At 67.0% G+C, this 114384-nt stretch carries 102 protein-coding genes and 1 tRNA gene; 31 read left to right on the plus strand and 72 right to left on the minus strand.

The annotated features are described in order from the left end of the window. Positions 1-101 precede the first annotated feature (101 nt). A complete protein-coding gene (locus IPF36_RS12605; RefSeq protein WP_195428077.1) occupies positions 102-689 on the minus strand; it encodes a malonic semialdehyde reductase in 588 nt (195 codons plus the stop codon). An 87-nt stretch (positions 690-776) separates the two neighbouring features. Next, positions 777-1712: a DMT family transporter gene (locus IPF36_RS12610; RefSeq protein ID WP_195428078.1), complete on the minus strand. Its 936-nt coding sequence runs from the start codon at positions 1710-1712 to the stop codon at positions 777-779. 91 nt (positions 1713-1803) lie between these two features. Here IPF36_RS12610 and IPF36_RS12615 point away from each other — a divergent pair, with 91 nt between their 5' ends. Both IPF36_RS12615 and IPF36_RS12620 read left to right on the plus strand, forming a co-directional pair. Then, positions 1804-2235 carry a DUF1841 family protein gene (locus IPF36_RS12615; protein WP_133097604.1) on the plus strand — a complete coding sequence of 144 codons (432 nt, stop codon included), beginning with the start codon at positions 1804-1806 and terminating at the stop codon, positions 2233-2235. 161 nt (positions 2236-2396) lie between these two features. Next, the gene (locus IPF36_RS12620) at positions 2397-3680 is read left to right on the plus strand and encodes a phospholipase A (protein WP_195428079.1); all 1284 of its coding nucleotides are present in this window, start codon (positions 2397-2399) and stop codon (positions 3678-3680) included. Between the two features lie 27 nt (positions 3681-3707). Here the strand turns inward: IPF36_RS12620 and IPF36_RS12625 are convergent, their stop codons facing one another. Both IPF36_RS12625 and grpE read right to left on the minus strand, forming a co-directional pair. After that, on the minus strand, positions 3708-4145 hold the full coding sequence (locus IPF36_RS12625; protein ID WP_195428080.1) for a co-chaperone YbbN: 438 nt from the start codon (positions 4143-4145) through the stop codon (positions 3708-3710). Between the two features lie 83 nt (positions 4146-4228). Further along, positions 4229-4783 carry a nucleotide exchange factor GrpE gene (grpE, locus tag IPF36_RS12630; protein WP_195428081.1) on the minus strand — a complete coding sequence of 185 codons (555 nt, stop codon included), beginning with the start codon at positions 4781-4783 and terminating at the stop codon, positions 4229-4231. A 273-nt stretch (positions 4784-5056) separates the two neighbouring features. Here grpE and IPF36_RS12635 point away from each other — a divergent pair, with 273 nt between their 5' ends. Further along, positions 5057-5230: a hypothetical protein gene (locus tag IPF36_RS12635; RefSeq protein ID WP_165971578.1), complete on the plus strand. Its 174-nt coding sequence runs from the start codon at positions 5057-5059 to the stop codon at positions 5228-5230. Positions 5231-5317: 87 nt separating this feature from the next. Here IPF36_RS12635 and IPF36_RS12640 read toward each other — a convergent pair whose 3' ends face one another. The 3 genes from IPF36_RS12640 to hrcA all read right to left on the minus strand — a co-directional run bounded on the left by IPF36_RS12640 (position 5318) and on the right by hrcA (position 7966). Next, positions 5318-5713 (minus strand): RNA-binding S4 domain-containing protein, encoded by a 396-nt coding sequence (locus tag IPF36_RS12640; protein WP_133097609.1) that lies wholly within the window; start codon positions 5711-5713, stop codon positions 5318-5320. Continuing rightward, on the minus strand, positions 5710-6825 hold the full coding sequence (gene hemH, locus IPF36_RS12645; protein ID WP_133097610.1) for a ferrochelatase: 1116 nt from the start codon (positions 6823-6825) through the stop codon (positions 5710-5712). The genes IPF36_RS12640 and hemH overlap by 4 nt, the downstream gene beginning before the upstream one ends. Positions 6826-6928: 103 nt before the next feature. Next, positions 6929-7966: a heat-inducible transcriptional repressor HrcA gene (gene hrcA, locus IPF36_RS12650; RefSeq protein WP_133097611.1), complete on the minus strand. Its 1038-nt coding sequence runs from the start codon at positions 7964-7966 to the stop codon at positions 6929-6931. Between the two features lie 103 nt (positions 7967-8069). Here hrcA and IPF36_RS12655 point away from each other — a divergent pair, with 103 nt between their 5' ends. The 4 genes from IPF36_RS12655 (at position 8070) to mprA (ending at position 13148) form a co-directional block, all read left to right on the plus strand. Beyond that, positions 8070-8987 carry an NAD kinase gene (locus IPF36_RS12655; RefSeq protein ID WP_133097612.1) on the plus strand — a complete coding sequence of 306 codons (918 nt, stop codon included), beginning with the start codon at positions 8070-8072 and terminating at the stop codon, positions 8985-8987. Between the two features lie 87 nt (positions 8988-9074). Then, positions 9075-10847 (plus strand): DNA repair protein RecN, encoded by a 1773-nt coding sequence (gene recN / locus IPF36_RS12660; protein WP_133097613.1) that lies wholly within the window; start codon positions 9075-9077, stop codon positions 10845-10847. Between the two features lie 90 nt (positions 10848-10937). Beyond that, positions 10938-11381 (plus strand): hypothetical protein, encoded by a 444-nt coding sequence (locus IPF36_RS12665; protein ID WP_133097614.1) that lies wholly within the window; start codon positions 10938-10940, stop codon positions 11379-11381. A 135-nt stretch (positions 11382-11516) separates the two neighbouring features. Continuing rightward, a complete protein-coding gene (gene mprA / locus IPF36_RS12670; RefSeq protein WP_135704920.1) occupies positions 11517-13148 on the plus strand; it encodes an MprA protease, GlyGly-CTERM protein-sorting domain-containing form in 1632 nt (543 codons plus the stop codon). Positions 13149-13185: 37 nt separating this feature from the next. Here the strand turns inward: mprA and rrtA are convergent, their stop codons facing one another. Beyond that, complete coding sequence (gene rrtA, locus IPF36_RS12675) at positions 13186-13839, minus strand: rhombosortase (RefSeq protein WP_133097687.1); 654 nt, start codon at positions 13837-13839, stop codon at positions 13186-13188. A gap of 7 nt (positions 13840-13846) precedes the next feature. Next, a complete protein-coding gene (gene glnE, locus IPF36_RS12680; protein WP_135704919.1) occupies positions 13847-16873 on the minus strand; it encodes a bifunctional [glutamate--ammonia ligase]-adenylyl-L-tyrosine phosphorylase/[glutamate--ammonia-ligase] adenylyltransferase in 3027 nt (1008 codons plus the stop codon). A 453-nt stretch (positions 16874-17326) separates the two neighbouring features. Here glnE and IPF36_RS12685 point away from each other — a divergent pair, with 453 nt between their 5' ends. The 3 genes from IPF36_RS12685 to tldD all read left to right on the plus strand — a co-directional run bounded on the left by IPF36_RS12685 (position 17327) and on the right by tldD (position 23874). Then, complete coding sequence (locus IPF36_RS12685) at positions 17327-21412, plus strand: YhdP family protein (RefSeq protein WP_195428316.1); 4086 nt, start codon at positions 17327-17329, stop codon at positions 21410-21412. Between the two features lie 53 nt (positions 21413-21465). Further along, entirely contained in the window at positions 21466-22287 is an 822-nt protein-coding gene (locus tag IPF36_RS12690) for a carbon-nitrogen hydrolase family protein (RefSeq protein ID WP_195428082.1), read from the plus strand. A gap of 126 nt (positions 22288-22413) precedes the next feature. Next, positions 22414-23874, plus strand: a complete 1461-nt coding sequence (gene tldD / locus IPF36_RS12695; protein WP_135704917.1) for a metalloprotease TldD — start codon at positions 22414-22416, stop codon at positions 23872-23874. A gap of 43 nt (positions 23875-23917) precedes the next feature. On the opposite strand, the gene IPF36_RS12700 is transcribed toward tldD, so the two are convergent. Next, positions 23918-24991, minus strand: a complete 1074-nt coding sequence (locus IPF36_RS12700; protein WP_195428083.1) for a class I SAM-dependent methyltransferase — start codon at positions 24989-24991, stop codon at positions 23918-23920. Between the two features lie 467 nt (positions 24992-25458). Here IPF36_RS12700 and aroG point away from each other — a divergent pair, with 467 nt between their 5' ends. Beyond that, positions 25459-26541: a 3-deoxy-7-phosphoheptulonate synthase AroG gene (gene aroG, locus IPF36_RS12705; RefSeq protein ID WP_133097683.1), complete on the plus strand. Its 1083-nt coding sequence runs from the start codon at positions 25459-25461 to the stop codon at positions 26539-26541. 34 nt (positions 26542-26575) lie between these two features. On the opposite strand, the gene IPF36_RS12710 is transcribed toward aroG, so the two are convergent. The 6 genes from IPF36_RS12710 to nosZ all read right to left on the minus strand — a co-directional run bounded on the left by IPF36_RS12710 (position 26576) and on the right by nosZ (position 34747). Then, entirely contained in the window at positions 26576-27109 is a 534-nt protein-coding gene (locus tag IPF36_RS12710) for a nitrous oxide reductase accessory protein NosL (protein ID WP_133097682.1), read from the minus strand. Then, positions 27109-27948, minus strand: coding sequence for an ABC transporter permease (locus IPF36_RS12715; protein ID WP_195428084.1), 840 nt, complete (start codon positions 27946-27948; stop codon positions 27109-27111). Before IPF36_RS12715 ends, IPF36_RS12710 begins: the two co-directional genes overlap by 1 nt. Further along, a complete protein-coding gene (locus tag IPF36_RS12720; RefSeq protein ID WP_195428085.1) occupies positions 27945-28880 on the minus strand; it encodes an ABC transporter ATP-binding protein in 936 nt (311 codons plus the stop codon). The genes IPF36_RS12715 and IPF36_RS12720 overlap by 4 nt, the downstream gene beginning before the upstream one ends. 1 nt (position 28881) lies before the next feature. Further along, positions 28882-30135: a nitrous oxide reductase family maturation protein NosD gene (locus tag IPF36_RS12725; RefSeq protein WP_195428086.1), complete on the minus strand. Its 1254-nt coding sequence runs from the start codon at positions 30133-30135 to the stop codon at positions 28882-28884. Next, on the minus strand, positions 30132-32741 hold the full coding sequence (locus tag IPF36_RS12730; protein WP_195428088.1) for a NosR/NirI family protein: 2610 nt from the start codon (positions 32739-32741) through the stop codon (positions 30132-30134). The genes IPF36_RS12725 and IPF36_RS12730 overlap by 4 nt, the downstream gene beginning before the upstream one ends. Positions 32742-32809: 68 nt before the next feature. Beyond that, on the minus strand, positions 32810-34747 hold the full coding sequence (gene nosZ, locus IPF36_RS12735; protein WP_195428090.1) for a TAT-dependent nitrous-oxide reductase: 1938 nt from the start codon (positions 34745-34747) through the stop codon (positions 32810-32812). Positions 34748-35073: 326 nt separating this feature from the next. On the opposite strand from nosZ, the gene IPF36_RS12740 reads away from it, so the two are divergent. After that, the gene (locus tag IPF36_RS12740; RefSeq protein ID WP_133097691.1) at positions 35074-36051 is read left to right on the plus strand and encodes an FAD:protein FMN transferase; all 978 of its coding nucleotides are present in this window, start codon (positions 35074-35076) and stop codon (positions 36049-36051) included. Positions 36052-36137: 86 nt separating this feature from the next. Here IPF36_RS12740 and IPF36_RS12745 read toward each other — a convergent pair whose 3' ends face one another. Together IPF36_RS12745 and IPF36_RS12750 are read right to left on the minus strand one after the other, a co-directional pair. Then, positions 36138-36536 (minus strand): c-type cytochrome, encoded by a 399-nt coding sequence (locus IPF36_RS12745; RefSeq protein ID WP_135704912.1) that lies wholly within the window; start codon positions 36534-36536, stop codon positions 36138-36140. A 10-nt stretch (positions 36537-36546) separates the two neighbouring features. Beyond that, a complete protein-coding gene (locus IPF36_RS12750) occupies positions 36547-36894 on the minus strand; it encodes a cytochrome c (protein ID WP_133097676.1) in 348 nt (115 codons plus the stop codon). Positions 36895-37441: 547 nt separating this feature from the next. Here IPF36_RS12750 and IPF36_RS12755 point away from each other — a divergent pair. The 3 genes from IPF36_RS12755 to IPF36_RS12765 are packed head-to-tail and all read left to right on the plus strand — an operon-like array spanning position 37442 to position 40146. Beyond that, positions 37442-38332 carry a MoxR family ATPase gene (locus IPF36_RS12755; protein ID WP_195428092.1) on the plus strand — a complete coding sequence of 297 codons (891 nt, stop codon included), beginning with the start codon at positions 37442-37444 and terminating at the stop codon, positions 38330-38332. Positions 38333-38346: 14 nt separating this feature from the next. Continuing rightward, positions 38347-38940 carry a GNAT family N-acetyltransferase gene (locus IPF36_RS12760; protein WP_133097674.1) on the plus strand — a complete coding sequence of 198 codons (594 nt, stop codon included), beginning with the start codon at positions 38347-38349 and terminating at the stop codon, positions 38938-38940. Positions 38941-38970: 30 nt separating this feature from the next. Continuing rightward, a complete protein-coding gene (locus IPF36_RS12765; RefSeq protein WP_135704911.1) occupies positions 38971-40146 on the plus strand; it encodes a VWA domain-containing protein in 1176 nt (391 codons plus the stop codon). Positions 40147-40402: 256 nt separating this feature from the next. Here the strand turns inward: IPF36_RS12765 and IPF36_RS12770 are convergent, their stop codons facing one another. From IPF36_RS12770 to mdlC, 3 genes are all read right to left on the minus strand, one after another. Next, complete coding sequence (locus IPF36_RS12770) at positions 40403-41392, minus strand: tripartite tricarboxylate transporter substrate binding protein (RefSeq protein WP_133097672.1); 990 nt, start codon at positions 41390-41392, stop codon at positions 40403-40405. An 85-nt stretch (positions 41393-41477) separates the two neighbouring features. Continuing rightward, positions 41478-42929: an aldehyde dehydrogenase gene (locus IPF36_RS12775; protein WP_195428094.1), complete on the minus strand. Its 1452-nt coding sequence runs from the start codon at positions 42927-42929 to the stop codon at positions 41478-41480. 55 nt (positions 42930-42984) lie between these two features. Beyond that, entirely contained in the window at positions 42985-44589 is a 1605-nt protein-coding gene (mdlC, locus tag IPF36_RS12780; RefSeq protein ID WP_135704908.1) for a benzoylformate decarboxylase, read from the minus strand. 105 nt (positions 44590-44694) lie between these two features. Here mdlC and IPF36_RS12785 point away from each other — a divergent pair, with 105 nt between their 5' ends. Beyond that, positions 44695-45603, plus strand: coding sequence for a LysR family transcriptional regulator (locus IPF36_RS12785; RefSeq protein ID WP_240745942.1), 909 nt, complete (start codon positions 44695-44697; stop codon positions 45601-45603). Here the strand turns inward: IPF36_RS12785 and IPF36_RS12790 are convergent. Beyond that, entirely contained in the window at positions 45600-46547 is a 948-nt protein-coding gene (locus tag IPF36_RS12790; RefSeq protein WP_133097668.1) for a LysR family transcriptional regulator, read from the minus strand. The genes IPF36_RS12785 and IPF36_RS12790 overlap by 4 nt on opposite strands. Positions 46548-46675: 128 nt before the next feature. On the opposite strand from IPF36_RS12790, the gene IPF36_RS12795 reads away from it, so the two are divergent. The 3 genes from IPF36_RS12795 (at position 46676) to IPF36_RS12805 (ending at position 49615) form a co-directional block, all read left to right on the plus strand. Next, positions 46676-47662 (plus strand): tripartite tricarboxylate transporter substrate binding protein, encoded by a 987-nt coding sequence (locus IPF36_RS12795; RefSeq protein ID WP_133097667.1) that lies wholly within the window; start codon positions 46676-46678, stop codon positions 47660-47662. A 16-nt stretch (positions 47663-47678) separates the two neighbouring features. Beyond that, on the plus strand, positions 47679-48566 hold the full coding sequence (locus IPF36_RS12800) for an N-formylglutamate amidohydrolase (RefSeq protein ID WP_133097666.1): 888 nt from the start codon (positions 47679-47681) through the stop codon (positions 48564-48566). 308 nt (positions 48567-48874) lie between these two features. Continuing rightward, complete coding sequence (locus IPF36_RS12805) at positions 48875-49615, plus strand: BspC domain-containing protein (protein ID WP_135706236.1); 741 nt, start codon at positions 48875-48877, stop codon at positions 49613-49615. Between the two features lie 83 nt (positions 49616-49698). On the opposite strand, the gene IPF36_RS12810 is transcribed toward IPF36_RS12805, so the two are convergent. Then, positions 49699-50841 (minus strand): M14-type cytosolic carboxypeptidase, encoded by a 1143-nt coding sequence (locus tag IPF36_RS12810; RefSeq protein WP_135704906.1) that lies wholly within the window; start codon positions 50839-50841, stop codon positions 49699-49701. A gap of 41 nt (positions 50842-50882) precedes the next feature. Next, a complete protein-coding gene (gene yaaA, locus IPF36_RS12815) occupies positions 50883-51668 on the minus strand; it encodes a peroxide stress protein YaaA (protein WP_133097664.1) in 786 nt (261 codons plus the stop codon). Positions 51669-51717: 49 nt separating this feature from the next. Between yaaA and IPF36_RS12820 the strand changes: the two genes are divergently transcribed. Both IPF36_RS12820 and IPF36_RS12825 read left to right on the plus strand, forming a co-directional pair. Next, positions 51718-52287, plus strand: coding sequence for a putative toxin-antitoxin system toxin component, PIN family (locus IPF36_RS12820; RefSeq protein ID WP_133097663.1), 570 nt, complete (start codon positions 51718-51720; stop codon positions 52285-52287). Positions 52288-52358: 71 nt separating this feature from the next. Next, positions 52359-53531, plus strand: coding sequence for a pyridoxal phosphate-dependent aminotransferase (locus IPF36_RS12825; RefSeq protein ID WP_195428095.1), 1173 nt, complete (start codon positions 52359-52361; stop codon positions 53529-53531). 86 nt (positions 53532-53617) lie between these two features. Here IPF36_RS12825 and IPF36_RS12830 read toward each other — a convergent pair whose 3' ends face one another. Continuing rightward, positions 53618-54259, minus strand: a complete 642-nt coding sequence (locus IPF36_RS12830) for a glutathione S-transferase (RefSeq protein ID WP_195428097.1) — start codon at positions 54257-54259, stop codon at positions 53618-53620. 186 nt (positions 54260-54445) lie between these two features. On the opposite strand from IPF36_RS12830, the gene IPF36_RS12835 reads away from it, so the two are divergent. From IPF36_RS12835 to IPF36_RS12850, 4 genes are all read left to right on the plus strand, one after another. Further along, a complete protein-coding gene (locus IPF36_RS12835; RefSeq protein WP_135706235.1) occupies positions 54446-55969 on the plus strand; it encodes a 3-hydroxyacyl-CoA dehydrogenase in 1524 nt (507 codons plus the stop codon). 48 nt (positions 55970-56017) lie between these two features. Further along, entirely contained in the window at positions 56018-56797 is a 780-nt protein-coding gene (locus IPF36_RS12840; protein WP_133097660.1) for an oxepin-CoA hydrolase, alternative type, read from the plus strand. A gap of 82 nt (positions 56798-56879) precedes the next feature. Continuing rightward, the gene (locus IPF36_RS12845; protein ID WP_133097659.1) at positions 56880-57605 is read left to right on the plus strand and encodes a histidine phosphatase family protein; all 726 of its coding nucleotides are present in this window, start codon (positions 56880-56882) and stop codon (positions 57603-57605) included. A gap of 50 nt (positions 57606-57655) precedes the next feature. Continuing rightward, positions 57656-58732 carry a phosphotransferase gene (locus tag IPF36_RS12850; protein ID WP_133097658.1) on the plus strand — a complete coding sequence of 359 codons (1077 nt, stop codon included), beginning with the start codon at positions 57656-57658 and terminating at the stop codon, positions 58730-58732. A gap of 929 nt (positions 58733-59661) precedes the next feature. Here the strand turns inward: IPF36_RS12850 and ggt are convergent. After that, positions 59662-61554 (minus strand): gamma-glutamyltransferase, encoded by a 1893-nt coding sequence (gene ggt, locus IPF36_RS12855; protein WP_195428100.1) that lies wholly within the window; start codon positions 61552-61554, stop codon positions 59662-59664. 196 nt (positions 61555-61750) lie between these two features. Between ggt and IPF36_RS12860 the strand changes: the two genes are divergently transcribed. The 3 genes from IPF36_RS12860 to IPF36_RS12870 all read left to right on the plus strand — a co-directional run bounded on the left by IPF36_RS12860 (position 61751) and on the right by IPF36_RS12870 (position 65482). Then, on the plus strand, positions 61751-63529 hold the full coding sequence (locus tag IPF36_RS12860) for a VWA domain-containing protein (RefSeq protein WP_195428101.1): 1779 nt from the start codon (positions 61751-61753) through the stop codon (positions 63527-63529). 163 nt (positions 63530-63692) lie between these two features. Beyond that, positions 63693-64247, plus strand: coding sequence for a sigma-70 family RNA polymerase sigma factor (locus tag IPF36_RS12865; RefSeq protein ID WP_255519755.1), 555 nt, complete (start codon positions 63693-63695; stop codon positions 64245-64247). Beyond that, positions 64244-65482: a hypothetical protein gene (locus IPF36_RS12870; RefSeq protein WP_195428106.1), complete on the plus strand. Its 1239-nt coding sequence runs from the start codon at positions 64244-64246 to the stop codon at positions 65480-65482. Before IPF36_RS12865 ends, IPF36_RS12870 begins: the two co-directional genes overlap by 4 nt. Positions 65483-65512: 30 nt before the next feature. Here the strand turns inward: IPF36_RS12870 and IPF36_RS12875 are convergent, their stop codons facing one another. Together IPF36_RS12875 and IPF36_RS12880 are read right to left on the minus strand one after the other, a co-directional pair. After that, positions 65513-66700, minus strand: coding sequence for a CAP domain-containing protein (locus IPF36_RS12875; RefSeq protein WP_135704899.1), 1188 nt, complete (start codon positions 66698-66700; stop codon positions 65513-65515). Between the two features lie 225 nt (positions 66701-66925). Beyond that, positions 66926-67864 carry a LysR family transcriptional regulator gene (locus IPF36_RS12880; RefSeq protein WP_195428108.1) on the minus strand — a complete coding sequence of 313 codons (939 nt, stop codon included), beginning with the start codon at positions 67862-67864 and terminating at the stop codon, positions 66926-66928. A gap of 188 nt (positions 67865-68052) precedes the next feature. On the opposite strand from IPF36_RS12880, the gene IPF36_RS12885 reads away from it, so the two are divergent. Then, entirely contained in the window at positions 68053-69315 is a 1263-nt protein-coding gene (locus tag IPF36_RS12885; protein ID WP_133094192.1) for an acyl-CoA dehydrogenase family protein, read from the plus strand. A 178-nt stretch (positions 69316-69493) separates the two neighbouring features. Then, a complete protein-coding gene (locus IPF36_RS12890) occupies positions 69494-70186 on the plus strand; it encodes a glutathione binding-like protein (protein WP_195428110.1) in 693 nt (230 codons plus the stop codon). A 37-nt stretch (positions 70187-70223) separates the two neighbouring features. Here IPF36_RS12890 and IPF36_RS12895 read toward each other — a convergent pair whose 3' ends face one another. After that, positions 70224-71099, minus strand: a complete 876-nt coding sequence (locus tag IPF36_RS12895; RefSeq protein WP_195428119.1) for a hypothetical protein — start codon at positions 71097-71099, stop codon at positions 70224-70226. A 267-nt stretch (positions 71100-71366) separates the two neighbouring features. Here IPF36_RS12895 and IPF36_RS12900 point away from each other — a divergent pair, with 267 nt between their 5' ends. Next, complete coding sequence (locus tag IPF36_RS12900; RefSeq protein WP_133094190.1) at positions 71367-71807, plus strand: helix-turn-helix domain-containing protein; 441 nt, start codon at positions 71367-71369, stop codon at positions 71805-71807. Here IPF36_RS12900 and ureG read toward each other — a convergent pair. The 43 genes from ureG to pnp form a co-directional block, all read right to left on the minus strand. Then, positions 71804-72433, minus strand: a complete 630-nt coding sequence (ureG, locus tag IPF36_RS12905; protein ID WP_013956047.1) for an urease accessory protein UreG — start codon at positions 72431-72433, stop codon at positions 71804-71806. The genes IPF36_RS12900 and ureG overlap by 4 nt on opposite strands. A gap of 13 nt (positions 72434-72446) precedes the next feature. Next, positions 72447-73139: an urease accessory protein UreF gene (locus IPF36_RS12910; RefSeq protein ID WP_135704897.1), complete on the minus strand. Its 693-nt coding sequence runs from the start codon at positions 73137-73139 to the stop codon at positions 72447-72449. 30 nt (positions 73140-73169) lie between these two features. Continuing rightward, positions 73170-73805: an urease accessory protein UreE gene (gene ureE, locus IPF36_RS12915; protein WP_195428122.1), complete on the minus strand. Its 636-nt coding sequence runs from the start codon at positions 73803-73805 to the stop codon at positions 73170-73172. A 29-nt stretch (positions 73806-73834) separates the two neighbouring features. After that, positions 73835-75553, minus strand: coding sequence for an urease subunit alpha (gene ureC, locus IPF36_RS12920; protein ID WP_368671145.1), 1719 nt, complete (start codon positions 75551-75553; stop codon positions 73835-73837). Further along, positions 75550-75855, minus strand: a complete 306-nt coding sequence (locus IPF36_RS12925) for an urease subunit beta (protein WP_133094186.1) — start codon at positions 75853-75855, stop codon at positions 75550-75552. Before IPF36_RS12925 ends, ureC begins: the two co-directional genes overlap by 4 nt. 11 nt (positions 75856-75866) lie before the next feature. Next, the gene (locus IPF36_RS12930; RefSeq protein ID WP_133094185.1) at positions 75867-76478 is read right to left on the minus strand and encodes a HupE/UreJ family protein; all 612 of its coding nucleotides are present in this window, start codon (positions 76476-76478) and stop codon (positions 75867-75869) included. A gap of 60 nt (positions 76479-76538) precedes the next feature. Further along, positions 76539-76841 carry an urease subunit gamma gene (locus IPF36_RS12935; RefSeq protein ID WP_133094184.1) on the minus strand — a complete coding sequence of 101 codons (303 nt, stop codon included), beginning with the start codon at positions 76839-76841 and terminating at the stop codon, positions 76539-76541. A 37-nt stretch (positions 76842-76878) separates the two neighbouring features. Next, positions 76879-77748, minus strand: a complete 870-nt coding sequence (locus IPF36_RS12940) for an urease accessory protein UreD (protein ID WP_133094183.1) — start codon at positions 77746-77748, stop codon at positions 76879-76881. A gap of 109 nt (positions 77749-77857) precedes the next feature. Continuing rightward, positions 77858-78550, minus strand: a complete 693-nt coding sequence (gene urtE, locus IPF36_RS12945; protein ID WP_133094182.1) for an urea ABC transporter ATP-binding subunit UrtE — start codon at positions 78548-78550, stop codon at positions 77858-77860. Positions 78551-78552: 2 nt separating this feature from the next. Further along, positions 78553-79401, minus strand: coding sequence for an urea ABC transporter ATP-binding protein UrtD (gene urtD, locus IPF36_RS12950; RefSeq protein WP_195428126.1), 849 nt, complete (start codon positions 79399-79401; stop codon positions 78553-78555). After that, positions 79398-80606, minus strand: a complete 1209-nt coding sequence (gene urtC, locus IPF36_RS12955; protein ID WP_195428328.1) for an urea ABC transporter permease subunit UrtC — start codon at positions 80604-80606, stop codon at positions 79398-79400. Before urtC ends, urtD begins: the two co-directional genes overlap by 4 nt. Next, positions 80606-82249 (minus strand): urea ABC transporter permease subunit UrtB, encoded by a 1644-nt coding sequence (gene urtB, locus IPF36_RS12960; RefSeq protein ID WP_195428128.1) that lies wholly within the window; start codon positions 82247-82249, stop codon positions 80606-80608. Before urtB ends, urtC begins: the two co-directional genes overlap by 1 nt. 195 nt (positions 82250-82444) lie before the next feature. After that, positions 82445-83701 (minus strand): urea ABC transporter substrate-binding protein, encoded by a 1257-nt coding sequence (urtA, locus tag IPF36_RS12965; RefSeq protein WP_195428130.1) that lies wholly within the window; start codon positions 83699-83701, stop codon positions 82445-82447. Between the two features lie 355 nt (positions 83702-84056). Next, on the minus strand, positions 84057-84434 hold the full coding sequence (gene cyoD / locus IPF36_RS12970) for a cytochrome o ubiquinol oxidase subunit IV (RefSeq protein ID WP_135704889.1): 378 nt from the start codon (positions 84432-84434) through the stop codon (positions 84057-84059). Further along, positions 84434-85072: a cytochrome o ubiquinol oxidase subunit III gene (cyoC, locus tag IPF36_RS12975; RefSeq protein WP_063241489.1), complete on the minus strand. Its 639-nt coding sequence runs from the start codon at positions 85070-85072 to the stop codon at positions 84434-84436. Before cyoC ends, cyoD begins: the two co-directional genes overlap by 1 nt. A gap of 5 nt (positions 85073-85077) precedes the next feature. Further along, the gene (gene cyoB / locus IPF36_RS12980) at positions 85078-87051 is read right to left on the minus strand and encodes a cytochrome o ubiquinol oxidase subunit I (RefSeq protein WP_133094248.1); all 1974 of its coding nucleotides are present in this window, start codon (positions 87049-87051) and stop codon (positions 85078-85080) included. Positions 87052-87065: 14 nt separating this feature from the next. Next, the gene (cyoA, locus tag IPF36_RS12985; RefSeq protein ID WP_133094177.1) at positions 87066-88028 is read right to left on the minus strand and encodes a ubiquinol oxidase subunit II; all 963 of its coding nucleotides are present in this window, start codon (positions 88026-88028) and stop codon (positions 87066-87068) included. 640 nt (positions 88029-88668) lie between these two features. After that, positions 88669-89145, minus strand: coding sequence for a MaoC family dehydratase (locus tag IPF36_RS12990; RefSeq protein WP_116317541.1), 477 nt, complete (start codon positions 89143-89145; stop codon positions 88669-88671). Between the two features lie 36 nt (positions 89146-89181). Continuing rightward, the gene (locus IPF36_RS12995; RefSeq protein WP_133094176.1) at positions 89182-89625 is read right to left on the minus strand and encodes a MaoC family dehydratase; all 444 of its coding nucleotides are present in this window, start codon (positions 89623-89625) and stop codon (positions 89182-89184) included. Between the two features lie 176 nt (positions 89626-89801). Beyond that, positions 89802-90920, minus strand: coding sequence for an acyl-CoA dehydrogenase family protein (locus IPF36_RS13000; protein WP_135704886.1), 1119 nt, complete (start codon positions 90918-90920; stop codon positions 89802-89804). A gap of 22 nt (positions 90921-90942) precedes the next feature. Beyond that, positions 90943-92145, minus strand: coding sequence for an acyl-CoA dehydrogenase family protein (locus IPF36_RS13005; protein WP_135704885.1), 1203 nt, complete (start codon positions 92143-92145; stop codon positions 90943-90945). A gap of 97 nt (positions 92146-92242) precedes the next feature. Next, positions 92243-92698, minus strand: coding sequence for a DUF1178 family protein (locus IPF36_RS13010; RefSeq protein WP_133094173.1), 456 nt, complete (start codon positions 92696-92698; stop codon positions 92243-92245). 170 nt (positions 92699-92868) lie between these two features. After that, positions 92869-93504, minus strand: coding sequence for an NUDIX domain-containing protein (locus IPF36_RS13015; protein WP_195428132.1), 636 nt, complete (start codon positions 93502-93504; stop codon positions 92869-92871). Between the two features lie 43 nt (positions 93505-93547). Beyond that, positions 93548-93856 (minus strand): DUF2818 family protein, encoded by a 309-nt coding sequence (locus IPF36_RS13020; protein WP_133094172.1) that lies wholly within the window; start codon positions 93854-93856, stop codon positions 93548-93550. 13 nt (positions 93857-93869) lie between these two features. Then, positions 93870-95345: an NADH-quinone oxidoreductase subunit NuoN gene (gene nuoN / locus IPF36_RS13025; protein ID WP_133094171.1), complete on the minus strand. Its 1476-nt coding sequence runs from the start codon at positions 95343-95345 to the stop codon at positions 93870-93872. Between the two features lie 18 nt (positions 95346-95363). Further along, positions 95364-96830 carry an NADH-quinone oxidoreductase subunit M gene (locus tag IPF36_RS13030; protein WP_135704884.1) on the minus strand — a complete coding sequence of 489 codons (1467 nt, stop codon included), beginning with the start codon at positions 96828-96830 and terminating at the stop codon, positions 95364-95366. Between the two features lie 27 nt (positions 96831-96857). Continuing rightward, entirely contained in the window at positions 96858-98945 is a 2088-nt protein-coding gene (gene nuoL, locus IPF36_RS13035; protein ID WP_133094169.1) for an NADH-quinone oxidoreductase subunit L, read from the minus strand. A gap of 58 nt (positions 98946-99003) precedes the next feature. Then, complete coding sequence (nuoK, locus tag IPF36_RS13040) at positions 99004-99309, minus strand: NADH-quinone oxidoreductase subunit NuoK (RefSeq protein ID WP_029044763.1); 306 nt, start codon at positions 99307-99309, stop codon at positions 99004-99006. 16 nt (positions 99310-99325) lie between these two features. Beyond that, a complete protein-coding gene (locus IPF36_RS13045; RefSeq protein ID WP_135704883.1) occupies positions 99326-99970 on the minus strand; it encodes an NADH-quinone oxidoreductase subunit J in 645 nt (214 codons plus the stop codon). A gap of 175 nt (positions 99971-100145) precedes the next feature. Continuing rightward, positions 100146-100637: an NADH-quinone oxidoreductase subunit NuoI gene (gene nuoI, locus IPF36_RS13050; protein WP_042884667.1), complete on the minus strand. Its 492-nt coding sequence runs from the start codon at positions 100635-100637 to the stop codon at positions 100146-100148. Positions 100638-100699: 62 nt separating this feature from the next. Beyond that, positions 100700-101764, minus strand: coding sequence for an NADH-quinone oxidoreductase subunit NuoH (gene nuoH / locus IPF36_RS13055; protein WP_135704882.1), 1065 nt, complete (start codon positions 101762-101764; stop codon positions 100700-100702). Between the two features lie 21 nt (positions 101765-101785). Further along, positions 101786-104152 carry an NADH-quinone oxidoreductase subunit NuoG gene (nuoG, locus tag IPF36_RS13060; protein WP_195428133.1) on the minus strand — a complete coding sequence of 789 codons (2367 nt, stop codon included), beginning with the start codon at positions 104150-104152 and terminating at the stop codon, positions 101786-101788. A gap of 12 nt (positions 104153-104164) precedes the next feature. Beyond that, positions 104165-105460 carry an NADH-quinone oxidoreductase subunit NuoF gene (gene nuoF / locus IPF36_RS13065; protein ID WP_133094165.1) on the minus strand — a complete coding sequence of 432 codons (1296 nt, stop codon included), beginning with the start codon at positions 105458-105460 and terminating at the stop codon, positions 104165-104167. 1 nt (position 105461) lies between these two features. Further along, entirely contained in the window at positions 105462-105959 is a 498-nt protein-coding gene (gene nuoE, locus IPF36_RS13070) for an NADH-quinone oxidoreductase subunit NuoE (RefSeq protein WP_133094164.1), read from the minus strand. Positions 105960-106143: 184 nt separating this feature from the next. Next, positions 106144-107397, minus strand: coding sequence for an NADH-quinone oxidoreductase subunit D (locus IPF36_RS13075; RefSeq protein WP_135704881.1), 1254 nt, complete (start codon positions 107395-107397; stop codon positions 106144-106146). Positions 107398-107406: 9 nt separating this feature from the next. Then, positions 107407-108006 (minus strand): NADH-quinone oxidoreductase subunit C, encoded by a 600-nt coding sequence (locus IPF36_RS13080; protein WP_133094162.1) that lies wholly within the window; start codon positions 108004-108006, stop codon positions 107407-107409. Position 108007: 1 nt separating this feature from the next. Further along, on the minus strand, positions 108008-108490 hold the full coding sequence (locus IPF36_RS13085) for an NADH-quinone oxidoreductase subunit B family protein (protein ID WP_011297145.1): 483 nt from the start codon (positions 108488-108490) through the stop codon (positions 108008-108010). A gap of 6 nt (positions 108491-108496) precedes the next feature. Beyond that, a complete protein-coding gene (locus IPF36_RS13090; RefSeq protein ID WP_010809131.1) occupies positions 108497-108856 on the minus strand; it encodes an NADH-quinone oxidoreductase subunit A in 360 nt (119 codons plus the stop codon). A gap of 166 nt (positions 108857-109022) precedes the next feature. Further along, positions 109023-109107, minus strand: a tRNA-Leu gene (locus IPF36_RS13095). Positions 109108-109294: 187 nt separating this feature from the next. Beyond that, on the minus strand, positions 109295-109681 hold the full coding sequence (gene secG / locus IPF36_RS13100) for a preprotein translocase subunit SecG (protein ID WP_195428135.1): 387 nt from the start codon (positions 109679-109681) through the stop codon (positions 109295-109297). A 73-nt stretch (positions 109682-109754) separates the two neighbouring features. Beyond that, positions 109755-110492, minus strand: coding sequence for a triose-phosphate isomerase (gene tpiA / locus IPF36_RS13105; RefSeq protein ID WP_133094160.1), 738 nt, complete (start codon positions 110490-110492; stop codon positions 109755-109757). Positions 110493-110619: 127 nt separating this feature from the next. Continuing rightward, complete coding sequence (locus tag IPF36_RS13110; RefSeq protein WP_195428137.1) at positions 110620-111624, minus strand: NAD(P)H-quinone oxidoreductase; 1005 nt, start codon at positions 111622-111624, stop codon at positions 110620-110622. Positions 111625-111779: 155 nt separating this feature from the next. Beyond that, positions 111780-113954: a polyribonucleotide nucleotidyltransferase gene (gene pnp / locus IPF36_RS13115; RefSeq protein ID WP_133094158.1), complete on the minus strand. Its 2175-nt coding sequence runs from the start codon at positions 113952-113954 to the stop codon at positions 111780-111782. Positions 113955-114384 lie beyond the last annotated feature (430 nt).

The following is a 114384-nucleotide window of genomic DNA, read 5'->3' on the forward strand; positions in this document are numbered from 1 at the left end:
CCCTGCCTAAGCGCTACACCGTCCGGTTCCTCAGAAAGGACCTTAACTGAACGGCATTAACCCGACGGGTCGCTTTTTTTTGGTTCTGGCGCGCGGCCTCTTCAGACGATGCGGCAGGCTTCGTCGAACGGCAGGCGCGGCAGGCGCGGATGCAGCTTGTCGGCAACGCCGTAGCCCAGGTTGACCAGGAAGTTGACCGACCACTTGCCATCGGGGAAGAAGGCCGCGTTGACCTTGTCGGCGTCGAAACCGCCCATGGGGCCGCAATCCAGGCCCAGCGCACGTGCGGCCAGGATGAAGTAGCCGCCTTGCAGCGAGCTGTTCATCAGGGCGTCGCGGGCGATTTTCTCGTCGTTGCCGGCATACCAGGCACGCGCGTCGGCGTGCGGGAACAGGCGCGGCAGCTGGTCGTGGAAGGCCTTGTCGAAGGCGATGATCGCCGTGACCGGCGCCGAGCGGGTCTTGTCGACGTTGCCGGCCGATACGCAATCCACCAGGCGCGCCTTCTCGGCCGCGCTCTTGACGAAGACGATGCGGGCCGGGCTGCTGTTGGCGGCGGTCGGGCCGAACTTCATCGCGTCATAGACCTGGTGCAGGACGGCGTCGTCCACGTGGCGGTCCTGCCACACGTTGTGGGTGCGGGCCTCGGTGAACAGTTGCGCCAGCGCGGCTTGGTCGATCTGGGACATGCGGCTCTTCCTATGCATGAAGTGAAAGAAGCGGCGATTTTACCCAAGCGCCAGGATGTGCCGTGCCAGCGTCTTTGACCAACCCGTTCAATTCTCTTGCATGTCGCCGCGGGCCGGTGCCGGCGCGCTGCTGCGCCGTGTCAGCCATAGCACGCCGGCCAGGATCAGCCCGCCGCCGAGCGCCTGCGTGCCGCCCATGTGCTCGCCCAGCAGCAACGCCGCCAGCAGCACCGTGACCACCGGCTCGAGCGTCGACAGCATCGAAGCCTGCGCCGCGCCAAGCCGCTGCAGCCCGGCGAAGAAGGTCAGGATCGCCAGCACCGTCGACAGCAGCGCAATCGCCGCCAGCGCCAGCCAGCCGCCTGCGCTCGCCGGGAACTGCGGCGGCACACCCGCGCCAAGACGCAGCAGCCCGACCGCACCGTAGACCAGCGCGGCCGCGCTGCAGATCACCGTGGTGGTGGCGATCGGGTTGACACCGGCGGTCACGCGCGCGCCGACGATGATGTAGACGGAATAGATCACCGCCGCCGCCAGCCCCAGCGCGATGCCCAGCGGCGAACCCTCGCCGCCGCCGACCGTCAGCCCGGCCCCCACCGAGCACAGCACCAGCGCGATCACGGCCGCCGTGGTCAGCCGCTCTTTCAGGAACACCGCGGCCAGGATCGTCACAAACAGCGGGTACAGGTACAGCAGCAGCGCCACCAGGCTGGCCTGCGCATGGTTCAGCGCACTGAAAAAGCAGAACGACTGGCCCACATAGCCAATGCCGCCCATCGCCGCCAGCGCCAGCACGCGCCGCCACGGCGGCAGGCCGATGCCGCGCGTGCGCATCACCCACGCCAGCGCCCCCGCCGCCAGCACGAAACGTACGAGCAGCAGGCCATAGACGTCGGCACCGGCCGCATAGGCAAAGCGCGCAAAGATCGCCATGGCGCCGAAGGCGCTGGCCGACACCGCGATCAGCAGCACCCCGGTGAGCTTGGCGCGGGCCTGTTCGTGGGCGGTGGCGGAGGCGGTCATGAAGATGGCGGGAAGTCGGCGATACCGCATTCTACTTGGCGCCGCCGGCGCGCCAGCGCTCGCCGCGCCCCTCGTTTACAATGGCGCCACCATGTTTAATCCCTCACGAGAAGAAGTCCGCCGTTTCTTCTGCGAAGCCTGGCAGAAGCAGATCGCGGGCAGCGTGCTGACGCCGCTGGAAGTCATTGCCGTCGACTGGATCGGCGAGCATCCCGAGTACCACGACCTGCTGCGCGACACCGAAGGCGCGCTGACGCAGGACTACACCCCCGAGCAAGGCCAGACCAACCCGTTCCTGCACCTGGCGATGCACCTGTCGATCTCGGAACAGGTTTCCGTCGACCAGCCACGCGGCATTCGCGAGGCTTATGAGGCGCTTGTACGCCGACTCGATTCGCCGCACGAAGCCCAGCACCAAGTGATGGAATGCCTGGGCGAGATGCTGTGGCAGGCACAGCGCAGCGGCCTGCCGCCGGACGGCGAACAATACGTCGACAGCGTGCGCCGGCGCGCGATGCGCTGAGCCCGCCACGCTAGCCGGTTGCTGGCAGCCTGCTAGCCGTCTGCAACGGTTGCGTACATTTCGTCACAACCCGCTTTCTATCGCGTGGTAGGCTTTGCGGGTTCCGAAATTTCCCGATGCCGCAGCGCGCCGTTCCAGCCGCGCCCGCGGTGCCCAGCATCATGTCCCGATTGACCCTGCCCCGCCGGCTGGCGCCTGCCAGCCGCGCCGTCGCCCCCCTTTGCCTGTCACTGGCGCTGGCTTTTCCTCTGGCCGCCCACGCCGGCGTGGCGCTGCTGCAGCCGCCACGCGTGATCGACGGCAACCAGCCCCTGACGCTGACGCTGGTGGTCAGCGCCGACGGCGCGACGCGCCGTTACCGGATCCCCGATACGCTGGAAGTGACCGCGTCGAGCGAAATGCAGGCGCCGGTACGCCTCGTACTGTGGCGGGAGGTCTCCGCGCCGCCCATGGTCAACCTGCGCCGCGGCGAGCACCGCGCCATCCGCTACAGCGCGACCCTGCCGCCGCAGCTGCGCGGCCAGGTGCGGCTGGATGCGACCGGCATCGACGCCGCGCCGGTGGTGGTCACTCTGAACCGGCTGCCGCAGCCGGGCGAGGCCACCACCGCCGCCCCGCCCGCGGTAGCCGCTACGGCCGGGGCCGCTGGCGAAGCCGCGGAGACGGTCCCGGTTCCGATCACGCCGGTGACCAGCGCAAGCGCCACCGCCCCGGCGCCCGCGGACCTGCGCGACAGCGCGCGCCTGTCGTTCTACGACCCGATGTACTTCATCGTCGGCGCGCACGATGGCGCCAACGCGAAGTTCCAGTTCAGCTTCAAGTACCGGATCTTCGAGGGCGAGGATCCGGCATCGAAGAGCCTGTTCGACAACCTCTACCTCGGCTTCACCCAGTTCTCGCTATGGGACCTGTCTGAGCAGTCCAAGCCGTTCCGCGACACCAACTACCGGCCGAGCCTGTTTTACTACCTGTCGGATACCGGCGTGCGCAACCGGGCCATCAGCCGGCTGTCGCTGGCGGCCGGCGTGGAGCACGAGTCCAACGGCCGCAGCGGCGACGAGTCGCGCAGCATCAACACCGTGTTCGTCAAGCCGACGTTCTACATCGGCGACCAGAACGACTGGCACTGGCGCGTCGCGCCCAAGCTCTATGCCTACGTGGAAAAGGGCGACAACCCTGACATCGCCCACTACCGCGGCTATATGGACCTGGGCATCGCGTATGGGCGCCCGGATTCATGGGAGTTTTCCGCCACGCTGCGCAAGGGCACGCGCAAGTGGTACGGCAGCGTCGATGCGCAGGTCACCTATCCGCTGGCGCGGCTGCTGCCGGGTACCGCGGGTTACCTGATGGCGGGTTACTTCGTCGGCTATGGCGAAAGCCTGCTCGACTACAACCACAAGCTGCCCTGGCAGTTCCGCATCGGCTACGCGCTGTCGCGCTGAAGGCCTGATGCCGCCTGGCTGGCCGGTTCACCCCGCCAGCGGTTTGCCGCCCGCCTTCAGCCGGGCATTGGCGACCGCAGCGGCAAACTGGCCGTGGCCATGCCAGCCGGTGGCACGGCCGAGCTTCTTGCCGTTCTGGAAGAACATGAACACCGGGATGCCGTGCAGGCCGAAGCGCTTGCCCAGTGCGGGGTGCTCATAGACATTGGCATGGAGCCAGTGCAGGCCGAGTGCCCGGATCGGCTCGGGATTGGCGAGCATGGCTTTCTTTGCCATCTCGCAATTGAAGCAATCCACGCCCCAGAAGAACACGCACACCAGCGCATCGCCGGCCTGCGCAATCGCGGCGTCGATGCCGGCGTCGTCGACCTGGCGCATGCCAAAGGCCTCGAAGGCGCGATGGTCGAGGTGGGCTGCCGCGGCCTGGTCCGCGGACGGCTCGCCGGCCGGCGATTCGCTTGACATGATTCGCTCCCGCAAAGGCAAGAAAGCAAAACGCCCGGGCCTGGACGGCACCGGGCGCAGCCTCAGCCGCTAAGCAGTCCGGCTTACTTCGGTGCCGCCACCGTCACCAGCGCCGGGCGCAACACGCGGTCGGCAATGGTATAGCCGCGCTGCAGCACGGTGACGACGGTGTTGGGTTCCTGGTCGGCCGGCACCATCGAAATGGCCTGGTGGCGGTGCGGGTCGAACTTCTCCCCGACCGGGTTCAGTTCCACGATCTTGCCGCGCTCGAACGCGGCTGCCAGCTGGCGCGCAGTCAGTTCGACGCCTTCGCGCAGCTTGGCAATATCGCCGGAACCGTCAGCCAGCGCGGCCTGCAGGCTGTCCATCACCGGCAGCAGGTTGTCGGCGAAGTTCTCGATGGCGAATTTGTGGGCCTTGGCAACGTCTTCCTGCGCCCGGCGGCGGATGTTTTCGCCCTCGGCGACCGCGCGCATGTACAGGTCGTAGTGTTCACGCGCCTTGGCTTCCAGGGCGGCCAGCTGGGCCGCCACATCCTCCACGGCGGCAGCCTCCGGCGCGGCGTTCTCCTGCGCGGCAGGGGCGCTGGCTTCGTCGTTGGGCGTCGGGTTGGATGGCGTCTGCTTCTGTTCTTCCATGTCGATCCGTATCAATGCATTGGCGCGGCCGTCCGTGGGTACGGCCGCGGTGGGTCAATCGGCGTGTTTAGCGGGCAATTGGTGGCGTCGCGCCGGATTTCAAGAGTGGCGCCGGCGAGACGCGGAAACAAGCGGTTACAAAGGCGTGAGTTATGCAATTGACGCCTTATTGCCTTGCTGCACTGCACTCACTAACATTCTCTTACGAAAAATGACAAAAATGCCGGGGGCCTGGAGATGGTTCATTTTTGTGCCTCTTCCGAAAGGTTGGCCATGCATAAGCTGCCAGTCGTGACGCTCTGCCTCGTGGCCGCCCTGGCGGTCATGACCGCCTTTATCTGCCTGTCCGACGCCTTCTCGCCGCGCGATACCGAGTATGGCAGTGGCAAGGCGGTGTTCAAGCACTACATCGTTCCTATCATCAGCCAGGAAGTCTCGCAGGAATAAGCGCCAGCGCAACTTTCCGGCACACACGCTCGCACCGCGGCGGCCCCGGCATTGTGCCGGCGCCGCCGCGTGTCGTTCCTGCCAGCCTCAGTGCCGGAAGTCATCGATGCGGCGGCGGTCGCGCTTGGTCGGGCGCCCCTGCAACTGCGCGGCGGGCTCCGGCTGCAGGCGGCGCCGCTCGGCCTCGGCCTGCCGGCGCGCCTGGCTGTCGGCACTCTCTTCATACAGCGTCTGCGCCACCGGTGCCGGTCCGCGCGCCGGGGCAATGCCCTTCACCTGGAGTTCCCAGCGCTGCTGGTGCGCTTCGAGCGCGACCTTGTCGCCGGGCCGCACTTCACGCGAGTTCTTGACCAGTTGGCCGTTGACGGTCACCTTGCCCCGCTCCACCGCCTCGGCCGCAAGCGAGCGCGTCTTGAAAAAGCGCGCGCACCATAGCCATTTGTCGATGCGCTGGCGCGCATCCGCTTCAAAATCCACGTTCATGCTGCGGCTCCCCGGGTCTGCGCACGCGAGCGACGCGCTTCCAGCTCATGCGGGTGCGGCGTGTTGAGCGGCCATCCCTGCAGGTGCTGCAGGGCAATCTCCGCCATCGCCGCCACCCACGGCGCCGCGTCGTTCATGCAAGGAATAAAGTGGAAATCCTTGCCGCCCGCGACCTTGAACTCGGTCTGCCCTTCCATCGCGATTTCCTCGAGCGTCTCGATGCAGTCCGCCGGGAAACCCGGGCAGAACACATCGACCCGGCCGGCGCCAACCTTGCCCAGCTCCGCCAGCGTCGGGGCCGTGTACGGCTGCAGCCACTCCGCCTTGCCAAAACGAGACTGGAACGTCACCTGATATTGCCCCGGCTGCAAGCCCAGCGCGTCGCCCAACAGCCGGCCGGTCTTCAGGCACTCGCAGTGATACGGGTCGCCCAGCTCGAGCGTGCGCCGCGGCACGCCGTGGAACGACAGGATCAGCTTGTCGCCGTGCGCAAAATCGGGCATGCCGTGCCGTGACCAGTAGGCCCCGACCTGCTGGTGCAGCGCCGAGATATAAGCGGGATGGTCATGGAAATGTTTGACCAGCCGCAGCTCGGGCTGGTTGCGCCATTGTCCCAGCACGCGGAACACTTCGTCGAAGGCGGTTGCGGTAGTGGTGCCGGAGTACTGCGGATACATCGGCAGCACCAGCACCTGCTCGCAGCCCTGGCGGCGCAGCGCTTCCATCACCGAGGCGATCGAGGGGTTGCCGTAGCGCATGGCGCACGCCACCGTCACCTCGTGGCCGTTCTGGTTCAGCAGCCGCTGCAGCGCATGGGCCTGGCGCTCGCTGTAGACCAGCAGCGGCGAGCCGGTCATATGCGCCTCGCGCAGCCAGATCGACTCGTACTTCAACGCCGACGCACGCGAACGCAGCGGCAGGATCACGCCATGCAGCAGCGGCAGCCAGGCGGCACGCGGGATCTCGACCACGCGCGGGTCGGACAGGAATTCCTTCAGGTAGCGCCCCACCGCCCTGGGCGTGGGCGCATCGGGGGTACCCAGGTTGACCAGCAGGATCGCCGTGCGCGGCGCCTGCCCGTGCTGGTAAACCGGTTCGGGTGAAAACGTCATGTCGCTTCCGGGTTGGCGCGCGGCCGGCAACGCGCCATGGCGGCGCGCCAGCGCAGGTGGCGCTCGGTAGGAATGGGGCAGCTTGTCAGACCGGCCAGCCGCGTCACTGGTTCTGGCTCAGCGCGCTGGACAGCAGCCGCGCGGTGATGTCTACGATCGGGATCACGCGCTCGTATGCCATGCGTGTCGGGCCGATCACGCCGAGGGTGCCGACGATCTGCCCGTCGACCTCGTACGGCGCGGTGATGACCGCCATGTCTTCCAGCGGCACCAGCTGGCTCTCGCCGCCGATGAAGATCTGCACGCCCTGGGCGTGGCTGGAGACATCGAGCAGCTGCAGCAGGCTGGTCTTGTGCTCGAACACGTCGAACAGCCGGCGCAGCTTGTCCATGCTGGAAGACAGGTCTTCCACTTCGAGCAGCTTGCGTTCGCCGCTGATATAGACGTGGTCGTCTTCCTCGTCGTCGGCCACGCTGCCGGCCTCGACCGCCGCCTGCATCAGCTGCGACATGTCGCGGCGCAGGTCCTGCAGCTCGACGCGCAGGTGGCTGCGCACGGCGTCGAAGCTCATGCCGGTGTAGTGCGAGTTGAAGTAGTTGGCGGCCTCGATCAGTTGGGCCGGGGTATACGACAGCTCGGTCTGGATGATCCGGTTCTGCACGTCGCCCTCGGGGCTGACGATGATCAGCAGGATGCGCTTGTCGGACAGGCGCATGAATTCGATCTGCCGGAACGCCTGCGCGCGCCGGGGCGTCATCACCACGCCGGCGAAGTGCGACAGGTTGGACAGCGTGCGCGCTGCCGCCGTGATCATGCGCTGCGGACCCAGCTGCTGGGCGCCGAGCTGGCCCTGGATCTGGCCGGTCAGCTCGGCCAGTTCGGTGTTGCGCTCCAGCGGCTTGGCCGTCAGCATGGAATCGACGAACAGCCGGTACCCGCGCGGCGTCGGGATGCGGCCGGCCGACGTGTGCGGGCTGGCGATAAAGCCCATTTCCTCCAGGTCGGACATCACATTGCGAATGGTCGCGGGTGACAGGTCCAGCCCCGAGAATTTCGACAGGGTGCGGGACCCGACCGGCTGGCCTTCGGCGATGTAGCGCTCGATCAGGGTCTTGAGCAGCGTTTTGGAACGTTCATCCATGATGTCCCGATTTTACGCAAGTTTTAGACCTTCTGGCGCCCCGCCTGGGTTGCGGCGCCGGCGCCTGCTGGCAACGGCAGCGGCGGTATGGTCTAATCCCGGCATGTCCGCCCCCCCGAGAGCCAGCGCCTTGCGCACTTCGTTCAACACCGTCGCCCTGGTGGGCCGCTACTCGACTGCCGGCATCGAAGGACCGCTGGAGGAGATCGCCTCTTATATCCTGCGCAACGGCCAGGATGTGGTGTTCGAGCGCGAGACCGCGCTGGCCACCGGGCTGACCGCCTACCCTGCCCTGTCGGCCGAGGAAATCGGCCAGCACGCCGACGTGGCGGTGGTGCTGGGCGGCGACGGCACGCTGCTGGGCATTGCCCGCCAGCTGGCCGGGTACGACGTGCCACTGATCGGGGTCAACCACGGGCGGCTCGGCTTCATGACCGACATCGCGCTGGAAGACGTGCACACGGTGCTGCCCGACATGCTCGACGGCCGCTACGAGGCCGAGAACCGGCTGCTGCTCGAATCCCGCGTGGTGCGCGACGACAGCGTCATTTTTTCGGCGCTGGCGCTGAACGACGTGGTGGTGAACCGCTCAGGCATTTCCGGCATGGTCGAGCTGGCGGTGTCCGTTGACGGCAACTTTATGTACAACCAGCGTTCGGACGGCCTGATCGTGTCGACCGCGACCGGCTCGACCGCCTACGCGCTGTCCGCCGGCGGCCCGATCCTGCACCCGACGCTGTCGGGCGTGGTGCTGGTGCCGATCGCCCCGCACGCGCTGTCGAACCGCCCGATCGTGCTGCCGCACGATGCCGAGGTCACCATCGAAGTGGCCAGCGCGCGCGACGCCAGCGTCAATTTCGACATGCAGTCGCTGACCTCGCTGCTGCCCGGCGACCGCATCGTGGTGCGGCGCTCGGAGAAGAGCATCAACCTGCTGCACCCGGTGGGCTACAACTACTACGCCACGCTGCGCAAGAAGCTGCACTGGCACGAATACCCGTCCGAAGACAACCGCCTCTGAGCCGCCCCCAGAGCCCGAGCTAGCCACCCCGATCCTACGCCAGCCCGACTTTCCGGACCGATCTCACTTTCGCCACGATCCGCCACGATGCTGCGCAGCCTGTCCATCCGCGATTTCGTCATCGTCGACACGCTCGACCTCGATTTCACCCCTGGCTTCACCGTCTTTACCGGCGAGACCGGCGCCGGCAAGTCGATCCTGATCGACGCCCTGGCCCTGGTGCTGGGCGAGCGGGCCGACGCCGGCATCGTGCGCGAAGGCGCCGCACGCGCCAGCATCAGCGCCACCTTCACGACCCACCCGGCGCTCGACGCCTGGCTGGCCGAGCGCGAGCTCAATGCCGAAGACGATGACGGCGCCGGCGCGGTGCTGCTGCGGCGTACGGTCGATGCCGGCGGCCGCAGCAAGGCCTTTATCAACGGCGCCGCGGCCACGCTGGCGCAGCTGCGCGAAGTGGGCGACCAGCTGGTCGACATCCACGGGCAGCACGCGCACCAGCTGCTGCTGCGCCCGGACGCGCAGCGCCTGCTGTTCGACGCCCACGCCGGGCTGACCCAGCAGGCCGGCGCGGTGGCCGAGGCCTGGCGCGCGTGGCGCGCCTGCGTGCGCCAGCGCGAGGCGGTCGAGCACCAGTCGCGCGAGATGCAGCTCGAGCGCGAGCGGCTGGAGTGGCAGGTCGGCGAGCTCGACAAGCTCAACCCGCAGCCGGGCGAATGGGAAGAGATCCAGGCCGAGTACAACCGCCTGTCGCATGCCGCCGGCCTGATCGACGGCAGCCGCGCGGCGCTGGAGGCGCTGTCCGAAGCCGACGGCTCGGTGCTATCGGCGCTGAACACCATCGTGCACCGGCTGCAGCAGCTGGCCGACGTCGACCCGGCGCTGCGCGACGTGCTGGCCGCGCTCGAGCCGGCCCAGGTGCAGGCCGAGGAAGCCGCGCATTCGCTGACCCGCTACGTCGACCGGCTCGAGCTGGATCCCGAACGGCTGCAGGCCGTCGAGGAACGCATGCAGGCGCTGCACGCCACCGCGCGCAAGTACCGCCTGCCTCCCGAGCAGCTGCCCGATGAGCTGCTGGCGCGCCGCCAGCAGCTCGACGACCTGCAGGCCGCGCAGGACCTGAACAAGGTGATGGCGCGCGAAGCCGCCGCCAAGGCCGCCTACCTGACGCTGGCGCAGCACCTCAGCCATGCGCGCTCGCAAGCGGCGCAGGCGCTGTCGGCCGCGGTCACCGAGGCCATGCAGGGCCTGTCGATGGCGGGCGGCAGCTTTGTCGCCGCGCTGAACACGCTGGAAGACGGCCAGAGCTACGGCCTGGAGCAGGTCGAGTTCCTGGTGGCCGGCCATGCCGGCGTCAGCGCGCGGCCGCTGGCGCGGGTCGCGTCCGGCGGCGAACTGGCGCGCATCAGCCTGGCGATCTCGGTGATTACCAGCGAGGCTTCGCCCACGCCGACGCTGATCTTCGACGAAGTCGACACCGGCATCGGCGGCGCCGTCGCCGAAGTCGTCGGCCGGCGCCTGCAGGAACTGGGCCGCGCGCGCCAGGTGCTGTGCGTGACCCACCTGCCGCAGGTCGCCGCGCAGGCCGGCACGCACCTGCTGGTCAGCAAGGAAACCACCGATGGCGGTGATGGCTCGGTCACGCGCTCGGTTACGCGCTCGGTTACGCGCTCACGCATCCGCGTGCTCGACCCGGCCGGGCGCGTGGTCGAGACCGCGCGCATGCTGGGCGGCGCAACCGTCACCGCGACCACGTTGCAGCATGCCGAAGAGATGCTGGCGCAAGGCGCCGAAGCCCAGGCCGGCGCCCCGGTGCGCGGCACGGCCAAGGAAAGCCGGCGCGGCCGCCGCGCCGCCGGCTGATGCCCCGGCATCGTCGCCCACATCGCCCACGTCGCCCCCACATCGCGCTTGCATCGGCGCACCCGAACCAACTTTCACAGGAGCCTCACCATGACCCGCCACGCGCCGCCGGCAGGCCGCCGCCACCGCCCCTTGCGCGCCGTCCTGGCCCTGGCCACAGCGGCCACGGCCGCACTGCTGGCATTGTCTGGCTGCAAGGCCCAGTCGGGGCCTTACGCCCCGCCGCCGGGAAGCATCACCGACGACCGCGCGGTGGGCGACATCATGGTCAAGTTCAAGCCGCCCGCGGTCGAAATGTCCGAGGATGCCGGGAAGTTGCTGGCCGAGATCAAGGGCCCGATCCGCTATGTGGTCAAGCGCCCCATGTCGGGCGGGGTCTGGCTGGTGACGGCGATCTCCAAATCGGCGGATGCCACCATCGACCAGGCGGTTGATACGCTGCGCGCCATCCCGCGTGTCGAGACCGCCGAGCCGGACCGGATGATCCAGCCAAACCGCACCATGCCGACCAGCCGGGATATGCCCAAGAGCTGAGTTGCCCGCGGAGTCCGTCCGGAAGCGGCGGGTTCTAAACCTTCGGTATCCCTTGCGCAACCGGCGCGGATCGTATTCCCTACATTCGATCCCCCTGCGCGCCCGATGACGTGCGGGGTGCCTCTGGAGGAATACATGCTGCATCCCGCGCAGTCCGTCTTCCGTCACTGCTTCGCGTTGCCCCACTGGCGGGCAGCCCTGATCACCATCGCTGCGCTTTGTGGCGCAGCACCGGTCGCCGCAGGCGCCGCGCCCTCCTCGACTTCAGCCGCGGCCCCGGCCTACACCGGCCAGATCATCGTGCGCTGGCGCGATGGCACCACCTCCACCGTGAGCAGCAAGGAGCCGGCCGCATCAGCGACGAGTCCGCTGCAGCAACTGCGCGAGCGCACCGGCATCGCCGCCACGCTGCGCCGCCCCATGGGCGGCAACATGGACCTGCTGCAGGTGCCGGACGAACTCGCCTCCGACCCGGAAGCCGCCGCCGCCCGCCTGCGCCAGGACCCGCGCGTGGCCGATGCCGTGCCGGACCGCTGGCTGCACCTGCACGATACCCTGCCCAACGACCCGCAATTCTCCGCCAACCAGCCTTACCTGATGGGCACCGGCACCGCCGTCGGCGGCGTCAACCTGCCGCGCGCCTGGGACCGCACGCGTGGCAGCGGCGGCATCGTGATCGCGGTGGTCGATACCGGCGTGCTGCGACACCCCGACCTGGCCTCCCGGCTTCTGCCGGGCTTTGACTTCATCAGCAGCGCCATCGTCTCCAATGACGGCGACGACGGGCGCGACAGCGACGCTACCGATCCCGGCGACAATGTCCCGGCCGGCTTCACCTGCCCCGGCAGTTCAACACCGACCACCGAGGCCACGTCCAACAGCTGGCACGGCACGCGCGTGGCCAGCGTGATGGGCGCGGTCACCAACAACGGCGAAGGCATTGCCGGCGTCGACTGGAGCGCCCCCATCCTGCCGGTGCGGGTGTCGGGACGCTGCGGCGCGCTGCTGTCCGATACGGTCGACGGCATGCGCTGGGCGGGCGGCCTGCCGGTGCCGAATGTGCCGGCCAATCCAACCCCGGCGCGGGTGGTCAATATCAGCCTTGGCGGCGGCACCTGCAGCAGCATCGAGCAGCAGGCGGTCAACGACCTGAACGCGCGCGGCGTGGTGGTGGTGGCGGCGGCGGGCAACAACCGCAGCGCGGTCGAAGCGCCGGCCGATTGCAGCGGTGTGATCGCCGTCACGGCCCACGCCAACGACGGCGAGAACGCCACCTATGCCAACATCGGCCCGCAGGTGGCGATCAGCGCGCCGGGCGGCGGCTGCGGCAATTCGCGCGTGCAGAACGGGGCATGCACCACCACGCTTTCGGTAATCCGCACGCTGGGCAACAACGGCACCACCTCGATCGGGGCCTACACGATATCGTCGTCGCAGGGCACCAGCTTCGCGGCACCGATGGTGTCTGGCGTGGTGGCGATGATGTTCGCGCTGAACGGGTCGCTGACGCCGGCGCAAGTGACCGCGGCGTTGAAGGCCTCGGCGCGGCCGCATCCATCCGGCACCTTCTGCACCACCAATCCAGGCGTGTGCGGCGCCGGGCTGCTGGATGCCGACAACGCGCTGGCCGCGGCGGTGTCGGCCCCGCCGGCGGCCGCCGCGCCGGCACCGTCCGGCGGTGGCGGTGGCGGCGCGGTGCCACGCTGGCTCGCGCTCGCGCTGGCCGGCACCGGCCTGCTCGGCTTCGCGCTGCGCCGGCGCGCATAAAGCTTGCCCTGCCAGCTTGCCCTGCCGCGGATGCGGCTCAGTCGCCGTCGGCGCTGCGCAGCGGCCGCCGCGCCAGCCACCACTCCTGCACGACCCAGCACAGCAGTCCGGCCACCGCGCCGGCTGCGTGCGCGGCGCGCACCACGCCGAACCCCCATGACGGGTCAAAGATCACCGGCGCCAGCCACGATTGCTCCAGCCACACCTTGGCCAGCACGCCCAGGCACAGCAGTACGCCGAGCACGCGCGACAACCCGGGCGCGCGCAACAGGCTGAGCCCGCCCCACAGCGCCAGCCCGTGCAAGGCGCCGGACAAGCCGCCATACCAGCCGACCGATGGCACGCGCAGCAGCGCGGCCTGCACGGCAAGGCCGCACGCCAGCAACACCAGCAGCATGGCGCGCGCCCGCGCCGCACGCCCGGCCAGCGCCAGCAGCCCCGCGGCCGCAAGTGCGTTGGCCAGCCAGTGCATCGCGCCCAGGTGCACCCACATGGCGGTGGCCAGCCGCCACCACTGGCCGTCGAGCCGTACTGCATCGCGCAGATAGAGGCCGTGGGCGTGCCACCACGGCAGGAAGGTGAAGCAGGCCGACAGCGCCCACACCAGCGCGCTCGCCGCCAGCAGCCCCGGCCACGAGGCACCGGCGGGACGGCCCGGGGCCGCCGCGGCGGGCGTGGCCTTCGTGGCCATGGTGGCCTCAGTCCTCACCGAACACGGCCTGCCACAGCGTGCGCACCTGCGCCCTCTGTCCGGCGACCGATTCCGCCGCCAAGCGCGCGTGCGCCTGGCCGTCGAGCCGCAACTGGTGCTGGCGCGCGCGGAACAGCCGGTAGGCGTCGCCCACCGCCACGGCCAGCGCGGCATCGATCAGCCCGAGCGCGCCGGCCTCGCGCAGCAGCGCGATATTGCCCGCGTTGCGCGTCAGCTGCGGATGCGCGCGGCTGTGCAGCAGCACCAGGTACTGCACCGTGAACTCGATGTCGACCATGCCGCCGCGGTCGTGCTTGAGGTCGAACAGGCTGGTGGGATTGGGATGGCCCTCGGCCACCTTGCGGCGCATCTGCACGATCTCGCCGCGCAGCACCGCGGCATCGCGCTCCTGGCGCAGCACCTCGTCGCGCAGCGCCTCGAAGCGCTCGCCGATGGCCGCATCGCCGGCACAGAAGCGCGCGCGCGTGAGCGCCTGGTGTTCCCAGACCCATGCGGTGTTGTCGCCCTCGCGCAGCTGGTAGCGGCGGAAGGCGTCGAAGCCGGTGACCAGCAGGCCGGCCGCGCCGTTGGGGCGCAGCCGCGTATCGACGTCGAACAGCGCACCCGCCGCGGTATGGCTGGTGAGCCAGGTGATCAGCCGGCGCGCGAAGGCGGCGTAGACATCGGGCGCCCTCTCGTGCTCGTCGTCATACAGGAAGATGATATCGAGGTCCGAGGCATAGCCCAGCTCCTTGCCGCCGAGCCGGCCGTAGGCGATCACCGCGAAGCGCGGCGTGTCGCAATGGCGCGTGGCGAGCTGGCGCCACACCGTCTGCAGCGTGGCATCGAGCATGGCGTCGGCCAGGTCCGACAGCCGGTCGGCCACCTGTTCCACCGTCAGCATGCCCTGCAGGTCTTGCAGCAGTACGCGGAAGGTCTCGGCGTGGTGCTCGCGGCGCAGGATGTCCATCTGGTGCTCGACCTGCCCTTCGGCGGCCAGCAGCCGCTCGTGCAGGCGCTTGCGGAACGCGGCCCAGTCGGGCGCGCCGGCCAGCGCATCGCTGTCGAGGAGTTCGTCGAGCAGTTGCGGATGGCGCGTCAGGTAGGCCGCGGCCCAGCGCGAGGCATGCAGCGTCTGCGCAACGCGGTCCATCGCCTGCGGGTACTCGGACAGCAGCGACAGGTAGGAGGCGCGCCGGCTGATGGCCTCGAGAAAGTCGATAAAGCGCGCGATGGTGCTGTCGGCGTCGTCCTGGCGCGCGGCCAGGTCGAGCGCGCGGTTCACCAGCTGGTCGAAGCGGGCGCGGCTGGACTCGGACAGCGCACGGTAGCGCAGCGACGACGCGATCGCGCGCAACCGGTCGAACAGGCCGGTGCAGTCGGTGAAGCCGGCCGCCTGCAGGCGCCGGCACGGCGTGGCATCGTCGCACGCATCCTCCCCGCCCTGCGCCGGCGCGGCGGCGTCCTGCTGGTTGTCCTGCGCGCGCGCGGCGTTGTCGTCGAGCACGATGTCGGGCCACAGCGCCTCGCAGGGCGCGGCGTCGGGGTCGGAGAAGGTCGCCTCGAACTGCTGCGCCACCGGCTCCTGCAGCGCCGCCAGCCGCGCCAGCAGTTCGTTCCAGCTGGCACAGCCCATCATCCGCGCCACCGCCAGCCGCTCGTCTTCCGAGGTCGGCAGGTGATGGGTCTGGGCGTCGTCGCGGTACTGCAGGCGGTGCTCCAGCTGGCGCAGGAAGCGGTAGGCGTCGCCCAGCTGTCCGGCCTGGCCGGCGGGCAGCAGGCCGCGCTCGACCGCCACCCCCAGCACTTCCAGCGTGGGCCGCACGCGCAGCGCGGGATCCTGGCCGCCGCGGATCAGTTGGAACACCTGCGCCATGAATTCGATCTCGCGGATACCGCCGCGGCCGAGCTTGATATTGAACGAGCGCTGGCTGCCGATATTCATGCCGTGGCCCGCCAGCCCGCCGCTGCGCTTGGCGGCCTCGCTGCGGATCTGCGCATGCAGCGAGCGGATCGCCGCGATCACGCCGTAGTCCAAGTAGCGCCGGAACACGAACGGCGTGGTCAGGCGCGCCAGCAGGCCGGCGGTGCGCTGCGCGTGCGGCGTGCCGAGCGCCGACACCACGCGGCCCTTGATCCAGGCGTAGCGCTCCCACTCGCGCCCCTGCACCACCAGGTATTCCTCCAGCATGCCGAGGCTGCACGCCAGGGGGCCGGCGTCGCCATTGGGCCGCAGCCGCATGTCGACGCGGAACACGTAGCCATCGGCGGTCACCTCGGCAAGCAGGTTGATCAGGCGGCGGCCGAGGCGGATAAAATACTCATGGTTGGACAGGCTGCGCGTGCCGCCCTGCGTGTCGCCGTCTTCGTCATACAGGAAGATCAGGTCGATGTCGGACGAGACATTGAGCTCGCGCCCGCCGAGCTTGCCCATGCCGACCACCACCAGCTCCTGCACCTCGCCGCTCTGCTCGCCGACCGGGCGCCCGAAGGTAGTGGCGAGATCGGCGCCGAGCACCGCCAGGCCATGCTGGATCGCCAGTTCGGCCAGGTCGGTCATGGCGCCGGTGATTTCGCCCAGCGCGGCCAGGCCGCGCAGGTCGCGCTCGATCACCGCGCACATGACTTCGGCGCGCAGCCGGCGCAAGGTGCGCTTGGTGGCTTCCTCGGCATCGGCCGAAGGTTCGTGCAGCGCCTGCAGCCGCGCCTCCATCCACGCGCGCGTAAGCGGCTGCCCGGCCGCCGCCGCGATCACCGCGGGCAGTTCGGGGCGGGCCAGCAGCACACGCCGCGCGTAGTGCGAATACGCTGCCGAGTACAATACGTGGCCGCCACAGCCGGCCGCCTGCAGACCCTGCGGCAAGGCCTGCGCCGCAGTGACGGCAAAGGCGCCGGCGGTCATGGTCCCGGGGCCTTCGCCGGGGGCAAGCGCCGCCGCCGGATCCGCCAGGTAAGCCGGTCCCGGTGTGGCGCCCGCGCCATGTTGGTCGGAGGGATCGCCAGCGGCGGAACTCGTCGGGTCAGAGACAGTCATTCCAGTAATTTGAAATGCGAGAAAAGGTGCGGCCGGTACCGGCGGCAAAGCGGGCGAACCCGGGTCATGCCGCATCGGTTCACGCCGCGCGCGGTGCGCGCATTCTTGTTGTAGCCGGCCGGGCACCAGATTGGAGAGCGGCTAGTATTGTCGGATAATCTGCGCATGTCCAGCCGCGCCCCACAACCCGCTGACGGTGCTCCCCCCAATGGCGGCGCGGGCGGGCATATGGCCGCCGCTACGCTGCCGGCTCCGGCCAACGACACCGTCAAAAGCTCCGCTACCAGTTCCGCCAACAAATCCGCTGACAACGCCGCGAACAACCCCGCTTCGCCACCACCCGCTCATTCCTTGGCTGCTACAGGTATCGATTCCCCTGCCCTGACGCGCCCCGCGTCGGGCCTTGCGCGGCTGCGCGGCCTCGCCGGCGCCGGTGCGCGCGCGGTCGTTCGCATGGTGCGCCACCCGTTCTGGCGCGGCCTGGGACGCGCGCTGGTACGGCTGGCGCTGGTGCTGGGCGTGCTGGCGCTGGTGGCGGGCCTGCTGATCCGCTTCGTGCTATGGCCGCAGGCATCGGCCGCGCGCGAATGGCTGGAGGAACGCGGCTCGCTCGCGCTGTCGGCACAGGTCACCATCGGCGCGCTCGATACCTACTGGGACGGCTGGCACCCCGCCTTCCGCGCCCGCGACCTGCGCGCCGTGGACAATGGCAAGCGCGTGCTGCTTGCGACCGCCACGCTAGACGGCAAGCTGTCGTGGCGCTCGCTGTTCAGCATGGGCCTGCAGTTCGTCAGCCTGGGCGCCACCGGCACCGACATCCTGGTGCGCCGCACGCCCGAGGGCAAGCTGCTGGTCGGCGGCATGCAGGTCGATGCCACCGGCGGCCAGCAGGAAGACGACCGCTTCCTGGGCTGGCTGATGTCGCAGGGCCGCGTGTCGCTGTCCGACGGCAGGCTGCGCTGGCTCGACGAGAAGGCAGGCCTGCCGCAGCTCGATATCGGCGAAATCCTCCTCGACACCCGCCGCGACGGCTCGCGCCATACCGTGACGCTGGAAGCGCGCTCGCCGGCGCTGGGCCCGCGCCCGCTGGTGGTCAAGTCCACCTTCAGCAACGATTACCTGCACAGCGCCGGCAACTGGCGCTACTGGAGCGGCCAGGCCAGCTGGGACGTGGCCCAGCTGGAATTGCCGGTGCTGCAGCGCTACCTGGCCATGTTCGAGGGCGTGGCCAGCGGCACCTTCAGCACCGACGGCAGCATCGAATTCCGCCAGGGCCGCATCGTGCGCAGCCAGACCCGTCTGCGCGCCAGCAGCGTCGACCTGCAGCTGGCCGGCGCCGCCGCCCCGCTGCGGCTGGCCAATGCGCAGGCCTTTTTGCTGCACCGGACCGAACGCGACGGCAGCAACCTGCTCACCGTCGACACGCTGCTGTGGCAGCCGCAGCCGCAGCCTGCCAGCGGCCAGGCGGCTCCGGCCGACGCCAGCTGGCGCGAAGGCATGCGCAAGGTCGAGCTCGGCTGGGCTTATGCCAAGGACGGCAACCTGCGCAAGTTCACGCTGAAGGCGCCCACGCTGGACCTGAACACGGTGCGCGCGCTGGCCAGCTCGATGCCGCTGGAGACCGCGGTGCTGCGCCGGCTGCGCGCGCTGCAGCCGGCCGGGCACATCGACAACCTCAACGTCAGCTGGAGCCGCGAGCGCGCGGGCATGCTCGACCGCAGCGGTGGCAAGCCCCACTACAGCCTGCAGGGCACGCTGCGCGACGTCTCGGTCAACGGCCAGGCGGCCGTGCCGGCCCTGGATACCAAGGGCCGTCCGCGGCTGGGCACGCCCGGTTTCTCGCACCTGTCGGGCACGTTCTCGTTCGACGACCAGCAAGGCAGTGCGCGCTTCGAAGGCAATAACGCATCGCTGGTGATGCCCGGGCTGTTCGAGGAGCCGCGCGTGCCGTTCGACCAGATCGGCGGCGACGTGCGCTGGCACCATGCCGGCGGCAAGCTGGTGGTGACGCTGGACGGCATCCGCTTTGCCAACGCGGATGCGGCGGGCTCGGTGCGCGGCACCTGGCGCGCCGGTGGCGACGGCACCTCCGGCATCGCCGACCTGAGCGGCGAGATGACCCGCGCCCAGGTCGCGCGCGTGCCGCGCTACCTGCCGCAGACCATCCCGGCGGGCACGCGGCACTACCTCGCGGGCGCGCTGATGAGCGGCGACGCGGCCGGCGTCAGCTTCGTGCTCAGGGGCGACCTGGAGCATTTCCCGTTCCACGCGCCGTTCGAGAAGGCGGGCGAGTTCCGCGTCGACGTGCCGATCGAGCGCGTCAGCTACCAGATTGCACCGCACGAGACTGGCGCGGGGGGCGCGCCGCTGTGGCCGGTGTTCACCGACATCGCCGGACAGGTCACATTTGACCGCGGCGGCATGACCTTCCTGGCACGGCGCGCCTCGGTGCACGACATCCCGGGCGTGGTGCTGCAGGACGTCAACGGCCGCATCGACGACCTCAGCGAGCATGGCCGCCTCGCCATCGACGGCGGTGCCAGCGGGCCGGTGCAGGGCTTCCTGCGCTATATCGCCGCCTCGCCGGTGCGCGAATGGACCGCGCGCGTGGCCGACGCGGCACGCGCGCATGGCAACGGCGAACTCAGGCTCAGGCTCGACATGCCGCTGGAGCACGCCAACGCGGCCAAGGTGGAGGGCCGTTTCCGCTTCCCCGGCAACGACGTGGTGCTCAGCCCGCAGCTGCCGGCATTCGGCAATGCCAGCGGCGACATCACGTTCAACGAGCACGGGTTCGGGCTGGAGAACCTGCGCGCGCGCTTCCTGGGCGGCGAAGTCAAGCTCGGCGGCGGCACCCAGCCGGAAGGGGGCACGCGCGTCACCGCGAGCGGCACCGTCTCGGCCGCGGGCCTGCGCGAGGCCGCGGCAGGCTCGGCACTGGCGCCGCTGGCGGCCAGGCTGGAAGGCAGCACCGGCTACAACACCGTGATCGCGATGCGCGAACAGGAGCTGCAGGTGCAGTTGAATTCATCGCTCAACGGCATGGCGATCGGATTGCCGGCACCGCTGGCCAAGGCGGCGGCGCACGACCTGCCGCTGCGCGTCGAGCTGCGCCCCGCGCCCGGCCGCGCCGGCATCGACGAACTGGCGCTGCAGCTGGGCAACGCCCTCAACGCACGCTACCTGTTGCGCCGCGACCAGAACGGCGGCAATGGCATCGAAGTCGTCGCCGGTGGCATTGGCGTGCAACAGGCGGCGCCCGCGCCGATGGCCGGCGTCAGCGCCGCGGCGACCTTCGACCGGCTCGACATAGACGCCTGGCGCGCGGCCTTTGCCGGAACGGCCTCCACGGGCGACGGCGGGCGCCCCTCGCCCTTCCTGCCCGGGCGCATTGCGCTGCGCGCCGGCACGCTCCATGGCATGGGCCGCACGCTCGACGACGTCGCGCTCGACGCCACGCGCGAGCGCGACGGCTGGAATGCCAGGATCGAATCGCGCCAGATCGCCGGCGCAGTGCAGTGGCAGCCGGCCGCCGGTACCGCTGGCGCCAATGCCACGGGCGCGCTGCAATTGCGACTGTCGCGCCTGAACGTGCCCGACCCCAGCGACGAGCAGAACGTGGTCGACGCCCTCGCCAGCAGCATCGACGAACTGCCCGCCATCGACCTGGTCGCCGAGCAGTTCATGCTGCGCGGCCACGACTTCGGCAAGCTGGAGGTCAAGGCGCATACCGGCACCAGCGGCACCGACCCGGTCTGGACCCTGGACAAGCTAAGGATCGAACAGCCCGATGCCACGCTGACCGGCCACGGCAGCTGGCGCGTGCCGCGCCGGCTGCGCGCCGACGGCAGTACCGAGCGCCGCACCCTGCTGTCGTTCGTCATCGACATCGGCGACGCCGGCGCCACGCTCGACCGCCTGGGGCTGCCGCACACGCTGCGCGACGGCAAGGGCAAGCTGGAAGGCCGCGTGGCCTGGCGCGGCTCGCCGCTGTCGATCGACTACCCGACGTTGTCCGGCAAGCTGTCGCTCGACCTGGAGAATGGCCAGATCCTGAGCGTCGAACCGGGCGCGGCGCGGCTGCTGGGCGTGCTCAGCCTGCAGGGGCTGCTGCGCTTTGCCACGCTGGACTTCCGCAGCCTGTCGGGGCGCGGACTGCTGTTCGACCGCATTTCGGGCTCTGGCACGATCGAGAACGGGGTCGGCACCATCCAGGATTTCGAACTCAAGAGCCCGCAGATCATCGCCAGCATGAGCGGCACCGCCAACCTGCTGCGCGAGACCCAGGACCTGCGCGTGGAGGTGGTGCCGCGCATCAATGCCACCTCGACCTCGGTGGCGGCGGCCTTTATCAACCCGGTGCTGGGCATCGGCACGCTCGCCGCGCAACTGCTGTTTGCCGACGAGTTCTCCAAGGTATTCACCCAGCACTACCGCATCACCGGCAGCTGGGCCAACCCGCAGATCGGCAAAGTGGAGGAGAATGATATGCAAGCCCCCCGCTTCCAGAACCGCGCCGAGCCCGCGCTCCCGCACTGAAGCCGCTGCCGTCCGAGAGAACTCAAGAGAGTCCAAAGAGGAAACCAACGCCCATGACCGCCCCCGCCCCGTTCCGCGTGGCCGCCGTGCAGACCGTTACCGGCACTTCGCTCGATGCCAACCTCGCGCGCGCCGAGGCGCTGATCGCCGAGGCCGCAGCCGGCGGCGCGCAGCTGGTGCTGCTGCCCGAATACTTCTGCATGATGGGCCGCTCCGAAGCGGACAAGGTGGCGGTGCGCGAGCACGACGGCGATGGCCCGGTCCAGCAGTTCCTGGCCGGCGCCGCGCGCCACCATGGCATCTGGCTGGTGGGCGGCACGCTGCCGATGTGGTGCGACGACCCGGAGCGCGTGTACAACACCTCGCTCGCCTTCGACCCGCGCGGCGAACGCGTGGCGCGGTACGACAAGATCCACCTGTTCGGCTTCACGCGCGGAGCCGAAAGCTATGACGAATCGCGCACCATCCTGGCCGGCCGCACCCCGGTCAGCTTCGATGCACCGTGCGGCCGCGTGGCCATGTCGGTGTGCTACGACCTGCGCTTTCCCGAGCTGTACCGCGGGCTGGCGTCCGGCGCGGGCACCAGCCTGATCCTGATGCCGGCCGCCTTCACCTACACCACCGGCCAGGCGCACTGGGAAATCCTGCTGCGCGCACGGGCCATTGAAAACCAGTGCTATGTGCTGGCCGCCGCACAGGGTGGCAAGCATGAGAACGGCCGCCGCACCTGGGGCCATTCGATGCTGGTCGACCCGTGGGGTGAAGTGCTGGCCATGCTGCCCGAAGGCGAAGGCGTGGTGGCCGGCACCATCGACCCCGCGCGGCTCGAAGAGGTCCGGCAAAACCTGCCGGCATTGCGTCACCGGGTGCTGTAGCATGTACGCAACCGCGGGGCCGCATGTGATCGCGCATTTGATCTCATCCGGCACCCGCACCAGGTATTTCATGCCACCGGCAATTCCATGGCTTGCCGGGGCGGCAAACAGAAGAAAGGACATCTCATGAACGCCGGCGATCTCGGAATCCGCAACCTGGCCACCGCGCAGCAACTGCTGCTGGCGCCATACGGCCTGGACGAGGCCAAGCTGCAGCGCGTGCTGGCCGATATCTTCACGCACAAGGTCGACTACGCCGACCTGTACTTCCAGTACACCCGCAACGAGGCCTGGAGCCTGGAAGAAGGCATCGTCAAGTCGGGCAGCTTCAGCATCGACCAGGGCGTGGGCGTGCGCGCCGTGTCGGGCGACAAGACCGCCTTTGCCTATTCGGACGACATCAGCCTGGCCGCGCTGTCGCAGGCGGCTGCCGCCACGCGCACCATCGGCCGCGCCGGCAACGGCCGCGTCAAGGTGGCGGGTGAACTGGCCTCGCACGCGGGCCGCAACCTGTACGCGCCCAACGACCCGCTCGATTCGATGACCGCCGCCGAAAAGGTGGCGCTGCTCGAGCGCATCGAACGCATGGCGCGCGCCAAGGACCCGCGCGTGGTGCAGGTGATGGCAGGCCTGGCCGGCGAGTACGACGTGGTGCTGGTGGCGCGCAGCGACGGCGTGATCGCCGCCGACGTGCGCCCGCTGGTGCGCGTGTCGGTGACAGTGATCGCCGAACAGGGCGGGCGCCGCGAGATCGGCTCGTCGGGCGGCGGCGGCCGCTATGCCTATGGCTATTTCACTGACGACCTGCTGCAGAAGTACGTGGAGGAAGCCGTGTCGTCGGCGCTGGTCAACCTTGACGCCCGCCCCGCCCCGGCCGGTGCCATGACCGTCGTGCTGGGCCCGGGCTGGCCCGGCGTGCTGCTGCATGAGGCGGTCGGCCATGGCCTGGAAGGCGACTTCAACCGCAAGGGCTCGTCGGCATTTTCCGGCCGCATGGGCGAACGCGTCGCGGCCAAGGGCGTGACGGTGGTTGACGACGGCACGCTGGCCAACCGCCGCGGCTCGCTCAACCTGGACGACGAAGGCAACCCGACCCAGTGCACCACGCTGATCGAGGACGGCATCCTGCGCTGCTATATGCAGGACACGCTCAACGCGCGCCTGATGAAGATGCCGGTCACCGGCAACGCGCGCCGCGAAAGCTATGCCGCGCTGCCGATGCCGCGCATGACCAACACCTACATGCTCAACGGCGACAGGGACCCGCAGGAAATCATCGCCAGCGTCAAGAAGGGCTTGTATGCGGTCAACTTCGGCGGAGGCCAGGTCGATATCACCAACGGCAAGTTCGTGTTCTCGGCGAGCGAGGCGTACATGATCGAGGATGGCAAGATCACGTACCCGGTCAAGGGCGCGACGCTGGTCGGCAACGGCCCCGAATCGCTGAAAGACGTGACCATGATCGGCAACGACATGCGCCTGGATTCCGGCGTTGGCGTCTGCGGCAAGGAAGGCCAGAGCGTGCCGGTGGGCGTGGGCCAGCCGACGCTGCGGATCGAAAATATGACGGTGGGCGGCACGGCCTGACGCCGCATCGCCACAACGAAACGGGACCCGCGGGTCCCGTTTTTCATGGTGTGTCGGGGGTGAACGGCCGCGCCTCGTACACCAGGTTGAACGGCGTCTGCGCCGCCCTGCGGAAGCTGCCGAAGCCGGCCTGCTCGGCCACGCCGCGCATGCGCGCCTCGCCTGCCTGCGCCCCCAGGCACAGCCCCACTTCCTGCGAGCGCGACGCCGGCGTGCAGATGAACGTGGAGGCGGAATAGAACACGCGCCCGACGGGATTGAGGTTGTCTTCCAGCTTGTCGTTGGCGAACGGTTCGACGATCATCCATGCGCCGTCCGGCCGCAGCGTCTCGCGCACGTGCCGTGCCGCGCCCACGGGGTCGCCCATGTCGTGCAGGCAGTCGAACACCGCCACCAGGTCGTAGTCCTTGCCGGCGTAGTCCTTGGCGCTGGCCACTTCGAAGCGCACGCGGTCGCCCACACCGGCGCGCCGCGCGGCCTCGGTGGCATGGCGTACCGAAGGCTCGTGGTAGTCAAAGCCGACAAAACGCGAGGCCGGATAGGCCTGCGCCAGGATGATGGTCGACGCGCCATGGCCGCAACCCACATCGGCCACGCTGGCCCCGCGCCTGAGCCGCGCCTCGATGCCGTCGAGCGCGGGGATCCATTCCGAGACCAGGTGCGCGGAATAGCCCGGCCGGAAAAAGCGCTCGGTGCCGTGGAACAGCGCCGGGTCGTGTTCATGCCAGCCCAGCCCGCGCCCGTTGCGGAAGATGTCGATCATCTTCGGGATAGCGCGGAACTGCGCCACCGCTATCTGGAACGCGCCTGGAATGAACGCCGTGCTGCCCTCTTGCGCCAGTGCAAAGGCCTGCTCTTCGTTCAGGCTGAATTCCGCGCTGTCGGGATCGTAGTCGACGTAGCCGCTGGCGGCCTGGGCCGACAGCCATTCGCGCAGGTAACGCACGTCGGTACGGGTTTTTTGCGCCAGCATATCGGCGGTCATCGGCTTTTCCGCCATGGCCTTGTACAGGCCCAGTTCATCGCCGACCACCACGGTGGCGGCGTGCATCACCGCGCCGATATCGTGGACGAACTTCTCCATGAAGGCATTCAGCCTCGCCTCGTCGACGCTCATGATGCACCTCCCCGTGCGCTCCCTCCCGTTCAATATAGGCGGCGGCCTCAGGCGATACAGCAGGAAGCGGCGCGCCACGACAGCTACCGTGCGGTGCCGCACGCGGCGCCGCGGACACTTGCCAACCCCGGCAAAAGGCGCTATAAAGATGCTTCGTCGCGCCGCAGGCAACCAAGGCACGCCGAACAATTGTCGACCGGCGCGCAATTTTCTGCCTTTCTGCCACGCAGTGCAGCATGAATCCAGCGCCTATCCACAAAATCGAATCAAGCTGACCTCAGCCAACATCCTTTTCCGCCATGTCCGCTAAGTTTTACTTTTACTTCTTTAGCGATCTCACACCGCTGGCGGATAGGGAGGGACGGCTGTAAGCGCCCCGAATACAAAAAAAACCGCCAGCGACCCTGGCGGTTTTTTTATACCCCATTGCTTCCCCACTCTCACGACCTCACAAGATTCACGGAGCCATCATGCTGAAGAACACCGACGACCTGCGCATTCGCGAACTCAAGGAGCTGCTGCCGCCGGCGCACCTGATCCGCGAATTTGGCTGCTCAGAAGCGGCTTCGGACGTGATCTACGGCGCGCGCCAGGCCATGCACCGCATCCTGCATGGCATGGATGACCGGCTCATCGTCATCATCGGCCCGTGCTCGATCCACGATACCCGCGCCGCGCTGGAATACGCCAAGCTGCTCAAGGTGCAGCGCGACCGCTTCGCCAACGAGCTGGAAGTGGTGATGCGCGTCTACTTCGAGAAGCCGCGCACCACGGTGGGCTGGAAGGGCCTGATCAACGACCCGCACATGGACGGCAGCTTCAAGATCAACGACGGCCTGCGCACCGCGCGCGAGCTGCTGCTGAACATCAGCGAGCTGGGCGTGCCGACCGGCACCGAGTACCTCGACATGATCAGCCCGCAATATATCGCCGACCTGGTCAGCTGGGGCGCGATCGGCGCGCGCACCACCGAGTCGCAGGTGCACCGCGAGCTGGCCTCCGGACTGTCGTGCCCGGTGGGCTTCAAGAACGGCACCGACGGCAACGTCAAGATCGCGGTGGACGCGATCAAGGCCGCGTCGCAACCGCACCATTTCCTGTCGGTGACCAAGGGCGGCCACTCTGCGATCGTGTCGACCTCGGGCAACGAGGACTGCCACGTGATCCTGCGCGGCGGCAAGGCGCCCAACTACGATGCCGCCAGCGTGCAGGAAGCGTGCGACGCCATCGCCAAGGCCGGGCTGGCCTCGCGCCTGATGATCGACGCCTCGCATGCCAACAGCAGCAAGAAGCATGAGAACCAGATCCCCGTGTGCGAAGACATCGGCCGCCAGATCGCCGGCGGCGACCAGCGCATCATCGGCGTGATGGTCGAATCGCACCTGGTGGCGGGCCGCCAGGACCACGTGCAAGGCACGCCGGTGGAAAACCTGACCTACGGCCAGTCGGTCACCGATGCGTGCATCGGCTGGGATGAATCGGTCAAGGTGCTGGAAGGCCTGGCGGAGTCGGTGCGCCAGCGCCGCCTGGTGCCGGGCAGCGGCAACTGAGCCATCAGAGGCGCGCGCCTCGCATGACCGCCGGCTACATCCGGCTGTCGTGCATGGCGCCGCCGCCGAGGTCCGCCAGTTCCGGCGTCACCTCGGCGTAGCGCCGCAGCCTGCCGCCATGGCGGGCGATAAAGGCGCTGGCATCGCTCTCGGCGCGGAAGCTCGCCAGCGTCGGCCCCATCGATCCGTGGCGCCCGCTGCCGGCGACATACACGCCGGTGGTGGCATCGAACCAGTGGCCGCGCGGCCGTTCCCAGTCAGCCCGCGCCATGTCCTGCACGAACACCGCGCGCACCGGCCTGACCTGCTCGGGCCGCAGCAGTGCGTGGAACATTTCCACTGTGTCGCAAAACCACTGCGGGCGCGCGTCGCCGGCGTAGAAGATCTGCGCCTTGGGGCCGGGATAGTCGGCCAGCAGCATGCCATCCAGCACGCAGGCGGTGGCGGATTCGATTTCCTGCGGCTGCGCGGTGCCTTCCGGCTTCTTGCCGCAGGCGGCAACGAGGACCGTGGCGCCGGCCATGGCAAGCATCAGGTGGCGGCGGCGCAAAGAGGATGGGGAACACATCAGCGGAATCTCCTGGCAGCAAGGACCAGCGGCACGGCAATCCACGCCAGCAGCGCCGCGCCGGTGGGCCAGGGGCTGGCCAGCGCCGGCGGCACGATGCTGGCAACGCCGCCGGCGCTGCGCAACTGGTCGAGTGAAAAGGCATTGACGATGCGGAACAGGTCCGCGGGGTTCAGCAGCAGCAGCCACGCGATCCAATCGATGCCGGACCCGCTGGCGCCGCCCTCGCCCGCGCCGGCGACCAGCAGCCCGAGCAGCAGCAGGTCGAACACCAGCACGAAAAAGAACCACAGGCCGATCGCCAGGCCCGATGCCTGCGCGCGGTCGCGCGACAGCACCGACAGCCATAGCGCCAGGCTCAGGAACGCCAGGCCGAGCAGCCCGGCGCTGGCGACAAAGCCGAGGTAGTGGTACAGGCCGGCCCAGCCGAACTGGCGCGCCAGCAGTAGCGCCATCAAGGCAAAGCCGCCGGCGGTGGCAAGCAGCAATGCGGCGGCCAGCCCGAGGTACTTGCCGAGCAACAGCTCGCCGCGCGTCAGCGGCAACGACAGCAACAGGTCCAGCGAGCCGCGCTCGCGCTCGCCCACCACGGCATCGAAGCCGAGCAGCAGCGCGATCATCGGCACCAGGTAGATCACCAGGCTCGCCAGGCTGGTGATGACGAACTCCAGCGAACGCGGTCCGAGCACACCCTGCTCGGCGCCGCCGAAATAGCCGATCGCCACCGACAGCGCGGTGAAGACGACGGCCACGGCCAGCACCCAGCGGTTGCGCATGCGGTCGCGGAATTCCTTGGCGGCGATCGCTGCCACCTGCCTTGCATCGATGCGCGCGCTCATGCTTGCCCCCGCATGCCGAGGAACAGGTCTTCGAGCGAGGGCTCGCGGATCTGCAGGTCACGCAGGCGGCCCGCAAGCGGCTGCAATGCGGCGAGCATCGGCATCTTGGCGGCAACGGGACAGCGCACGGTCAGTTCATCCGGCCCTTCCTCCATCTCGTCCACCACTTCGATCATGCCGTACGCTTGCGTCCGCAGCAGGCGCAGCGCGTGCTCGCGCGCGCCCGGCTCGAGGCGCAACCGCAGTGTCAGCGGCAGCCCCGCCTGCGCGCGCAGCGCCTCCAGGCTGCCGGTGGCCTGCAAGCGGCCGCCGGCAAGAATGGCGAAGCGGTCGATGCGCTGCTGCAGCTCGGCCAGGATGTGCGAGGTGATGACGATGGTCACGCCGCGCTCGCGCAGCGCGTCGAGCATCCGGTAGAAGTCGCGGATTGCCGCCGGGTCCAGCCCGTTGGTCGGTTCGTCGAGAAACAGCACGCGCGGTGCGCCGAGCAGCGCCTGCGCGAAACCGAGCCGTTGGCGCATCCCTTTCGAATACTCGCGCACCGGCCGTGCGGCGGCGGCGGACAGGCCGACCTGGTCGAGCATCGGCGCGCAGGCATCCGCGTTCACGCCCTTCAGGCGCGCGAAGAAGCGCAGCGTTTCGAGCCCGCTCAGGTTGTCATACAGCACCAGATGCTCGGGCAGGTAGCCGATGCCGCGCCGCGCGGCGCGAAAGGCGCGGCTGCCCACGTCGGCACCGGCGACGCGCAAGGTGCCATGCGTGGGCGGCAACAGCCCCAGCATCATCCTGAACAGCGTGCTCTTGCCCGCGCCGTTATGCCCGATCAGCCCGATCAGTTCGCCCTGCCCCACGCTGAGGCTGACATCGTCCACGGCGCGCAGCGAGCCGAAGTGCCGGCTGACGCCGGTCAGCGCAATGGCATCCGTGATCATTTCAGTTGCCGGTCTGAGCATCCCAGTCCCTCCAGTTGGCGCGCACCGGGCGCATCCGCGGATAGGCATCGACCACGCCCGGCGCCCGGATCACCGGGAACTGCCGTGCCGCCAGCCGCAGCGCCTGCAGCGCCGGACTGCCCAGCAGCAGCGTCACCCCGGGGTAGTGCCAGCCGAGCCGGTCGACGAGGTCATTGGCCTGGTATGGCACGTCACCCACGCCATCGCCGTCGCGGTCCCAGCCCAGGTAGCCGCTCCAGTAGTTGCCCTGTCCGCGCCCGCCCCACGGCTCGTCGCGCGCGCCCACGTAGCGCACCGGCTCGCGGTTGCCGATGAAATCGTTGCCCTGCACCACGTTGCGCGTCGAGCCGGCCGACAGGTGCACGCCGATCGCATTGCCCAGCACCAGGTTGCCGCGCAGCGTCGCGTACTCGACGTCGTAGATAAAGAAGCCGCGCTGGTTGCCGGCGACTACATTGCCTTCGATCACCGAGTCCTGCAGCGTGCGCAGCATGATGCCGTGGTCGGCATTGCCCCAGGTGCGGTTGTTGCGCACGACCTGGTCGCGCACCTCCATCAGCGCCAGCCCGCCGCGGTTGCGGTAGCTGTCGTTGCCTTCCCACAGGTTGTGGTACGAGTTCATGTAATGGGTGCCGTAGCGGCTGTGGTGCAGCCGGTTGCCGCGAAAGATGGCGTGGTGCGAGACATCGACATAGAGTGCATCGCGCACGAAGCTGATGTTGTTGTCGAGGATGCGTGCGCCGCGCGTGTTGTAGAGCTGCACGCCGTTGCCGCGCTGCGCCGAGTTGTAGTCGCGCTTGCCGGTGATGGTGTTGCGTTCGATGCGGACATCGTCGGCCTTCTCGATCCACAGCCCGAACAGGTTGTAGGTCAGGTCGCAATGGCGCACCACGGCGCGGTGCGCGCCGGGGCGGATATAGATGCCGGCGTTCTGGTCCTTCAGGCTGTCGCCGGAGTCGCGCACGATCAGGCCTTCGACGGTCACGTCCGGCGCCGTGATGCGCAGCGTATCGCCGCGCAGCGCGCCGCCGAGCGTGGGCCGCGCGATGCCGCGCAGCACCAGCGGCTTGTCGATGACGAAGTTGCCGGTGTAGTGGCCGCGCGCGATCTCGATGGTGTCCCCCGCGCCGGCGGCATCGATCGCTGCCTGCAGCGACTGGCCGGGCTGCACGCGCCAGGTCGCGGCCTGCGCGCAGCTTATCCATAGGAGCACGATACCAGGCAGCAGCTTCATGCGGCCAGCATCCCCATCGCCTTCAGCGCCAGGAACAGCAACGCACCGACCAGCAGGTTCTTGAAGCCGACATAGCTAAGCATGTCCATCACAGTTGCGCGCCGGTAACGGCCGCGCCACCACGGGCCATCCTTGACATAGCGCTTGCCGGACAGGCGGATCAGAACTTCATAGAGGCTCCAGCCCAGCCACCAGCCGATCACCGCGCCGGCGCGCATCTGTCCGCTGGCCGCCAGTGCCCACGCAACGGTTGCGGCCAGCGCCACCGCGAGGCCCGCCAGCTGCAGTGCGGCAGCGGTGCGCCAGCCCTGCCCGCTCCATGGACACAAGTGGTCCCACAGCTCGGCGACCCAGCGCGCGACGCCGGCCGTTACCGCGTAGGGGGGCGCCACCGGGTCCGTCGGCATGCGCGGATCCGGGCCCGACGGCTGCGCCGCTTCAGCCGGCACCGGCACCAGCGGGATGAAATACCCGTTGCGTCCCACCGGCGTCAGCGGCAGCCCGTCGCGTTCGCGCCGCTTGCGCTCGCGCGCCAGCGGCGGGCAGCCGCGCGTATCGGTATAGAGCACCATGCAGTCGAGGCAATGCAGGCATTCGCGATGGTCGATGCGGCCATCGGCATCGATCGCCTGCGCGCCGCAGCCCACCGCGCATGCCTTGCAGTGGTTGCAGTCGGGCTTGCGCCGCAGGCCAAACCAGCGGAACGTGCTGGGCATTGCCAGTGCGGCGCCGAGCGGGCACAGGTACTTGCAGTAAGGCCGTTCAATGAACAGCGACAGTCCCAGCAGCGTGCAGGCGAACAGCCCGTAGGGCCACGCGCGGTTCGGGATGCCGACCAGGAAGGTCGTCTTGAACGGCTCGATCTCCGCCAGCATCTCGGCCAGCGCCATCGAAAACACCGACACCGCCAGCAGCCCGAAGAACACGCCGTACTTGACCCACTTGAGCCGGTCATGCCAGCGGCGCGGCAACTGCCGCTGCCATCGCTTCAGGCCCTGGAAACGGCCCAGCTTGTAGATCGCCTCGGACAGCGAGCCGAACGGGCACAGCCAGCCGCAGAACAGCCCGCGCCCGAACAGCAACACGGTGATGATAATGAAGATCCAGAAGCAGAAGATAAAGGGATCGCTGAGGAACAACGCCCAGTCCCAGCGCAGCAGCAGTGCATGGAACCACGTCAGCACCTGCGTGATCGATGGCTGCGCCATCGCGCCGAAGCCGACAAAGACAATGCTGAGCGCCCAGGCGGTGTATTTGAACGCATTGACCGGCCATTTGTTCTTGTGTGTAGCGCGCCGCGTCAGGCGGTCGCGCAGTGCGTAGACCAGCGTGACCGCGCCGAGCAGCGCGATGAACAGGCCAATTGCGGTGGCCTGCTTGCGCCAGACCTTGCGCCACGGCGCCTCGGGTTCGTCGAGCTGCGGCCGGCCGCCCTGCAGCATCGCTGCCGGCAGCCAGTATGGCGCATCGAAGCTGGCGAAGCTGCGCGTGCCGGTGGCGCGGTCGACGCGATTGCCGAGGAATGACAGCTTCCACGGATACGCCGCGGAAAACGCCGGCGACCGGATCACGAAGATCGCCGACTCCGTCACCGCCGGCGCGCCCTCCGCCGCGACGCCGTAGAGGTTGAGGTAGTCCAGGTCGCGGAAGGTGAACGCGTCGGCACCCTGGCGCACCTGCACGCGATCGTAGATGCCGCCGCGCACGAAGCCCGAGCCCTTGAACGATTCCGCCCCCCGGGTGCGGACCACGAAAATGGCGTGCTCGCCGGGCTTTAGCTGCGCGCGCAGCCCCTGCCAGCCGGCATCGCCCAGCACGCTGCGGCCGATGTCGGGATGATTGAGATCGCCAAACCACAGTTCGATAAAGGGCTCGCCGCTGCCGGGCAGCCCGACCTGCGCCGGCTGCACGAGCAGCCGCTGCACCAGTCCGCCGGCCACCAGTTGCTGCCAGCCATATTGTTTTCCGCTTTCGGCGAACCGCGCCGGTGCCCGCTTCGCCGGCGCCAGGATGCCGACCTGCCGCGCCACTGCCGCGCCCGACGTGGTCAGCACCTGGTTCTGCGCGATCACCGTCACGGTGGCGCCGGAAATCGCATCGACACCGACCACGCCTTCGTCCGGCCGCGACTGCCCGACCTCGATCTTGTCGGCAACCGATTTGCCGACGTACTGCTGGTTGAAATCGAGCAGCGCCGATTCCGGGATGCCCAGCAGCAGGATCGGCTCGGAATGCTTCAGCACCCTGACTCCGGTGTACTGCCCTCGCGTATCCATGCCGATCAGCGTCACCACCGGCTTGCCGGAATACGCTGGCGTATCGGTGATGTCGGTGGACAACATCACGTACCCGATCACCTCGCGCTTGCCGTCCGCGCCAGTGCGATAGCCTTCGACGTAGGGCGGTTGTCCCTTGCGCGGAGAGAAGCTGGTGGCGCCGGGCAGCACTTCGGTGCAGGACACCAGCGCGCACAGGTCCGCCGCGGTGGACAGTTCCGGCGGCAAGGCCGCCTCGTAAGCGCCGGCGTGCGCCGGCACGGCAAAGCCAAGCGCCAGCAGGCACACGGCGAAGCCCGCCGCAAGCCGTTCGAGAATTGCGTGGATCATGGGAATTGGGGGCAAGGGACGACCGGCGCAGCAGCGGGCACCGCGCCAGGTCATCCACGCATGCCGTCTCAGGCCTCGACGATCATGCGGCTGCGCATCTCAAGATGCAGCGCGTGGCAGAAGTGGGTGCAGTAGCACCAGAACACGCCCGGCTTGTCCGCGACAAAGGTTACCGACGCGGTCTCGAGCGGATTGACGATGAAGTTGATGTTGTATTTGGGGATGGCAAACCCGTGCGTCAGGTCTTCGATCTTGTCCAGGTTGGTCAGGATCAGCGTGACCTCGTCGCCCTTCTTCAACTTGATTTCGCGCAGCGAGAACACCGGCGCCTGCGACGTGATCTTCACCGTCACCTTCCTGCCGTTGCGGAACACGCCCGACTGCTGCGGATCCTTCACCGCCAGCGGGAAATCATCCAGCGCATAGACCTGCTTCGGCCGCAGCAACTCGCGACGGAAGATGATGAAATCGTGCGGCTCGCTGTGCACCGGGTGGTCCGCCAGCAGCACCATCTTGTCGCCCGAGATATCGATCAGCTGCTCGTTCTCGGCATGCAGCGGCCCCACCGGCAGGAAACGATCCTTGGAGAACTTGCAGCCCACTGCCAGGAACTTGCCGTCGGCGGCGACGGTTTCGGACTGGGAGGCGTTCAGGTGGCCGGGCTGGTACTGCACGTCGAGCCGGTCGACCACGTACTTGGCGTTCTTGTCGCCCTTGTGGAAGCGGATCGCCGCGTCGATATTCCACTTGACGATCTGGCTGTCGAGGAACAGCGTGGTGTAGGCATTGCCGCGCCCGTCGAAGGCGGTATGCAGCGGCCCCAGGCCCAGCTCGACCTCGGCGACGATGGCATCGTCGGGCGTCTCCAGCTTGCCGTCGAACCAGTCCAGCACCTTCGCCAGTTCGATCACGGTGCCGGTCGGCGACAGCTTGCCGGCGCAGATGAAGTACTTCTGGTCCGGGCTGGCATTGACGCCGTGCGGGTTCTTCGGCACCGAGACGTAGGTGGTCAGCGCGGTCTTCGGGTCGGCGTTGGCCGCGTGCGTGCCGTCGACCACCGGCACCTTCGAATCGCCGATGGTCTTGAATTTCCCATCCTTGATCGCAGCCTCGATGCGGGCGATGTTGAAGAACAGGCAGGCATCGCGCTCGGCCGACATCATGTCTTCATAGCGCGCGCCCATCTCGACGTTGTACTGGTTGGTGGCAGCCAGCTTGCCGTCGTACGAGGTTGCGACCAGGTCGCAATTGCCGTCGATCAGCACCTGCCAGCGCACCGCCATCGTCTCCGCATCGACACAGGTGAACAGCGAGCGGTACTTGCCGGCGTCCTCGGTCGGCGTATTGGGCAGCGGCAGGGCGAACTCCGCGCCGCAGAACACGCGCGTGGTGTAGTTGATGTTCGCGTCGACGGGGTCGCGCTTGTCCGGAAAAATGCCGTGGAAGCCCTGCACGTTGGGCAGGTCGGTGATCTTGTCGCAGACAAAGTAGTCGAGCCGGATGCGCGCCAGCCGCGCGTTGATCTTGTCGTTGATCCACGCGTAGCGGCCATCGTAGTTGCCGTCCTTGTAGGAGGCATGCACGTGGTGCGTGTCGCCGACGGTGTACAGCACGTTGCCATCGGGGCGCGTGCCCATCACGCGCTTGGATTCATTGGTGATGCCCCAGCCGGTCAGCGCGTCGGGCACGAAGCACGGGATGCGGTGCAGCTCGCGCCCCGAGGGCAGGCCCAGCACGCGCACGTCGCCCGCATGGCCGCCGCTCCACAGGCCGTAGTAAGTATCGAGCTCGCCCGGCTTCAGGTGCACCGACACGCCGGCAGGGGCGCCGCCATGTCCTGCCTGGGCAGCGCTTGCCGCGGTGGCCGCGGCGGGCGCGGCGCCCTTGTCCGTGCACGCCGCCACGCCGGCCAGCCCGGCCAGCGCCGCGGTATTGATAAAGCGCCTTCGTCCCGGTGCCGCCGGTGCATCGGTGTGTGCCAGTGGGTGTTGCGAATGCCTCGTCATCTTCGATCCTCGAACCGTCATTGCAATGGGCGGAGGGCTCCGCCTGCTCTCTTCGTTGTGTGGGTGGCCTGATGTTGCCGGTTACAGATAGTCGAAGCAGTTGGCGTGAACGAGGTTGACGGTCGTCATGGATATCTTAAATATTCATTTTTGATGCATGTTTTTTTGAAGACTGCCCGGAGAATGGCGACACCACAACGTCAACGACTAACGCGGCATGCGCCGCCCACCCTGTCATGCGCGCCAAGACCCTGCCGGCAACGCTGTCTTCCTCCTCTCGCATCGACGCCATGCGGCGCAACGTTCTGCGCGCCGCCGCGGCCACCATGCCGATGCTTGCCACCGCCATGTTCGTCAGGCCCGCGTTGGCCGATGCCACGGTCACGCGCGCATCGCGGCGCCTGCTGGGCACGCAGGTCGATATCGTGGTGCAGGACAGTTCTTACCAGGCTGCAAGGTCCGGCATCGCCGCCGCCTTTGCGGAAATGGCGCGCCTGGAGCAATTGATGTCGCGCTACCGGCCGGACAGCCAGGTCAGCGCGCTGCAGCGCGCAGCGGGCCGGCAGCCGGTGCCGGTCGCACCGGAACTGATGGCAGTGCTCCAAGCGGCGGCAGCACTGTCGGCGCGCACCGGTGGCGCGTTTGACATCACCGTCGGCGCCTTTGCCGGCTGGCACTTCGGTGAAGGCAATGCACGCGTGCCGGCTTCCGCCGAGCTGGCACGCGAACGGACGCTGGTGGACTACCGGCAGGTCATGCTCGACGAACGCCGGGGCGAAGCGATGCTGCTGCGCCCCGGCATGCGCCTGGACCTGGGCGGCATCGCCAAGCTGCCGATCCTGCAGGCCGGCATGCAGGCACTGCGCAGGCATGGATTGCATCATGCCATGATCAATGGCGGCGGCGATGTGCTGGCGAGCGGCCAGCTGCAAGGGCGCGACTGGCGCGTGGGCGTGCGCGATCCGCGCGCACCGGCACGGCTGCTGGGCGTACTGGAGGTATCCGACGCCGTGGTAGCGTCATCGGGCGACTATGAGCGCTGCTTCGTCGCCAACGGCAGGCGCTACCACCACGTGCTCGACCCCGCCACCGGCATGCCGGCGTCGGGTCCGCATGGCGTGACGCTGGTGGCTTCACCGGCTGTGGCGGTCAATGGACTCGGTGCCGCGTTGATGGTGGCTGGCAAGTCCGCCGCGGCCGGCCTGCTGCTCGATGCGGCCGGCGTCGATGCGTTGGTCGTCGGCGACGGTGAGCCGTGGCTTACGGCAGGGATGCGCCGCCGGCTGGCAGGTGTGGCAGCGTAGGCCGCGCGGGCGCGCCGCCCAAAGAAAAAACCGCCTGTCCAAGGCGGCCTTTTCCTCTGCAACGGCGCGACGGTCGCCGCTATGGCTTACTTCTTAAGCACCAGGTCGCCCGGCAGCGACTCGATATACGCAGCGATATCCTTCAACTCCTTGCGCGTGAACGGACGCGGCTTGCCATCCTTGCCGGTCACGGCCGGATTGGCGTTGACCTGGCCGGCCATGATCGCATTGGAGCGGCCCACCAGCGCGTTGCCCGACACCTGGTACGACGCCATCGCGTGGTACAGGTAGTCGGCATGCTGGCCGGCCAGCTTGGGATAGTCGGGCGAGATCGGCTTGTTCAGGCCCTCGCCGTGGCAGGCCACGCAGGCACCCTTTTGCACCAGCGCCTTGCCGTTGGCGAGGTCGGCGGCCGAAGCCGGCAGTGCGGCGGCACCCAGCACGAGTGCGCCGAGCGCGATCGAAAGCGTCTTGAGCGTCTTCATGATGGGTCTCTTACTTCAGGGCGTTGTTCTGGGTATTCGGCTTCTGCTGCGAGTAGTAGGCCGCCACGTCGGCGATTTCCTGCTCGGTCAGCGTGGCCGCGATGCTGCGCATGGTCGGGTGCTTGCGCTCGCCCTTCTGGTACGCCTTCAGCGCGTTTTCGATGTACTTGGCGCTCTGGCCGCCCAGCATCGGCACTTCATAGATCTCGGGGAATGACGCACGGTAGCCCGGAATGCCGTGGCATCCGATGCACATTGCAACCTTGTCCTTGGCAGCGTCTCCATTGCCCTTGACTTCCTGTGCCTGCGCGCCCATTGCAGCCGCGCCCAGCACCACCATCGTGAGGAGCTTTTTCATTGTCTTTGCGGATTGGAAATTAAACCGTGCGTGACCTGCCCTGCCGGGCGGAGACGGTTTCAGAATGCTTCTGGGGGAAAGCCTGGCTTGTCGGTGGGGTTGCAAGAGTTGCAACCCGCCAGACCCGCCCAGACATTCGGCATCCGGGATCATTGCCGTGATGTGGAACACATTCTGGAACCACCTCGCGCAATCGCCGCGACCCGGGCGGGCCGCTGGGACTTCTGAGCGCGGACTGCCGGATACTGGAGAACTGGACGTGGGGGCGCGTCAAACCGGCGCATTGTACAGCAGGCGGCACCTGGCAGTCCAGCAACCGCCCCTCGTTGCAGGCCGCCTGTCAGGCCCGCCCAACACGAACCACAAAGGTCTTTTATACTGGCCCACTCCGGGAAAGCGCACGACCGTTCGCAGACGCTCGATGGCAGGCCCGGACGAACCATACCGCCCATAATGAAAGCGCGCGTGACAGCGCGAAGAGACTGCGCCAAACACGCCAACCCGGCCCGAACCGACCAAGACAGGGCCGTCACCTCCAGGTTGCCTCATGTCAAACACCGCCAACGCTTCCGCCCAAGCTTCTTCCGCCCAGCAGGCCCGTTTCGAGGGCAGTGACCAGTATGTCGCCACCGACGACCTCAAGCTGGCCGTCAACGCCGCGCGCACGCTGCAGCGCCCGCTGCTGATCAAGGGCGAGCCCGGCACCGGCAAGACCATGCTGGCCGAGGAAGTGGCCGCCGCGCTCGGCATGCCGCTGCTGCAGTGGCATATCAAGTCGACCACCAAGGCGCAGCAGGGCCTGTACGAATACGACGCGGTCTCGCGCCTGCGCGACTCGCAGCTCGGCGACGACCGCGCGCACGACATCCGCAACTACATCGTCAAGGGCGTGCTGTGGCAGGCCTTCGAGGCCGACCAGCAAGTGGTGCTGCTGATCGACGAGATCGACAAGGCCGACATCGAATTCCCCAACGACCTGCTGCGCGAACTCGATCGCATGGAGTTCTACGTCTACGAGACGCGCGAACTGGTCAAGGCGAAGCACCGTCCGCTGGTGATCATCACCTCGAACAACGAGAAGGAACTGCCCGACGCCTTCCTGCGCCGCTGCTTCTTCCACTACATCAGGTTCCCGGACGCCGACACCATGCAGCAGATCGTCGACGTGCACTACCCCGGCATCAAGCGCGAGCTGGTCGCCGCCGCGCTGGAATCGTTCTACGAGATGCGCAACCTGCCGGGCCTGAAGAAGAAACCGTCCACCTCCGAGCTGATCGACTGGCTCAAGCTGCTGATGTCCGAGGACATCCCGCCCGATGCGCTGAAGAGCCCCGACAAGAAGGCCGCGATCCCGCCGCTGCACGGCGCGCTGCTGAAGAACGAGCAGGACGTGCACCTGTTCGAGCGCCTGGTGTTCATGAACCGCGCCAACCGCTGAGCGAGCATTCTGTCATGACCGCTTTTGCCAAACCCGTGACCCTGGCCGGCAAGCACGCCACGCTGGAGCCGCTGCGACCCGAGCATGCCGACGGCCTGCGCGCCGCCTGCGCCGACGGCGAGCTGTACAAGCTCTGGTACACCAGCGTGCCCGCGCCCGAGCGCATGGAAGCCGAGATCGTGCGGCGCCTGGGCCTGCAGGAGCAGGGCTCGATGCTGCCGTTCGCGGTGCGCGACGCCGCGGGCGAACTGGCGGGCATGACCACTTACATGAATATCGACGCGGCCAACCGGCGCGTGGAGATCGGCTCGACCTGGTACGCGCGCCGGGTCCAGCGCACGCCGCTGAACACCGAGTGCAAGCTGATGCTGCTCGGCCATGCCTTCGACCAGCTCGACTGCATCGCCGTTGAATTCCGCACGCACTGGATGAACCAGCAGAGCCGCGCCGCGATTGCGCGCCTCGGCGCCAAGCAGGACGGCGTGCTGCGCAACCACCAGCGCATGCAGGACGGCTCGTTGCGCGATACCGTGGTGTTTTCGATCATCGCCAGCGAATGGCCGACGGTGCGTCAACACCTGCAATTCCAGCTTGACCGTCCGCGCTGAAGCGGCCGCCTATCACCTGAGCAAGGCATCATGCTGATCGACTTCTTCTTCTCGCTGCGCCACGCCAAGCTGCCGGTCTCGGTCAAGGAATACCTGACCATGCTGGAAGCGCTCAAGGCGCAGGTCATCACGCCCTCGATCGACGAGTTCTACTACCTGTCGCGCATGACGCTGGTCAAGGACGAGAAGCACTTCGACAAGTTCGACCAGGCCTTTGCCGCCTACTTCAAGGGTGTGGAAAGCCTGGTTGACTGGAAGTCCGACATCCCGCTCGACTGGCTGCAGAAGACGCTGGAGCGCGAGCTGTCGGCCGAGGAAAAGGCCAAGATCGAGGCCATGGGCGGCCTCGACAAGCTGATGGAACGCCTCAAGCAACTGCTCGAGGAGCAGAAGGAAAAGCACGAGGGCGGCAACAAGTGGATCGGCACCGGCGGCACCTCGCCGTTCGGGCACGGCGGCTACAACCCCGAAGGCATCCGCATCGGCGGCCCGAGCAAGGGCAACCGCACCGCGATCAAGGTGTGGGAAGCGCGCACCTACAAGGACTATGACGACCAGGTCGAACTGGGCACGCGCAACATCAAGGTGGCGCTGCGCCGCCTGCGCCGTTTTGCGCGCGACGGGGCCGACACCGAGCTGGACCTGGACGACACTATCCACTCGACCGCGGCCAATGCCGGCCTGCTCGACATCAAGCTGCGGCCCGAGCGCCACAACAAGGTCAAGGTGCTGATGCTGATGGACGTGGGCGGCTCGATGGACGACCACATCAAGCGCGTGGAAGAACTGTTCTCGGCCACCAAGACCGAGTTCAAGCACCTGGAGTACTACTACTTCCACAACTGCCTGTACGACTACGTGTGGAAGAACAACCGCCGCCGCCACGCCGAGAAACTGGCCACGTGGGACCTGCTGCACAAGTACACGTCCGACTACAAGATCATCTTCGTCGGCGACGCGACCATGAGCCCGTACGAGATCCTGCAGCCCGGCGGCTCGGTCGAATACAACAACGCCGAGGCCGGCGCGGTGTGGCTGAACCGCATGACCGAGCAGTTCCCACACTTCGTCTGGCTCAACCCCGAGCCCGAAGGCCTGTGGCAGTACCGCCAGTCGATCACGGTGATCAACCAGCTGATGAAGGGGCGCATGTACCCGGTCACGCTGGCGGGGCTGGAATCGGCGATGAAGGTGCTGTCGAAGTGAGTGAGTGAATGCCGCGTTAGGGACGATCGGCCTGTTCCCTTGCGCGGCATCACCCGCCGCTTTCGTACTGCAGCAGCGCAGACCACTCGCGGCAGGCCTTCTTGTCGGCCGGGTTCTCCCCGGCGCAGTTGGTGCCGGCCGGGCTCGGGCCGGCATTGACACCATGGCCTGGCGCCCGAACAGCCGGCCGCCCTGGTTGGAGTTGCCGGCGTCGAGCGCTGAGCCGCGCAGCGGCGCCCGCCTTGGCTGCGGCGAGTCAGTCCACCGTGATCCCTGCCTGCCGGATGAACCTGCCATAGCGCGCCCGGTCGGCGATCTGCCGCTCACCGTACGCGCGGATGCTCATCGGCTCCGCCGTGCCGCCCAGCTTCCTGACGCTTTCCTGTAGCGGCGCAGCGGACAGTGCCTGGTTGATCTCGCGGTTCATGCGTTCCAGGATGGCCGGCGGCGTGCCTGCAGGCGCATAGACCCCGAAGGTCGAATCGCCGTCCACATCCCGCAGGCCGGCTTCGGCCAGCGTGGGCACATCGGGGAACTGCGGTGCGCGCCGGGCGCTGGCCACCGCGAGCAGGCGCAGCTTGCCGCTGGCAACGTATTGCAGCCCCGGCCCCGGGTCGAACATGAACTGGACCTGCCCCGCGAGCAGGTCGCCCAAAGCCGGCGCCGCGCCCTTGTACGGCACGTGCACGGCATCGAGCCCACCCGACCGCTTGAACATTTCCGCCGCGATATGCGGCGTGCTGCCGTTCCCGGCCGAGCCGTAGCTGAGCTTGCCCGGATGCTCGCGCACGTAGCTGACGAACTCGCCCAGCGTCTTGACCGGCAGCGAGGGATGCACCAGCAGGTAGACCCGCACCAGCGCCACGGATGCCACGGGCGTCAGGTCCCTGAGCGGGTCGTAGGGCATCTTCTTGTAGAGGAAGGGATCGATCGCCACCGCACCGCCGGAGGTCAGCAGGAAGGTGTATCCATCCGGCTGTGCCTTGGCCACGGCATCGCCGCCGACGATGCCGTTCGCGCCGGGCCGGTTATCCACCACCACGGGGCGTTTGAGCGCTTCGGACAGGGTCGGTGAAATGCCGCGGGCCAGCGTGTCGGCCGCGCCGCCGGCCGGGAAGTTCACCACCAGCCGGATCGGCTTCACGGGCCACGGCGTGGCATTGCCTTGTGCAGCCGCGCTGCCGGCCAGGCCCAGCGCGCACATTGCCACGGCAATGGGGCGCGCAATGCGGGAAGGGAATCGCATATGCTTTGTCTCCTGAATGTTCTCGTTATGTGCGGGCGGCCAGTGGCCGCCACCGGCCACCACCGGCCACCACCGGCCGTCCTGCTCAGAACGGATACTGCCTCGGCGTGGTCTGCATCGTGATCCAGCGCAGTTCGGTAAAGGCCTCGATGCCGGCCTTGCCGCCAAAGCGGCCATAGCCGCTGGACTTGACACCGCCGAACGGCATCTGGGCTTCGTCATGCACGGTGGGCCCGTTGACATGGCAGATGCCCGACTCGATGCGCCGCGCGACTTGCATGGCGCGCGCGATGTCGCGCCCGAACACGGCAGCGGAAAGCCCGTACTCCGAATCATTGGCGCAGGCGATGGCCGCTTCCACGCCACTGACGCGCACGACCGCCTTGACCGGCCCAAACGATTCCTCGTGGTAGATGTCCATCTCCGGCGTGACATGATCGAGCACGGTCGCGGCCATCAGCGTATCCGTGGCCTTGCCGCCGCAGGCGAGCTTCGCGCCCTTTGCCAGCGCATCGTCGATCATGGCGTTGCAGCGCTCGACCGTGCTCATGTCCACCACCGAGCCCAGCACCGCCGGCCCCGAGCGCGGATCGGCAAGCGGCAGCGCGGCGGCACGCGCGGCAAACCATGTCACGAATTCATCGGCCACGGCGGCATCGACCACGATGCGCTCGGTGGACATGCAGATCTGCCCGGAGTTGGCGAAGGCGCCGAAGATGGCGGCGTCGACCGCGGCATCGAGGTCGGCATCATCGAGCACCACCAGCGGCGCCTTGCCGCCCAGTTCGAGCACCGCCGGCTTCAGGTGGCGCGCGCAGGCCTGCGCAATCAGCCGGCCCACGCGCGTCGAACCCGTGAAGTTGACGCGCCGTACCGCCGGATGGGCCACCATGGCCTCCACCACCTCGGCGGCGTCGGCCGGCGCATTGGTGATGAAGTTGACCACGCCCGGCGGAAAGCCAGCTTGCGCGAGCGCATCGATGATCAGGCCATGCGTTGCCGGGCAGATCTCCGAGCCCTTGAGCACCACGGTGTTGCCGCAGGCAAGCGCGGTCGCCACCGCACGCACGCCGAGGATGACCGGCGCGTTCCAGGGCGCGATGCCAAGCACCACGCCCGCGCCCTGCCGCACCGCCATGGCAACGCTGCCCGGCACGTCAGACGGAATCACGTCGCCATGAATGTGCGTGGTCAGGGCGGCCGCCTCCTGCAGCATGCCGACGCCCAGATGCACGTTGAAGCCGGCCCACTGGGCCGAGGCGCCGGTCTCCGCCGCCATCGCCGCCGCGATCGCCGCCCCCTTGCTTTCCAGCGACTGCGCGGCGCGCATCAGCAGCGCCCGGCGATCGCCCGGGCCCGTATCGCGCCACGCCGGGAAGGCATCGGCCGCTGCCGCCACGGCGGCCAGCGCATCCGCCTTGCCGGCGGCCGGGGCGCGCGTGGCGACGCTCTGGTCCAGCGGGTTGCGGCGCTCGAAGGTTGCGCCGCTGGCGGCCGGCGTACGCTCGCCGCCGATCAGCATGGTGATGGTCTGCATGGTCTGTCTCCTCTGTTGTTCTGGCATGCCGGCGCGGCATGGAAAGGGAAAGCGGCTAGGCCACCTCGATCTCGACCACGGTCGGCACGCTGGATTGCAGCGCCGTGGCCAGCGCATCGGGCAGCGCTGACGCGGTGCGGATCCGCACCGCCTCGCAGCCATGGCCGCGCGCGAGCGCCACGAAATCGAGGTCGGGCAGAGCCGTGCCCACCAGCGGATCGCCGTGGCCGAAGCCGAAGGTGGGCGCGAATTCCTGCAGCGCCGCGTAGCGGCGGTTGTTCAGCACGATGAACGTGATCGGCAGTTTCAGCTGCGCGGCGCTCCACAACGCCTGGATCGCGTACATGCTGGACCCGTCGCCGACCAGGCCGATCACCTTGCGCCCTGGCTTGCCCAATGCCACGCCAACAGCCGCCGGCAGCCCGAAGCCCAGGCCGCCGCTGCACATCGTGTAGAAGGTCTCGCTGCGCACGATCGGCAGGTAGCGATGCATCACCGGGCGCGCGCTCGGCGCTTCCTCGACGATGATCGACTCCGGATCGCGCAGCTCGGCCAGGGTCTGCAGCACGTAGGCCACGCTCATCGGCGCGCCCGGCTGCGCGCGCGGCGCGGGCTGCCTTGGCGGCGGGGCTTCGCGGCGCGGCGGGGCGGGACGGGCCAGCAGGCCGGCCACACCCTGGCGGATGCTGCCGACCGCGCTCGTGCCCGCCGGTGCCCAGGCTGCGGCACTGGCGTCCTCGGTCAGCTGGACCAGCTGCGCGCCCGGCGGCACGTGCGGGCCGAAGCCCTCCACGTGATAGGTGAACGCGGGTGCGCCCACGGCAAAGATCAGGTCATGCCCGGCCAGCAGCGCGACGATCTTCTCGCGCATGGCCGGCAGGAATCCGGCAAACAGCGGATGGTCTTCGGGAAAGCCGCAGCGCCCTGACATCGGCGCGACCCACACCGAAGCCTGGTGCCGCTCGGCCAGCCGCACGACGTCATCCCAGGCGCCGTCACGATCGACGGCCGCGCCGACCACCAAAGCGGGACGGCGGCTGGCGTCGAGCGCGTCGCCGATCTGCGCGAGCAGCGCGGGCTGGGCCCCGATCTCGGTGCTGACCGTGCGCGGCAGTACCGGCTCGCAGGGACGGGCCCAGTCATCGGCCGGAATGGAGATCAGCACCGGCCCGCGCGGCGGCTGCATGGCGATGTAGTAGCCGCGCGCAATCGCCAGCGGCACGTCTTCGGCGCGTGCCGGCTCGCAGCTCCACTTCACGTATGGCTTGGGCAGCTCCGTTGCCTGCGCCGAATAGAGGAACGGTTCGTACGGCAGGATCGAGCGCGCCTGCTGGCCGGCAGTGATCACCAGCGGCGTGCGGTTCTTGAAGGCAGTGAAGATGCTGCCCATGGCATGCCCGACGCCGGCGGCCGAGTGCAGGTTGACGAAGGCGGCGTTGCGCGTGGCCTGGGCGTAGCCGTCGGCCATGCCGACCACGACCGACTCCTGCAGGCCCAGCACGTAACGGAAATCAGCAGGGAAATCCAGGAATAGCGGCAGTTCGGTCGAGCCGGGATTGCCGAACACCGAAGTCATGCCAAAGGCCCGGAGCAGGTCCAGGACGGCGCCGCGGACAGTGACAGGCAGCTGGGGTGGGCTGGAAGGGGCGATAGGCGCCATGGCGGTCGGTTCCTAGGGCTGGGATGGGTTGACTTGCGCCACAGTATGGACACGCTGCCCTTGCCTGAAAATTGCCAATTCCGGGCAAAGTCATTACCATTCTGCATGACCCTCGATCTGCGCCAAATCCAGGCCTTCCTTGCTGTCTGCGAGCACCGCAGCCTGGGGCGCGCCGCGGCCCACCTGAACCTGACCCAGCCGGCGCTAAGCCGTACCATCCAGCGGCTGGAAGCCCAACTGGGTGCCCCGCTGTTCGAACGCTATTCCACCGGCATGGTGCTGACCGCCTACGGCGAGGCGCTGCTGCCCCACGCCACCCTGCTGCGCCACGAAGCCGACCACGCCATCGAGGCCGTCCGCGCGCTGCGCGGGCTGGCCAGCGGCACCATCCGTGTCGGCGCCGTCGCCAGCGTGGTCAGCGGCGTGCTGCCGCAGGCCATCGAGGCCGTGCTGGCGCGCTGGCCCAATCTGCGGCTGCGCATCATCGAAGGAGTGGGCGATTTCCTCGCCGATGCGCTGGCCAAGCGCGAGATCGACCTGGCCATCGGCATTGCCCTGCCGGAAAACGACGAGATCTGCGCCGTCAGCGATGTTGGCTGGAGCGATACCAGCTACGTGGTGGCCGCAACCGGCCATCCGCTGATGGGCAAGCGCGGCCTGAAGCTGGCCGATACGCGGGGCTGCCACTGGGTGATGCCGCCGCGCGGCACCGCGCCGTTCGAGGAACTGCTGCGTCTGTTCGCGCGGCATGAACTGGCGCCGCCCGAGATCGTTGCCGAAACGCGCTCGATCATCGCGCTCAAGAGCCTGGTCGCGCGCGCCGGCTTCCTCAGCTGGATTGCCGAGCCGATGTACCAGGCCGAGCAGAAGGCCGGGCTGATCCACCCGCTGCCGATACCCGGCGCCAGCGCGCCGCGCCGGCTGACCGTCTACCGGCGCCGGCACGGCATCCTGCCAGCGCCGGCAGTCAGGCTGCTGGAGCAACTGCGTAACCTGACTGCAACGCAAGCCTAGCGCGCCGGACCCGCTTGCCCGGACGAGGCGGCCCGTGATCCGGCGGCCGGCACATCTGCACCCTCCATCACCCACTTGCGGAAAATCTGCAGCGCCGGCAGGTGCTGTTTCTGCTCCGGATAGCACAGGTAATAGCCTTTCTTTGCCAGCACCTGCGCCGGATGCGCGACCACCAGCGCCCCGCTGGCGAGTTCCTGTTCGATCAGGCAGCGCGGGATCAGCGCAATGCCCAGCCCCGACAGCGCGGCCTGCGTCAGCAACGAGAACTGGTCGAAACGCGCGCCGCTCCACGCCTGCCGCGTGGTTACGCCGAGCGTGGCGAACCAGTCGGGCCAGGCCTCGGGCACGGTGGTGTGGTGCAGCAGCGGATAGTGCAGCAAGGCGGCCGGCGTGCGCGCGACGCCGTGCGGTTCCTGTGCCAGCAGGCCCGGCCGGCATACCGGTAGCACTTCGCGTCCGGTCATGTAGTCCGCCAGGCTGCCTGGCCAGACGCCATCGCCGAAGCGGATCGCCGCATCCAGATCCGGCTCGGAAAAATCGTAGCCCTGCGCATGCGGCACGAATTCCAGCGTTACCTCCGGATGCCGCGCAAAGAACTGCGGCAGGCGCGGGATCAGCCACTTCGCGCCCAATGTCGGCATGCTTGCGATATGCAACACGCCGCCGCGGCCCTGGCGCGCCATCAGTTCGACGGTGGCGGCCTCCAGTTCGTTGAGGCTTGGCCCGATGCGCTCCAGGTAGCGCTCTCCCGCCGTGGTCAGCACCAGGCGCTGACGCACGCGCTCGAACAGCTCCACGCCAAGGTAAGCCTCCAGGCTGCGCACCTGCTTGCTGACCGCCCCCTGCGTCACATGCAGTTCGCGTGCGGCGACGGTGAAACTGTTGTGCCGGGCCGCGGCCTCGAAGGCCTGCAACTCGGTCAGCGACGGACACATGCGTCGCATAATTCACCTCTACTTCACGACCAAATGGAATGAGCTAGGGATTTTATTTCGTTTGCGAGGGTCCTGCCTGGACGAGCAGAATCGTGAAAACGCCTTTGTCTCTTTCTCGATACCTTTCCCCACACATCATGCAACGTCGCCACCTCCTCCGCGTCCTGGCCGCCACCTCGGCCGCCCTCGCCACCGGCCTGTCGTTCAGCGCCGCCGCCCAGTCCGGCTACCCGACCAAGCCGATCACGCTGGTCGTGCCCTTCCCCGCCGGCGGCACCACCGATATCGTCGCGCGCATCGTTGCCGACAAGCTCGGCCAGCAACTGGGCCAGGCCGTGGTGGTCGACAACCGCGGCGGCGCCGGCGGCAGCATCGGCACCACCTTCCTGTCGAAGGCGGCGCCCGACGGCTACACGCTGGGCATTGCCACGGCCTCGACCCACGGCATCAACCCTGCGGTCTACCCGCGCCTGTCCTACGATGCAACCAAGGACTTCACCACCATCACCAACCTGGCCTCGGTGCCGAACGTGATGAGCATCAACCCGGCGGTCAAGGCCACCGACATGAAGTCCTTCATCGCGCTGGCGCAATCGCAGCCGAACAAGCTGGCCTATGGCTCGGCCGGCAACGGCAGCGTCTCGCACATGATGGGGGAACTGTTCAAGATGAGCAGCAAGACCGAACTGCTGCACGTGCCGTACAAGGGCGTGGGCCCGGCGCTGAACGACGCGCTGGCCGGCCAGGTGCAGGTGCTGTTCGACAACCTGCCGTCGTCGCTGCCGTTCATCGAAGGCGGCAAGCTGCGCGCGCTGGCCGTGGCCGCGCCCAAGCGCGTGGCGGCGCTGCCGAACGTGCCGACCTTCGCCGAGCTGGGCCTGGGCGAGGTCAACGACGCCGCGTGGTTCGGCCTGATCGCGCCGGCCAACCTGCCGGCCGACATCCAGAACAAGCTGCATGCCGCCGCCGTCAAGGTGCTGGCAACGCCGGAAGTCAAGGCCAAGCTGGAAAAGCTGGGCGCGACCCCGGTGGGCGACACCCCGGCTCACTTCGCCGCGCAGATCAGGAGCGAAGTGGCCAAGAACAAGCGCGTGGCCGCGGCCGCCAAGATCTCGCTCGACTGACCACTGGCGCAGCACCATGACCGATACCGACCGAACCACCGCGGATAGTCCGTACTTCCTGTACCAGCCGGAGGGCGAGCCCGCCCCGCTGTTCCTGGATTCGCCGCACAGCGCGACCACCTACCCGACGGACTTCCGCCCCGATCCCGCCCTGCCGCTGCAGCTGCTGCGGCAGGCCGAGGACACCTTCGTCGATGAGCTCTACGCCGGCGCGCCGGCGCGCGGCATCCCGCTCTTGTGCGCGGGCTTCCCGCGCAGCTACCTCGACGCCAACCGCGCGCTGGAGGAAATCGACGAAGCCCTGCTCGACGCCCCCTGGCCCGGCGCGAAGCAGGAAACCTCCAAGACCCGGCTTGGCAAGGGCCTCGTCTGGCGCGTGCTCGACAGCGGCGAGGCGATCTACGACCGCAAGCTCGGCGTCGAAGAAGTGCAGTCGCGCATCAACCGCTGCTACCTGCCCTACTACGCGCAGCTGCAGAAACTGGCCGATCACGCCGTCACCAGCCACGGCAGCGCCTGGCACATCAACTGCCATTCGATGCCGAGCCACGCCGCGCCATACGCGACCGAGTTCCCCGGCCTGGAGCATCCCGACTTTGTCGTCGGCGACCGTGACGGCACCACCTGCGACAAGCGCTTCACCGACCGCATCGAAGGCGTGCTCAAGGACATGGGCTACGAGGTCTGGCGCAACCACCCCTACAAGGGCGTGGAAATCGTGCGCGTGGTCGGCCAGCCGCAGGCCGGTCGCCACAGCCTGCAGCTCGAGGTCAACCGCAAGCTGTACATGGACGAGGTGGGCCTGACCCACACCGCCGGCTTCGCCAAGCTGCGCCATGACCTGAACGCACTGCTCGACGATTTGCTGCGCTTTACGCGCGCGATGCCCTCGCGCGTGGCCTGAGGCGTTTGCCAACGCACCACGGCCGGGCCGCGCGGGATCACCGCGGACCGGCCGTGCGGGTTCCCCGCAGTTGTGCGGCGTGGGAAATATCTGCTAGAAAGCAGGCCCGTTCCTGCGCGTCGTCATTGCGTTAGAAGAATAGGTAACAAGATTTAGGAACTTTGCCGGATAGGTTTCCTCTATCATGGCATTCCTTTGCGAAGCTACCCGGCCTGCCGGCCCCTGCGCCGGCAAGCCAATCCCAGAACGCGAACACCGCAAACACTGTGATCCGACGAATTTCCGAACTGCTCGGCAGCCGGCTCCGCATGTTGGCTGCCGCGGTGGCCGGTGCGATCGGGCTGGCGGGCTGCGCCAACATGCCGGCCGACGAGGCCGCCGCGCAGGCCCCTGCTGCCGCCGCCCCGACGGCCGCTCCTGCCCGGCCCGCCCCCGCTCCTGCCGCTTCCTCCACCCCGCCCACCAAGACCATCACCCTGCCCGATCGCGGCCGTGTCAGCCTGTCCGAGTACCGCGCACGCATGCGCGAGCAGCTGATGAAGACCGAGAACGCCAGCAGCGACGTGGCCGACTGCGCCGCGCACGCCAGCTGGGTAGTGCCGCGCTCGGCCAGCTACGATGCCCTGAAGATCCCCACCGGCGCGCTCGCCGCCGGGCAGGCCACGACCGAGCCCTGGAGCGGACGCTTCTCGCCCGGCAAGCAGGCCGTGCCGGTCAGTACCGTGGTGACGTTCAACGCCACCGCACACAAGCGCCGCGGCGACGACTGGCAGCCCGTGCGCGTGCGCTGCGGCTACGACGACGGCATGATGCTGGCGTACGAACTGCAGGACCCCGGCGGCGCCACCATCAGCGAACCCGCTGCCGCGCCTGCGGTGCCCACGTCGAGCCAGGCCACGTCGTCCGGCAAGAGCCGCAAGGGCAAGGGCAAGAGCACGGCGTCGTCGAAGTCGGGCAAGTCTTCGGCGGCCAAGTCGACCAAGTCGGCTTCGTCGAAAGCGGCGTCAGGGTCGGCGAAGACGAGCAGCACGGCCAAGAAGAAGCAGTAAGCTCGCTGGTTGTCTCCCCTCTCCCGCCCCTCTCCCATCAGGGAGAGGGGAGCAAACCCTCAGCGTGCGAGAGAGACACCACCTCAGCCCAGGTAATCCAGGATCGCCTGCAGCATCGCCGTACCCAGCAGCGCGCTGCGCGCGCCGTTCCAGCCCACCGCCGGATCGGGCAAGTCGGCGTTGTCCTTGAACGGCATTTCCAGCGTCAGCGCCAGGCAGCCGAAGGTATGGCCGATGTACTTGGACGCGAGCTTGAGCGCGTCGGCGTTGTACTTGCTGGCGGCATAGCCGTGCACGTCCTGGAAGTCCGGCGAAGCACGCTTGAAGGCTTCGATGAAGCGCTGCTGCTCGCGCCGGCGCGCTTCGGTAAAGCCGGGCAGCATCTCGCTGCCGGCGACGAAGTTGTACGGCAGGCCCTCGTCGCCGTGGATATCGAAGAACATGTCGCACCCCGTGGCCTCGATGGCGCGGCGCACGTGGTAGACCTCCGGGCTGGTATCCGCGCTGGGCGACATCCATTCGCGGTTCAGGTTGGCGCCGGCGGCGTTGGTGCGCAGGTTGCCGCGCGCCGAGCCATCCGGGTTCATGTTCGGCACGATATGGAACACGGCGCGCTCGAGCAGCCTGCGCGCGACCGGATCGCCGGCCCAGATGCCGGTGCCGGTCAGCCGCTGCAGCACGCCTTCGACAAACCATTCGGCCATGCTCTCGCCCGGATGCTGGCGCGCGATCATCCAGATGGTCTTCTTGCCGGGGCCGGGCTGGCCCAGCGTGGCGCGGGTCATGTCGCGCCCGTCGACGGTGCTGCCCAGGTGCGACAGCTGCGCCAGCGGCGAGCGCTGGCAGCTCGCCAGCAGCGACAGGTGGCGCTCGTCGGGATAGGGCTCGAAATACGCGAACCAGACGCTGTCGTGCTCCGGCGTGAACTCCACCGTCATCACCTTGCCGTCGAAGCTGGTCGGCACGCGGAACCAGTGCGCGCGGTCATACGAGGCCACCGCGCGGTAGTCGCGCCAGCCATCCGGATAAGTGCAATCGCCCGCGTTGAGGAAGTGCATCCGGCACGCCTGCCCCGCCGCGCCCTGCAGGCGGAAATGGAACCACTGCCGGAAGTCGGCGTGCGAATCGGCGCGGATGCGCAGGCGGATATCGTCGGCACGGTCGAGCGCCTCGACCTCGATGGCACCCGAATCGAAATGCGAGGAAATATGCAGGGCGGAAGGCATGGCTGGCGGTCTCGTTTCGTTAGGGTTCGGTCTTCCGGGGTTCAGTCTTCCAGGCGGCGGCGGAACACCCAGCGGCCGGCGTCGGAAGCGGAGGCGTCGAAGGCATAGCCGTCCCCGGCGAAGCGCTTGAGCTTTTCCGGCTCGGTGATGCGGTGCGTGACCGCGTAGCGCGCCATCGTGCCGCGCGCGCGCTTGGCGTGGAACGAGATGATCTTGTAGCGCCCGCCCTTCCAGTCCTCGAACACCGGCGTGACGATGCGTGCCTGCAGCACCTTGGGCCGCACCACCTTGAAATACTCTTCCGAGGCCAGGTTGACCAGCACTGGCGAGCCTTCCTGCTTCAGCGCAGCCATGTCGCCGTTGATCGTCTGCGTGACCTCGTCGCCCCAGAATGCATACAGGTCCTTGCCGGCTGCGTTGTCGAGGCGCGTCCCCATTTCCAGCCGGTAGGGCTGCATCCAGTCCAGCGGACGCAGCACGCCGTACAGGCCGGACAGGATGCGCAGGTGCTTCTGCGCGAAGCCGAGGTCCTCGGCGCTCAGCGTCTTCGCGTCGAGACCGTCGTAGACGTCGCCGTTGAAGGCCAGCACCGCCTGCTTGCTGTTGGCGGCGGTGAACTCGGGCGACCACTCGGCATAGCGCGTGACGTTGAGCACGGCAAGCTTGTCGGAGATGTCCATCAGCGTGCCCACGTCCTGCGGCGCGAGCTTGCGCAGGCGCTCGATCAGCGTGGCGGAACGGTCGATGAAACGCGGCAGCGTATGGGTCTTGATGCGCGGGGGTGTCTCGTAGTCCAGGGACTTGGCGGGAGACAAAACGATGAGCATGGCAAAATCGCGGCTATAGCCAAGGACAAACCAGCCAAGATTGTAGCGAATGCGCCTCGACAGTACCGGAACCGACCATCCCGCCAGCCCCGCCGGCATCACATCCGCGCCAGCGGGCGCACCCTGCGTGGTGCTCGACTCCAATATCTGGGTCGACCTGCTGGTGTTTCGCGACCCGCATGTCGAGCCGATCCGGCACGCGCTCGAAGCCGGCGCCATCGCCCCGGTGATCCGCGCCGATTGCCGTGAAGAACTGCGCCGGGTGCTGGCTTATCCGCAATTTGCCCGCTTCGAGGTGGATATCGACGCCGCGCTGGCCACCGTCGACCGCCTGGCCCGCCTCGAACCGCTGCCGCCGCAGGACGAGGCCGACGCCATCAGGCTGCCCCGCTGCAAGGACACCGACGACCAGAAGTTTGTCGAACTGGCCCACTTTGCCGGCGCGGCGTGCCTGGTGTCGAAGGACAAGGCGGTGCTCAAGCTGCGCAGCCGGCTGCGCCGCTCCAGCGGCGTCGAGGTGCTGACGCCGCCGGGCTTCGGCGCCTGGCTGGCCGCGCGGGTCGACACCGCCGCCAGCACCGCCGACATCACAGCCAACACCACGGCCGATCCGCTTTAGAATTGCCGGATCGCGCGCGCGGCCGGTCCGGCACGCGCGCCCTCCCCTTACCGCATCGATACGCCCGCAACATGTCCGCAGACACCACGCTCGCCCCGCTGACCCCGCCACCCTCGCGCCTGCCCGGCGTCGGCACCACCATCTTTACCGTGATGTCGGCCCTGGCCATCGAGAAGAACGCCGTCAACCTGGGCCAGGGTTTCCCGGACTTTGATTGCGACCCGAAGATCGTCGATGCCGTCGCAGGGGCCATGCGCGCCGGTCATAACCAGTACCCGCCGATGGCGGGCGTGCCGCGCCTGCGCCAGGCCATCGCCGACAAGATCGCCGCGCTGTACGGCCACCAGTACAGCTGGGAGTCGGAAATCACCGTCACCGCCGGCGCCACGCAGGGCATCCTGACCGCGATCCTGTGCGCCGTGCACCCGGGCGACGAAGTGATCGTGCTCGAGCCCTGCTACGACAGCTACCTGCCCGCGATCGAACTGGCCGGCGCCACCGCCGTGCCGGTCACGCTGGAGGCGCCCGAGTTCCGCGTGCCCTTCGACAAGCTCGCCGCCGCGATCACGCCGCGCACGCGCATGATCCTCATCAACACGCCGCACAACCCCACCGGCACGATCTGGCGCGCGGGCGACATGGACAAGCTGGCGCAGATCCTGGCCGGCACCGACATCCTGCTGCTCTCCGACGAGGTTTACGAGCACATGGTCTACGACGGCCAGCGGCATGAATCGGTCTCGCGCCATCCCGAGCTGGCGCGGCGCAGCTTCGTGATCTCGAGCTTTGGCAAGACTTATCACGTGACGGGCTGGAAGGTCGGCTACGTGGCCGCGCCGGCCGCGCTGATGGCCGAGTTCCGCAAGGTGCACCAGTTCAACGTCTTCACCGTCAATACGCCGGTGCAGCATGGCCTGGCCGACTATATGGCCGATCCCGCGCCGTACCTGGAGCTGTCGGCCTTCTACCAGGCCAAGCGCGATTTCTTCCGGGCGGGACTGGCCGGTTCGCGCTTCAAGCTGCTGCCCTCGGATGGCACCTACTTCCAGTGCGTCGACTACTCGGCCATTTCCGACCTGAGCGAGGCGGACTTCGCCATGTGGCTGACGCGCGAGATCGGCGTGGCGGCGATTCCGGTGTCGGCGTTCTATACGCAGCCGCGCGAGTCGGGCGTGGTGCGATTCTGTTTTGCCAAGAAGGAAGAGACGCTGGCGCTGGCGCTGGAACGGCTCGCCAGGCTCTGAGCAGGCCCGCGGACCCTGCCCCCAAAACATAAACGCCCACGATGTCATCGCGGGCGTTTTGCTTTGTCGCGAGGATGCGCCGACGCTTACTTGCTCCGGCTCATCATCAGTTCCGTATTCGCCTTCCGGTCCGCATTGACCTTCTGCACCGACTCGCGCTGCGACAGCGTCTTCAGGTAATCCTTGACCGGCAGGTCAGCCAGCATGTCCGTGCCATAGATGATCTTGGTGCACGACGACACCAGCGGCAGGTGCACCGCCGCCGCGCAATCGGCCAGCGTGAAGCTCTCGCCCGCGATATACGGCGAGAATTTCGCCAGCCTGGCAAACGCCGGGATATAGCGCGTCAGCAGCTTGTGCTGGCGCTCCTTGACGTTGTCGCTGACCTTGCCGCCGAAGAACGCTTCCGGATACAGCTCGCGCGCCGTCAGCTCCAGGTACAGCTCCAGGAAGGTGACGATCTCGCGCACCTTGCCGGCCTGCAGCGGGTCCTTCGGCAGCAGCGGCGTCTGCGGGAAAGCCGCCTCCAGGTATTCGACGATGACTTCCGACTCGCACAGCGAGCCGGATTCGGTGATCATGTAGGGCACCTTGCCTGCGGGCGAAGCAGCCGGGTCGATCTCGCCGATCCAGGCGAGCACCTCTTCGAACGGCACGTTCTTTTCCAGCAGCGCCAGCTTCACTTTGTTGTAGTAGTTGCTGGCGGCAAAACCGCAGAGCTTCAGCATGCGTCTCTCTCCATTGTTGGAATGATCGCCCGCGCGAGCACGGGTCTGAGGGGGATTGTGGACCATCCGTAGCCTGCCGTGTCCGGCCTGGCCGATCAGCGCACGCCGCCTGCCCTTCCGGTCTGTTCGGAAAGATGCAAAAAACGTACGATCGTGCTAATTTAACCACAACTTTTGGGACGAATGATGAGCACTTTCACCATCGACACGCTGGGTGTCGTCGGCACCGGCGCCATGGGACGCGGCATTGCGCAGATCGCCGCCCAGGCTGGCCTGACCGTGAACCTGTACGACGCCAACCCGCAAGCTGTGGCCGCCGCCCGCCAGTACCTGCAGGACACGCTGGCCAAGCTCGCCGACAAGGGCAAGATCAGCGCCGCCGACGCCCAGGCCACGCTGGCCCGCGTCAAGCCCTGCGGCGCGCTGGAAGACCTGGCCGGCTGCGACATGGTGCTGGAAGCCATTGTCGAGAAGCTCGAAGTCAAGCGCGACCTGATCGCCAGGCTGGAAGCGATCCTGCGCGAGGACGCCATCATCGCCTCTAACACCTCGTCGCTGTCGATCACCGCGATTGCCGTCGGCGCGAAGCACCCGGGCCGCATCGCCGGCTACCACTTCTTCAACCCGGTGCCGCTGATGAAGGTGGTCGAAGTCATCGACGGCCTGTCGGGCGACCCCGCGGTGGGCGACGCGCTGATGGCGCTGTCGCGCCGCATGGGCCATACGCCGGTGCGCTGCAAGGACATGCCGGGCTTCATCGTCAACCATGCCGGCCGCGGCATGAACATCGAAGGCCTGAAGGTCGCGCAGGAAGGCGTGGCCGAGTTTGCCGACATCGACAACATCATGCGCGAGCAGGCCGGCTTCCGCATGGGCCCCTTCGAGCTGATGGACCTGACCGGGCTGGACGTGTCGCACCCGGTGATGGAGTCGATCTACAACCAGTTCTACCAGGAGCCGCGCTACCGTCCGTCGCCGATCACCGCGATCCGCGCGGTCGGCGGGCTGATCGGCCGCAAGGCCGGCGCCGGCTTCTACCGCTACGCCGATGGCCAGAAGCAGGTGCCGGCGGCCGCCGCTGTGCCGGGCGCGCGCCCGTCGAGCGTCTGGGTCAGCCATGACAGCGAGCGCGGCCACGCCATGGTGACCAAGCTGCTGGGCGCGCTGGGCGTGACCCCGGAAGGCGGCAACAAGCCGTCGGCCGACGCGCTGATCATCGTCACGCCGCTGGGCCTGGATGCCACCACCAGCGCGCTGCAGCAGGGCCTGGACCCGGCCCGCACCGTCGCCATCGACACGCTGCTGCCGTTCGAGGCCACCAAGCGCCGCACGCTGATGACCACGCCCGCCACCAGCGCCGCCGCGCGTGACGCCGCGCATGGCCTTTTTGGCAGCGACGGCGTGCCGGTCACGCTGATCCGCGATTCTGCCGGCTTTGTTGCCCAGCGCGTGCTCTGCTGCATCATCAATATCGCCAGCGATATCGCGCAGCAGCGCATCGCCACGCCGGCGGACATCGACCTTGCCGTGAACCTCGGCCTCGGCTACCCGAAGGGCCCGCTGGCCCTGGGCGACGCGGTCGGCCCGCAACTGGTGCTCGAGACGCTGCGCAACATGGAAGCGCTGACCGGCGACATGCGTTACCGCCCGAGCCCGTGGCTGTGGCGCCGTGCCGGCCTCGGCCTGTCGCTGCTGGCCGAAGAGCAGTAAGCCCGTTCCTTATCGTTTTAAGAGCCCGGTTTTCCAGAGTCCGCCCCCATGCCCGCACAACTGCTATCCGAACGCGTCGACTCGACGCTGGTCCTGACCATCTCGAACCCGGAGGCGCGCAACGCGCTGCACCCGGACATTTATGCGGGCTCCAAGGCGGCGCTGGACGCGGCCGCCGCCGACGATACGATCCGCGCGGTGATCTTCACCGGCGCCGACGGCATGTTCTGCGCCGGCGGCAACCTGAACCGGCTGCTGGGCAACCGCAGCCAGCCGCCCGAGGTGCAGGCCGCCAGCATCGAGGTGCTGAACGGCTTTATCCGCTCGCTGCACGCCTTTCCCAAGCCGATCATCGCGGCGGTGGAAGGCGCGGCCGCGGGCGCGGGCCTGTCGCTGGTGCTGGCGTGCGACTTCGTGGTCGCGGCCAGCGACGCCAAGTTCGTGATGGCCTACGTCTCGGTCGGCCTCACGCCCGACGGCGGCGGCTCGTACGAACTGGCGCGCGCCCTGCCGCGCCAGCTCGCCAGCGAGATGATGATGGAAGGCAAGCCCGTCAGCGGCGAGCGGCTGGCCCAGTTCGGTCTCGTCAACCGCGTCACGCCGCCGGGCGAGGCGCTGGCCGAGTCGCTGCGCCTTGCCGCAGGGCTGGCCAGGCAATCGCCACATGCGGTCGGCCGCATCAAGGGCCTGATCAACTATGCGGCCACGGCTTCGCTCGACGAACACTTGCTGGCCGAGCGCGACAACTTTGTAGCCGCGCTGCATCACCCGGATGGCGGCGAAGGCATCAGCGCCTTCCTTGAAAAGCGCAAGCCGCAGTACCGCTGACGGACCCGGACGGGCGGCTGCCCGTCTTCATGGCAATCCCGCGGCAGACGGGCAGGCCAGCTACAACACAAGGAGACAACGCATGGAATTGCCGCCGTCCTCGCGTCGCCGCATCTACCTGATGCGGCACGGTGCCGTCTCGTATTTCGATGAAGCCGGGCGCCCTGCCCTGCCGGAGATGGTGCCGCTCAACGAAACCGGCCGCATGCAGGCCACGGCCGCCGGACGCGCCTTTGCCGCGGAGCACATCCGCTTCGACCGCGTCATCGTCAGCGGCCTGCCGCGCACCGTGGAGACCGCCGAGCGCGTGCTGGCCGAACTGCCCGACATGGACGGCGTGGTGCCCGAAGTCTGGCCCGAATTCCAGGAGATCCGCGGCGGCGATCTGTCCGCGATCGCCGACGCCGACCTGCGCGACGCCTTCGTCGGCGCCTTCGAAGGCGAAGTGCCGGAAGACAAGCGCTTCCTCAACGGCGAGACCATCGGCGCCTTTCTCGACCGCGTGCTGCCCGGGCTGGATCGCCTGCGCGAAGACCCGGAATGGGATACCGTGCTGATGGTGCTGCACGGCGGCACCAACCGCGCCATCCTGTCGCAGGCCATCACCTGCGGGCGGCGCGTGCTGTTCGGCTCGCTGCTGCAGACGGCGGGCTGCATCAATGTGCTCGACATGGGCGACGGCCCGCTCGACTGGGTGGTCCGCATGACCAACTACTCGCCGCCCACGCCCGTCCACAGCGGCTCGCGCCACACCACCATGGAAGTGCTGCTGCACCAGTATTTGCGCGGACGCCAGCCGGCCGCCTGAGTCACCCCAGCCATCCAACCGAACCCGAACACAAAACCAACGGAGACAGCATGACGAGCAACGTATCGCACTTCGAGGGCACGCGCCCGGTGGCAGACCAGCAACGCTTCGACACCGGCGCGCTGGAAGCCTGGATGCGCCAGCACGTGGAGGGCTTTGCCGGCCCGCTGACCGTCGAGCAATTCAAGGGCGGACAGTCCAACCCGACCTTCAAGCTGGTCACGCCGGGCCAGACCTATGTGATGCGCGCCAAGCCCGGCCCCAAGAGCAAGCTGCTGCCGTCAGCGCATGCCATCGAGCGCGAATACCGCGTGATGGCCGCCCTCGCCGGCACCGACGTGCCGGTGGCGCGCATGTACGCGCTGTGCGAAGACGAATCGGTAATTGGCCGGGCCTTCTACATCATGGAATTCGTCGCCGGCCGGGTGCTGTGGGACCAGTCGTTGCCCGGCATGGACAATGCCGAGCGCAGTGCCATCTATGACGAGATGAATCGCGTCATCGCCGCGCTGCATACCGTCGACTACAACGCCATCGGGTTGGGGGACTACGGCAAGCCCGGCAACTACTTCCAGCGCCAGATCGAGCGCTGGACCAAGCAATACAAGCTGTCGGAGACCGAGTCGATCCCGGCCATGGATGCGCTGATGGACTGGCTGCCGCAGCATATTCCCCAGGAAGACGCGGACCTGACGTCGATCGTGCATGGCGACTACCGGCTCGACAACCTGATGTTCCACCCCACCGAGCCGCGCGTGCTGGCGGTGCTGGATTGGGAACTGTCCACGCTGGGGCATCCGATGGCGGATTTCAGCTACCACTGCATGAGCTGGCATATCGCACCGGGGCAGTTCCGCGGGATTGCGGGGCTGGACTATGCGGGGCTGGGGATTCCTGACGAGGCGACGTATCGCCGCATGTACGAGCAGCGCACCGGGCGTGCGATCACTGGTGACTGGAATTTCTATCTTGCCTTCAGCATGTTCCGTATTGCCGGGATTCTGCAGGGGATCATGAAGCGCGTGGTGGATGGAACGGCTTCGTCGGCGCAGGCTACAGATGCGGGTAAGCGGGCGCGGCCGATGGCGGAGATGGGGTGGGAGTATGCGAGGAAGGCTGGGGGGTAAGGAAATAGCTATGCTCGGGCATCTTGGTCGCTAGCCGTTGAACCGCTGTTGTCGCTGATGGTGACATGTTATCGGCCGTTGCTGCGTCGCTGTCGCTGTTGGTGACATGCTGTCGGCCGTTGATGCGTCGCTGTCGCTGATGGTGACATGTTATCGGCCGTTGCTGCGTCGCTGTCGCTGTTGGTGACATGCTGTCGGCCGTTGAACCGCCTGGTTCCGCCCTCCTGGGCGGGTCACTTTTTGGCCGAGCGCCAAAAAGTAACCAAAAAACGCGTCGCCTGAGCGGCTGGCTATCAAGTTGGCGGCGTGGGTGGTTCGGCCGGCGGTGATTTCCGTTTGGGCTTCGTCGCCGTTCGAGCCTGCTAACGCCAGGTGAGTTAGGGATAGTGCCTGGCGTTAATCGACTATTGAACGATCCCCATGCCGGGCGTAGGCAACCTGCTGCATGCCATATCGGTGGGACGCCTTCGGCTGCGCTGCGCGCGGACCCTAATGTGGCAGAGCGCCGATCTCGCCCTGGCCATTGCCGTCGCCGCCCAGCGAGCGCAGCGATGCGGGTTCGGGCCAGGACACCTCACCCGCGAGACTGAGCCGCGCGCAGCGCAGCCGTAGGCGATGATGCGATACCGCAGGGAGCAGGCGGCCTACACCCGTCCTGGGGATAGTTCAAAAGTGGGGATTCGTCAGGCACCCACACTCACTCACCTGGCGTAGCAGGCGGGCATCGCGACCACGCTTCACTGAGACCAACGCCGCCCATATAGCCAGAAGCGCCAAATTGGCTCAGCCAGCCGCAGGCGACGCGCTTTTTGGTTACTTTTTGGCGCTCGGCCAAAAAGTGACCCGCCCAGGAGGGCGGAACCAGGCGGTTCAACGGCCGACAGCATGTCACCAACAGCGACCACGATAGCACGCTGAAAACCGCCCCCTTAATCCCCCACCGCCACCCCCTCCCTCCGCGGATCCGCCCCACCCGCCCAAACGACCTTCCCATCTGGCCCCTGCCGACGCACGATAGCCTGCGTGCCGCTGGTCATCTCAATCTCGGCAACCTGATGCCCGCGCTGCTGCAGCGCCTGCACCAGCCCCGGCGACACCAGCCCCTTCTCCACTTCAGTAGGCCCATTGCGGCTGCCGAAGTTACCCATGCCGATCGCAGCCTGCGGATCCATATTCCAGTCCAGCATCCCGACCAGCGTCTTGGACACATACTCGATGATCTGTGAGCCGCCGGGCGAACCCACCGTGGCCACGAGCTGCCCGGTCTGGCGGTCAAACACCAGCGTTGGCGCCATCGACGAACGCGGCCGCTTGCCCGGCTCGACACGGTTGGCCACCGGCTTGCCATTCTCGCTCGGCAAGAACGAGAAGTCGGTCAGCTGGTTGTTCAGCATGAACCCACGCACCATCAGATGCGAGCCGAAGTACGACTCGATCGTAGTGGTCATCGAGATCGCGCCGCCGCGGTCATCGACCGCGACGATCTGCGAGGTGGACATGCGCGGCGGCGAGCGGTCCGGGGCATACGCCACCGCAGGGCCCGGCGGCACGCCCGGCTGCGCCTTGCCCATGCTCTTGTCGCCGATCAGCTCGGCGCGCGACGCGAGGTAGTTCGGGTTGACCAGGCCGGCCACGTCGATCTGCACGAAATCGGCATCCGCCACGTAGAGGCCGCGGTCGGCATAGGCCAGGCGGTCGGCTTCGGAAATAGCGTGGACCGCGTCCGGATTGGCTTCCACCTGCGCGGGCGTGTTGACGTTTTGCGGCTTGAGCGCTGCCAGCGCGTACTTGGGATTCTTGGTCTCCAGCGCCTGCAGCGTGCCCAGGATCTGCGCAATCGCGATACCGCCCGATGACGGCGGCGGCATGCCGCAGATCTTCCAGCGCTTGTAGTCGGTGCAGACCGGCACGCGCTGCTTGGCCCGGTAATCGCGCAGGTCAGCCATCGACAGCGAGCCCCGGTTGGCGCTGCCGTTGACCTTGGCGACGATGTCCTGCGCGATCGGGCCACCGTACAGCACGCCCGCGCCGCGCCGAGCGATATCGCGCAGCGTCTGTGCGAGCCTGGGGTTCTTCAGCACCGTGCCGGCCGGCTTGGGCTTGCCCTGCGCATCGAGGAAATACGCGGCCATCTCCGGCGAGTTGGCCAGGAACTTGTCGGCCGCCACCTGCGTGTACAGGCGCTGCGAGATCGGAAAGCCCTTCTCCGCCAGCGAGATCGCCGGCTCGAACAGCTTGGCCCAAGGCAGGCGCCCGTGCTGCCGGTGCGCCATCTCCAGCGCGCGCATCACGCCCGGCGTGCCGACCGAACGCCCGCCGATCTGTGCCTCGCTGAATTCCATCGGCTTGCCGTCGGTGCGCATGAACAGGTTTTCGGTGGCACCCGCGGGTGCGGTCTCGCGGCCGTCAAAAGCCTGCACGCGCTTGCCGTCCCAGTACATGATGAAGGCGCCGCCACCGATGCCGGTGGCTTGCGGCTCGACCAGCGTCAGCACGGCCTGCATGGCGATGGCGGCATCGATCGCCGAGCCGCCCTGGCGCAGCATGGCGCGCCCGGCCTCGCTGGCCAGCGGATTGGCCGCTGCGGCCATATGGCGCTGCGCATAGACCGTCGACATGCCGGCGCGGTAGCCGGAAGCAACCTCCGGGGCAGGCGGCATGGGTGCCGCGGGCGCCGCCGCGGCCGGCGCGGCAGCTGGCTCAGCCGTTGCGGCGGGCGTCCCTGTCCCTCCGCCCTGCGTTCCACACGCGCCAAGCAGCGCGGCCGTAGTCAGGGCCAGCGTGCTGCGCCACACCATCGAACCGAGGTCAAAGCGGGCCATGCGATGTCTCCTGGGGAAGGAATCAGGCGATTGTAGTGGCGATCGCCGCATGCGGGGGTGGGGCGAAGTCTGATTTCCGTCACCTGACAGAGCGTGCAGCGAAAAAAACCGGAGGGTTTAACCCCGCCGGCTACCGTGCGCCGTTTCATGGACAGGCCTCCACGGCGTCCCGCCAGCGGCCCACCAGGAGAACAACATGCAACTTCACGCTCCGGTCGTGACCACCGTTGGCGCCCGGCGGACCCGGGCCGCAGCTGCCTGCTGCGCAACCGCGCTGGCACTGGCGCTGTCGGCCTGCGGCGGGCATTCGCCTGCGCTGACGCAGGCGCCGCAATCCGCTCCGCCGGTCCCGACCCCGGCCCCGGCGCCCGCGCCGGTCCTGGACCACGCCGCCGAAGTGGCCAAGGCCGCAAATGCCGCGCCCGCGGCCGAAATGCGCGCCGTCGCACCCCATGCACCGCTGGCCATGCCGCGACCCTACCACCTGCCGCCACCCCAGGCCGCGGACCGCGAGCGCTACGGCCAGATCGAAGAGAACGGCGTCAAACTGGTCGCGCAGGCCCCGGTATCCACCTTCAGCATCGATGTCGACACCGGCAGCTACAGCAATATGCGCCGCCTGCTCAATGCCGGCCGCCTGCCTCCCGCCGATGCCGTGCGCGTGGAGGAATTGCTGAACTACTTCCCGTACGACTACGCCCAGCCCGCCGACGGCCGGCCCTTCGCCGTGCATACCGCGCTCGCGCCCGCGCCCTGGCATCCGTCCAACGTGCTGCTGCGCATCGGCATCAAGGGCAAGGACATCGCCAGCGGCGCGCTGCCGCCGGCCAACCTGGTATTCCTGGTCGACGTGTCGGGGTCGATGGACTCGCCCGACAAGCTGCCGCTGCTCAAGTCGTCGCTGAAGCTGCTGGTGAACAAGCTGCGCGCGCAGGACCGCATCACGCTGGTCACCTATGCCAGCGGCACCCGCGTGGCGCTGCCGCCTACGCCGGGCAGCGACAAGGCCGCAATCAGCGCCGCCATCGACCAGTTGGTGGCCGGCGGCAGCACCGCTGGCGCCAGCGGCATCGCGCTGGCCTACCAGGCCGCGCAGCAGGGCTTTATTGCGGGCGGGATCAACCGGGTGCTGCTGGCCACCGACGGCGATTTCAATGTCGGCGTCACCGACTTCCGGCAGCTCAAGGGCATGGTCGAGGAAAAGCGCAAGTCCGGCGTGTCGCTGTCGACGCTGGGCTTCGGCACCGGCAACTACAACGAGCAGTTGATGGAGCAGCTGGCCGATGCCGGCGACGGTGCGTACTCGTATATCGACAACCTGATGGAAGGCAACAAGGTGCTGGCCAACGAGATGAGCTCGACACTGGCCACCATCGCGCGCGACGTGAAGATCCAGGTGGAATTCAACCCGGCGACGGTGAAGGAATACCGGCTGATCGGCTACGAAAACCGCATGCTGGCGCGCGAGGATTTCAACAACGACAAGGTCGACGCCGGCGACATCGGCGCGGGCCATACGGTGACCGCGCTGTACGAGCTGACGCTGGCCGGCCAGCCCGGGCTGGTCGATCCGCTGCGCTACCAGCCCACCGCGCCCACCACGCCCACCGGGCCCGCATCCGGCCGCGACGGCGAACTGGCGCATGTGAAGCTGCGCTACAAGCTGCCTGCGGCCAGCACCAGCCAGCTGATGGATATCGCCGTGGCGCGGCAGGCGATCCGGCCCCTGGCCCAGGGCGACGACGACTTCCGCTTCGCCGCCGCCGTCGCCGGCTTCGGCCAGGCGCTGCGCGGCGGCAAGCACACCGGCCACTGGGGCTACGCCGAGGCGCACGCGCTGGCGCAGGGCGCGCGCGGCGCCGACCGCTTCGGCTACCGCGGCGAATTCCTCAAGCTGGTCGACCTGGCGCAAAGCCTGGCCACCAGCAAGCCGGGAGATGCGGCTGGCGCGGTTCCCGAGCGTGCGGCGCGCTGACAACGTCCCGGCGCAGGGCAGCGCAGCGCTTGGCTGCCCCGCCCTGCGTTCTCCTATACTCGGGCGCATGCAGGCTCCAGACCCCGTCCCCCCTCGCCCAGTGGCCTCATTGGCCCCGTTGGCCCCGTTGGCCCCGTTGGCCGCGCTGCCGGACCAAGACCTGATGCTGCTGGTCGCTTCGGGCATCATCGAGCAACCCATCGCTGAACTGTTCCGCCGCCATAATGCCGGCCTCTACAACTACGTGGCGTGGCTGTGCCAGGGCAACACCGGCGAGGCCGAGGACATCGCGCAGAAGGCCTGGATCAAGCTGATGACGCGCTGCGGCGACTACCAGCCAGCCGCGGCGTTCCGCACCTTCCTGTACCAGATCGCGCGCAATGCCTGGCTCGACCAGATGCGCAGCGCGGATGTGCGCCAGCGCCACGACACGGACGACGGCGAGCCGCCGGAGCTGCCCGCCGATGACCTGTCGCCGGAAGCCGAGCTGCAGTTGCGGCAGCATGCGCACCACGTCCACCGCGCACTGCTGCAACTGCCGGCGGCACAGCGCGAGGTGGTGGTGCTGCGCTTCTTCAGCGACATGAGCGTCGAGGATATCGCGCAGATGCTGGGCGAGAAGTTCGAAACGGTGAAGAGCCGGCTGCGCTACGCCTTCGCGCGGTTGCGTGCCGAGCTGGCGGGCGGCGTCCCGGGCGCGCGGGAGCGTGGGCCATGAGCGCCGCCGACCGCTTCATCGACGGGCAGGACCGGCTTGCCGCGTTGCTGAAGGAATTGCCCGCCTACATGCCACCGGAGCGGCTGGCCGCCGCCGTGCAAGCGGCGGCGCACGCGGCCCAGCAGGAAGCGGACGCGCGCCGCGCCGGCACCCTGCCATTCGGCCTGCCATTTGCCGCGCCGCCGGGGCTGGCGTCCGCGGTGCTGGAAGAAGCCGCGCGGCTGCAGGCAGCGCAGGCGGGCCGGCGCGATGCGGTGCTGGCCGGCATCGCTGCGGGCCAGCCGGCGGCGCAGGCGCTGGGTGCGCCTGTCAGCGATGCCACGCGCGACTGGCTGGCGGCGCAGGCGCGCAGCGCTGCCGCCGCGCAGGCAGTCGAAGGGGCGAAGCACGCCGGACGAACAGAACAGGCACGAACGGCACGCGCACGCCGCTGGTGGCGCTCACTCGGTGCGGTAGCCAGCGTAGCGGCCGTGGCCGGGCTGACCACCAGCATCGTGCTGCGGCAGATCGACGAAGGCGCCTTGCAACCGGCCACCGGCGTCGCAGTCGGCGAGGCTGCGGCACCGGCGGGCGGGGACGCTCCTGCGTCAACGCATGAAGCACCCGTCGCCGCTCCGGCGAACCCCGCCCCGCCAGTGCCCAAGGCCTCTTCGTCGGTATCGCGGGAGCAACGGCAGGAACGCGAAGCCACCCCGCGCCAGCGCGCGCAGCCGCCCGCCGAGCGCAAGGCGACGCCACGCGGCGAAACGCGGGCCATGCCCGCCCCAGCCCCAGCCCCAGCCCCAGCCCCAGCCACCGACAGCTTGCCGCCACAGGCTCCCGCCGTCGCAGCGGCTCCGCCAATGCCCGCGTACTCCGCCATGGCGGAATCCGCGCCTGCTCCGGCGGCACCACCCTCACCGCCCTCACCGCCGGCGGCAGCCGCCCCGCGTGCCGATTTCGCGCGCAAAGCCGCCCCGCCGCTGGCAGCGGCGCGCGCACCCGCTGCCGCCGCGGCGATGGTCGTGTCGGTACAGGAGGATCCCGCGGCGATCGCGGCGCGCATGCAGGCAACCATGCCGCTCGGCGTATGGGCAGCGGAACCGGACAACGCGGAAATCAGGGAATGGGTGGAACGGCTGTGGCAGTCGCTGCCGGCGGGGCAGCGCCCACCGTTGCCGTACGCGGTGCAGCCTGACCGCACGCTGGCGCCGGGCCAGGTACGCATCGGGCTGCAGCACCGCGCGCCGCAGTGAGCGCGGCGGTGCCTGGTTGGTCGGGGAAGATCAGCGCGTGGTGAACGACCAGGCCAGGTCCACCGGCTGCGAACCCAGCCGGCCGGTCACGCGCACGTTGTAGCGCTGGCCGCTCGCCAGCGGTGCCACCGGCGTGCAGATCGCCAACCCGCGCGCGGCGCTGGACAGGCCCGACGAACGGCTGTCGACCTTCAGGCAATTGACGCTGGCGCCTTGCGCGTCGGTGATGGCGAAGTTGTCGGCATCGAACTGCAGCGAGGTGTTGATCGCCTGCAGCGAGACCGGGTAGCCCACGGTCTTGCCTTCGTAGCCCGGCGCCGGGTTGGGGCTTTCGGAGTTGACCCAGCTCGCCGGCACATCGGCCTGGCCGTTGAACGGGTAAGCCACCATCTGGTTGTCGCTGCCGCCCTTGGACGCATCCGCCAGGTCGATGGTCTGGTAGTAGCTCGCCGAGGTGCCGCTGCCGTTCGGGCCCACGCTTTCGGCAAAGCCGCTGCCGGCCGAGCCGTAGCTGCCGAGCAGCGCGGCGCGATGGAACGGTGCGTTGATCAGGTCGGAGACAAGCGCATCCTTGGGCGTCATCGACAGGTTGGCGTTGGCCACCGAGGTCCAGCGATTGGCACCGGCCACCACTTCCGCGGTGGCATTGGTCGGATAGGCAGCCTGGATGCGCTCGTTCGGCGTGGCACCGGTATAGCCAGGCTTGCCGCTGACTTCGTCGTGCGTCAGCGTGGCGTTGGCCAGCATGTATGCCGTGTGGTTCTGCGCCACGGTGTTGAGCGGGTCGCGCGCGGCCAGCGGCGGCAGGCCGACCTGCTCGCGGCGGTAGTTGGCGTAGCACAGGCCCGCACTGCGCGGTTCGTCGAGCACGCGGTAGTTGCTGACCGCGCTGCCGCGCGGCGGCAACAGCGTGATGCCGCTGCCTGCCGCGGGCGCCGGTGCCGCACCGCTGACGGTGTAGCAGCCGCCGGCCGTGGTCGGCGTGGAAGACGTCGAGCCAGGCGTCGAGCCAGGGCTCGTGCTGGACTGGGTGCCGGATTGCGAGGAGCCCTGCGGCGTGCCGGCGGACGTGCCGCCGCTGCCGCCGTCCCCACCGCCGCCACAAGCGGACAGGGCCAGCACGGCAGCGGCGCAGAGGCCGGTCAGGGTGAACGTGGTGTGCCGCGCGCGTCGCGGCAGCGTCGGTTGGCAATCAGCAAGCAAGCGTGTCCCGGTCATCGGTCTGGATGTGTCGTAGTCGTGGAATAAGGCATCTGCCTGAGGGATCCGCACGCGCGGACGACCGACGCGTGAGGCGCCGGAGGCAGAAAGACCGGTCGATGGTATGAGCGTGACCCGGCAGGGTCTAGCGTGCGAACAAATGCTTACGTGTGAACCGCGCGCGGAGCACGGGGGCGGCGTCCGGCGCACGTTGAGGCAACCGGCATGCGGCGCGCACTCCGCTTAGTCAGCAGGCGTCACATCGGCAGTACCGCCACCGAGCGATGTCATCACCGCCATCAATTGCTCGCGCAGCCACCTGTTGGCGCCATCGTTCTCGCCGCCCGCGTGCCAGTACAGGTGCAGTTCCAGCGTCGGCACCTTGAACGGCAGGGACAGCAACCGGTTGGCGTAAGGCTCGTTAGCGATGCGCGCATAGCGCAGCGGCAGCGTGGCCAGCAGATCGGTGCAGCTGACCACGCGGCATGCGGCGGCATAGTGCTGGCAGCGCAGCCTCACGCGCCGCGTCAAACCCATGCGGTGCAGCGCCTGGTCTTCCAGCCCCGCGCCGCGGCGGCGCGATGACACGTGCACGTGCTCGGCCGCCAGGTAGCGCTCCAGCGTCAGCTCCTTCTTCACCAGCGGATGATCGCGGCGTGCCAGCACCACCATCGGGTCGTTCATGAACGGCGCGTGGTGGATGGCCGGCGACACCGGCAGCAGGATATCGATCGCGGTGTCGATGGTCCCCGCCAGCAGCTCGGACTCCATCTCGCGCCGGTCAAAGCGGATCGCGGCGATTTCCACGTGTGGCGCCATCGCCGTCACCCGCGCCATCAGCGGCGGCAGCAGCGTCGATTCGAGCGCGTCGCGCATGCCGATGGTGAAGCGCCGCACCGTATTGGTGGGATCGAAGTGCGGCGTATCCTGCAGCGTCCGGGCAAACGACTGCAGCGCGCCGCGCACCTCGCCGGCCAGCGAACGGGCCAGCGGCGTGGGCGCCATGCCCTGCCCGCGCCGCTCGAACAGCGGGTCGTCGAACAGCGTGCGCAGCCGCCCCAGCGCATGGCTGACAGCCGGCTGCGTCAGATTGAGCTGGCGCGCGGCCGCGGTGATGCTGCCTTCGCTGTAGATGGCGTCGAACACCACGAAGAGATTGAGGTCGATGCGGGAGAGCTGCATGGCAGCGATTCTGTCATGGAATGCAGGGAATTGATACTGCCAAATCCAGAAAATTCATTTTTCTAATTACCAGCTTTCAGATAGAGTGCATTGCATCGGCGAAGTCTGCCCGAACGACGAAGCCAACCAGCGCCGTTGCCCGCCGTTGCCAATGCGCGGCGCCCATCGATCCGTAGCGAGGAGACCACATGGATTTCGAGTACAGCCCGAAGGTCAAGGAAATGCAGGCCAAGCTGCTGGCCTTCTTCGACAAGCACATCTATCCGAACGAGAAGCGCTTCGCCGAGGAGATCGACGCGAACCGCCGCGCCGGCAACGCCTGGGTCCCGACCAAGGTGATCGAGGAGCTCAAGCCGCTGGCGCGCGAAGCCGGCCTGTGGAACCTGTTCCTGCCGCGCTCGCCGCGTGCGCCGCAGGGCCTGTCCAACCTGGAATACGCCACGCTGTGCGAGATCATGGGCCGGGTGCCCTGGTCCGCCGAGGTCTTCAACTGCGCCGCGCCCGACACCGGCAACATGGAGACGCTGGAGCGCTATGCCTCCGAGGAACTGAAGGACAAGTGGCTGGAGCCGCTGCTCGCCGGCGAGATCCGCTCGGCCTTCCTGATGACCGAGCCGGCGGTGGCCTCGTCGGACGCCACCAACATCGAATGCCGCATCGAGCGCGATGGCGACCACTACGTCATCAACGGCACCAAGTGGTGGTCCTCGGGCGCCGGCGACCCGCGCTGCAAGGTCTACATCGTGATGGGCAAGACCAATCCCGACGCCGGCCGCCATGAGCAGCAGTCGATGGTCGTGGTGCCGGCCGACACCCCGGGCATCACCATCAAGCGCTTCCTGCCGGTGTTCGGCTACGACGACGCGCCGCACGGCCACATGGAGATCGAGCTGAAGAACGTGCGCGTGCCGGTCTCGAACATCCTGCTGGGCGAAGGCCGCGGCTTCGAGATCGCGCAGGGCCGCCTCGGCCCGGGCCGCATCCACCACTGCATGCGCAGCATCGGCGTCGCCGAGCGCGCGCTGGAACTGCTGTGCAAGCGTGCGCTGTCGCGCGTGGCGTTCGGCAAGCCGGTGGCCAGCCAGGGCGTGACCCAGGAACGCATCGCCGAAGCGCGCTGCGAGATCGAGATGGCGCGCCTGCTGACGCTCAAGGCCGCGTACATGATGGACACTGTCGGCAACAAGGTGGCCAAGGCCGAGATCGCGATGATCAAGGTGGTGGCACCGAACGTGGCGCTGAAGGTAATCGACTGGGCCATCCAGGTGCATGGCGCCGCCGGTGTTTCCAGCGACTTCCCGCTGGCCAACTGGTGGGCGCACCAGCGCACGCTGCGCCTGGCCGACGGCCCGGACGAGGTGCACCGCAACGCCATCGCCAAGCTGGAACTGGCCAAGCACATGAACGTGAACCCGGACAGCATCAAGATGCCGGTGGCGCGCGGCTTCTGAGCGCCCGGCCGGGCGCTGGCGCTTCGTGCGCCGGCCCCGGGAATGCTCGCCCCTGACGCCAGTATGGAAACGCGCAGCCAGCCTGCGCGTTTTTTTCTTCTGTGCTTAAATCGCCCGGTTCGCCACGTCAGTGGTTGGCGTGGCAGTCACCACGATCGCAGCCAGGGGAGCCATTGCGATGATCGACGTCTATACCTGGGCAACGCCCAACGGCCACAAAGTCCACATCATGCTTGAGGAATGCGGCCTGGAATACAAGGTCCATCCGATCAACATCGGCGCCGGCGACCAGTTCGGCGACGACTTCCTGAAGATCAGCCCCAACAACAAGATTCCCGCCATCGTCGATCCCGTCGGTCCGGACGGCAAGCCGATCTCGCTGTTCGAATCGGGCGCGATCCTGCTGTACCTGGCCGGCAAGACCGGCAAGTTCCTGCCCGAGGACGTGCGCGGCAAGTACGACGCGCTGCAGTGGCTGATGTTCCAGATGGGCGGCGTCGGCCCGATGCTGGGCCAGGCGCACCACTTCCGCATCTACGCGCCGGAGCAGATCGAATACGCGGTCAACCGCTACACCAACGAAGCCAGGCGCCTGTACGGGGTGATCGACACGCAGCTGTCGAAGCACGAATGGCTGGCCGGAGACCAGTACACCATCGCCGACATCGCCACCTTCCCGTGGCTGCGCAGCTGGCAGAACCAGGGCGTCGAGCTGGACGAATACCCGAACCTGAAGCGCTGGTTCAACGAGATCGCCGAGCGTCCCGCGGTCAAGCGCGGGGTCGAGGTGCTGGCCAGCGCGCGCAGGGCGCTGCAGGACGACAAGGCGCGCGAGGTCCTGTTCGGCGCCACTCAGTACAAGCGGCACTGAGTGCCGGCCCGGGCATGGCCCCGGGCCGCCGCGGTGTTCAGGCCGCCACCAGTGCCGGCATGCTGGCATGCCCCCTGGCCAGCCCGCCGGTGCACCGCGCGGCCTGGCCGTTCCCGTCTTCGGTTTCGTTTCCGCCTGCGCGGTCGTTCCCGCCTTCGCTCTGGTTCCCGCGCCCGGCCGGCGGTCCAAAGCAGCACAGCAGGCCAGTGCCAGGCATGAGCACGTGGAGACGACAGGTTTCATTCGCATCCGGCGCGTAAAGCGCGCCGGGCTGCAGGAACGCCGCCTCGTCCGCCTCGTCCGCCGCCGCAGACTCCGTCCCGCGCCAGTACAACCCCGCAGCACCGCGATAGCACAGCGCCCAGCGCAAGCCGCTCGCGCGCAGCCGCTGCGCCCAGTCGCCACTCGTGTCATCGAGCTGGACGAACCCAGGCCGCATGCCTGACGGGCCTTGCAGCGCGCCTCCGCCCCGGGCTGCGCCGGCCATGCCGTCAGGGTCGTCCGCACCCACCTCCCCCAGCTTGCAGCCACGCGCGCCAGCGGACAGCGACACCGGCGCCGCGGCGGCGTCCTGCGCCACCGCGCGCACCAGGATCGTATCGACCGTCGCGCGGACCTGCATCGGCACGCCGGTGGCAGGCGCGAACAACTCGCCGCCGCCCGTCAGCAGGCTGCCGCGCCCGGGCGCCGACACGCGCAGCCCGCCGCGCAGGCAGGCCCACCACTCGGGCCGCTGCGCTATGAATTCGGGCTGGGCCTCTCCAGCGCGGAGAAAGACGTAGTCGCAGGTTTCGCCAAGCCCCGCCGTGGCAGGCAGCAAGCGCGACTGGAAACCGATGGTCAGGTCCGCCACCGCATGGTGGCCGGATGGGAAGGCGCGCATCCGCGCCTCGAACAGCATGAAGATCTGCATGGTAATTCCCTGAGCGGGGCGACAGGATGCGGTCATCCTGTCCGCGCAATGCGGCGCCCGCGCGAAAGCGTCGCGCCGGCATCGCACATTGGTCCCGTCTGGCACGGCCATGCAAGCCGCCCGGTGTCATGCCATCGTGCCGCGCCATATGCACTGGCGCATCCCTTATTCCGCGGATCGGGCATCGATAGTGAGGGGGAGAATAAGTTGTCGTGGCCTCAAGGTCAAACCCTTAGCCTCAGAACACTCTGAACTTCCTACGATCCCATGACTACTCGAAATCTCAGACTTTTCGGATTGCATCTCGCCTGGCTGCGCAAGCAGCGCGGCTGGTCCCAGGAAACGCTGTCGCTCGAAAGCGGTCTGGCGCGCTCCTACCTGAGCGGCATCGAAGGGGGCAAGCGCAACCTGGCGCTGATCAACATCTGCACGCTGGCCGAGACCCTTGCGGTCCCGCCATCCGAAATGCTGGACTTCGCCCGCCACGATGTCAGCGAGTTGCAGGTGGAGCAGCCGCCGATGCCCTACGGCAACCGGCAGCAGGCAGCCATCGAAGCCACCGTCCGCCATATGGCCGAACTCAACGAGCCCGAGTTGAACCTGGTGGCGGCGGTTGCGCGGGCGCTGGCGGGCAAGGGCAGCTTCCGCCCGCCGGTGAGCTATGTCAAACCCGGCGCCAGGGCCGCCGCGGGCGACGTCGAGTCCTAGACGCCGAGCATGCCCTGCCGTTCGATGAAGCGGATCACTTCGTCCAGGCCCTGTCCGGACTTGACGCTGCCCATCACGAATGGCCGGGCGCCGCGCATCTTGCGGGCATCGCTCTCCATCACTTCCAGGGACGCGCCGACGTACGGCGCGAGGTCTGTCTTGTTGATCACCAGCAGGTCGGACTTGGTAATGCCAGGGCCGCCCTTTCTCGGAATTTTCTCACCGCCGGCTACGTCGATCACGTAGATCGTCAGATCAGAAAGTTCTGGGCTGAAAGTTGCTGCGAGGTTGTCGCCGCCGGACTCGATGAACACCACGTCGGCATCCGGGAATCTCGCCAGCATGCGGTCCACCGCTTCCAGGTTGATCGACGCATCCTCGCGGATGGCGGTGTGCGGGCAGCCGCCGGTTTCCACGCCCATGATGCGTTCGGCTGGCAACGCGCCGGAGATCGTCAGCAGGCGCTGGTCTTCCTTGGTGTAGATGTCGTTGGTGATCGCGACCAGGTCATAGCGGTCGCGCATGGCCTTGCACAGCATCTCCAGCAGCGTGGTCTTGCCGGAGCCAACCGGGCCGCCGACGCCGACGCGCAGCGGAGGGTTCTTCTTGGTACGGGCCTGGGTCATGGTGGTTGTGGAATCAGGAACGGAACAGCCGGGAGTACTGCGTTTCGTGTCGTGCGGAAAGCAGGCCCAGCATCGGGGAAAAGGTCGACAGTTGCGGTGGCGTGGAATCGGCACGGCGCGTCGCTTCGTCCACGGTTTCCAGCACCGCCGCGTGAAGACGGCGCAGCATGTGTTGCCCCGCGACCTGGCCGAGCGGCACCGCCTTGATCGCGGCGGCAACCTGGTTCTCGGCCCAGTTGAAGCAATAGGCTGCCAGGCCGTCGCGGGCGTCGACGTCCAGTGCAACGCACGCTGCCGTGAAGGCGGTTGGCAGGCAGACCGGCGATAGCGATGCCAGCGCCTCGCGCAATGCTGGCGTGCCCCACTCCATCTGGCCGATCAGCTTCGACAGCGACCAGCCCATCTGCTCGGTCTCGAGGCGAAGCTCCGAGGTTTCACGGGTGGCGTGGAACCAGTCGTTCCAGGCCTGCACCGCAGCCGTGTCGCCGGCACGCCAGCAGCGATGCAACAACAGCCACAGCGGCGCTTCGCATTGGGCCTGGACGTGCAGCAGGTTGTCGCGGACCCAGCGCTCGGCCGTCCGGGCATCGTGGATGCTGCCGGCTTCAATCGCGGCTTCAAGGCCTTGCGAATAGCTGAAGCCGCCGATGGGCAAGGCAGGCGATGCGAGATGCAGCAGGGAGATGAGTTGGTGGAGGTTGGTCATCACCGGATCACTGGCTTACCGCCCTACGTCTCAATGCTTATGCCTGCAATTCGCATCGTGAACATGATCCGCCTCGCCATGCTCGTGATCATGACCATGTCCGTGCGAGTGCGAGTGCGAGTGCGAGTGCGAGTGCGAGTGCGAGTGCCCATGATGCTCATGAAACACCGCCTGCGCCGCCGCATAGTCCTCGGCAAACGTAGCATCGTGCCCATGCTTGTGCCCGCCGCCATACGCCCCGGCTTCCGGCTCGAACGGCAGTTGCGCGCGCCCGGCGCGCACGCCCAGTCGCTGCAGCATGTCGGCCAGCACCGGGTCGTACTCGAGCCGCAGATAGTCGCGCCCGATCTCCACCGGCGTGTGCCGGTTGCCAAGATGATACGCCGCGCGCATCAGCGCGTGCGGATCCTCCGAACGCACATCCAGCACGGCCTCCGCCGCGGCCTGCACTTCGACAAAGCTGCCATCCTCGGCCACCAGCAGATCGCCACCCCGCAGCACCGTGCCGCGCGGCAGGAACAGCGCGGCCTCGGTGCCGTTGTCGAGCATCGCGCGCAGGCGGCTCTTGCTTCGTTCGTTGAAAGGCAGGACCAGCTTGGGAGCGCGGCGCACCAGCACCGGCGCGATGCCGTGCGGGGCGCTCAGGAACTTGTCGATCTTCAGCATGCGCGATGCGGGGCGCGGGCCCCGGCGGTTCAGAACAGGAAATAGCGCTGCGCCATGGGCAGCTCGGTGGCGGGCTCGCAGGTCAGCAACTGGCCGTCGGCGACGACCTGGTAGGTCTCCGGATCGACCGTGACATGCGGTTGCCAGTCATTGTGCACCATGTCGCGCTTGCTGACCGTGCGCGTGCCGCGCACCGCCGACAGCGTCTTGGCGAGCCCATAGCGCTCGCCGATATCGGCCGCCAGTGCCGCCTGCGAGACAAAGGTCAGCGAAGACCGGTGCAGCGCCCCGCCCGCCGACGCGAACATCGGCCGGTAATGCACCGGCTGCGGTGTCGGGATCGACGCATTGGGATCGCCCATCGCCGCGGCGGCGATCATGCCGCCCTTCAGGATCAGGCTCGGCTTGACGCCAAAGAACGCCGGACGCCACAGCACCAGGTCGGCCCATTTGCCGACCTCGACCGAGCCAACCTCATGCGCGATGCCATGCGTCAGCGCCGGGTTGATGGTGTACTTGGCGACATAGCGCTTGACGCGGAAGTTGTCGTGCCCGCCGCGCGCATCGTGCGGGTCGCCGGGCAGCTTGCCGCGCTGCAGCGCCATCTTGTGCGCGGTCTGCCAGGTGCGGATGATGACCTCGCCGACGCGGCCCATGGCCTGCGAGTCGCTGGAGATCATCGAGAACGCGCCGAGGTCGTGCAGGATATCCTCCGCGGCGATGGTTTCGCGGCGGATGCGGCTTTCGGCGAAGGCGATATCCTCGGCGATCGACGGATCGAGGTGGTGGCACACCATCAGCATGTCGAGGTGCTCGTCCAGCGTGTTCACCGTGTAGGGCCGCGTCGGGTTGGTCGACGACGGCAGCACGTTGGCCTCGCCGCACACCTTGATGATGTCCGGCGCATGGCCGCCGCCGGCGCCTTCGGTGTGGTACGTATGGATGGTACGGCCCTTGAATGCGGCGATGGTGGCCTCGACAAAGCCGGCCTCGTTCAGCGTATCGGTGTGGATCGCCACCTGCGTATCGGTCGCGTCCGCCACCGACAGGCAGGTGTCGATCGCCGCCGGCGTGGTGCCCCAGTCCTCATGCAGCTTCAGCCCGATCGCACCAGCCTCGACCTGCTCCAGGAGCGGCGCCTGCTGGCTGGCGTTGCCCTTGCCGAGCAGGCCGATATTCATCGGGTAGGCGTCCGCCGCCTGCAGCATCCGTTCCATGAACCACGGCCCCGGCGTCACGGTGGTGGCGAAGGTGCCCGTCGCCGGGCCGGTGCCGCCGCCGATCATGGTGGTGACGCCGCTCATCAGCGCCTCTTCGATCTGCTGCGGGCAGATGAAGTGGATATGGCTGTCGATGCCGCCCGCCGTGACGATCATGCCCTCGCCGGCGATCACCTCCGTACCAGACCCCACCACGATGGTCACGCCCGGCTGGATATCCGGGTTGCCGGCCTTGCCGATCGACGCGATGCGCCCGTCCTTCAGCCCGATGTCGGCCTTGACGATACCCCAGTGGTCGACGATCAATGCATTGGTGATGACCGTGTCGACGCAGTCCTTCGCCATGCGCTGGCTCTGGCCCATGCCGTCGCGGATCACCTTGCCGCCGCCGAACTTCACTTCCTCGCCGTAGATGGTGAAGTCCTTTTCGACTTCGACGATGAGCCCGGTATCGGCCAGCCGCACGCGGTCGCCGGTGGTGGGTCCGAACATCTCGGCATAGGCCTGCCTGGAGATCCTTGCCATCACAGCGCTCCCATGATCTTGCCGTTGAAGCCGTAGACGATGCGGTCGCCGTCCAGCGCCACCAGTTCGACGGTGCGGGTCTGGCCGGGCTCGAAACGCACCGCCGTACCGGCCGCGATATTCAGCCGGAAGCCGCGCGTGGCTTCGCGGTCGAACGACAGCGCGGTATTGGTCTCGTAGAAATGGAAGTGCGAGCCGACCTGGATCGGCCGGTCGCCGGTATTGGCCACCGTCACGCTGACCGTGGCGCGGCCGGCGTTGAGTTCGATCTCGCCATCGGCGGGTATCAGTTCACCGGGGATCATGGTGTGTCTCCTCAGGCCACCAGCAGGCCGGCGCCGTACAGCGCCACGCCGGCACCGGCCAGGCGGGCGAGCCAGCTGGCATGGCGGCGCAGCAGCATGCCGGCGCCGATGCCGAGCAGGTGCAGCGCCATGGTCGCGACGGCAAATCCGCCGACGTAGGCCAGCACCGCGGGCAGCGCCTCGGCAGTGGCCGGCAGCTCCGCGCCATGCGCATAACCGTGGAACACCGCAAAGCCGCCAACCAGCAACGCGCTGGCCCAGGCCGGCAGTTTGGCGCGCAGCGCCAGCAGCAGACCGACCACCAGCAACGACACGGCAATCATCGGTTCCACCGCGGGCAGCGCCATGCCGGCCAACCCAAGCGCGGCACCGGCCAGCATCAGCGCGACGAAGACCAGCGGCAGGCGCAGCGTATCGGCGGCCGAGCGGGCCACCAGCGCGCTCCATACGCCCACCGCCGCCATCGCCAGCAGGTGGTCGGCACCGGTGAACGGGTGCGCCAGGCCGGCCCACAGGCTGGCGCCGACGGTGGCGGCGTCATGGCCGGGGTGCGCCAGCGCGGCGGTGGCGGCAACGGTCAGGGTGGTGCCCAGGGCAAGGCGCAGGCAGGCGGAACGGTTCATGTCGGCTCTCGGTTTGATTTGTTGTTCGAAGCGGTCGAAATCGGACGTCAAGGCGAAGGCTCAGACGATGGGGTGGTGCACGGTCACCAGCTTGGTGCCGTCCGGGAACGTCGCCTCGACCTGAATCTCGGGGATCATCTCGGCGATGCCATCCATCACGTCGTCGCGCGTCAGCACGGTGGTGCCTTCGTGCATCAGCTCGGCCACGGTGCGGCCGTCGCGCGCGCCTTCCATGATGGCGGCGCTGATCAGCGCCACCGCTTCCGGATAGTTGAGCTTGAGCCCGCGCGCCTTGCGCCGTTCGGCCAGCAGCGCGGCGGTGAAGATCAGCAGCTTGTCCTTCTCTCTCGGCGTCAGTTCCATCTCTTGTTCCTTGTCTGTCTTGTTGTCCGGTCGTGGCCTAAGTTGCCCACAGCCGCAGCGGCCGCGCCGCCACGCCGTGCATCGGCTCGCGCAGCGCGCTCCAGCCGTCGACCATCACGTGGCGCACGGCTTCCATCTGCCGGCCGAGCACGCGCACCAGCAGCATCGACTGGCCATGGGCTGCCAGGCAGGTCACGCCTGCGCGCAGTTCCGGGCCATAGGGCAACTGCTCCGCCAACGCTTCCGCCAGTTGCTGCGTGGCGCCCTCGCCCACCGCCCACAGCGTGCCCTGCACATTGAGTCCGTCGAGTCCCGCCACCGCGGTGCGCAGCGGCGAACCCGCATCGAGATGCGACTGTTCGATCCACAACGCGCGCTCGCCGGCGCCGACGCGGGTATCGAGCCACAGCGCGCCACGCGCCCATTGCTCGCCCGATGCCTGCCGGCCCAGCACCACGGCATCCCAGCCGATCGCGCTGCCGCCCGGCGCAACGTCGAGCACTGTCGAGATACGTGCGCGCGCATCGTCGAACACGATGTTCTCCTGCGGCAGCCAGTCCAGCCGCGCCCCCGCGCCGACCGACAGCCGCACCTGCTGCGCCGCGTCGCGGCCGAGCGACTTGTACCACTTGGTGGCGCCGGGCGTGGCCAGCACCGCGTGGGCACCGGCCTCGACCGTCACCTCGATATCCAGGCTGTCGCCGCCCGCCACGCCGGCCGGCGGATGCAGCATGACGGCATGGCAGATGCCGCCTTCGGGATACAGCGGTTTCTGCACCAGCAGCGGCCCCTGGTGGCGGCGCTCGACCAGCGCGGTGCGTTCGCCGCGTTGCGCAAAGCGCAGCCGCAGGCTGGCCTGCCATGCGGCGGGCACGGCGAGTGATGAAGGAAAATCGGGATGACGCATGGCGTGGCAAAGCCGGCGGCGGGCGCGCGATGGCGGGGTTGCAGATAATCATAGCGCGCCGCCTGCCTGGGCGGAAAGCGGCGTGCGATGCGCATTCCCCGTTCCACGCCTACACGGCAATCAGCTCCCGTACGCCGTCCTGCTCCATGCTGGCCCCGGCACCCCGCGCGACCACCTCGCCCCGGCTCATCACCACATAGTGGTCGGCGATATGGCGCGCGAATTCGTAGTACTGCTCGACCAGCAGCACCGTCATGCCGAACTCGTCCACCAGCAGCCGCAGCGCGCGGCCAATGTCCTGGATGATCGATGGCTGGATGCCCTCGGTCGGCTCGTCGAGGATCAGCAGCTGCGGTTCGCTCATCAGCGCCCGGCCGATCGCCAGTTGCTGCTGCTGGCCGCCGGACAGGTCGCCGCCGCGGCGCTGGCGCATGGTGCGCAGTACCGGGAACAGCTGATAGATGCGATCCGGCACACCCGCTGGACGCGCGCGGCTGGCGGCACCGATCAGCAGGTTCTCCTCGACCGTCAGCCGCGGAAAAATTTCGCGCCCCTGCGGCACATAGGCCAGCCCGGCGGAAACGCGCTCGTACGGCGCCTTCTTCTCCAGCGGCTTGCCGTCCCAGTGGATGCTGCCGCTGCGCGTCGGCACCACGCCCATCAGGCATTTCAGGAGCGTGCTCTTGCCCACGCCGTTGCGGCCGAGCAGCGTGGTCAGCCTGCCCGCCGGCACGTCGAAGGAGACGTTGCGCAGGATATGGCTGCCGCCGTAGAACTGGTTCAGTGCGTTGACCTGCAGCATGCCTATCTCCCCAGGTAGGATTCGATCACGCGTTCGTCGCGCTTGACGCTGTCGAGCGTGCCTTCTGCCAGCACGCTGCCTTCGGCCAGCACCGTGACCTTGCCGGCAGCGCCGGCCAGCGCGGCGACGAACTCCATGTCGTGTTCCACCACCATCATCGAGCAGCTGCCGCGCAGGCCGTTGAGCAGGCTGGCCAGCTGCATGGTCTCTTCATCGGTCATGCCGGCCACGGGCTCGTCGAGCAGCAACAGCTGCGGCTGCTGCATCAGCAGCATGCCGATCTCCAGCCGCTGCTTCTGCCCGTGCGACAGCAGGCCCGCGGGCCGGTAAGCCTCGTCCTCCAGGCCGGTCAGCGCCAGCGTCTCCTCGATGCGGCGATGCCCCTCGCCGGTCAGCCGCGCGCGCAGCGACGACCACCAGCGCTTGTCGGCCTTCATCGCCAGCTCCAGGTTCTCCCACACCGCGTGCTGCTCGAACACGGTCGGCTTCTGGAACTTGCGGCCGATGCCGACCTGCGCGATGCGCGGCTCGGTCATCCGCATCAGGTCGATGGTCTGGCCCAGGAACACGCGCCCGCTGACATTGGCATTGCGCGGCCCGGTCTTGCCGGTGATGACATCCATCATCGTGGTCTTGCCCGCGCCGTTGGGACCGATCACGCAGCGCAGTTCGCCATGGTCGATCGACAGGTTCAGCTTGTTGAGCGCGCGGAAGCCGTCGAACCGCACGGTGACGTCGTCCAGGTACAGGATCGGGCCGTGCGACACATCGATGGTGCCCGGCTCCAGCACGCGGCCCAGCCCGGTGGCATCGCCGCTTTCGGCCTGGCCGTGTTCGAGTGCGGCGTTCATGCTTCACCTCCGGTGCGGCCCGCCACCGCGGGCGTGGAAACGGGCTCAGGCTCGGACGGCACCGCGGCGGCAGCGCGGCGCTCGCGCAGGCGCTTCCACAGGCCAATCACGCCATCGGGCAGGTACAGCGTCACCAGCACGAACATCGCGCCCAGCAGGAACAGCCAGTATTCGGCGAAGTGGGCGGTGAAGAGCGTCTTGGCACCGTTGACCAGGAACGCGCCGATGACCGGCCCGATCAGCGTGCCGCGCCCGCCCACGGCAACCCACACCGCCATTTCGATCGAGTTGCCGGGCGACATCTCGCCCGGGTTGATGATGCCGACCTGCGGCACGTACAGCGCGCCGGCGATGCCGCACAGCACGGCCGAGAAGGTCCACACGAACAGCTTGTAGCCGAGCGGGTTGTAGCCGGAGAACATGACGCGCATCTCCGCATCGCGCACGGCCGTGACCACGCGGCCCAGCTTGGACGTGACAATGTAGCGGCAGGCAACGAAGCCCCCGAGCAGCGCCACGAAGGTCAGCACAAAAAGCGCCGTGCGCGTCTGCGGCGCGGCGATGGCGAACCCCGCGATGCGCTTGAAATCCGTGAAGCCGTTGTTGCCGCCGAAGCCGGTCTCGTTGCGGAAGAACAGCAGCATTGCCGCATACGTCATCGCCTGCGTGATGATGGACAGGTACACGCCCTTGATGCGCGAGCGGAAGGCAAAGAAGCCGAACAGCCATGCCAGCACGCCCGGCACCAGCACCACCAGCAGCAGCGCATAGCCAAGATGGTCCGTGCCGTGCCAGAACCACGGCAGCTCCTTCCAGTCGAGGAACACCATGAAATCCGGCAGGTCGCTCTTGTACACGCCTTCGCGCCCGATCGAACGCATCAGGTACATGCCCATGGCATAGCCGCCCAGCGCGAAGAACAGGCCATGGCCGAGGCTCAGGATGCCGCAGTAGCCCCACACCAGGTCGAGCGCGATCGCCGCCAGCGCAAAGCACATGATCTTGCCGACCAGCGTCAGCGCATATGCCGACAGGTGCAGCGGATGGCCTTCCGGCACCAGCAGCGCGCACACCGGCACGCCGATGCCGACGACCACGGTCAGTACCGCCAGCGCCATCCAGCCGCGCGGCGAGAACAGCGACTGGCGTTCCGGCACGGCAAGCCGGAAAGGTGCCGCGGAAGAATCAGGTTGGAATCGCTGCATCATGCCTCCGCGCTGCGCCCCTTGAGCGCGAAAAGTCCCTGCGGCCGTTTCTGGATGAAGAGCACGATCAGCACCAGGACAAAGATCTTGGCCAGCACCGCGCCATAGAACGGCTCGATGAACTTGTTGATGATGCCCAGCCCGAATGCGCCCACGATGGTGCCGGCCAGCTGCCCCACCCCGCCCAGCACCACCACCATGAACGAATCGATGATGTAGGCCTGGCCCAGGTCGGGACCGACATTGCCGATCTGCGACAGCGCACATCCGCCGAGCCCGGCGATGCCGGCACCGAAGGCGAAGGCGTAGCTGTCGACCTTCCACGTGCGCACGCCCACGCACGCCGCCATGGTGCGGTTCTGCGTGGTGGCACGCACGAACAGCCCCAGCCGCGTGCGGTTGAGCACCGCCCACGCCACCGCCACCACCGCCAGCGCGAACAGGATGATGACCACGCGGTTGTACGGGATCACCAGTCCCGGCATCCATTCGAAGCCGCCGCTCATCCAGCCGGGATTGGCCACTTCCACGTTCTGCGCGCCGAACAGCGTTCGCACCGCCTGCATCAGCAGCAGGCTGATGCCGAAGGTGGCCAGCAGCGTTTCGAGCGGGCGGCCGTACAGGTGGCGCAGCACCAGCCGCTCCAGCACGAAGCCGACTGCCGCCGCCGCCAGGAACGATGCCGGCAGCGCCGCGGGCAGGTACCACGCGAACGCATCCGGCGCATAGGCGCGGAACAGCGACTGCACCACGTAGGTCGCGTAGGCGCCGATCATCAGGAACTCGCCGTGCGCCATGTTGATGACGCCGATCAGGCCATAGGTGATGGCGAGGCCCAGCGCTGCCAGCAGCAGCACGCTGCCCAGGCTCAGGCCGGCGAACAGGTTGCCGATCAGCTCGGCGCGGCGCTGGTCGCTGCGCAGCTGGTCCAGCGCCTGCTGCGCGGCCAGGCGCACGTCCGCATCCGCTTCGCGGTAGTTGCCGGCGCTGTCGCGCTCGACCAGCGGCGCAAGCTTCTGGCGGCTCTGCGGGTTGCTGTCCGTGGCGAGGATGCGGATCGCTTCGAGCCGCGCATCGTGCGCGCCTGGATCCGCGGGCTCTGCCAGCACCAGGTTGGCCCAGATCACGTCCAGGCTGGCGCGCAGGCCGGCATCGGCCTCGGCCTTGCGCGCGGCTTCCACGGCGGCAAGCGACGCGCTTTCCGGCTGTTCGCGCAAGGTGCCGATTGCCTGCGCGCGCACCGCGATGTCGGGCGATTGCAGCAGCAGGCTGCTGGCGGCGCTGTCGACCAGTGCGCGCAGGCTGTTGTTCAGGGTCAGGGATTCAAGTTCGTCCGGCTTGACCGTGACGGACTTGCCGGTAATGGCATCGACCACCTTGTCGCCGTCCTGGCGCACCATGCCGATCGACGGCGCATATTGCAGGGTGTCCTCCTGCAGGGCTTTCAGGATCGGTGCAGCTTCAGCGGGCGATGCCTTGGCCAGCGCGGACAGCGCGGCGGTCTTGGCGTCGAAGTCGTCTTCGGCCAGCGGCTTCAGGTCGGCCTGCGTCAGCGCGGCGGCCCACGGCGCCGAGGCCAGCAGCAGCGCTGCCAGCAGGGCGCGCAGCCAGGGCACGACTCGAACGGATAAGGGATTGCGCATAGGAGCTTGCGATTGGCAGGAATGAAGCGAGCTGTTTGTTTGCTCCCCTCTCCCGCGCGCGGGAGAGGGGTCGGGGGAGGGGGCCGGCATCTATGACGAAGTGAGCGCCGTCGCATTTGCCAGCGCCCGCCCTCTCCCCCAGCCCCTCTCCCGCAAGCGGGAGAGGGGAGCCGGATGGTGGCAAGCAAACGAGGCTTACATCACCTTGTCCGGCTTCCCTTCATTCCCGGCGATAAACGGGCTCCACGGCTGCGCGCGCACCGCCTTCGGCGTCTTCCACACCACCGAGAACTGGCCATCGCCCTTCACCTCGCCGATCATCACCGGCTTGTACAGGTGGTGGTTCTCGCCCATGGTCAGCGTGAAGCCGTCCGGCGCCTTGAAGGTCTGGCCGTACATCGCCGCGCGCACCTTGTCGGTATCGGTGGTGCCGGCCTTCTTCACGGCCTGCGCCCACATATGGATGCCGACGTAGGTGGCTTCCATCGGGTCGTTGGTCACGCGCTTGTCGCCGCCCGGCAGGTTGTTGGCCTTGACCCAGGCCGCCCACTGCTTCTTGAAGGCGTCGTTCTGTGCGTTCTTGACCGACATGAAGTAGTTCCACGCCGCCAGGTGGCCGACCAGCGGCTTGGTGTCGATGCCGCGCAGTTCTTCCTCGCCCACCGAGAACGCCACCACCGGCACGTCCTTGGCCTTCAGGCCGGCGTTGCCCAGTTCCTTGTAGAAGGGCACGTTGGAATCGCCGTTGATGGTCGAGATCACCGCGGTCTTGCCACCCTGGGCGAACTTCTTGATGTTGGCGACGATGGTCTGGTAGTCGCTGTGGCCGAACGGGGTGTAGACCTCTTCGATGTCCTTGTCGGCAACGCCCTTGCTCTTCAGGAAGGCGCGCAGGATCTTGTTGGTGGTGCGCGGGTAGACGTAGTCGGTGCCGAGCAGGAAGAAGCGCTTGGCGCCGCCGCCCTCCTTGCTCATCAGGTATTCCACCGCCGGGATCGCCTGCTGGTTGGGCGCGGCGCCGGTGTAGAAGACGTTCTTGGACATCTCCTCGCCTTCGTATTGCACCGGGTAAAACAGCAGCGAATTCAGCTCTTCATAGACCGGCAGCACCGACTTGCGCGACACCGAGGTCCAGCAGCCGAAGGTCACCGCGACCTTGTCCTTGCTGACCAGCTGGCGCGCCTTCTCGGCGAACAGCGGCCAGTTGGAGGCCGGGTCCACCACCACCGGCTCCAGCTTGCGGCCGAGCACGCCGCCGCTCTTGTTGATCTCGTCGATGGTCATCAGGGCAACGTCCTTCAGCGACGTTTCCGAGATGGCCATGGTGCCGGACAGCGAGTGCAGGATTCCGACCTTGATCGGTTCCTTGGACTGCGCCATGGCCAGCGGGCTGGCACCGATCATTGCCGCGGCGGCGATGGCCGACAGCTTCAGCATGTCACGTCGTTGCATTTGCAGCTCCCGTTTGTGGTGTTGGTTAGGGACTACGCTCCCCGGGGTGATGCATCTGCAACTAACGTGCCACTGCGATAAACGAGCTGGTGCCCACCGTGCCGGCGGCAGACGGCGTACTGGCGCGCCCCGCGGGTGGTGCCGCGATCCGTGGCCGCCCCCGTGCACCAGAGCTGTGCGGGCGGCGCACGCACCACTCCCGTGCAGCGACGCAATTCTGTGCGGACCGCTTGCAGAAGACGCCAGCCGGTGCGCACCGCCGCACCAGGGCCGGGCACCACGCCGACGGCCGGCGGCGCAAATAAAAACGGGGCCCCTCGCGGGGCCCCGTTTTCCGATGCCAGGACGCCAGTCCTTACATCACCATCATGTTGGTGTTCAGGTTGTGCATGATCCACAGCGAACCCGCCACGACGATCACCAGGATCAGCGCCGTGAACAGCAGCGCGATCACGTTGCTGCGCTGGTCGGACGACGTGTCCAGGTGCAGGAAGTACTTCAGGTGGACCAGGATCTGGACCGCGGCCATGCCGAGGATGATCCACAGGATCGTGCCCTTGTCCATGCTGCCGTCCATCACCAGCTTGAACGGGATCACGGTCAGGATCACCGCGAGGATGAAGCCGATCGCGTAGCCCTTGAAGCTGGCGTGGGTGCTGTGCGAGTCGTGCGCGGCATGCGCGCCATGCGAATCACGAGTGGCGTGCGCCGCCGGTGCGTTGTGTTGTGCCATCACAGATGTCCCATCAGGTAGACCACGGTAAACACGCCGATCCAGACCACGTCCAGAAAGTGCCAGAACAGCGACAGGCACATCAGGCGCTTGCTGAGCGTCGGGGTGATGCCCTTCTTGCCCAGCTGCCACATCAGCACGATCATCCACAGCATGCCGCTGGCGACGTGCAGGCCGTGGGTGCCGACCAGCGTGAAGAACGACGACAGGAACGCGCTGCGGCCCGGGCCGGCGCCTTCGGCGATCAGGTGGTGGAACTCGTTGATTTCCATCGCCATGAACGCCGCGCCCAGCAGGAACGTCACGCCGAGCCAGGTCTGCACGTGCTTGAGGCTGCGGTTCTGCAGCGAGATCATCGCCATGCCGTACGTGATCGAGGAGAACAGCAGGATGAAGGTCTCCACCAGCACGTAGTTGAGCTCGAACAGCTCCTTCGCCGACGGCCCGCCCGCCAGCTCGCCGCGCAGCACGGCGAAGGTGGCGAACAGCCCGGCGAAGATGATGCAGTCGCTCATCAGGTAGATCCAGAAGCCATACACCGTATTGGCACTGGTATCGTGGTGCGCATGGTCATGCGCGTCGGCGTGGGCCGAGGCTCCGGCCTGCGCGGGGATGCGGTCTAGGACTTGAGTCGACATGGTTCTTAGGCCTGCGAAGCAATGCGCTGCAGATGGCGCGTTTCGATCTGCTCGACCTCGGTGGCCGGCACGTAGTAGTCGATATGGTCGTCGTTGCTGCGGTGGATAAACGCCCACACCATGCCCACCAGGCCAACGATGGCCATCCACCAGATATGCCAGGTCAGGGCAAAGCCGAACACCAGGCTGAAGGCGCCGATGATGAAGCCCGCGCCCGTGTTCTTGGGCATGTGGATCTTCTCGTAGCCTTCGGTCGGCAGGGTCTCGCCGCGGGCCTTCATGTCGGCGAACGCGTCCAGGTCACGCACCACCGGTGTGTGCGCGAAGTTGTAGAACGGCGGCGGCGACGAAGTGGCCCACTCCAGGGTACGGCCGCCCCACGGATCGCCGGTCACGTCTGCCAGCTTCTTGCGGTCGCGGATCGACACGACGATCTGCAGCACCTGGAAGAAGATGCCCAGCGCCACGAACACCACGCCCACCACGGCCAGGTACAGCCACGGCGTCCAGGCCGGGTTGTCGGTGTGGTTCAGTCGGCGGGTCATGCCCATCAGGCCCAGCACGTACAGCGGCATGAAGGCGAAGTAGAAGCCGACCAGCCAGCACCAGAAGGCGCACTTGCCCAGGCGCTCGTTCAGCGTGAAGCCGAACGCCTTCGGCCACCAGTAGGTGATGCCGGCCAGGTAGCCGAACAGCACGCCGCCGATGATCACGTTGTGGAAGTGGGCGATCAGGAACAGGCTGTTGTGCAGCACGAAGTCTGCAGCCGGCACGGCCATCAGCACGCCGGTCATGCCACCGATCACGAAGGTGATCATGAAGCCCAGCGTCCACAGCACCGGCGAGGTCATCTGGACCCGGCCGCGGTACATGGTGAACAGCCAGTTGAAGATCTTCACCCCGGTCGGGATGGAGATGATCATGGTCGTGATGCCGAAGAACGCGTTGACGTTGGCGCCCGAGCCCATCGTGAAGAAGTGGTGCAGCCACACGATGAACGACAGCACCATGATCGCGGCGGTCGCGTACACCATGCCCTTGTAGCCGAACAGCTTCTTGCCCGAGAACGTGGAGATGACTTCAGAGAAGATACCGAACGCCGGCAGGATCAGGATGTACACCTCGGGGTGGCCCCAGATCCAGATCAGGTTCACGTACATCATGGCGTTGCCGCCACCGTCGTTCGTGAAGAAGTGGGTGCCGATGTAGCGGTCCAGGCCCAGCAGCGCCAGCGTCACGGTCAGCACCGGGAAGGCGGCCACGATCAGCACGTTGGTGCACAGCGCGGTCCAGGTGAACACCGGCATGCGCATCAGGGTCATGCCCGGGGCGCGCATGCGCAGGATCGTCACCAGGAAGTTCACGCCGGTCAGCAGCGTGCCCAGGCCCGAGATCTGCAAGCTCCAGAGGTAATAGTCCACCCCCACGCCAGGGCTGTAATCCAGGCCCGACAGCGGCGGGTAGGCCAGCCAGCCGGTCTTGGCGAATTCACCGACGCCCAGCGAGACGTTGACCAGCATGGCGCCCGCCACGAACAGCCAGAACGACAGCGTGTTCAGGAACGGGAAGGCCACGTCGCGCGCGCCGATCTGCAGCGGCACGACCAGGTTCATCAGGCCGGTCATCAGCGGCATGGCCACGAAGAAGATCATGATCACGCCGTGGGCGGTGAAGATCTGGTCGTAGTGCTCGGGCGGCAGCACGCCGGTGGCGCCATTGGTGGCGAGCGCCAGCTGGGTACGCATCATGACCGCGTCGGCAAAGCCGCGCAGCAGCATGATCAGGGCGACCAGGCAGTACATCACGCCGATCTTCTTGTGATCGACTGACGTGAACCACTCGTTCCAGAGATAGCCCCACTTCTTGAAATATGTGATCGCGCCTAGCAGCGCGGCACCGCCCAGGGCGACGCCGGCCAGCACGACCATGATGATCGGCTCATGAAACGGAATCGCCGACAAACTCAACTTGCCAAACATCATTGCTCCCAGGATTACGCGCCCGCCGGCAGCTTGGCCGGCGTGGTCATCGACAGCTGCTCTTCACCGAGGGTATTGCGCGACGTGCAGATCGGGCCGCCCTTGAAACCCTTGTCGGCAACCGCAGTGCCGCTGTGGTCCATGTACTTGTGCAGGATGTTGTGGAAGAGCTGGTCTTCCACCTTGCCGTAGTACGTGACCGGCTCCCTCTCGCTGGGTTGTGCCAGCGTCTTGTAGCCTTCAACGCCCAGTTCGGTCGACGAGGCGCGGACCTTGGCGACCCACTCGTCGAACTCGTAGTTCGACATGGCGACCGCCTTGAACTTCATGCCCGAGAAGCCGCCGCCGCTGTAGTTGGCGGACACGCCGTCATACGAGCCGGCATGGTTGGCGATCAGGTGCAGCTTGGTCTCCATCCCTGCCATGGCATACACCTGGCTGCCCAGTTGCGGGATGAAGAACGAATTCATGATCGAATCCGAGGTGATCTTGAAGTTCACCGGGGTGTCGACCGGGAACGCGATCTGGTTGACGGTCGCGATCTTCAGTTCCGGATAGATGAACAGCCACTTCCAGTTCAGCGCCACCACCTCGACGGTGACCGGCTTCTTGTTCGATTCCAGCGGCTTGTACGGGTCCAGGTCGTGCGAGGACTTCCAGGTGATGATGCCCAGCGCGATGATGATCAGGCACGGGATCAGCCACACCACCACTTCGATCGCGGTCGAGTGCGACCAGTCCGGCTCGTAGCGCGCCTTGGTATTGGACGCGCGGTACTTCCAGGCGAACACCAGCGTGAGCACGATCACCGGCACCACCACCAGCAGCATGAGCCAGGTGGCGATCAGGATGATGTTCTTGATATCGACGCCAACCTGCCCTTTCGGGTCGAGCAGCGTCATGTTGCAGCCGGCCAGCAGGAGCAGGCCGAGGCAGGGCAGGAACCGCGTCCAACGCGGCAGTATTGGTTTCTTCATGTCACGACTGGTTTGGTTACACCGCGCTTTGGGCAAAAGCGTGGCTAAACCGCCTGATGCTCGCGCAAGAGGCGTGGGGCTATGGGAAAACCGGAAGGACGTGTCCTTAGCTGGCGTTGCGGTCGGGCGGCGAATCTAACGCCGGAGGACCATGCGGCCTTGCAACGCCATGAACACGGAAGGACAACTGACTGCGCGCGCTGCAGGCCCTGTGGACCTTGCCGGCGCTGCGGCACCTGGTGGCCGAAACCGCGAACGGTCCCGGCTCAGTACAGCGGCCGGGTAGCGTTGGAATACGAGGTTTTTGCACTTCCCGACGGACTTGCCTTCAGCAACCTGGTGGCAAGCGCGGTTTTCGGCCGGGGAGCGCAACACGTAAAACATCGTGGGCGCGAATGTACCGCAACGCAACATTGAGGGTAAACCCAACGCCACAGAACACAGAGTTCAGATAAACGGACAATCATGTGCTGTCGCCGCATCGCAGCATTTGATTGCCGTCAAGATCACAATTTCGCCTATAAATATGCACAAAGCCGCGCATTGGCGCGGCTTTGTGGGTGCGACGTTTTCGTGTGGCATATTGTCGCAGTGCGTCAGAACCTTTGTCGCAGCTCAACGCCACGCGGCCGTTTGCCGATCATCCGTAGCGGCGGGAAATCGACTCCGCGACACATACCGGACGCTCGCTGCCCTCGCGCTCTATCGTCACCTCCCAGGTGGACTGGGCACCCGCCAGCTCCGGCGACTTGGGCAGCGGATCGAGCCGTTCGACCTTCAGCAGCTTGATTCGTGCCCGCAATTTGCTGCCCACCGGCACGGGCGCGGTGAAGCGCACGCGGTTCAGGCCATAGTTGACGCCGATCTTCGACGGCATGTGCAGCGCGTTGTGCATGAACTTGGGCAGCAGCGACAGCGTCAGGAAGCCATGGGCGATCGGGGCGCCATAGGGCGACTCCTTCTTGGCGCGCTCCACGTCGACGTGGATCCACTGGTGGTCGCCGGTAGCCTCGGCAAACTGGTTGACCTGCTGCTGGGTCACCTCCATCCAGTCGCTGACCGCGACTTCCTGCCCTTGCAGGCCTTCCAGCTCTTCCAGCGTTGCGATGGTACGCATTTCGGTTGTCTCCTCGATGGGTGGGTGGATGTGTCGTTATGCGGGGCGGCGGCCGTACATGCCCATGCCCTTGACGGTGCAGACCAGTTCGCCGCGCTGGTTGGTGGCTTCCCACTGGGTATGCACGATGCCGCGGTCCGGCTTCGATTGCGAGGCTCGCGTGTCCAGCACGTTGAGCACCACGGTCAGCGTGTCGCCGGCATAGACCGGCTTGATCCAGCGGATCTCGTCCACGCCGGGCGAGCCCATGCTGGCCGACTTGCCGGTGGTGCTCAGCACCAGCAGGCGCATCATGATCGAGCAGGTCATCCAGCCGCTCGAGATCAGCCCCCCGTAGATGCTCTTGGCAGCCGCTTCCTTGTCGATATGGAACGGCTGCGGGTCGTATTGGCGGGCAAAGGCGAGGAGTTCTTCCTCGGTGACGACGTAGGAGCCCAGTTCGCGGCGGCTGCCGACCTCAAAGTCCTCGAAATACAGCATTGCTTGTCTCTCCGTAATTGTTAGCCTGGGATGGCGACGGCCTTGTCCCGACGATGATCGCATGCATGCCAGGGCTCAGCGTCCGTATTTGCCGAACCCGTCCCTAACAGCGCGCAAAGAAAAAAACCGCGCCTGGGAATACGGCGCGGTTTTGACTGGCATGGCAGACGAGAGGATCAGGCTGCTTCCTGGAACCCCGGCTGGGCGGCAAACCGGCCCAGGTGGTGATCCACGTCACCGAAGGTGGTGTTGATCAGCGTCAGGCGCTTGAACATGTGCGCGGCCGGCAGTTCGTTGGTCACGCCCATGCCCCCGTGGATCTGCACCGCTTCCTGGCCGACCGTGCGCGCTGCCTGCCCCACGCGCGCCTTGGCGGCGGAAACGTAGCGGCGGCGCTCTTCCGGCGTGGCCTCTTCAAAACGGGCAGCGGCCAGCAGCGTGATCGAACGCGACTGCTCGGCATGGATGAACATCTCGACCATGCGATGCTGCAGCGCCTGGAAGCGTGCGATCGGCTGGCCGAACTGCTGGCGCGTCTTGGCGTATTCCAGCGTGGCTGCGTTGAGCGTGTCCATCACGCCCACGGCCTCGGCGCACAGCAGCACCGCGGCATAGTCGGCCACCTGCTCGACCAGCGCGAAGCCCTTGCCGGCCTCGCCCAGCAGTTGCGCCGGCGCGTCCTGGAACGTGATGTCGGCCGCGCGCAGGTTGTCGATGGTGCGATAGTCCTTGATGCTGACACCGGCGCCCTTGGCATCCACCAGGAACAGCGAGATGCCATCCTGGTCGGCATCGCCGCCGCTGCTGCGCGCCGACACGATCAGCTTGTCGGCCTGGCCGCCGTGCAGCACCACGGTCTTGCGGCCGTTGAGCTTGCCGTCGCGGGCTGTAACGCGCACGTTGTTCAGCTCATAGCGCGCCTGCGGCTCGTTGAAGGCCACGGCCAGCTTCAGCTCGCCGCCGGCGACCTGCTCCAGCAGCGCGTCCTGGCCGCCGGCCAGGCCCAGTGCGTAGGCACCCACCACGGTGGCCAGGTACGGCTCGACCACCAGGCCACGGCCCAGCTCCTGCTGCACCACCATCATGTCGAGCGCCTTGCCCGAGAAGCCACCCTGCGCTTCCGGCACCGGCAGCGCGGTCAGGCCGAGCTCGACCAGCGAGCCCCACGCGGATTCGCCATAGCCGGCGGCGCTTTCGTAGTTCTTCTTGCGGTCCTCGAAACCGTAGTCTTTCTCGACAAAACGGCGGACGGCGTCGGCCAGTTGCTTCTGTTCGTCGCTGAGATTGAAGTTCATGTTACCTATCTCCTTCCTGTCCTCACAGCCCCAGAATCATCTGGCTGATGATGTTCTTCTGAATTTCGTTGGACCCGCCGTAGATGGAGGTCTTGCGATAGTTGAAGTAGTACGCGGACAGCGGCGCGGCGTCGTCGTAGCCGGTCACCGCATGCTCGGTCTCGCACTCCAGGTAGGCCGTGTCGAACGGCTGGGCGTACGGGCCGACGGCCTCGACCATCAACTCGGTCAGCAGCTGCTGGATCTCGGTGCCCTTGATCTTGAGCATCGACGCCTCGGGACCGGGGCCCTTGCCGGCGGCTTCGCTCGACACCACGCGCAGCACCGTGATCTCCAGCGCCATCAGTTCGATTTCCAGCGCGGCCACCTTGGCGCCGAACACCGGATCCTCCAGCAGCGGCTTGCCGTTCTTCTGCTGCTGGCGCGCCACGCGCTTCAGGAAGCCCAGCTCGCGCTTGGAGTTGCCCACGCGGGCAATGCCGGTACGCTCGTGGCCGAGCAGGTACTTGGCGTAGGTCCAGCCCTTGTTCTCTTCGCCGACGCGGTTCTCGACCGGCACCTTGACGTTGTCGAAGAAGACCTCGTTCACTTCATGCTCTTCGTCCAGCATGATGATCGGGCGCACGGTGATGCCCGGGGTCTTCATGTCGATCAGCAGGAACGAGATGCCTTCCTGCTTCTTGGCTTCCGGATCGGTGCGGACCAGGCAGAAGATCATGTCGGCGTGCTGGCCGAGCGTGGTCCAGGTCTTCTGGCCGTTGACGATGTAGTGCTTGCCGTCCGAAGTCAGCTCGGCGCGGGTCTTCAGCGAGGCCAGGTCCGAACCCGAGCCCGGCTCCGAATAGCCCTGGCACCACCAGTCGGTGCAGTCCAGGATGCGCGGCAGGTAGTACGACTTCTGCTGCTCGTTGCCGTACTTCATGATCACGGGCGCAACCATGGCCACGCCGAACGGCAGCACGCCGGGCGCGCCGACGCGGGCATTCTCTTCGTCCCAGATATGGCGCTGGGTGGCGTTCCAGCCGGTGCCGCCGAATTGGACGGGCCAGTGCGGCGCCGACCAGCCCTTGCCGGCGAGGATCTTGTGCCAGCGCACCAGGTCGTCGCGGTTCGGACGGCGGTGGTTGAGAATCTTGCTGCGGATGTCCGCCGGCAAGTTGGCTTCGAGCCAGCTACGCACTTCCTCGCGGAAGGCGTTGTCGGACGCCGAGTAGTTGAGATCCATGCCCGTCTCCATGATGGTGCCGGCATCGTCTCAGGCTGCCGGCGGTTTGTTCTGCCTTGCGCGTCATGCGCCGACAGCAACGGGCACAGGACGCAATTCAGTGAGCCGTCTGCTTCAGCGCATCCGGCACGATAAGCGGGAAAGTCTCGATGCCCTCCTCGGCCAGCGCCTGCACTTCCTCCGGCGAAGCCGAGCCGCGGATTCCGCGTTCCGGCGCTTCATCGTAGTGCATGCGCCTCGCCTCCTCGGCAAAGCGGTCGCCAACGTCCTCGGTCTGGGCCAGCACCTGCTTCACTGCCTTCATGTACAGCGCTTGCAGTGCCGCCGGTGCCGCGGCGGTTGCCGCTGGCTGCGCCGGCTTGCCAGCCGCCTTCGGCGCGGTCGCGCCTGACAGGTTCAGGCGCGGCGCGCTGGGCAGCCGCGTCACGGCATGGTCGCCACAGACCGGGCATTGGACGAGGTCGCGCGCGATTTGCGACTGCGCTTCTTCCTCCGAGGCAAACCAGCCCTCGAAACGATGGTCATGCGCGCAGCGCAGGTCGAGCACCTTCATGATCTTTCCAGCCCGTCAAAAGCTATATTATCCGCGAATCGAAATTTTGTGAACGGTCGTGCTAAATTTTTTCGAACGACCGTTCGTAGAACGAACATGCGGTGTTCAGCACATACGTTTATCGCCCCACAACCAGCTTAGCGCAGTGCGCGCCCCGCTGCCGGAGCGAGTCAGCCCGGCACCGTTTGCTCGCCCGGCTGCCACGCGCCGGAAACGATTTTCTCCAGCCAGAACGCGCCGATGATGGTCTTCACATCGCTGATGCGGCCGCTGCGCACCCAGTCGATCACCTGCCCCACCGGCGCGATGAACGTCTCCAGGAACTCGCCATCGTCCAGCTGCGCCTCGCCGTGCGTCAGGTCGCGCGCCAGGAAGACGTCGATGAATTCGGTCGAGTAGGAGATGACCGGGTGGATGCGAGTCAGGTAGTCCCAGCGCCGGGCCGTATAGCCGGTCTCTTCCTGCAGCTCGCGCTCGCCGCAGCGTTGCGCGCCCTCTTGCGGGTCGAGCTTGCCGGCCGGGAATTCCAGCATGACTTCGCCGACCGGATAGCGGAACTGCCGTTCCATCAGGACGGTGCCATCGTCGAACAACGGGATCATCATCACCGCGCCCGGATGCACGATGTACTCGCGCCCGGTCTGCTTGCCATCGGGCAGGCGGACGATGTCTTGCTTCAGGGTGAGGAATTTGCCGCGATGGACCGTGGCCGAGGCGACGCAGACTTCCTTCAGTGCGTCGTCGTTCGCGGTGTGGCCGGCGGGGTCGGCGAGAGACTGGGTGCCGCGTTGGATCTTGTCGGTCATGAACGCTCCGGATCAGGCAGGCCCGGCGCCGACAAGACCGGCTTCAGGCCGTGCGGTGTTTGACGAGGTATTGCCAGGTGAAGCCCGGGAAGGCGAACACCAGCATCATGCAGGCGGTGATGGCGTAGAACTGCCAGCCCTGCGGGAAGGCATTGCCGAGGCTGGCCTCGACCGCGAAACCGGCGGCACCGGCCACCGCGTACCAGACGATCAGCTCCAGCAGGCGCAGCCACAGCGGCTTGCGCGCCCACCGGAGCGGGATCGCCATGAACAGGCGCTGGTTCACAAACGGCAGGTTTGCACTGATCAGTGCCAGCAGTATGACAAACCAGCCGCTTGCGGATGCGCTCATGGACGTTGGCCGATCAGGAGCCCAGGGTCGAGCGGATGGCCTGGTAGCACAGGTTCATCAGCGCGGCCGGGAAGAAGCCCAGCACGATCACGGCGGCGCCGTTCAGCGTCAGCATCGAGCGCAGGCCGGCGGTCGCTTCCAGCTGCTCTTCGCCAGCCGGCTCATCGAAGTACATCAGCTTGACGATGCGCAGGTAGTAGAACGCGCCGATCAGCGAGAACATCACCGCCACCACGGCCAGCCAGCTCATGCCAGCCTTGATTACCGCGTCCAGCACGGCCAGCTTGGCGTAGAAGCCCACGGTCGGCGGGATGCCGGCCAGCGAGAACATCATCACCAGCATCAGGAAGGCGAACCACGGGTTGCGGCGCGACATGCCCTTCAGGTCTTCCAGCGTCTCGGCCTCGAAGCCCTTGGTGGTGCGCAGCAGGATGATGCCGAAGGTGCCCAGCGTGGTCAGCAGGTAGGTCACCGAATAGAACATCGCCGAGCTGTACGCATCGGCGGCGCCGTCAGCCTTGTTGGCCACCACGCCCGACAGCAGGCCCAGCAGCACGAAGCCCATGTGCGAAATGGTCGAGTACGCCAGCATCCGCTTCAGGTTAGACTGGACGATGGCGGTCAGGTTGCCGATCGCCAGCGACACGATCGACAGCACCACCAGCATCATCTGCCAGTCATTGGCCAGCGGCAGCAGGCCTTCCACCAGCACGCGGATAAACAGCGCGAACGCGGCAACCTTCGGGCCGCCCGCGATCAGCAGCGTCACCGCGGTCGGCGAACCCTGGTAGATATCCGGGATCCACATGTGGAACGGCGCGGCGCCCAGCTTGAACGACAGGCCGGCGACGATGAACACCACGCCAAAGGCCAGCATCGTGGTATTGACGCGGCCCGACTCGACCACGCGGAACACCTCGCCCAGGTTCAGCGAACCGGTGGCGCCGTACATCATCGAGATGCCGTACAGCAGGAAGCCCGAAGCCAGCGCGCCCAGCACGAAATACTTCATGGCCGATTCCGAGGTCACGCGCGATTCACGGCGCAGCGCCACCAGCGCGTACGACGACAGCGACAGCAGTTCCAGGCCCAGGTACAGGGTCAGGAAGTTGTTGCCGGTGATCATCACGATCTGGCCGCCGAGCGTGAACAGCGCGAGCTGGTAGAACTCGCCGGCGAACATGTTGCGATCGGCCAGGTAGCTGCGCGTATAGACCAGCGTGACAAACAGGCCGGCGGCGCAGAACGCCGACAGCACGTTGGCCATCGGGTCGATCACCACCAGGTTGGAGAACGCGTAGTGCGTCTCGCCGCTGGCGGCGTTCAGGCCGAACCATACGGTCAGCACCAGGGTGGTCAGCAGCGACAGCGGATAGGCCACGCTCTGCTTGCCCCTGCCGCGTGCAAGGTCGATCCAGTTGACCGCGCCAATGGCGATCGCCAGGAAAATAATCGGCGCCACGGGGGCGAGTGTCGAGGACGGTTGCATAATGATTTCTCTCCCCGCTTACAGCTTGGACTGCGCCGCGTGCTGCAGCAGGTTGACCACGGACGGGTGCATCGCGTCGGTAAAGGGCTTCGGGTGCAGGCCCATATACAGCGTCATGATGGCCAGCAGGCCGAGCATGACGAACTCACGCTTGTTCAGGTCGACCAGCTCGCGCACGTGCTGGTGCACGACGTCGCCGAAGATCACGCGCTTGACCATCCACAGCGAATAGGCAGCGCCGAAGATCAGGGCGGTGGCAGCCAGCAGGCCGATCCAGAAGTTGAACTTGACGGCGCCCAGGATCACCATGAATTCACCGACGAAGCCCGAGGTAGCCGGCAGGCCGCAGTTGGCCATCGCGAAGAACACAGACAGCGCGGCGAACTTCGGCATGGTGTTCACCACGCCGCCGTAGTCGGCGATCTGGCGGGAGTGCACGCGGTCATACAGCACGCCGATGCAAAGGAACATGGCGCCCGAGATAAAGCCGTGCGAGATCATCTGGATGATGCCGCCTTCGACGCCGATATCGCTGAAGATGAAGAAGCCCAGCGTGACGAAGCCCATGTGGGCGATCGACGAGTACGCCACCAGTTTCTTCATGTCGGCCTGCACCAGCGCCACCAGGCCAATGTAGATCACGGCGATCAGCGAGATCGTGATGATGAACGGAGCCAGGTAGTGGCTCGCGTCAGGCGCGATCGGCAGCGAGAACCGCAGGAAGCCGTAGGCGCCCAGCTTCAGCATGATGGCGGCCAGCACCACCGAACCGCCGGTCGGCGCTTCCACGTGGGCGTCGGGCAGCCAGGTGTGCACCGGCCACATCGGCACCTTGACCGCGAAGGCGACGAAGAAGGCAATGAAGATCGCGATCTGCTCGTTCATCGACAGCTTGGCCTGGTGCCATTGCAGGATGTCGAACGTGCCGGTCTTGTTGTACAGGTACAGCAGCGCGACCAGGGTCAGCAGCGAGCCCAGCAGCGTGTACAGGAAGAACTTGAAGGCCGCGTACACACGGTTCGCGCCGCCCCAGACGCCGATGATGATGTACATCGGGATCAGCGTGGCTTCGAAGAACACGTAGAAGAGCATGCCGTCGAGCGCGCAGAACACGCCGACCATCAAGCCGGACAGGATCAGGAACGAGGCCATGTACTCGGCCACGCGCTCGGTGATCACTTCCCAGGCCGAGATCACCACGATCACCGTGATGAATGCGGTCAGCACCACGAACCACATCGAGATACCGTCGACGCCCAGCAGGTAATGGATGTTGAAGCGCTCGATCCAGTTCGCCTTTTCGATGAACTGCATCGCCGCGCTGGCGCGGTCGAAGTGGAATACCAGCGGCAGCGTCACGACGAAGCTGGCGATCGAGCCGAACAGCGACATCCACCGCACGAAGCCCGGGCTGCGGTCCGAGCCGAAGGCCAGGATCAGCAGGCCGAAAAAGACAGGCAGCCAGATTGAGAAAGACAGAACCATTTCTATGTTTTCCTTACTTGGTGCCTATCACTTGGTGCCGATCACACCGGTGACCGTCAGCGTCAGCAGCACCAGCATGCCGACGATCATCGCAAATGCGTAGTGGTAGATATAGCCCGACTGCAGGTAGCGGCTGGCCGAAGCGAACGAAGCCACCACACGCGCCGCGCCGTTGACGAACAGGCCGTCGATCACGCTCTGGTCGCCGCCCTTCCACAGGCCGGTACCGAGCAGGCGTGCGCCGCGGGCGAACACGGCCTGGTTGATGGCGTCCATGTAGTACTTGTTGTCGAGCAGCTTGTACAGGCCCGAGAAGCGGTTCGCGATAGCCTCGGGGATATCCGGGCGCTTCATGTAGAAGAACCACGACAGCACGACACCGGCAATGGCCAGCCACAGCACGGGCGTGGTCAGCGAGTGCAGCGCCATCGGCACCCAGCCGTGGAAGGCTTCCTTCAGCTCGGCCATGGCGTGGTGGTTCTCGCCGACGAAGATCACGTCCTTGAACGCGACGCCCATCTTGAAGAAGTTGCCGAACAGCATCGGCTCGATCGCGATGGCGCCGATGATCACCGACGGAATCGCCAGCAGCACCAGCGGCAGCGTCACCACCCACGGCGACTCGTGCGGCTTCTCGCCGGCGGACAGGCCATGGTGGTGGTCGAGCGAGACTTCCTCGTCCTCGTGGTCGCCCTCATGGTGCTGGTGCGCATGGTTCTGGCCCCAGCGCTCCTTGCCGTGGAAGACCAGGAAGTACATGCGGAACGAGTAGAACGCGGTCACAAACACGCCAGCCAGCACGGCGTAGTAGGCAAAGCCCGAACCGGCGATATGCGACTCGGCCACGGCCTCGATGATCGAGTCCTTGGAGTAGAAGCCCGCGAAGAACGGCGTGCCGATCAGCGCCAGCGAACCCACCAGCGAGGTGATCCAGGTGATCGGCATGTACTTGCGCAGGCCGCCCATGTTGCGGATGTCCTGGTCGTGGTGCATGCCGATGATGACCGAGCCCGCGCCCAGGAACAGCAGCGCCTTGAAGAAGGCGTGGGTCATCAGGTGGAACACGGCCACCGAATAGGCCGACGCACCCAGCGCCACGGTCATGTAGCCCAGCTGCGACAGCGTCGAGTAAGCGACCACGCGCTTGATGTCGTTCTGGATGATGCCCAGGAAGCCCATGAACAGCGCGGTGATGGCGCCGATCACCAGCACGAACGACAGCGCGGCGTCCGACAGCTCGAACAGCGGCGACATGCGCGCGACCATGAAGATGCCGGCCGTCACCATCGTTGCCGCGTGGATCAGTGCGGAAATCGGGGTCGGGCCTTCCATCGAGTCAGGCAGCCAGACGTGCAGCGGGAACTGCGCCGACTTGCCCATCGCGCCGATGAACAGGCAGATGCACGCGACGGTGATCATCATCCAGTCGGTGCCCGGGAAAACCACGGTAGCCAGCTGGTCACGCGCGGCGAATACTTCGGTGTAGTTCATGCTGCCGCTGTAGGCCAGCAGCAGGCCGATGCCCAGGATAAAGCCGAAGTCACCGACACGGTTGACCAGGAACGCCTTCAGGTTGGCGAAGATCGCGGTCGGGCGCGTGTACCAGAAGCCGATCAGCAGGTACGACACCAGGCCCACCGCTTCCCAGCCGAAGAACAGCTGCAGGAAGTTGTTGCTCATCACCAGCATCAGCATCGAGAAGGTGAAGAGCGAGATGTAGGCAAAGAAGCGGTTGTAGCCGGGGTCTCCGTCCATGTAGCCGACGGTGTAGATATGCACCATCAGCGAGACGAAGGTCACCACGACCATCATCATCGCGGTCAGCGAGTCGACCAGGAAGCCGACCTCCATCTTCAGGTCGCCGATGGCCATCCACTCGTACACGGTGCCGTTGTAGCCGGCGCCGTTCATCACGTCGAGCAGCACCATCACCGACAGCACGAAGGAAATGGCCACGCCCAGGATGGTCGAGGTGTGGGCCACGATCCGGCCGCCGCGCGACTCCGAGGAAAACAGGCCAAAGAACTTGGTACCGAACAGGCCGGCGATCGCTGAGCCGGCTAGCGGCGCCAGCGCGATCGCGAGCAGCAGGTTGGGGTTGAGCGTGGTTGCCATAGGACGCTTATTGGTGTGCGGTCGGTGAGTCTTGGTTATCTGCGTAGTGCGGCACGGATCAGTACTTCAGGGTGTCCATGTCGTCCACGTTGATCGTATCCAGGTTGCGGAACAGCACGACCAGGATTGCCAGACCGATTGCCGACTCGGCGGCGGCCACCGTAAGGATGAAGAAAACGAAAACCTGACCAGCCAGGTCGCCCAGGTAATGCGAGAAGGCGACGAAGTTGATGTTCACCGCAAGCAGCATCAGTTCGATCGCCATCAGCAGCACGATCACGTTCTTGCGGTTCAGGAAGATGCCGACGATGCTGATCGCAAACAGGATCGCACCGAGCACGAGGAAGTGGGCGAGAGAGAGCACAGCGTTTCTCCGGGCTTTAGTTCTTATTGGCGGCAGCCGCGGCTTCCGTCTGCGGGTTCTGGACATCGGCCTGCATCGGCACCAGGCGCACGCGCTCGTCGCGGCGGGTACGCAGCTGCGCCGATACGTCCTGGGCCTTGGTGTCCTTGCGGCGGCGCAGGGTCAGCGCCACGGCGGCGATGATGGCCACCAGCAGGATGATGCCGGCCACTTCGAAGGCGTAGATGTAGTCGGTGTAGATCAGCTTGCCGAGCGCGGCGCTGTTCGAGTAGCCCGGCTCCTGCGAACCGCTGGCGGCCACCGGCGTGGTGGTGCCGATGAAGTTGCGCACCAGCACGATCGCCATCTCGGCGATGATCAGCGCGCCCACCACCGAGGCCATCGGCACGTAGGTCCAGAAATCGCGGCGCAGGTGCTCGATGTCGATATCGATCATCATCACCACGAACAGGAACAGCACCATCACCGCGCCGACATAGACCAGCACCAGCAGGATGGCGAGGAATTCCGCCTTGAGCAGCATCCAGATCGCGGCTGCCGTGAAGAACGACAGCACGAGGAACAGTGCGGAATGCACCGGGTTCTTCGCAGTGATGACTTTCAGTGCGGAGAGCACCAGCACCAGCGCAAAGACATAGAAGATGGTGGTCGTGAGTTCCATGGTTCCTATCGGATCCTCTCAGGGCCGTCCGGCACAAGCCTTCCCCTTCGGGTGGCCCGCTCCTGCGGCATCCTTGCTTTGGCCCCTCGCATTGAAGGGACCGTATTCAAATTCGGTGGCAGAAGCAGCCAGGTCTGTTACTGGTGGCCGCCCTGCCGTTTGGCGCATGCGCCGGTCAGCGATACTTGGCGTCGGCAGCCTTGGCCGCCGCGATCTGCGGCTCGTAGCGGTCGCCCACTGCCAGCAGCATGTCCTTGGTGAAGTACAGGTCGCCGCGCTTCTCGCCGTGGTACTCCAGGATCTGCGTTTCCACGATGGCGTCGACCGGGCAGGCCTCTTCGCAGAAACCGCAGAAGATGCACTTGGTCAGGTCGATGTCGTAGCGGGTGGTGCGGCGCGTGCCATCGTTGCGCACGTCCGACTCGATGGTGATGGCCAGCGCCGGGCACACCGCTTCACACAGCTTGCAGGCAATGCAGCGCTCTTCGCCGTTCGGATAGCGGCGCAGCGCGTGCAGGCCACGGAAGCGCGGCGAGATCGGCGTTTTCTCTTCCGGGAACTGGACAGTGATCTTGCGCGCGAAGAGATAGCGGCCGGTCACGGCCATGCCCTTGAAGAGTTCCTTCAGGAGCAGGCTGTTGAAGAAGTCCTTGATGGCGAGCAGCATGACGATTGCTTCCTAGTATTTCCAAACGGTGCGTGCCGCGGCACGCACTGTCCTTTGGCCGTTCAATGCCAGATGTTCCAGGGCGACTTGATCCAGATCGCCACGATGATCAGCCACGCCACGGTCAGCGGAATGAACACCTTCCAGCCCAGGCGCATGATCTGGTCATAGCGGTAGCGCGGGAACGAGGCGCGGAGCCAGATAAAGACCGACAGCAGCAGGAAAACCTTGATCAACAGCCAGAAGAAGCCGGGGACCGCGTTGGTGATCACGCTCGAGAACGGAGGTGCCCAGCCGCCCAGGAACATCAACGAGGTCATCGCCGAGATGATGATCATGTTGATGTATTCGGCCAGGAAGAACAGCGCGAAGCCCATGCCCGAATATTCGATCATGTGGCCGGCCACGATCTCCGACTCGCCTTCCACCACGTCGAACGGGTGGCGGTTGGTTTCGGCCACGCCCGAGATGAAGTAGACACCGAACATCGGCAGCAGCGGCAGCCAGTTCCACGACAGGATGTTGATGCCCATGTCGGCGAAGTAGCCGGTGTTCTGGCCGTTGACGATGGCCGACAGGTTCAGGCTGCCGGCAACCATCAGCACCGTCACCAGCGCGAAGCCCATGGCGATTTCATACGACACCATCTGTGCCGCGGCACGCATGGCGCCGATAAAGGCGTACTTGGAGTTCGAGGCCCAGCCGGCCAGGATCACGCCGTAGACGCCGACCGAGCTGATCGCCATCACGTACAGCAGGCCGGCGTTGACGTCCGCCATCACCACATCGGCCTGGAACGGAATCACGGCCCAGACCGCGACGGCAGGCATCAGCACCATCAGCGGCGCGATCAGGTACATGCCGCGGCTGACCTGCGTCGGCATCATGACTTCCTTGAGCAGCAGCTTCAGCACGTCGGCGATCGGCTGCAGCAGGCCGAGCGGGCCGACGCGGTTCGGGCCCAGACGCACGTGCATCCAGCCGATCAGCTTGCGCTCCCACAGGATCAGGTAAGCCACGCACAGCAGCAGGGGCACCACGATCAGCACGGCGCGGATCAGGATCCACAGCGGCGTCCAGTACGCGCCCAGTACGCCCTGCCCTTGCGAGGTAATCCAGTCAATCATGTCTTCTTCTCGCTCTTGTTCTTACGCCGTGGCCACGGCGCCGGCTTTGGCCGGTGCCAGGTCGATGGCCTTCTCTACGGTGACCGTGCCGAACATGCCGCCCAGGCCCATGGCCGCCGGCGTTGCCGCCGGCACGCGCACGGTGTTAGCCGGCAGCGTGGCTTCGAGCACGGCCGGCAGCACCACGCTGCCCTGCCCTTGCGTGACGCGGACCGGGTCGCCCGACTGGATGCCCAGGCGCGCAAACAGGTCGGCCGGCAGCGCGATCTGCATGGCGCGGCGCGCGGCAGCGGTCAGCTGCAGCGAGTCGGCGCGGCGCACGATCGGGTCGGCGTGGTAGATCGGCACGTCGGCGATGCGTTCGATGCCGTTGGCGGCAGCGGCGGCAACGCGGATCGGCGCGTCGGTGGCATTGTCCAGCTGTGCCTCGACCGGGGCCGACAGCACTTCGGCACGGACCGACTCGGCGGTTTCGTAGTCGAAGCCGGCAACGTCCAGCAGGTTGCCCAGCACGCGCAGCACCTTCCAGCCCGGACGCGACTCGCCCAGTGCGCGAACCACGCCGTTGAAACTCTGTGCCTTGCCTTCGCAGTTGACGAAGGTGCCCGAAGTTTCGGTGAACGGCGCTACCGGCAGGATCACGTCGGCGTACTGCATGGCAGCTTCCGAACGGAACGGCGACAGCACCACCACCGTGTTGGCCTGCGACAGTGCAGCCAGGGCCTTGCCCGGATCGGCGGTGTCGAATTCCGGCTCGGTGTTCAGCAAGATGTAGGCCTTGCGCGGCGTGTCCAGCATTGCCTGCGCGTTGGCGCCGCCTTGCTTCGGCAGCGCGCCGGCGATGTAGCCGCCGACGGTGTTGGCCGCTTCGGTCAGGAAGCCCAGCGTCGCGCCGGTCTCGGTGGCGATCCACTGTGCCAGCGCATGCAGCGCCGAGAACTGCGGATGACGCGCGGCCTCGTTGCCGAGGAACACGGCACGGCGCTCGCCCTGCAGCAGCGCTTCCGCCACCTTGGCGGCGGTGTCGCCACCATCGAAACCATCGGTGCCGGCCGGGGCGGCGACGCCCTTGGCGGCGGCCACGGCACGGGCCACGCCGGCGAGCGCGGCAGTCCAGCCGGACGGCGCCACGTCGATGCGGGTCGCCGGCATCAGCAGGTCTTCACCGCCGGCACCCAGCACGGCCACGCGGGCGCCCTTCTTGGTCGCCTGGCGCAGGCGCGAAGCCAGCAGCGGATGATCCTTGCGCAGCGACGAGCCGATTACCAGCACGCGTTGCAGCGCGGTGACGTCGGCCACCGGCAGGCCGAGCCACGGCGCGCCCTTCAGCGCGGCCGAGAAGTCGGACTGGCGCAGGCGGAAGTCGACGTTGTCGCTGCCCAGGCCACGCACCAGCTTGCCCAGCAGGAACAGTTCTTCCAGCGTGCTGTGCGGGCTGGCCAGCGCGGCGATCTGGTCGGCGCCATGCTCGCGCTTGATGCCAGCCAGGCCATTGGCCACGTATTCCAGCGCGGTCTGCCAGTCGGTTTCCATCCATTCGCCGCCCTGCTTCAGCAGCGGGCGGGTCAGGCGGTCGGCACTGTTCAGGCCTTCATACGAGAAGCGGTCCTTGTCGGAGATCCAGCACTCGTTGATGTCTTCGTTTTCCAGCGGCAGCACGCGCATCACGCGCTGGTTCTTGGTCTGCACCACCAGGTTCGCGCCCAGGCCGTCGTGCGGCGAAACCGACTTGCGGCGGGCCAGTTCCCAGGTGCGGGCCGAGTAGCGGAACGGCTTGCTGGTCAGCGCGCCGACCGGGCACAGGTCGATCATGTTGCCCGACAGTTCCGAGTCAACCGTCTTGCCGACGAAGGTGGTGATCTCCGAGTGCTCGCCGCGGTTGAGCATGCCCAGTTCCATCACGCCGGCCACTTCCTGGCCGAAGCGCACGCAGCGGGTGCAGTGGATGCAGCGGGTCATCTCCTCCATGGAGATCAGCGGGCCCACGTTCTTGTGGAACACCACGCGCTTCTCTTCCTTGTAGCGCGACTCCGAGGCACCGTAGCCCACGGCCAGGTCCTGCAGCTGGCACTCGCCGCCCTGATCGCAGATCGGGCAATCCAGCGGGTGGTTGATCAGCAGGAATTCCATCACGGACTTCTGCGCCTTGACTGCCTTCTCCGAATTGGTGAAGACCTTCATGCCGGGGGTCACCGGCGTGGCGCAGGCAGGCAGCGCCTTCGGGGCCTTCTCGACCTCGACCAGGCACATGCGGCAGTTGGCCGCGATGGACAGTTTGCGGTGGTAGCAGAAGTGCGGGATGTAGGTGCCCAGCTTGCGGGCCGCTTCCATCACCAGGCTGCCCTCAGCAACCTCAACCTTCTTGCCGTCGATCTCTAGTTCAACCATGTTCTGCCACGCTTAGATGTAGGCCGGAACCATGCACTGCTTGTGTTCGACGTGATATTCGAACTCTTTCCAGTAGTGCTTGAGCATGCCGCGGACCGGCATCGCCGCGGCATCGCCGAGCGCGCAGATGGTGCGGCCCATGATGTTTTCCGCGACGTTGTTGAGCAGGTCCAGGTCTTCCTGGCGCCCTTCTCCGTGTTCGATGCGATTGACCATGCGATACAGCCAGCCGGTGCCTTCGCGGCACGGCGTGCACTGCCCGCACGATTCCTCAAAATAGAAGTACGACAGGCGCAGCAGCGAGCGGACCATGCAGCGCGTCTCGTCCATCACGATCACCGCGCCCGAGCCCAGCATCGAGCCGGCCTTGGCGATCGAGTCGTAGTCCATGTCGGACGCCATCATCAGGTCGCCCGGCACCACCGGCGCGGACGAACCGCCCGGGATCACCGCCTTGATGCGCTTGCCGCCGCGCATGCCGCCGGCCAGTTCCAGCAGCTTGGCGAACGGCGTGCCCAGCGGGATCTCGTAGTTGCCGGGACGCTCGACATCGCCGGAGACCGAGAAGATCTTGGTGCCGCCGTTGTTCGGCTTGCCCAGCTTCAGGTAGTTCTCGGGACCGACGGCCAGCAGGAACGGCACCGCGGCGAAGGTCTCAGTGTTGTTGATGGTGGTCGGCTTGCCATACAGGCCGAAGCTGGCCGGGAACGGCGGCTTGAAGCGCGGCTGGCCCTTCTTGCCTTCCAGCGATTCCAGCAGCGCGGTTTCCTCGCCGCAGATGTAGGCGCCATAGCCGTGGTGGGCGTGCAGCTGGAAGCTGAAGCCCGAGCCCAGGATGTTGTCGCCCAGGAAGCCGGCAGCACGCGCCTCTTCGAGGGCTTCCTCGAAGATCTTGTACTCGTTCCAGATCTCGCCGTGGATGTAGTTGTAGCCCACGGTGATGCCCATCGCGTACGCGCCGATGGCCATGCCCTCGATCAGCGAATGCGGGTTGTAGCGGATGATGTCGCGATCCTTGAACGTGCCAGGCTCGCCTTCATCGGTGTTGCAGACCAGGTACTTCTGGCCCGGGAACGTGCGCGGCATGAAGCTCCACTTCAGGCCGGTCGGGAAGCCCGCGCCGCCGCGGCCACGCAGGCCCGAGACCTTGACGTCGGCGATCACCTGCTCGGGCGGGATCTTTTCGGTCAGGATGCGCTTCAGTTGCTGGTAGCCGCCACGCTTGACGTAGTCTTCCAGGTGCCAATTCTTGCCGTCCAGGCCGGCCAGGATCAGCGGCTGGATATGGCGGTCGTGCAGACTGGTCATGTTACTTGCCCCCCTTGGCGGCTTCAGCCTTCAGCTCGTCGACAAGCGCGTCGAGCTTGTTGTCGCTCATGAAGCTGCACATGCGGGTGTTGTTGACGATCATCACCGGCGCGTCGCCGCAAGCGCCCATGCACTCGCCCTCTTTCAGGGTGAAGCAGCCGTCAGCGGTGGTCTCGTTGTAGTCGATCCCGAGCTTGCGCTTCAGGTACTCGCCAGCCCGCTCGCCACCCGACAGGGCGCACGGCAGGTTGGTGCAGACGGCGAGCTTGAATTTGCCCACCGGCTTGGTGTCGTACATGTTGTAGAAGGTCGCCACCTCTTCCACCCACACGGGCGGCATCTCGAGGTAGTTGGCGACGAACTGCATGACTTCGGGGGAAACCCAGCCCACCTCGCCCTGTGCCACGGCAAGCGCCGCCATCACGGCCGACTGCTTCTGGTCGGCCGGATACTTCGCGATCGCGCGATCGATTTCCTTGAGAGCTTCTGCTGATAGCATGGTCATTGCAGTAAAACGGCGGAGGCAGCGCCACTGGGCGTCCATCCGCAGGTTTGCAGCCGTCGCTGCCGTTCCGCCGGCGGGCCTTAGGCCTTGCCGGTCCGCCGCGGGTCTTCCGGGCCGCTCCGCTCGGCGGAGCACCTCGGAAAGCGCCCGGATCGTCGTCCGGGCCGGCGGTCCGTGATTAGCGGTCGATCTCGCCGAAGACGATGTCTTGCGTGCCGATGATCGTTACCGCGTCAGCAATCATGTGTCCCTTGGCCATTTCGTCCAGCGCGGCCAGGTGCGGGAAGCCAGGCGCACGGATCTTCAGGCGGTACGGCTTGTTCGCGCCGTCCGAGATCGCGTAGATGCCGAACTCGCCCTTCGGGTGCTCCACCGCTGCATACGCTTCGCCTTCGGGCACGTGGATGCCTTCAGTGAACAGCTTGAAGTGGTGGATCAGTTCTTCCATGTTGGACTTCATGTCCACGCGCGAGGGCGGCGCCACCTTGTGGTTATCGGTGATCACCGGGCCCGGGTTGCGGCGCAGCCATTCGATGCACTGCCTGATGATGCGGTTGGACTGGCGCATCTCTTCCACGCGCACCAGGTAGCGCGCGTAGCAGTCGCCGCCCACGCCCACCGGCACGTCGAAGTCCATCTTGTCGTAGACCTCGTACGGCTGCTTCTTGCGCAGGTCCCACTCGATGCCCGAGCCGCGCAGCATCGGGCCGGTAAAGCCCATCTGCATCGCACGTTCCGGGCTGACCACGCCGATGTTGACCAGGCGCTGCTTCCAGATCCGGTTGTCGGTCAGCAGCGTCTCGTACTCGTCGACGTACTTCGGGAAGCGGTTGGTGAAGTCCTCGATGAAGTCCAGCAGCGAGCCCGAACGCGCTTCGTTCATCGCCTTGATGGCGCGCTCATTGTGGATCTTCGAGGCACGATATTGCGGCATCGTGTCAGGCAGGTCGCGGTAGACGCCGCCCGGACGATAGTAGGCCGCGTGCATGCGCGCGCCCGACACCGCCTCGTACATGTCGAACAGGTCTTCGCGCTCGCGGAAGGCGTACAGGAACACCGCCATCGCGCCAACGTCGAGAGCGTGCGCACCGATCCACATCAGGTGGTTCATGATGCGGGTGATCTCGTCGAACATCACGCGGATGTACTGCGCGCGGACCGGTACTTCCAGGCCCAGCAGGCGCTCGATCGCCATCACGTAGGCATGCTCGTTGGACATCATCGACACGTAGTCGAGACGGTCCATGTAGGGCACGCTCTGGATCCAGGACTTCTGTTCGGCCAGCTTCTCGGTGGCACGGTGCAGCAGGCCGATGTGCGGGTCGGCGCGCTGGATGACTTCGCCATCCAGCTCCAGCACCAGGCGCAGCACGCCGTGTGCGGCCGGGTGCTGCGGGCCGAAGTTCAGGGTGTAATTCTTGATGTCTGCCATGGCGCGTTCTCAGTGCTCCAAACCGCCGTACTTGTCCTCGCGGATCACGCGCGGCGTGATTTCGCGCGGCTCGATCGTGACCGGCTGGTAGATGACCCGCTTCTGTTCGGGGTCGTAGCGCATTTCGACAAAGCCGGAGACCGGGAAATCCTTGCGGAACGGGTGGCCGACGAAACCGTAGTCGGTCAGGATGCGGCGCAGGTCCGGGTGGCCGTCGAACACGATGCCGTAGAAATCGAAGGCTTCGCGCTCGAACCAGTTCACCGAGTTCCACACGTCGATCAGGCTGGCCACCACCGGGAAATCGTCATCCGGGGCGAACACGCGCAGGCGCAGGCGCCAGTTGTGGGTGATCGACAGCAGGTGCGAGACGGCGGCAAAGCGCGGGCCGTCCCAGGCGCCGTCGCCGAAGTCGGAATAATCCACGCCGCACAGGTCGATCAGCTGCTCGAAGCGCAGCGAGGGATCGTCGCGCAGGATGCGGGCGGCTTCCAGGTAGTCGTCGGCCTTGACGATCAGCGTCAGTTCGCCGGTCGCCTCGATCAGTTTCTGCACGCGCTTGCCGAGAGCCTTCTCGAGCGCGGCCTTCAGGATGTCGAGCTTCGCCATTTCAGCCCTTGCGCGCGATGGTGTTGGTACGCTTGATCTTGTTCTGCAGCTGGATCACGCCGTAGATCAGCGCCTCGGCCGTCGGCGGGCAGCCCGGCACGTAGATATCCACCGGCACGATCCGGTCGCAGCCACGCACCACCGAGTACGAATAGTGGTAGTAGCCGCCGCCGTTGGCGCACGAGCCCATCGAGATCACCCAGCGCGGTTCCGCCATCTGGTCGTAGACCTTGCGCAGCGCGGGGGCCATCTTGTTGCACAGCGTGCCGGCCACGATCATCACGTCCGACTGGCGCGGCGACGGGCGGAACACCACGCCGAAGCGGTCCAGGTCATAGCGCGCCGCGCCGGCATGCATCATTTCCACGGCACAGCAGGCCAGGCCGAAGGTCATCGGCCACAGCGACCCGGTGCGGGTCCAATTGATCAGCTTGTCAGCGGTAGTCGTGACAAAGCCTTCGTTGAGAACGCCTTCGATTGCCATTTCACATCACTCCCAATCGAGCGCGCCCTTTTTCCAGATGTAGACGAAGCCCACGATGAATTCCAGCAGAAACACGCCCATGGCGATGAAACCCGGCCAGCCGATATCCCTCAGGGCAACACCCCAGGGAAACAGGAAGGCGGTTTCGAGATCGAACAGGATAAAAAGGATGGCGATGAGGTAGTAGCGCACGTCGAACTTCATGCGCGCATCCTCGAATGCTTCGAAGCCGCACTCGTACGGCGACAGCTTCGCGGGATCGGGCTTGTTCGGACCGAGGATCCGACCAATCGACATCAGTGCCACGCCGAGCACGACACCGAAGATGATGAAGATGAGAACGGGGAAGTAGGCTTCGAGATTCAAGGTACGGCCAGCCTTATCTGGAATGTTGTCAACAGCACCAGCTGAAGCGGCGTCCTGTTGCCCACCCCAGGCGCTAAGCCACGAGAATCATGGCGCGCCGCCTTGCGGACTGCCGGAGTCCCACGCTCGGGTGCATTGCCCGGCCAGGGACTCCGATCAAGTTGTTTGGTGCCGACGGCGAGACTCGAACTCGCACAGCTTTCGCCACTACCCCCTCAAGATAGCGTGTCTACCAATTTCACCACGTCGGCTGGGGGAGAAACAATATTGCCTGGCGCCGGGTTTTCAGGCCCTTCAGGACTCTCGCTGGGGCGTTTGCCTTCGCTTAAGCCCCATCGCTGGGGAATCGTTTCAAGCCTTGCATTCTAACCTAAATTTCTTGCTTTGTTCAACGCACAACTGCAAAAAAACTCAGGAATCCGCCGCAAGGCAATCGGATTATTTCGGTACAGCGGGACCTGCGGGCGCCGAAGCGTCAGCAGCGGCGGCCGGGGCAGCGGCCGGGGCAGCGGCCGGGGCCGATGCGCCTGCCGTGGCCGGGGCCGAGGCCGGGGCGGCACCCATCACGCCCAGCGACGCAGCGGGCTTGTAGTTGCCCAGCAGCGTCAGCGCCAGCGTGCACACGAAGAACAGCGTGGCCAGCACGGCGGTGGTGCGCGACAGGAAGTTTGCCGAGCCGGTGGCACCGAACAGGCTGCCCGAGGCGCCCGAGCCGAATGCCGCGCCCACATCGGCGCCCTTGCCATGCTGGATCAGCACCAGGCCAATCACGCCCAGGGCCGACAGCACCTGCAACACCACCAACAAAGTCTTGAAGATTGCCATTTGATTTAAATAAGCGTTACTTGCCTGGTTACTTCCTGATCGAAACGAACCGAACGATCGGAACGGCCGGCATTCAGGCGTTGCCGATCGCGAGGAAATCTTCCGACTTCAGCGAGGCGCCGCCAATCAGCCCCCCGTCGATATCGGCCATGGAAAACAGTTCGGCCGCATTGTCGGGCTTGACGCTGCCGCCGTACAGGATGGCCATGCGCTGCGCCACGCCGGCGTCGCGCGCCGCAACCTTGGCGCGCAGGAAAGCGTGCACGGCCTGCGCCTGCGCGCTGGTCGCGGTCTTGCCGGTACCGATCGCCCAGACCGGCTCGTAGGCCAGCACCACGCGGCTCAGTTGCTCCGCCGACAGCGCGTCCAGCACTGCCTGCAGCTGGCGGCCGACGACGGCCTCGGTCTGATCGGCCTCGCGCTCGGCCAGCGTTTCGCCGACACAGACCACGGGGACGATACCGAATTCCAGCGCGCGCAGCGCCTTGGCAGCCACGACCTGGTCGGTTTCGCCATGGTAGGTGCGGCGCTCCGAGTGGCCGACCAGGGCATAAGTGCAGCCGAACTCACCCAACATCGAGGCAGCAACCTCACCGGTGAAAGCGCCACGCGCTTCGGCCGAGACATCCTGTGCACCCCAGGACACTTGCGAGCCGTTCAGCAGCGCCTGGCATTGTGCAAGATAGGGGAACGGTGCGCACACCGCCAGCGACGCACGCGCCACGCCGCCCTTGATCCCCTCCAGCAGCGCCGCGTTCGCAGCCAGGCTGCCATGCATCTTCCAATTGCCGATGACGAGCTTTTGTCTCACGAGGTGCCCCTCCAAAATCAAACCCGCTATTGTAGCGTGTGGCAGGGGCGGGGGCTACCGCCGCCCGACAACGGCGGGCGGCGGCATTTTGCTGCGTGACTTCGGCGCCGTCAGGCGGCGCACGGCATCACCAGGTCAGCACGATCTTGCCGATATGCTCGCTCGACTCCATCAGGCGGTGCGCGTCGGCGGCCTGCGCGGCCGGAAAGACCTGGTGGATCACCGGCTTGATCTTGCCGCCGGCCAGCAGCGGCCACACCTGCTCGTGCAGCGCCGCGGCGATCTTGCCCTTGAACGAGGCCGGCCGCGGACGCAGCGTCGAGCCGGTCACGGTGATGCGGCGGCGCAGGATATCGCCGAGCGGGATCTCGGCCTTGGCGCCGCCTAGCAGCGCAATGATGACGATGCGGCCATCGTCGGCGATGCACTTCAGCTCGCGCGCCAGGTACGGGCCGGCAACCATGTCGAGGATCACGTCGACGCCCTTGCCGCCGGTCAGCGCGGCCACCTCGGCAACGAAGTCCTGGGTCTTGTAGTTGATCGCGCGATCGGCGCCCAGGTCCTCGCAGGCCTTGCATTTTTCATCGGTGCCGGCGGTGACGAATACCTTGAAGCCCAGCGCCTTGGCGATCTGGATCGCGGTGGTGCCGATGCCGCTGGAGCCGCCCTGGATCAGCAGCGTTTCATCCTTGCCACGCGGGCCCTGGCCCAGGTAACCGCGGTCGAACACATTGCTCCACACCGTAAAGAAGGTCTCCGGCAGCGCGGCGGCTTCGATATCGCTCAGGCCATCGGGCGCCGGCAATACCTGCGCCAGCGGCGCGGTGCACAACTGCGCGTAGCCGCCGCCCTGCACCAGCGCGCAGACGCGGTCACCCACCTTGAGGCCGAAGCGGTTGTCGGCATGCGACAGGTCGCCACCGACCACCACGCCCGCCACTTCCAGGCCAGGCAGGTCCGACGCGCCCGGCGGCACCGGATAGTTGCCGGTGCGCTGGAATACGTCCGGGCGGTTCACGCCGGCGGCGGCCACGCGGATCAGCACCTCGCCCGGGGCGGGCACCGGATCGGGCCGCTCGGTCAGCTGGAGGACTTCGGGGGCGCCGTATTCGCGGATCTCGATGGCTTGCATGCTTCTTTGCTCCTTGTCTTTGCTCGGTGTGAGCGTTGGCTCGATGGGGGCTCGATGGGTTGCCGCAGTGTAAACAAAAAAACGGCCGGGCATCGCCCGGCCGTTTTTCCGCGGCACCGCCTTGCGGCGGCACCTGTGGGACATTACTGCCCCGCTTACTGCTGCTGCTCCGAGCCGCCGGCCGGTGCTGCCGGGGCAGCGCCTTCGCCAGCGTTGATCGGGCTGATGCTGCCGCCCTCTTCGGCCAGCGCGGCCTTCAGCGACAGGCGCAGGCGGCCCTTCTCGTCGGCCTGGATCAGCTTGACGCGGACCTGCTGGCCTTCCTTCAGCCAGTCCTTGATGTCCTTCACACGCTCGTTGACGATTTCCGAGATGTGCAGCAGGCCATCCTTGCCCGGCAGGATGTTGACGATGGCGCCGAAGTCCAGCAGCTTCAGCACGGTGCCGTTGTAGATCTTGCCCACTTCGGCTTCCGCGGTGATGCCCTCGATGCGGCGCTTGGCTTCGGCCATGCCTTCGGTCGAGGTCGAGGCGATGGTGATGGTGCCGTCTTCCTGGATGTCGATGGTGGTGCCGGTTTCCTTGGTCAGCGCCTGGATGGTCGAGCCGCCCTTGCCGATCACTTCGCGGATCTTGTCCGGATGGATCTTCATGGTGATCATGCGCGGTGCGTGCTCCGACAGCTCGGTGCGGGCGTGGCCCATGGCTTGCTGCATGTTCGACAGGATGTGCAGGCGGCCTTCCTTGGCCTGCGCCAGCGCGACCTGCATGATCTCCTTGGTGATGCCCTGGACCTTGATGTCCATCTGCAGCGCGGTGATGCCGTTGTCGGTACCCGCCACCTTGAAGTCCATGTCGCCCAGGTGATCTTCATCGCCCAGGATGTCGGTCAGCACGGCGAACTTGTTGCCTTCCAGGATCAGGCCCATGGCCACGCCGGCCACGTGCGCCTTGACCGGAACGCCGGCATCCATCAGCGCCAGGCAGCCGCCGCAGACCGAAGCCATCGACGACGAACCGTTGGATTCGGTGATTTCCGAAACCAGGCGGATGGTGTACGCGAACTCATCGTCCTTCGGCAGCACCGGGATCAGTGCGCGCTTGGCCAGGCGGCCATGGCCGATTTCGCGGCGCTTCGGGCTGCCCACGCGGCCGGTTTCACCGGTGGCGAACGGGGGCATGTTGTAGTGGAGCATGAAGCGGTCGCGGTATTCGCCGGCCAGCGCGTCGATGATCTGCTCGTCGCTCTTGGTGCCCAGCGTGGCCACCACCAGCGCCTGCGTCTCGCCGCGGGTAAACAGCGCCGAGCCGTGCGCGCGCGGCAGCACCGACGAACGGATCTCGATCGGGCGCACGGTGCGGGTGTCGCGGCCGTCGATGCGCGGCTCGCCGTTCAGGATCTGGCCGCGGACGATCTTGGCTTCCAGGTCGAACATGATGTTGCCGACTTCCACCTTGTCGGCTTCCACGCCGGCTTCGGCCAGTGCGGCGGCCACGTTGGCCGTCACTTCCTTCAGCTTCTGGCTGCGGGCCGACTTCTGGCGCAGCTGGTAGGCCTCCTGCAGCAGCGGCAGCGCGACTTCGGTGACCTTGGCGATCAGCGGCTCGTTCTTGGCGGCCGCGGTCCAGTCCCACTCGGGCTTGCCGCCTTCGCGCACCAGTTCATGGATGGCGTTGATGGCGGTCTGCATCTGCTCGTGGCCATAGACCACGGCGCCCAGCATCACGTCTTCCGAAAGCTGGTTGGCTTCCGATTCGACCATCAGCACGGCGCGCTCGGTGCCGGCGACCACCAGGTCCAGGTCCGAGGTGGCGATCTGCGAGCGGGTCGGGTTCAGCAGGTACTGGCCGTCCTTGTAGCCCACGCGCGCGGCGCCCACCGGGCCGCTGAACGGGATGCCCGACACGGCCAGCGCGGCCGACGCGCCGATCAGCGCGGGGATGTCGGCCGGCACTTCCGGGTTCAGCGACACCACGTGCACCACCACCTGCACTTCGTTGTAGAAGCCTTCCGGGAACAGCGGACGCAGCGGACGATCGATCAGGCGCGAGGTCAGGGTCTCGTTTTCCGACGGACGGCCTTCACGCTTGAAGAAGCCGCCGGGGATCTTGCCGGCCGCGTAGGTCTTCTCGATGTAGTCGACGGTCAGCGGGAAGAAATCCTGGCCCGGCTTCGGGTTCTTGGCGGCGACCACGGTCGCCAGCACCACGGTGTCTTCCACATCGACCAGCACGGCACCGCCGGCCTGGCGGGCGATTTCGCCGGTTTCCATGCGGACCTTGTGCTGGCCCCACTGGAATTCCTTGACGACCTTGTTGAACATGGACATGTGCATTCCTTGTCTTGCGTGCACGCCGCGATCACTGCTTGCGATCGTTGCGCAGCGTGCCACGCCTGCGTTCTCAGCCGCAGGCTAACTGCCGGAGACAGCTGCAGTCGCAGGGAAGTGCTATGCCATTCCAGCGCGGCACTGTTGCCGATGCCGCGCTGGAATGACACAAAGCCCCGTTTCCTTGGCCGGTCCGGATACTAAAACCAGAAAAAAGAACAACTTACTCCGTTGCGCGCCTTGCCGCAACGGGGTCCGGCGAATCGAAATCCTCGCCGGAAGCAGTGAAGCGAAAATCACTCCAACCACCTGCAGCATTCCCGGCCGGCGCGGAATCGCCCGGCCAGAAAAGCAAAATGCCTGCCCCAGCAATGCTGAAGCAGGCATCCAGGCCTCACGCGAAACCGTGCAAACCCAGGAATCGCGCTGC

The sequence above is a fragment of the Cupriavidus sp. IK-TO18 genome (genome assembly GCF_015549295.1).
Lineage (GTDB): Bacteria > Pseudomonadota > Gammaproteobacteria > Burkholderiales > Burkholderiaceae > Cupriavidus > Cupriavidus oxalaticus_A.

Bases quoted from the DNA above. Each gene is read 5' to 3' on its own strand.
- IPF36_RS13080 (WP_133094162.1), bottom strand. From the start codon at position 108,006: ATGGCGAAGCTCGACATCCTGAAGGCCGCGCTCGAGAAGGCTCTCGGC.
- rrtA (WP_133097687.1), bottom strand. From the start codon at position 13,839: ATGGCCACGAAGGCCACGCCCGCCGCGGCGGCCCCGGGCCGTCCCGCC.
- IPF36_RS12830 (WP_195428097.1), bottom strand. From the start codon at position 54,259: ATGCTGAAGCTCTGCGGTTTTGCCGCCAGCAACTACTACAACAAAGTG.
- ureE (WP_195428122.1), bottom strand. From the start codon at position 73,805: ATGCTGAAGATCGACAAGTTCCTGAGCGCCCCGCACGGCATCGCGCCG.
- IPF36_RS12625 (WP_195428080.1), bottom strand. From the start codon at position 4,145: ATGTCAAGCGAATCGCCGGCCGGCGAGCCGTCCGCGGACCAGGCCGCG.
- IPF36_RS13045 (WP_135704883.1), bottom strand. From the start codon at position 99,970: ATGGAACTCACGACCACCATCTTCTATGTCTTTGCGCTGGTGCTGGTG.
- IPF36_RS12860 (WP_195428101.1), top strand. From the start codon at position 61,751: ATGCAACTTCACGCTCCGGTCGTGACCACCGTTGGCGCCCGGCGGACC.
- IPF36_RS12795 (WP_133097667.1), top strand. From the start codon at position 46,676: ATGCAACGTCGCCACCTCCTCCGCGTCCTGGCCGCCACCTCGGCCGCC.
- IPF36_RS12715 (WP_195428084.1), bottom strand. From the start codon at position 27,948: ATGAGCGCGCGCATCGATGCAAGGCAGGTGGCAGCGATCGCCGCCAAG.
- hemH (WP_133097610.1), bottom strand. From the start codon at position 6,825: ATGACGTTTTCACCCGAACCGGTTTACCAGCACGGGCAGGCGCCGCGC.
- IPF36_RS12700 (WP_195428083.1), bottom strand. From the start codon at position 24,991: ATGAGCGTCGACGAGGCGAGGCTGAATGCCTTCATGGAGAAGTTCGTC.
- IPF36_RS12840 (WP_133097660.1), top strand. From the start codon at position 56,018: ATGCCCGCACAACTGCTATCCGAACGCGTCGACTCGACGCTGGTCCTG.
- IPF36_RS12925 (WP_133094186.1), bottom strand. From the start codon at position 75,855: ATGATCCCCGGTGAACTGATACCCGCCGATGGCGAGATCGAACTCAAC.
- IPF36_RS12665 (WP_133097614.1), top strand. From the start codon at position 10,938: ATGACCCGCCACGCGCCGCCGGCAGGCCGCCGCCACCGCCCCTTGCGC.
- IPF36_RS12745 (WP_135704912.1), bottom strand. From the start codon at position 36,536: ATGAAGACGCTCAAGACGCTTTCGATCGCGCTCGGCGCACTCGTGCTG.
- IPF36_RS12990 (WP_116317541.1), bottom strand. From the start codon at position 89,145: ATGCGTACCATCGCAACGCTGGAAGAGCTGGAAGGCCTGCAAGGGCAG.
- IPF36_RS12820 (WP_133097663.1), top strand. From the start codon at position 51,718: ATGCGCCTCGACAGTACCGGAACCGACCATCCCGCCAGCCCCGCCGGC.
- IPF36_RS12775 (WP_195428094.1), bottom strand. From the start codon at position 42,929: ATGCAGACCATCACCATGCTGATCGGCGGCGAGCGTACGCCGGCCGCC.
- secG (WP_195428135.1), bottom strand. From the start codon at position 109,681: ATGGCAATCTTCAAGACTTTGTTGGTGGTGTTGCAGGTGCTGTCGGCC.
- IPF36_RS13020 (WP_133094172.1), bottom strand. From the start codon at position 93,856: ATGAGCGCATCCGCAAGCGGCTGGTTTGTCATACTGCTGGCACTGATC.
- IPF36_RS12870 (WP_195428106.1), top strand. From the start codon at position 64,244: ATGAGCGCCGCCGACCGCTTCATCGACGGGCAGGACCGGCTTGCCGCG.
- cyoB (WP_133094248.1), bottom strand. From the start codon at position 87,051: ATGTTTGGCAAGTTGAGTTTGTCGGCGATTCCGTTTCATGAGCCGATC.
- IPF36_RS12785 (WP_240745942.1), top strand. From the start codon at position 44,695: ATGACCCTCGATCTGCGCCAAATCCAGGCCTTCCTTGCTGTCTGCGAG.
- IPF36_RS12760 (WP_133097674.1), top strand. From the start codon at position 38,347: ATGACCGCTTTTGCCAAACCCGTGACCCTGGCCGGCAAGCACGCCACG.
- IPF36_RS13075 (WP_135704881.1), bottom strand. From the start codon at position 107,397: ATGGCAGACATCAAGAATTACACCCTGAACTTCGGCCCGCAGCACCCG.
- IPF36_RS12850 (WP_133097658.1), top strand. From the start codon at position 57,656: ATGACGAGCAACGTATCGCACTTCGAGGGCACGCGCCCGGTGGCAGAC.
- IPF36_RS12725 (WP_195428086.1), bottom strand. From the start codon at position 30,135: ATGAAGCTGCTGCCTGGTATCGTGCTCCTATGGATAAGCTGCGCGCAG.
- urtE (WP_133094182.1), bottom strand. From the start codon at position 78,550: ATGCTGCAGGTCAACGCACTGAACCAGTTCTACGGCGGCAGCCATATC.
- ggt (WP_195428100.1), bottom strand. From the start codon at position 61,554: ATGGCCCGCTTTGACCTCGGTTCGATGGTGTGGCGCAGCACGCTGGCC.
- nosZ (WP_195428090.1), bottom strand. From the start codon at position 34,747: ATGACGAGGCATTCGCAACACCCACTGGCACACACCGATGCACCGGCG.
- IPF36_RS12765 (WP_135704911.1), top strand. From the start codon at position 38,971: ATGCTGATCGACTTCTTCTTCTCGCTGCGCCACGCCAAGCTGCCGGTC.
- cyoD (WP_135704889.1), bottom strand. From the start codon at position 84,434: ATGGCACAACACAACGCACCGGCGGCGCACGCCACTCGTGATTCGCAT.
- IPF36_RS13110 (WP_195428137.1), bottom strand. From the start codon at position 111,624: ATGCAAGCCATCGAGATCCGCGAATACGGCGCCCCCGAAGTCCTCCAG.
- IPF36_RS12655 (WP_133097612.1), top strand. From the start codon at position 8,070: ATGTCCGCCCCCCCGAGAGCCAGCGCCTTGCGCACTTCGTTCAACACC.
- urtC (WP_195428328.1), bottom strand. From the start codon at position 80,606: ATGCAGCGATTCCAACCTGATTCTTCCGCGGCACCTTTCCGGCTTGCC.
- IPF36_RS12835 (WP_135706235.1), top strand. From the start codon at position 54,446: ATGAGCACTTTCACCATCGACACGCTGGGTGTCGTCGGCACCGGCGCC.
- IPF36_RS13010 (WP_133094173.1), bottom strand. From the start codon at position 92,698: ATGAAGGTGCTCGACCTGCGCTGCGCGCATGACCATCGTTTCGAGGGC.
- IPF36_RS12880 (WP_195428108.1), bottom strand. From the start codon at position 67,864: ATGCAGCTCTCCCGCATCGACCTCAATCTCTTCGTGGTGTTCGACGCC.
- IPF36_RS12770 (WP_133097672.1), bottom strand. From the start codon at position 41,392: ATGCGATTCCCTTCCCGCATTGCGCGCCCCATTGCCGTGGCAATGTGC.
- IPF36_RS12615 (WP_133097604.1), top strand. From the start codon at position 1,804: ATGTTTAATCCCTCACGAGAAGAAGTCCGCCGTTTCTTCTGCGAAGCC.
- hrcA (WP_133097611.1), bottom strand. From the start codon at position 7,966: ATGGATGAACGTTCCAAAACGCTGCTCAAGACCCTGATCGAGCGCTAC.
- urtA (WP_195428130.1), bottom strand. From the start codon at position 83,701: ATGCAACGACGTGACATGCTGAAGCTGTCGGCCATCGCCGCCGCGGCA.
- IPF36_RS12605 (WP_195428077.1), bottom strand. From the start codon at position 689: ATGTCCCAGATCGACCAAGCCGCGCTGGCGCAACTGTTCACCGAGGCC.
- IPF36_RS13015 (WP_195428132.1), bottom strand. From the start codon at position 93,504: ATGACCGACAAGATCCAACGCGGCACCCAGTCTCTCGCCGACCCCGCC.
- IPF36_RS12740 (WP_133097691.1), top strand. From the start codon at position 35,074: ATGCCGATGCTTGCCACCGCCATGTTCGTCAGGCCCGCGTTGGCCGAT.
- nuoI (WP_042884667.1), bottom strand. From the start codon at position 100,637: ATGCTGCTCGCCATCAAGGACTTCTTCAACAGCCTGCTCCTGAAGGAA.
- mdlC (WP_135704908.1), bottom strand. From the start codon at position 44,589: ATGGCGCCTATCGCCCCTTCCAGCCCACCCCAGCTGCCTGTCACTGTC.
- IPF36_RS12730 (WP_195428088.1), bottom strand. From the start codon at position 32,741: ATGATCCACGCAATTCTCGAACGGCTTGCGGCGGGCTTCGCCGTGTGC.
- IPF36_RS12930 (WP_133094185.1), bottom strand. From the start codon at position 76,478: ATGAACCGTTCCGCCTGCCTGCGCCTTGCCCTGGGCACCACCCTGACC.
- IPF36_RS12890 (WP_195428110.1), top strand. From the start codon at position 69,494: ATGATCGACGTCTATACCTGGGCAACGCCCAACGGCCACAAAGTCCAC.
- cyoA (WP_133094177.1), bottom strand. From the start codon at position 88,028: ATGAAGAAACCAATACTGCCGCGTTGGACGCGGTTCCTGCCCTGCCTC.
- IPF36_RS12690 (WP_195428082.1), top strand. From the start codon at position 21,466: ATGACCGCCCCCGCCCCGTTCCGCGTGGCCGCCGTGCAGACCGTTACC.
- IPF36_RS12935 (WP_133094184.1), bottom strand. From the start codon at position 76,841: ATGGAACTGACGCCGAGAGAGAAGGACAAGCTGCTGATCTTCACCGCC.
- IPF36_RS12610 (WP_195428078.1), bottom strand. From the start codon at position 1,712: ATGACCGCCTCCGCCACCGCCCACGAACAGGCCCGCGCCAAGCTCACC.
- IPF36_RS13000 (WP_135704886.1), bottom strand. From the start codon at position 90,920: ATGAACTTCAATCTCAGCGACGAACAGAAGCAACTGGCCGACGCCGTC.
- nuoE (WP_133094164.1), bottom strand. From the start codon at position 105,959: ATGCTATCAGCAGAAGCTCTCAAGGAAATCGATCGCGCGATCGCGAAG.
- IPF36_RS13005 (WP_135704885.1), bottom strand. From the start codon at position 92,145: ATGGATCTCAACTACTCGGCGTCCGACAACGCCTTCCGCGAGGAAGTG.
- IPF36_RS12825 (WP_195428095.1), top strand. From the start codon at position 52,359: ATGTCCGCAGACACCACGCTCGCCCCGCTGACCCCGCCACCCTCGCGC.
- IPF36_RS13030 (WP_135704884.1), bottom strand. From the start codon at position 96,830: ATGGTTCTGTCTTTCTCAATCTGGCTGCCTGTCTTTTTCGGCCTGCTG.
- IPF36_RS12810 (WP_135704906.1), bottom strand. From the start codon at position 50,841: ATGCCTTCCGCCCTGCATATTTCCTCGCATTTCGATTCGGGTGCCATC.
- nuoL (WP_133094169.1), bottom strand. From the start codon at position 98,945: ATGGCAACCACGCTCAACCCCAACCTGCTGCTCGCGATCGCGCTGGCG.
- IPF36_RS12900 (WP_133094190.1), top strand. From the start codon at position 71,367: ATGACTACTCGAAATCTCAGACTTTTCGGATTGCATCTCGCCTGGCTG.
- IPF36_RS12620 (WP_195428079.1), top strand. From the start codon at position 2,397: ATGTCCCGATTGACCCTGCCCCGCCGGCTGGCGCCTGCCAGCCGCGCC.
- IPF36_RS12720 (WP_195428085.1), bottom strand. From the start codon at position 28,880: ATGATCACGGATGCCATTGCGCTGACCGGCGTCAGCCGGCACTTCGGC.
- mprA (WP_135704920.1), top strand. From the start codon at position 11,517: ATGCTGCATCCCGCGCAGTCCGTCTTCCGTCACTGCTTCGCGTTGCCC.
- IPF36_RS12790 (WP_133097668.1), bottom strand. From the start codon at position 46,547: ATGCGACGCATGTGTCCGTCGCTGACCGAGTTGCAGGCCTTCGAGGCC.
- glnE (WP_135704919.1), bottom strand. From the start codon at position 16,873: ATGACTGTCTCTGACCCGACGAGTTCCGCCGCTGGCGATCCCTCCGAC.
- cyoC (WP_063241489.1), bottom strand. From the start codon at position 85,072: ATGTCGACTCAAGTCCTAGACCGCATCCCCGCGCAGGCCGGAGCCTCG.
- IPF36_RS12845 (WP_133097659.1), top strand. From the start codon at position 56,880: ATGGAATTGCCGCCGTCCTCGCGTCGCCGCATCTACCTGATGCGGCAC.
- ureG (WP_013956047.1), bottom strand. From the start codon at position 72,433: ATGACCCAGGCCCGTACCAAGAAGAACCCTCCGCTGCGCGTCGGCGTC.
- IPF36_RS12885 (WP_133094192.1), top strand. From the start codon at position 68,053: ATGGATTTCGAGTACAGCCCGAAGGTCAAGGAAATGCAGGCCAAGCTG.
- IPF36_RS12685 (WP_195428316.1), top strand. From the start codon at position 17,327: ATGGTGCGCCACCCGTTCTGGCGCGGCCTGGGACGCGCGCTGGTACGG.
- IPF36_RS12895 (WP_195428119.1), bottom strand. From the start codon at position 71,099: ATGCAGATCTTCATGCTGTTCGAGGCGCGGATGCGCGCCTTCCCATCC.
- IPF36_RS12865 (WP_255519755.1), top strand. From the start codon at position 63,693: ATGCTGCTGGTCGCTTCGGGCATCATCGAGCAACCCATCGCTGAACTG.
- nuoF (WP_133094165.1), bottom strand. From the start codon at position 105,460: ATGACCAGTCTGCACGACCGCCATATCCAGCCGCTGATCCTGGCCGGC.
- grpE (WP_195428081.1), bottom strand. From the start codon at position 4,783: ATGGAAGAACAGAAGCAGACGCCATCCAACCCGACGCCCAACGACGAA.
- IPF36_RS12710 (WP_133097682.1), bottom strand. From the start codon at position 27,109: ATGTGTTCCCCATCCTCTTTGCGCCGCCGCCACCTGATGCTTGCCATG.
- IPF36_RS12640 (WP_133097609.1), bottom strand. From the start codon at position 5,713: ATGAACGTGGATTTTGAAGCGGATGCGCGCCAGCGCATCGACAAATGG.
- IPF36_RS12635 (WP_165971578.1), top strand. From the start codon at position 5,057: ATGCATAAGCTGCCAGTCGTGACGCTCTGCCTCGTGGCCGCCCTGGCG.
- IPF36_RS12875 (WP_135704899.1), bottom strand. From the start codon at position 66,700: ATGACCGGGACACGCTTGCTTGCTGATTGCCAACCGACGCTGCCGCGA.
- urtB (WP_195428128.1), bottom strand. From the start codon at position 82,249: ATGCGCAATCCCTTATCCGTTCGAGTCGTGCCCTGGCTGCGCGCCCTG.
- recN (WP_133097613.1), top strand. From the start codon at position 9,075: ATGCTGCGCAGCCTGTCCATCCGCGATTTCGTCATCGTCGACACGCTC.
- IPF36_RS12800 (WP_133097666.1), top strand. From the start codon at position 47,679: ATGACCGATACCGACCGAACCACCGCGGATAGTCCGTACTTCCTGTAC.
- IPF36_RS12910 (WP_135704897.1), bottom strand. From the start codon at position 73,139: ATGACCAACCTCCACCAACTCATCTCCCTGCTGCATCTCGCATCGCCT.
- tldD (WP_135704917.1), top strand. From the start codon at position 22,414: ATGAACGCCGGCGATCTCGGAATCCGCAACCTGGCCACCGCGCAGCAA.
- yaaA (WP_133097664.1), bottom strand. From the start codon at position 51,668: ATGCTCATCGTTTTGTCTCCCGCCAAGTCCCTGGACTACGAGACACCC.
- IPF36_RS12755 (WP_195428092.1), top strand. From the start codon at position 37,442: ATGTCAAACACCGCCAACGCTTCCGCCCAAGCTTCTTCCGCCCAGCAG.
- IPF36_RS13085 (WP_011297145.1), bottom strand. From the start codon at position 108,490: ATGGCAATCGAAGGCGTTCTCAACGAAGGCTTTGTCACGACTACCGCT.
- nuoG (WP_195428133.1), bottom strand. From the start codon at position 104,152: ATGGTTGAACTAGAGATCGACGGCAAGAAGGTTGAGGTTGCTGAGGGC.
- IPF36_RS12750 (WP_133097676.1), bottom strand. From the start codon at position 36,894: ATGAAAAAGCTCCTCACGATGGTGGTGCTGGGCGCGGCTGCAATGGGC.
- pnp (WP_133094158.1), bottom strand. From the start codon at position 113,954: ATGTCCATGTTCAACAAGGTCGTCAAGGAATTCCAGTGGGGCCAGCAC.
- nuoH (WP_135704882.1), bottom strand. From the start codon at position 101,764: ATGATTGACTGGATTACCTCGCAAGGGCAGGGCGTACTGGGCGCGTAC.
- IPF36_RS12805 (WP_135706236.1), top strand. From the start codon at position 48,875: ATGTTGGCTGCCGCGGTGGCCGGTGCGATCGGGCTGGCGGGCTGCGCC.
- IPF36_RS12940 (WP_133094183.1), bottom strand. From the start codon at position 77,748: ATGCGTCATCCCGATTTTCCTTCATCACTCGCCGTGCCCGCCGCATGG.
- IPF36_RS12995 (WP_133094176.1), bottom strand. From the start codon at position 89,625: ATGCTGTATTTCGAGGACTTTGAGGTCGGCAGCCGCCGCGAACTGGGC.
- nuoN (WP_133094171.1), bottom strand. From the start codon at position 95,345: ATGCAACCGTCCTCGACACTCGCCCCCGTGGCGCCGATTATTTTCCTG.
- urtD (WP_195428126.1), bottom strand. From the start codon at position 79,401: ATGAACGCCGCACTCGAACACGGCCAGGCCGAAAGCGGCGATGCCACC.